General features: G+C 67.8%; 117 protein-coding genes and 1 riboswitch (2 of these 118 cut by a window edge). Of the genes, 42 read left to right on the top strand and 75 right to left on the bottom strand.

The window, feature by feature from the left end:
* The 17 genes from H8R02_RS10150 to H8R02_RS10230 all read right to left on the bottom strand — a co-directional run.
* Positions 1-111, bottom strand: partial view of a PIN domain-containing protein gene (locus H8R02_RS10150; protein ID WP_187081283.1) — the 5' portion only. 336 nt of this gene lie to the left of the window's left edge; only the first 111 of its 447 coding nucleotides appear in the window; it begins with the start codon at positions 109-111; its stop codon lies off the left edge, out of view.
* Positions 111-350 (bottom strand): CopG family transcriptional regulator, encoded by a 240-nt coding sequence (locus tag H8R02_RS10155; RefSeq protein WP_187081284.1) that lies wholly within the window; start codon positions 348-350, stop codon positions 111-113. Before H8R02_RS10155 ends, H8R02_RS10150 begins: the two co-directional genes overlap by 1 nt.
* Before the next feature lie 42 nt (positions 351-392).
* A complete protein-coding gene (gene hisD, locus H8R02_RS10160; RefSeq protein ID WP_187081285.1) occupies positions 393-1,712 on the bottom strand; it encodes a histidinol dehydrogenase in 1,320 nt (439 codons plus the stop codon).
* Between the two features lies 1 nt (position 1,713).
* The gene (gene hisG, locus H8R02_RS10165) at positions 1,714-2,355 is read right to left on the bottom strand and encodes an ATP phosphoribosyltransferase (protein ID WP_187081286.1); all 642 of its coding nucleotides are present in this window, start codon (positions 2,353-2,355) and stop codon (positions 1,714-1,716) included.
* Complete coding sequence (gene murA, locus H8R02_RS10170; RefSeq protein WP_187081287.1) at positions 2,356-3,618, bottom strand: UDP-N-acetylglucosamine 1-carboxyvinyltransferase; 1,263 nt, start codon at positions 3,616-3,618, stop codon at positions 2,356-2,358.
* Positions 3,619-3,628: 10 nt separating this feature from the next.
* The gene (locus H8R02_RS10175; protein ID WP_187081288.1) at positions 3,629-3,877 is read right to left on the bottom strand and encodes a BolA family protein; all 249 of its coding nucleotides are present in this window, start codon (positions 3,875-3,877) and stop codon (positions 3,629-3,631) included.
* Positions 3,878-3,880: 3 nt separating this feature from the next.
* A complete protein-coding gene (locus tag H8R02_RS10180) occupies positions 3,881-4,636 on the bottom strand; it encodes an ABC transporter permease (protein WP_187081289.1) in 756 nt (251 codons plus the stop codon).
* On the bottom strand, positions 4,633-5,544 hold the full coding sequence (locus H8R02_RS10185) for an ABC transporter ATP-binding protein (RefSeq protein WP_187081290.1): 912 nt from the start codon (positions 5,542-5,544) through the stop codon (positions 4,633-4,635). The genes H8R02_RS10180 and H8R02_RS10185 overlap by 4 nt, the downstream gene beginning before the upstream one ends.
* Positions 5,545-5,579: 35 nt before the next feature.
* Positions 5,580-5,852, bottom strand: a complete 273-nt coding sequence (locus H8R02_RS10190; RefSeq protein WP_187081291.1) for an STAS domain-containing protein — start codon at positions 5,850-5,852, stop codon at positions 5,580-5,582.
* Positions 5,852-6,493 (bottom strand): MlaC/ttg2D family ABC transporter substrate-binding protein, encoded by a 642-nt coding sequence (locus H8R02_RS10195; RefSeq protein WP_187081292.1) that lies wholly within the window; start codon positions 6,491-6,493, stop codon positions 5,852-5,854. The genes H8R02_RS10190 and H8R02_RS10195 overlap by 1 nt, the downstream gene beginning before the upstream one ends.
* A gap of 66 nt (positions 6,494-6,559) precedes the next feature.
* The gene (locus H8R02_RS10200; RefSeq protein ID WP_187081293.1) at positions 6,560-7,333 is read right to left on the bottom strand and encodes an MlaA family lipoprotein; all 774 of its coding nucleotides are present in this window, start codon (positions 7,331-7,333) and stop codon (positions 6,560-6,562) included.
* On the bottom strand, positions 7,330-7,794 hold the full coding sequence (gene mlaD / locus H8R02_RS10205) for an outer membrane lipid asymmetry maintenance protein MlaD (protein WP_187081294.1): 465 nt from the start codon (positions 7,792-7,794) through the stop codon (positions 7,330-7,332). The genes H8R02_RS10200 and mlaD overlap by 4 nt, the downstream gene beginning before the upstream one ends.
* Positions 7,795-7,804: 10 nt before the next feature.
* Complete coding sequence (mlaE, locus tag H8R02_RS10210) at positions 7,805-8,587, bottom strand: lipid asymmetry maintenance ABC transporter permease subunit MlaE (protein WP_187081295.1); 783 nt, start codon at positions 8,585-8,587, stop codon at positions 7,805-7,807.
* Positions 8,584-9,399, bottom strand: coding sequence for an ABC transporter ATP-binding protein (locus H8R02_RS10215; RefSeq protein WP_187081296.1), 816 nt, complete (start codon positions 9,397-9,399; stop codon positions 8,584-8,586). The genes mlaE and H8R02_RS10215 overlap by 4 nt, the downstream gene beginning before the upstream one ends.
* 55 nt (positions 9,400-9,454) lie before the next feature.
* A complete protein-coding gene (locus tag H8R02_RS10220; RefSeq protein ID WP_187081297.1) occupies positions 9,455-10,921 on the bottom strand; it encodes a glutamate synthase subunit beta in 1,467 nt (488 codons plus the stop codon).
* A gap of 21 nt (positions 10,922-10,942) precedes the next feature.
* Positions 10,943-15,673, bottom strand: coding sequence for a glutamate synthase-related protein (locus tag H8R02_RS10225; protein WP_187081298.1), 4,731 nt, complete (start codon positions 15,671-15,673; stop codon positions 10,943-10,945).
* Between the two features lie 128 nt (positions 15,674-15,801).
* On the bottom strand, positions 15,802-16,491 hold the full coding sequence (locus H8R02_RS10230) for an REP-associated tyrosine transposase (RefSeq protein ID WP_187081299.1): 690 nt from the start codon (positions 16,489-16,491) through the stop codon (positions 15,802-15,804).
* 105 nt (positions 16,492-16,596) lie between these two features.
* Between H8R02_RS10230 and H8R02_RS10235 the strand changes: the two genes are divergently transcribed.
* A complete protein-coding gene (locus tag H8R02_RS10235) occupies positions 16,597-16,779 on the top strand; it encodes a hypothetical protein (RefSeq protein WP_187081300.1) in 183 nt (60 codons plus the stop codon).
* Positions 16,780-16,783: 4 nt separating this feature from the next.
* Here H8R02_RS10235 and H8R02_RS10240 read toward each other — a convergent pair whose 3' ends face one another.
* The 12 genes from H8R02_RS10240 to H8R02_RS10295 are packed head-to-tail and all read right to left on the bottom strand — an operon-like array spanning position 16,784 to position 28,092.
* Positions 16,784-17,623: a class I SAM-dependent methyltransferase gene (locus tag H8R02_RS10240; RefSeq protein ID WP_187081301.1), complete on the bottom strand. Its 840-nt coding sequence runs from the start codon at positions 17,621-17,623 to the stop codon at positions 16,784-16,786.
* The gene (locus tag H8R02_RS10245) at positions 17,620-18,159 is read right to left on the bottom strand and encodes a DUF1415 domain-containing protein (RefSeq protein WP_354004897.1); all 540 of its coding nucleotides are present in this window, start codon (positions 18,157-18,159) and stop codon (positions 17,620-17,622) included. The genes H8R02_RS10240 and H8R02_RS10245 overlap by 4 nt, the downstream gene beginning before the upstream one ends.
* Entirely contained in the window at positions 18,156-18,803 is a 648-nt protein-coding gene (locus H8R02_RS10250) for a hypothetical protein (RefSeq protein ID WP_187081302.1), read from the bottom strand. Before H8R02_RS10250 ends, H8R02_RS10245 begins: the two co-directional genes overlap by 4 nt.
* A gap of 59 nt (positions 18,804-18,862) precedes the next feature.
* Entirely contained in the window at positions 18,863-19,993 is a 1,131-nt protein-coding gene (locus tag H8R02_RS10255; RefSeq protein ID WP_187081303.1) for a deoxyguanosinetriphosphate triphosphohydrolase, read from the bottom strand.
* Entirely contained in the window at positions 19,993-21,069 is a 1,077-nt protein-coding gene (aroB, locus tag H8R02_RS10260; protein ID WP_187081304.1) for a 3-dehydroquinate synthase, read from the bottom strand. Before aroB ends, H8R02_RS10255 begins: the two co-directional genes overlap by 1 nt.
* 10 nt (positions 21,070-21,079) lie before the next feature.
* Positions 21,080-21,589 carry a shikimate kinase gene (locus H8R02_RS10265; RefSeq protein WP_187081305.1) on the bottom strand — a complete coding sequence of 170 codons (510 nt, stop codon included), beginning with the start codon at positions 21,587-21,589 and terminating at the stop codon, positions 21,080-21,082.
* A 3-nt stretch (positions 21,590-21,592) separates the two neighbouring features.
* Positions 21,593-23,017 (bottom strand): hypothetical protein, encoded by a 1,425-nt coding sequence (locus H8R02_RS10270; RefSeq protein WP_187081306.1) that lies wholly within the window; start codon positions 23,015-23,017, stop codon positions 21,593-21,595.
* A gap of 13 nt (positions 23,018-23,030) precedes the next feature.
* Positions 23,031-25,160, bottom strand: a complete 2,130-nt coding sequence (locus H8R02_RS10275) for a type IV pilus secretin PilQ (RefSeq protein WP_187081307.1) — start codon at positions 25,158-25,160, stop codon at positions 23,031-23,033.
* Positions 25,157-25,696, bottom strand: a complete 540-nt coding sequence (locus tag H8R02_RS10280; RefSeq protein WP_187081308.1) for a pilus assembly protein PilP — start codon at positions 25,694-25,696, stop codon at positions 25,157-25,159. Before H8R02_RS10280 ends, H8R02_RS10275 begins: the two co-directional genes overlap by 4 nt.
* Positions 25,693-26,358: a type IV pilus inner membrane component PilO gene (locus tag H8R02_RS10285; protein ID WP_187081309.1), complete on the bottom strand. Its 666-nt coding sequence runs from the start codon at positions 26,356-26,358 to the stop codon at positions 25,693-25,695. Before H8R02_RS10285 ends, H8R02_RS10280 begins: the two co-directional genes overlap by 4 nt.
* Before the next feature lies 1 nt (position 26,359).
* Positions 26,360-27,016, bottom strand: coding sequence for a PilN domain-containing protein (locus H8R02_RS10290; protein WP_187081310.1), 657 nt, complete (start codon positions 27,014-27,016; stop codon positions 26,360-26,362).
* On the bottom strand, positions 27,013-28,092 hold the full coding sequence (locus H8R02_RS10295; RefSeq protein ID WP_187081311.1) for a pilus assembly protein PilM: 1,080 nt from the start codon (positions 28,090-28,092) through the stop codon (positions 27,013-27,015). Before H8R02_RS10295 ends, H8R02_RS10290 begins: the two co-directional genes overlap by 4 nt.
* Positions 28,093-28,306: 214 nt before the next feature.
* Between H8R02_RS10295 and H8R02_RS10300 the strand changes: the two genes are divergently transcribed.
* Complete coding sequence (locus H8R02_RS10300) at positions 28,307-30,790, top strand: penicillin-binding protein 1A (protein WP_187081312.1); 2,484 nt, start codon at positions 28,307-28,309, stop codon at positions 30,788-30,790.
* On the opposite strand, the gene cyaY is transcribed toward H8R02_RS10300, so the two are convergent.
* Positions 30,780-31,103, bottom strand: coding sequence for an iron donor protein CyaY (gene cyaY, locus H8R02_RS10305; RefSeq protein ID WP_187081313.1), 324 nt, complete (start codon positions 31,101-31,103; stop codon positions 30,780-30,782). The genes H8R02_RS10300 and cyaY overlap by 11 nt on opposite strands.
* Before the next feature lie 12 nt (positions 31,104-31,115).
* Here cyaY and lptM point away from each other — a divergent pair, with 12 nt between their 5' ends.
* Positions 31,116-31,316 (top strand): LPS translocon maturation chaperone LptM, encoded by a 201-nt coding sequence (lptM, locus tag H8R02_RS10310; RefSeq protein ID WP_187081314.1) that lies wholly within the window; start codon positions 31,116-31,118, stop codon positions 31,314-31,316.
* The gene (gene lysA / locus H8R02_RS10315; RefSeq protein WP_187081315.1) at positions 31,313-32,584 is read left to right on the top strand and encodes a diaminopimelate decarboxylase; all 1,272 of its coding nucleotides are present in this window, start codon (positions 31,313-31,315) and stop codon (positions 32,582-32,584) included. The genes lptM and lysA overlap by 4 nt, the downstream gene beginning before the upstream one ends.
* On the opposite strand, the gene msrQ is transcribed toward lysA, so the two are convergent.
* The 5 genes from msrQ to H8R02_RS10340 all read right to left on the bottom strand — a co-directional run bounded on the left by msrQ (position 32,562) and on the right by H8R02_RS10340 (position 38,392).
* Positions 32,562-33,188 (bottom strand): protein-methionine-sulfoxide reductase heme-binding subunit MsrQ, encoded by a 627-nt coding sequence (gene msrQ, locus H8R02_RS10320; RefSeq protein ID WP_187081316.1) that lies wholly within the window; start codon positions 33,186-33,188, stop codon positions 32,562-32,564. The genes lysA and msrQ overlap by 23 nt on opposite strands.
* A 1-nt stretch (position 33,189) precedes the next feature.
* The gene (gene msrP, locus H8R02_RS10325; RefSeq protein WP_187081317.1) at positions 33,190-34,155 is read right to left on the bottom strand and encodes a protein-methionine-sulfoxide reductase catalytic subunit MsrP; all 966 of its coding nucleotides are present in this window, start codon (positions 34,153-34,155) and stop codon (positions 33,190-33,192) included.
* Positions 34,156-34,216: 61 nt separating this feature from the next.
* The gene (ccsB, locus tag H8R02_RS10330) at positions 34,217-35,545 is read right to left on the bottom strand and encodes a c-type cytochrome biogenesis protein CcsB (RefSeq protein ID WP_187081318.1); all 1,329 of its coding nucleotides are present in this window, start codon (positions 35,543-35,545) and stop codon (positions 34,217-34,219) included.
* The gene (locus H8R02_RS10335) at positions 35,542-37,650 is read right to left on the bottom strand and encodes a cytochrome c biogenesis protein ResB (protein ID WP_187081319.1); all 2,109 of its coding nucleotides are present in this window, start codon (positions 37,648-37,650) and stop codon (positions 35,542-35,544) included. Before H8R02_RS10335 ends, ccsB begins: the two co-directional genes overlap by 4 nt.
* 67 nt (positions 37,651-37,717) lie before the next feature.
* On the bottom strand, positions 37,718-38,392 hold the full coding sequence (locus H8R02_RS10340) for a c-type cytochrome (RefSeq protein ID WP_187081320.1): 675 nt from the start codon (positions 38,390-38,392) through the stop codon (positions 37,718-37,720).
* A gap of 74 nt (positions 38,393-38,466) precedes the next feature.
* On the opposite strand from H8R02_RS10340, the gene yihA reads away from it, so the two are divergent.
* A complete protein-coding gene (yihA, locus tag H8R02_RS10345) occupies positions 38,467-39,141 on the top strand; it encodes a ribosome biogenesis GTP-binding protein YihA/YsxC (protein WP_255429269.1) in 675 nt (224 codons plus the stop codon).
* A complete protein-coding gene (locus H8R02_RS10350; RefSeq protein WP_187081322.1) occupies positions 39,104-40,000 on the top strand; it encodes an alpha/beta fold hydrolase in 897 nt (298 codons plus the stop codon). Before yihA ends, H8R02_RS10350 begins: the two co-directional genes overlap by 38 nt.
* On the opposite strand, the gene H8R02_RS10355 is transcribed toward H8R02_RS10350, so the two are convergent.
* Positions 39,963-40,862, bottom strand: a complete 900-nt coding sequence (locus H8R02_RS10355; protein WP_255429270.1) for a lysophospholipid acyltransferase family protein — start codon at positions 40,860-40,862, stop codon at positions 39,963-39,965. The two genes, H8R02_RS10350 and H8R02_RS10355, sit on opposite strands and share 38 nt — an antisense overlap.
* Positions 40,859-41,683 carry a lysophospholipid acyltransferase family protein gene (locus H8R02_RS10360; RefSeq protein WP_187081323.1) on the bottom strand — a complete coding sequence of 275 codons (825 nt, stop codon included), beginning with the start codon at positions 41,681-41,683 and terminating at the stop codon, positions 40,859-40,861. The genes H8R02_RS10355 and H8R02_RS10360 overlap by 4 nt, the downstream gene beginning before the upstream one ends.
* 137 nt (positions 41,684-41,820) lie before the next feature.
* On the opposite strand from H8R02_RS10360, the gene metK reads away from it, so the two are divergent.
* Positions 41,821-43,002, top strand: a complete 1,182-nt coding sequence (gene metK, locus H8R02_RS10365) for a methionine adenosyltransferase (protein ID WP_187081324.1) — start codon at positions 41,821-41,823, stop codon at positions 43,000-43,002.
* Positions 43,003-43,009: 7 nt separating this feature from the next.
* Here the strand turns inward: metK and H8R02_RS10370 are convergent, their stop codons facing one another.
* Together H8R02_RS10370 and H8R02_RS10375 are read right to left on the bottom strand one after the other, a co-directional pair.
* Positions 43,010-43,879, bottom strand: a complete 870-nt coding sequence (locus tag H8R02_RS10370; RefSeq protein ID WP_187081325.1) for a hypothetical protein — start codon at positions 43,877-43,879, stop codon at positions 43,010-43,012.
* Positions 43,876-44,346 carry a hypothetical protein gene (locus H8R02_RS10375; RefSeq protein WP_187081326.1) on the bottom strand — a complete coding sequence of 157 codons (471 nt, stop codon included), beginning with the start codon at positions 44,344-44,346 and terminating at the stop codon, positions 43,876-43,878. The genes H8R02_RS10370 and H8R02_RS10375 overlap by 4 nt, the downstream gene beginning before the upstream one ends.
* A 182-nt stretch (positions 44,347-44,528) precedes the next feature.
* Here H8R02_RS10375 and H8R02_RS10380 point away from each other — a divergent pair, with 182 nt between their 5' ends.
* Both H8R02_RS10380 and ligD read left to right on the top strand, forming a co-directional pair.
* Complete coding sequence (locus H8R02_RS10380; protein ID WP_187081327.1) at positions 44,529-45,497, top strand: ferritin-like domain-containing protein; 969 nt, start codon at positions 44,529-44,531, stop codon at positions 45,495-45,497.
* A 3-nt stretch (positions 45,498-45,500) separates the two neighbouring features.
* Positions 45,501-48,020: a DNA ligase D gene (gene ligD, locus H8R02_RS10385; protein ID WP_187081328.1), complete on the top strand. Its 2,520-nt coding sequence runs from the start codon at positions 45,501-45,503 to the stop codon at positions 48,018-48,020.
* A 4-nt stretch (positions 48,021-48,024) separates the two neighbouring features.
* Here the strand turns inward: ligD and H8R02_RS10390 are convergent, their stop codons facing one another.
* Entirely contained in the window at positions 48,025-48,711 is a 687-nt protein-coding gene (locus H8R02_RS10390; protein ID WP_187081329.1) for a hypothetical protein, read from the bottom strand.
* Positions 48,712-48,835: 124 nt separating this feature from the next.
* Here H8R02_RS10390 and H8R02_RS10395 point away from each other — a divergent pair, with 124 nt between their 5' ends.
* Positions 48,836-50,275 (top strand): NAD-dependent succinate-semialdehyde dehydrogenase, encoded by a 1,440-nt coding sequence (locus H8R02_RS10395; protein WP_187081330.1) that lies wholly within the window; start codon positions 48,836-48,838, stop codon positions 50,273-50,275.
* A gap of 27 nt (positions 50,276-50,302) precedes the next feature.
* Here the strand turns inward: H8R02_RS10395 and glmS are convergent, their stop codons facing one another.
* Positions 50,303-52,150: a glutamine--fructose-6-phosphate transaminase (isomerizing) gene (gene glmS / locus H8R02_RS10400; protein ID WP_187081331.1), complete on the bottom strand. Its 1,848-nt coding sequence runs from the start codon at positions 52,148-52,150 to the stop codon at positions 50,303-50,305.
* Between the two features lie 117 nt (positions 52,151-52,267).
* Here glmS and H8R02_RS10405 point away from each other — a divergent pair, with 117 nt between their 5' ends.
* A complete protein-coding gene (locus H8R02_RS10405; protein ID WP_187081332.1) occupies positions 52,268-52,747 on the top strand; it encodes an Lrp/AsnC family transcriptional regulator in 480 nt (159 codons plus the stop codon).
* On the opposite strand, the gene glmU is transcribed toward H8R02_RS10405, so the two are convergent.
* Complete coding sequence (gene glmU, locus H8R02_RS10410) at positions 52,744-54,177, bottom strand: bifunctional UDP-N-acetylglucosamine diphosphorylase/glucosamine-1-phosphate N-acetyltransferase GlmU (protein ID WP_255429271.1); 1,434 nt, start codon at positions 54,175-54,177, stop codon at positions 52,744-52,746. The two genes, H8R02_RS10405 and glmU, sit on opposite strands and share 4 nt — an antisense overlap.
* A gap of 48 nt (positions 54,178-54,225) precedes the next feature.
* Here glmU and H8R02_RS10415 point away from each other — a divergent pair, with 48 nt between their 5' ends.
* On the top strand, positions 54,226-55,068 hold the full coding sequence (locus H8R02_RS10415; RefSeq protein ID WP_255429272.1) for a DUF6279 family lipoprotein: 843 nt from the start codon (positions 54,226-54,228) through the stop codon (positions 55,066-55,068).
* 8 nt (positions 55,069-55,076) lie between these two features.
* On the opposite strand, the gene H8R02_RS10420 is transcribed toward H8R02_RS10415, so the two are convergent.
* The 5 genes from H8R02_RS10420 to H8R02_RS10440 all read right to left on the bottom strand — a co-directional run bounded on the left by H8R02_RS10420 (position 55,077) and on the right by H8R02_RS10440 (position 58,059).
* Positions 55,077-55,388 carry a hypothetical protein gene (locus H8R02_RS10420; protein WP_187081334.1) on the bottom strand — a complete coding sequence of 104 codons (312 nt, stop codon included), beginning with the start codon at positions 55,386-55,388 and terminating at the stop codon, positions 55,077-55,079.
* A 95-nt stretch (positions 55,389-55,483) separates the two neighbouring features.
* Entirely contained in the window at positions 55,484-56,446 is a 963-nt protein-coding gene (locus H8R02_RS10425) for an MBL fold metallo-hydrolase (protein ID WP_187081335.1), read from the bottom strand.
* A 10-nt stretch (positions 56,447-56,456) separates the two neighbouring features.
* A complete protein-coding gene (locus H8R02_RS10430; RefSeq protein WP_187081594.1) occupies positions 56,457-56,942 on the bottom strand; it encodes a gluconokinase in 486 nt (161 codons plus the stop codon).
* A 2-nt stretch (positions 56,943-56,944) separates the two neighbouring features.
* Positions 56,945-57,553 carry a TetR/AcrR family transcriptional regulator gene (locus H8R02_RS10435; RefSeq protein WP_187081336.1) on the bottom strand — a complete coding sequence of 203 codons (609 nt, stop codon included), beginning with the start codon at positions 57,551-57,553 and terminating at the stop codon, positions 56,945-56,947.
* A gap of 17 nt (positions 57,554-57,570) precedes the next feature.
* A complete protein-coding gene (locus tag H8R02_RS10440) occupies positions 57,571-58,059 on the bottom strand; it encodes a DUF2917 domain-containing protein (protein WP_187081337.1) in 489 nt (162 codons plus the stop codon).
* Between the two features lie 137 nt (positions 58,060-58,196).
* On the opposite strand from H8R02_RS10440, the gene H8R02_RS10445 reads away from it, so the two are divergent.
* Positions 58,197-59,180 carry a LysR substrate-binding domain-containing protein gene (locus H8R02_RS10445; RefSeq protein WP_187081338.1) on the top strand — a complete coding sequence of 328 codons (984 nt, stop codon included), beginning with the start codon at positions 58,197-58,199 and terminating at the stop codon, positions 59,178-59,180.
* Positions 59,181-59,241: 61 nt separating this feature from the next.
* Here the strand turns inward: H8R02_RS10445 and H8R02_RS10450 are convergent, their stop codons facing one another.
* The 3 genes from H8R02_RS10450 to H8R02_RS10460 are packed head-to-tail and all read right to left on the bottom strand — an operon-like array spanning position 59,242 to position 63,374.
* Positions 59,242-61,047 carry an ABC transporter ATP-binding protein gene (locus H8R02_RS10450; protein WP_187081339.1) on the bottom strand — a complete coding sequence of 602 codons (1,806 nt, stop codon included), beginning with the start codon at positions 61,045-61,047 and terminating at the stop codon, positions 59,242-59,244.
* Positions 61,037-62,779: an ABC transporter ATP-binding protein gene (locus H8R02_RS10455; protein WP_354004898.1), complete on the bottom strand. Its 1,743-nt coding sequence runs from the start codon at positions 62,777-62,779 to the stop codon at positions 61,037-61,039. Before H8R02_RS10455 ends, H8R02_RS10450 begins: the two co-directional genes overlap by 11 nt.
* 7 nt (positions 62,780-62,786) lie before the next feature.
* Complete coding sequence (locus H8R02_RS10460) at positions 62,787-63,374, bottom strand: 5-formyltetrahydrofolate cyclo-ligase (protein WP_187081340.1); 588 nt, start codon at positions 63,372-63,374, stop codon at positions 62,787-62,789.
* Positions 63,375-63,383: 9 nt separating this feature from the next.
* Between H8R02_RS10460 and H8R02_RS10465 the strand changes: the two genes are divergently transcribed.
* Positions 63,384-65,384: a lytic transglycosylase domain-containing protein gene (locus tag H8R02_RS10465; protein WP_187081341.1), complete on the top strand. Its 2,001-nt coding sequence runs from the start codon at positions 63,384-63,386 to the stop codon at positions 65,382-65,384.
* On the opposite strand, the gene H8R02_RS10470 is transcribed toward H8R02_RS10465, so the two are convergent.
* A complete protein-coding gene (locus tag H8R02_RS10470; RefSeq protein ID WP_187081342.1) occupies positions 65,381-66,532 on the bottom strand; it encodes a PQQ-dependent sugar dehydrogenase in 1,152 nt (383 codons plus the stop codon). The two genes, H8R02_RS10465 and H8R02_RS10470, sit on opposite strands and share 4 nt — an antisense overlap.
* A gap of 108 nt (positions 66,533-66,640) precedes the next feature.
* Here H8R02_RS10470 and H8R02_RS10475 point away from each other — a divergent pair, with 108 nt between their 5' ends.
* From H8R02_RS10475 to H8R02_RS10485, 3 genes are read left to right on the top strand one after another with little or no spacing between them, the layout of a single operon-like run.
* Entirely contained in the window at positions 66,641-67,333 is a 693-nt protein-coding gene (locus H8R02_RS10475; protein WP_187081343.1) for a glutathione S-transferase family protein, read from the top strand.
* On the top strand, positions 67,330-68,235 hold the full coding sequence (gene dapA, locus H8R02_RS10480; protein WP_187081344.1) for a 4-hydroxy-tetrahydrodipicolinate synthase: 906 nt from the start codon (positions 67,330-67,332) through the stop codon (positions 68,233-68,235). The genes H8R02_RS10475 and dapA overlap by 4 nt, the downstream gene beginning before the upstream one ends.
* Before the next feature lie 15 nt (positions 68,236-68,250).
* The gene (locus tag H8R02_RS10485) at positions 68,251-69,351 is read left to right on the top strand and encodes a tRNA nucleotidyltransferase/poly(A) polymerase-related protein (RefSeq protein WP_187081345.1); all 1,101 of its coding nucleotides are present in this window, start codon (positions 68,251-68,253) and stop codon (positions 69,349-69,351) included.
* On the opposite strand, the gene H8R02_RS10490 is transcribed toward H8R02_RS10485, so the two are convergent.
* Genes H8R02_RS10490 through H8R02_RS10500 form a run of 3 tightly spaced genes read right to left on the bottom strand, consistent with a single transcriptional unit; the run spans position 69,340 to position 71,564 of the window.
* Positions 69,340-70,263: an ROK family protein gene (locus H8R02_RS10490; protein WP_187081346.1), complete on the bottom strand. Its 924-nt coding sequence runs from the start codon at positions 70,261-70,263 to the stop codon at positions 69,340-69,342. The genes H8R02_RS10485 and H8R02_RS10490 overlap by 12 nt on opposite strands.
* Positions 70,264-70,458 carry a DUF2905 domain-containing protein gene (locus tag H8R02_RS10495; protein WP_187081347.1) on the bottom strand — a complete coding sequence of 65 codons (195 nt, stop codon included), beginning with the start codon at positions 70,456-70,458 and terminating at the stop codon, positions 70,264-70,266.
* A gap of 17 nt (positions 70,459-70,475) precedes the next feature.
* Positions 70,476-71,564 (bottom strand): class I SAM-dependent methyltransferase, encoded by a 1,089-nt coding sequence (locus H8R02_RS10500; protein WP_354004899.1) that lies wholly within the window; start codon positions 71,562-71,564, stop codon positions 70,476-70,478.
* Between the two features lie 17 nt (positions 71,565-71,581).
* Here H8R02_RS10500 and H8R02_RS10505 point away from each other — a divergent pair, with 17 nt between their 5' ends.
* Both H8R02_RS10505 and H8R02_RS10510 read left to right on the top strand, forming a co-directional pair.
* Entirely contained in the window at positions 71,582-72,343 is a 762-nt protein-coding gene (locus H8R02_RS10505; protein ID WP_187081348.1) for an SDR family oxidoreductase, read from the top strand.
* 5 nt (positions 72,344-72,348) lie between these two features.
* A complete protein-coding gene (locus tag H8R02_RS10510; RefSeq protein ID WP_187081349.1) occupies positions 72,349-72,717 on the top strand; it encodes a dihydroneopterin aldolase in 369 nt (122 codons plus the stop codon).
* A 4-nt stretch (positions 72,718-72,721) separates the two neighbouring features.
* On the opposite strand, the gene H8R02_RS10515 is transcribed toward H8R02_RS10510, so the two are convergent.
* On the bottom strand, positions 72,722-73,327 hold the full coding sequence (locus tag H8R02_RS10515; protein ID WP_187081350.1) for a DUF1326 domain-containing protein: 606 nt from the start codon (positions 73,325-73,327) through the stop codon (positions 72,722-72,724).
* A 102-nt stretch (positions 73,328-73,429) separates the two neighbouring features.
* Between H8R02_RS10515 and H8R02_RS10520 the strand changes: the two genes are divergently transcribed.
* Genes H8R02_RS10520 through H8R02_RS10550 form a run of 7 tightly spaced genes read left to right on the top strand, consistent with a single transcriptional unit; the run spans position 73,430 to position 80,166 of the window.
* On the top strand, positions 73,430-74,188 hold the full coding sequence (locus H8R02_RS10520; RefSeq protein WP_255429273.1) for a DUF2182 domain-containing protein: 759 nt from the start codon (positions 73,430-73,432) through the stop codon (positions 74,186-74,188).
* Between the two features lie 10 nt (positions 74,189-74,198).
* Complete coding sequence (locus H8R02_RS10525) at positions 74,199-74,987, top strand: class I SAM-dependent methyltransferase (RefSeq protein WP_187081352.1); 789 nt, start codon at positions 74,199-74,201, stop codon at positions 74,985-74,987.
* A gap of 28 nt (positions 74,988-75,015) precedes the next feature.
* Positions 75,016-75,936 carry a tRNA 2-thiocytidine(32) synthetase TtcA gene (ttcA, locus tag H8R02_RS10530; RefSeq protein ID WP_187081353.1) on the top strand — a complete coding sequence of 307 codons (921 nt, stop codon included), beginning with the start codon at positions 75,016-75,018 and terminating at the stop codon, positions 75,934-75,936.
* An 8-nt stretch (positions 75,937-75,944) separates the two neighbouring features.
* The gene (locus tag H8R02_RS10535; protein ID WP_187081354.1) at positions 75,945-76,529 is read left to right on the top strand and encodes a DUF4136 domain-containing protein; all 585 of its coding nucleotides are present in this window, start codon (positions 75,945-75,947) and stop codon (positions 76,527-76,529) included.
* 55 nt (positions 76,530-76,584) lie between these two features.
* Entirely contained in the window at positions 76,585-77,229 is a 645-nt protein-coding gene (locus H8R02_RS10540; RefSeq protein WP_187081355.1) for a histidine phosphatase family protein, read from the top strand.
* Positions 77,198-78,394, top strand: coding sequence for a DSD1 family PLP-dependent enzyme (locus H8R02_RS10545; RefSeq protein ID WP_187081356.1), 1,197 nt, complete (start codon positions 77,198-77,200; stop codon positions 78,392-78,394). The genes H8R02_RS10540 and H8R02_RS10545 overlap by 32 nt, the downstream gene beginning before the upstream one ends.
* Before the next feature lie 20 nt (positions 78,395-78,414).
* On the top strand, positions 78,415-80,166 hold the full coding sequence (locus H8R02_RS10550; protein WP_255429274.1) for a lysoplasmalogenase family protein: 1,752 nt from the start codon (positions 78,415-78,417) through the stop codon (positions 80,164-80,166).
* Between the two features lie 7 nt (positions 80,167-80,173).
* On the opposite strand, the gene ruvB is transcribed toward H8R02_RS10550, so the two are convergent.
* Positions 80,174-81,229, bottom strand: a complete 1,056-nt coding sequence (ruvB, locus tag H8R02_RS10555) for a Holliday junction branch migration DNA helicase RuvB (RefSeq protein ID WP_187081357.1) — start codon at positions 81,227-81,229, stop codon at positions 80,174-80,176.
* The gene (ruvA, locus tag H8R02_RS10560) at positions 81,226-81,801 is read right to left on the bottom strand and encodes a Holliday junction branch migration protein RuvA (protein ID WP_187081358.1); all 576 of its coding nucleotides are present in this window, start codon (positions 81,799-81,801) and stop codon (positions 81,226-81,228) included. The genes ruvB and ruvA overlap by 4 nt, the downstream gene beginning before the upstream one ends.
* 25 nt (positions 81,802-81,826) lie before the next feature.
* Between ruvA and H8R02_RS10565 the strand changes: the two genes are divergently transcribed.
* Both H8R02_RS10565 and ybeY read left to right on the top strand, forming a co-directional pair.
* Positions 81,827-82,771 carry a PhoH family protein gene (locus tag H8R02_RS10565; protein ID WP_187081359.1) on the top strand — a complete coding sequence of 315 codons (945 nt, stop codon included), beginning with the start codon at positions 81,827-81,829 and terminating at the stop codon, positions 82,769-82,771.
* On the top strand, positions 82,768-83,214 hold the full coding sequence (gene ybeY, locus H8R02_RS10570) for an rRNA maturation RNase YbeY (RefSeq protein ID WP_187081360.1): 447 nt from the start codon (positions 82,768-82,770) through the stop codon (positions 83,212-83,214). The genes H8R02_RS10565 and ybeY overlap by 4 nt, the downstream gene beginning before the upstream one ends.
* On the opposite strand, the gene dtd is transcribed toward ybeY, so the two are convergent.
* Together dtd and H8R02_RS10580 are read right to left on the bottom strand one after the other, a co-directional pair.
* On the bottom strand, positions 83,208-83,648 hold the full coding sequence (gene dtd / locus H8R02_RS10575) for a D-aminoacyl-tRNA deacylase (protein WP_187081361.1): 441 nt from the start codon (positions 83,646-83,648) through the stop codon (positions 83,208-83,210). The two genes, ybeY and dtd, sit on opposite strands and share 7 nt — an antisense overlap.
* Positions 83,648-84,562, bottom strand: a complete 915-nt coding sequence (locus H8R02_RS10580) for a cation diffusion facilitator family transporter (protein ID WP_187081362.1) — start codon at positions 84,560-84,562, stop codon at positions 83,648-83,650. The genes dtd and H8R02_RS10580 overlap by 1 nt, the downstream gene beginning before the upstream one ends.
* A gap of 61 nt (positions 84,563-84,623) precedes the next feature.
* Between H8R02_RS10580 and H8R02_RS10585 the strand changes: the two genes are divergently transcribed.
* The 4 genes from H8R02_RS10585 (at position 84,624) to H8R02_RS10600 (ending at position 88,071) form a co-directional block, all read left to right on the top strand.
* Positions 84,624-86,150, top strand: a complete 1,527-nt coding sequence (locus tag H8R02_RS10585; RefSeq protein ID WP_187081363.1) for a sensor histidine kinase — start codon at positions 84,624-84,626, stop codon at positions 86,148-86,150.
* On the top strand, positions 86,147-86,773 hold the full coding sequence (locus tag H8R02_RS10590; protein ID WP_187081364.1) for a response regulator transcription factor: 627 nt from the start codon (positions 86,147-86,149) through the stop codon (positions 86,771-86,773). The genes H8R02_RS10585 and H8R02_RS10590 overlap by 4 nt, the downstream gene beginning before the upstream one ends.
* A gap of 87 nt (positions 86,774-86,860) precedes the next feature.
* The gene (locus H8R02_RS10595) at positions 86,861-87,349 is read left to right on the top strand and encodes a GlcG/HbpS family heme-binding protein (protein ID WP_187081365.1); all 489 of its coding nucleotides are present in this window, start codon (positions 86,861-86,863) and stop codon (positions 87,347-87,349) included.
* Between the two features lie 32 nt (positions 87,350-87,381).
* Positions 87,382-88,071 carry an ankyrin repeat domain-containing protein gene (locus H8R02_RS10600; protein WP_187081366.1) on the top strand — a complete coding sequence of 230 codons (690 nt, stop codon included), beginning with the start codon at positions 87,382-87,384 and terminating at the stop codon, positions 88,069-88,071.
* Here the strand turns inward: H8R02_RS10600 and tyrS are convergent, their stop codons facing one another.
* A complete protein-coding gene (gene tyrS, locus H8R02_RS10605; RefSeq protein ID WP_187081367.1) occupies positions 88,072-89,307 on the bottom strand; it encodes a tyrosine--tRNA ligase in 1,236 nt (411 codons plus the stop codon).
* Positions 89,308-89,494: 187 nt separating this feature from the next.
* Here tyrS and H8R02_RS10610 point away from each other — a divergent pair, with 187 nt between their 5' ends.
* Together H8R02_RS10610 and H8R02_RS10615 are read left to right on the top strand one after the other, a co-directional pair.
* Positions 89,495-90,841: a M23 family metallopeptidase gene (locus H8R02_RS10610; RefSeq protein WP_255429275.1), complete on the top strand. Its 1,347-nt coding sequence runs from the start codon at positions 89,495-89,497 to the stop codon at positions 90,839-90,841.
* Between the two features lie 25 nt (positions 90,842-90,866).
* The gene (locus H8R02_RS10615) at positions 90,867-91,967 is read left to right on the top strand and encodes an anhydro-N-acetylmuramic acid kinase (RefSeq protein ID WP_187081368.1); all 1,101 of its coding nucleotides are present in this window, start codon (positions 90,867-90,869) and stop codon (positions 91,965-91,967) included.
* Here H8R02_RS10615 and erpA read toward each other — a convergent pair.
* The 5 genes from erpA to rplM all read right to left on the bottom strand — a co-directional run bounded on the left by erpA (position 91,964) and on the right by rplM (position 94,424).
* Positions 91,964-92,335 (bottom strand): iron-sulfur cluster insertion protein ErpA, encoded by a 372-nt coding sequence (erpA, locus tag H8R02_RS10620; protein WP_187081369.1) that lies wholly within the window; start codon positions 92,333-92,335, stop codon positions 91,964-91,966. The genes H8R02_RS10615 and erpA overlap by 4 nt on opposite strands.
* 61 nt (positions 92,336-92,396) lie before the next feature.
* The gene (locus tag H8R02_RS10625; protein WP_187081370.1) at positions 92,397-92,792 is read right to left on the bottom strand and encodes a bactofilin family protein; all 396 of its coding nucleotides are present in this window, start codon (positions 92,790-92,792) and stop codon (positions 92,397-92,399) included.
* Between the two features lie 25 nt (positions 92,793-92,817).
* Positions 92,818-93,519, bottom strand: coding sequence for a DUF6776 family protein (locus tag H8R02_RS10630; RefSeq protein WP_187081371.1), 702 nt, complete (start codon positions 93,517-93,519; stop codon positions 92,818-92,820).
* 81 nt (positions 93,520-93,600) lie between these two features.
* Positions 93,601-93,993, bottom strand: coding sequence for a 30S ribosomal protein S9 (rpsI, locus tag H8R02_RS10635; RefSeq protein WP_187081372.1), 393 nt, complete (start codon positions 93,991-93,993; stop codon positions 93,601-93,603).
* Entirely contained in the window at positions 93,990-94,424 is a 435-nt protein-coding gene (gene rplM, locus H8R02_RS10640; protein WP_187081373.1) for a 50S ribosomal protein L13, read from the bottom strand. The genes rpsI and rplM overlap by 4 nt, the downstream gene beginning before the upstream one ends.
* Before the next feature lie 138 nt (positions 94,425-94,562).
* Here rplM and H8R02_RS10645 point away from each other — a divergent pair, with 138 nt between their 5' ends.
* Complete coding sequence (locus H8R02_RS10645) at positions 94,563-95,438, top strand: 23S rRNA (adenine(2030)-N(6))-methyltransferase RlmJ (protein ID WP_187081374.1); 876 nt, start codon at positions 94,563-94,565, stop codon at positions 95,436-95,438.
* Here H8R02_RS10645 and H8R02_RS10650 read toward each other — a convergent pair.
* On the bottom strand, positions 95,435-95,974 hold the full coding sequence (locus H8R02_RS10650) for a CAP domain-containing protein (protein ID WP_187081375.1): 540 nt from the start codon (positions 95,972-95,974) through the stop codon (positions 95,435-95,437). The genes H8R02_RS10645 and H8R02_RS10650 overlap by 4 nt on opposite strands.
* A gap of 129 nt (positions 95,975-96,103) precedes the next feature.
* On the opposite strand from H8R02_RS10650, the gene paaA reads away from it, so the two are divergent.
* The 5 genes from paaA to paaE are packed head-to-tail and all read left to right on the top strand — an operon-like array spanning position 96,104 to position 99,765.
* On the top strand, positions 96,104-97,105 hold the full coding sequence (paaA, locus tag H8R02_RS10655) for a 1,2-phenylacetyl-CoA epoxidase subunit PaaA (protein ID WP_187081376.1): 1,002 nt from the start codon (positions 96,104-96,106) through the stop codon (positions 97,103-97,105).
* Positions 97,102-97,398 (top strand): 1,2-phenylacetyl-CoA epoxidase subunit PaaB, encoded by a 297-nt coding sequence (paaB, locus tag H8R02_RS10660; protein WP_187081377.1) that lies wholly within the window; start codon positions 97,102-97,104, stop codon positions 97,396-97,398. Before paaA ends, paaB begins: the two co-directional genes overlap by 4 nt.
* Complete coding sequence (paaC, locus tag H8R02_RS10665; protein ID WP_187081378.1) at positions 97,395-98,177, top strand: 1,2-phenylacetyl-CoA epoxidase subunit PaaC; 783 nt, start codon at positions 97,395-97,397, stop codon at positions 98,175-98,177. The genes paaB and paaC overlap by 4 nt, the downstream gene beginning before the upstream one ends.
* On the top strand, positions 98,174-98,677 hold the full coding sequence (gene paaD, locus H8R02_RS10670) for a 1,2-phenylacetyl-CoA epoxidase subunit PaaD (protein WP_187081379.1): 504 nt from the start codon (positions 98,174-98,176) through the stop codon (positions 98,675-98,677). The genes paaC and paaD overlap by 4 nt, the downstream gene beginning before the upstream one ends.
* Positions 98,677-99,765 (top strand): 1,2-phenylacetyl-CoA epoxidase subunit PaaE, encoded by a 1,089-nt coding sequence (gene paaE, locus H8R02_RS10675; RefSeq protein ID WP_187081380.1) that lies wholly within the window; start codon positions 98,677-98,679, stop codon positions 99,763-99,765. Before paaD ends, paaE begins: the two co-directional genes overlap by 1 nt.
* Here the strand turns inward: paaE and H8R02_RS10680 are convergent, their stop codons facing one another.
* The 5 genes from H8R02_RS10680 to ahcY all read right to left on the bottom strand — a co-directional run bounded on the left by H8R02_RS10680 (position 99,766) and on the right by ahcY (position 104,039).
* Positions 99,766-100,332: a hypothetical protein gene (locus H8R02_RS10680; RefSeq protein ID WP_255429276.1), complete on the bottom strand. Its 567-nt coding sequence runs from the start codon at positions 100,330-100,332 to the stop codon at positions 99,766-99,768. It abuts the gene before it with no gap.
* A 167-nt stretch (positions 100,333-100,499) separates the two neighbouring features.
* A complete protein-coding gene (locus tag H8R02_RS10685; protein ID WP_354004900.1) occupies positions 100,500-101,045 on the bottom strand; it encodes a septal ring lytic transglycosylase RlpA family protein in 546 nt (181 codons plus the stop codon).
* Positions 101,042-101,866, bottom strand: a complete 825-nt coding sequence (metF, locus tag H8R02_RS10690) for a methylenetetrahydrofolate reductase [NAD(P)H] (RefSeq protein WP_187081382.1) — start codon at positions 101,864-101,866, stop codon at positions 101,042-101,044. The genes H8R02_RS10685 and metF overlap by 4 nt, the downstream gene beginning before the upstream one ends.
* Positions 101,866-102,606, bottom strand: a complete 741-nt coding sequence (locus H8R02_RS10695) for a TlyA family RNA methyltransferase (protein ID WP_187081383.1) — start codon at positions 102,604-102,606, stop codon at positions 101,866-101,868. Before H8R02_RS10695 ends, metF begins: the two co-directional genes overlap by 1 nt.
* An 11-nt stretch (positions 102,607-102,617) precedes the next feature.
* Entirely contained in the window at positions 102,618-104,039 is a 1,422-nt protein-coding gene (gene ahcY, locus H8R02_RS10700; RefSeq protein ID WP_187081384.1) for an adenosylhomocysteinase, read from the bottom strand.
* 60 nt (positions 104,040-104,099) lie between these two features.
* Positions 104,100-104,168, bottom strand: a riboswitch (S-adenosyl-L-homocysteine riboswitch).
* A gap of 250 nt (positions 104,169-104,418) precedes the next feature.
* Here ahcY and H8R02_RS10705 point away from each other — a divergent pair.
* Both H8R02_RS10705 and H8R02_RS10710 read left to right on the top strand, forming a co-directional pair.
* Positions 104,419-105,285 (top strand): hypothetical protein, encoded by an 867-nt coding sequence (locus H8R02_RS10705; protein WP_187081385.1) that lies wholly within the window; start codon positions 104,419-104,421, stop codon positions 105,283-105,285.
* A gap of 41 nt (positions 105,286-105,326) precedes the next feature.
* On the top strand, positions 105,327-106,388 hold the full coding sequence (locus H8R02_RS10710) for an ATP-dependent DNA ligase (protein ID WP_187081386.1): 1,062 nt from the start codon (positions 105,327-105,329) through the stop codon (positions 106,386-106,388).
* Between the two features lie 15 nt (positions 106,389-106,403).
* Here H8R02_RS10710 and H8R02_RS10715 read toward each other — a convergent pair whose 3' ends face one another.
* The 4 genes in view from H8R02_RS10715 to H8R02_RS10730 are tightly spaced (at most 55 nt apart) and all read right to left on the bottom strand, a layout consistent with a single transcriptional unit that may run on beyond the window.
* Positions 106,404-106,826 carry a PIN-like domain-containing protein gene (locus H8R02_RS10715; protein WP_187081387.1) on the bottom strand — a complete coding sequence of 141 codons (423 nt, stop codon included), beginning with the start codon at positions 106,824-106,826 and terminating at the stop codon, positions 106,404-106,406.
* Entirely contained in the window at positions 106,823-107,494 is a 672-nt protein-coding gene (locus H8R02_RS30775; RefSeq protein ID WP_187081388.1) for a DUF433 domain-containing protein, read from the bottom strand. The genes H8R02_RS10715 and H8R02_RS30775 overlap by 4 nt, the downstream gene beginning before the upstream one ends.
* A gap of 55 nt (positions 107,495-107,549) precedes the next feature.
* Positions 107,550-108,002: a hypothetical protein gene (locus H8R02_RS10725; RefSeq protein ID WP_187081389.1), complete on the bottom strand. Its 453-nt coding sequence runs from the start codon at positions 108,000-108,002 to the stop codon at positions 107,550-107,552.
* Between the two features lie 27 nt (positions 108,003-108,029).
* A protein-coding gene (locus H8R02_RS10730; protein WP_187081390.1) for an MFS transporter crosses the window boundary here: on the bottom strand, positions 108,030-109,030 show its 3' portion. The gene runs 196 nt beyond the window's last position; the window shows 1,001 of its 1,197 coding nt (coding positions 197-1,197); the start codon falls outside the window, past its right edge; its stop codon occupies positions 108,030-108,032.

Raw genomic sequence — 109,030 nt, forward strand, 5'->3', positions numbered from 1 at the left:
ATGGTGCGACCAGAGAGCCTCCAGCCAAGCCAGAGCGCGTTCCTTCTTTTCGGGTTCGCGGCCGTCCTCGCTATACACAAGAACGTTGGAGTCGACGAAAACGGAGGGCATCAGCTCTTGCTGCCTCGTTCGTACAACTCCTCGCGCTTCGGGTACGGCTGGCCATCGGAGCTCCACGTGCGCGTGTCGTTCTTCCACTCGTGGTACGCACGCATGTACGCGTCGTCACGCCTGCGCATTTCCGAAATGAAGGAGCCGACGAGCTTCGACACACTGGTGTTGCGCTTTGCCGCCTCGACGCGCGCCCATTCCAGCGCGTCGTCTTCAACCGTGATGGTGACGTTTCTCATTCGGCAGAGTTTACACGAATTTCGTGTTCCACGAAATTCGTGTCACTTCTTCAGCCGCATCTCCGCTGCGCGGGCATGCGCCTGCAGCCCTTCGCCATAGGCCAGCTCTGCCGCGATCACGCCTAGCTGGTTAGCACCCGCTTCGCTCACTTCGATGATGCTGCTTCGCTTCTGGAAATCGTAGACCCCCAGCGGGCTGGAAAAACGCGCGGTCGTGCTGGTGGGCAGCACGTGATTGGGTCCGGCGCAGTAGTCGCCCAGCGACTCGCTCGTGAAGCCGCCCAGGAAGATCGCGCCGGCATGCCTGAGCAGCGGCTCCCAGCGATGCGGCTCGGTGCTGGCGATCTCCAGGTGCTCCGGCGCGATGCGGTTGCTGATCTCGCACGCTTCTTCCATCGAGCGCGTGTGGATCAGCGCGCCGCGGCCATTGAGGGACTTCGCGATGATCTCGGCGCGCGGCATCTCGTTCAGCAGCCGGTAGATCGCGCCTTGCACCGCGTCGATGTAGTAGGGGTCGGGGCACAGCAGGATGCTTTGCGCGAGTTCGTCGTGCTCGGCCTGCGAAAACAGGTCCATCGCCACCCACTCGGCAGGCGTGCTGCCGTCGGCCAGCACGAGGATCTCGCTGGGGCCCGCGATCATGTCGATGCCGACCTGCCCGAACACCCGGCGCTTGGCCGAGGCGACGTAGGCGTTGCCCGGGCCGGTGATCTTGTCGACGCGCGGCACGGTCTCGGTGCCGTATGCGAGGGCTGCCACCGCCTGCGCGCCACCGACCGTGAACGCACGCGACACGCCGGCGACGTGCGCGGCCGCGAGCACCAGCGGGTTCTTCTCGCCGCGCGGCGTCGGCACCACCATGATGATCTCGCCCACACCCGCCACGTGCGCAGGGATGGCATTCATCAGCACCGATGACGGATAAGCCGCCTTGCCACCGGGCACGTAGATGCCCACGCGGTCCAGCGGCGTGACCTTCTGGCCGAGCAGGGAGCCGTCCGAATCGCGATACGACCAGCTCTCGCCGGACGCCTTCTTCTGCGCCTCGTGGTAGCTGCGCACGCGCTGGGCGGCGAACTGCAACGCGACCCGCTGCTTGTCGGGCAAGCCCTCGAAAGCCGCCTTCAACTCCGCCGGCTTGAGTTCGAGCTGGTCCATGCCGACCACGCTCAGCCCGTCGAAGCGATGCGTGTAGTCCAGCACCGCCGCGTCGCCGCGCTTGCGCACGTCGGCCAGGATCTTCGTGACCGCGTCCTCGACCTGCGAGTCCGTCTCGGCGGACCAATGCAGCCGTGCCTTGAGCGCCGCATCGAAGCCGGCATCGGACGTGGCAAGGCGCAGCGGTTTCGCTTGGAAGGTCATGTCATTGCTTCGCGATCGCGGAAGCGAAATTGTCGATCAGGTGCCGGATGGGGGCCTGCTTCAGCTTGAGCGCGGCCTGGTTGACCACGAGCCGCGAGCTGATGTCCATGATGCGCTCGACCTCGACCAGGTTGTTGGCCTTGAGCGTGCCGCCGGTGGACACCAGGTCCACGATGGCGTCGGCCAGTCCCGTCAAGGGAGCCAGCTCCATGCTGCCGTAAAGCTTGATCAGGTCGACGTGCACGCCCTTGGCCGCGAAGAACTCGCGCGCGATGCCCACGTACTTGGTCGCCACCTTCAGGCGCGAGCCCTGGCGCACGGCGCTCGCGTAGTCGAAGTCGCTGCGCACGGCCACGCTGACGCGGCACTTGGCGATCTGCAGGTCCAGCGGCTGGTACAGGCCCGCGCCACCGTGCTCGATCAGCGTATCGAACCCCGTGACCCCCAGGTCCGCACCGCCGTACTGCACGTACGTGGGCACGTCGGTCGCCCGCACGATCACGACCCGCACCTCGGGGTTGGTCGTGCCGATGATCAGCTTGCGCGACTTGTCCGGGTCTTCCAGCACCTCGATCCCGGCGGCCTTGAGCAGCGGCAGGGTCTCGTCGAAGATGCGGCCCTTCGAGAGGGCGAGGGTGATCAATTACTGGACTCGTTCGATGTCGGCGCCGATGGAGCGCAATTTCGTCTCCATCTGTTCGTACCCACGGTCGAGATGATAGATGCGATCGACCAGGGTCTCGCCGTCCGCCACCAGCCCGGCGATCACCAGGCTGGCGGATGCGCGCAGGTCGGTGGCCATCACCACCGCGCCCGACAGCCGCTTCACGCCGTGGACCACCGCGAACTTGCCCTCCACGTGGATGTCCGCGCCGAGGCGCACGAGCTCGTTCACGTGCATGTAGCGGTTCTCGAAGATGTTCTCCGTGATCTTCGACGAGCCTTCCGAAATGCAGTTGAGCGCCATGAACTGCGCCTGCATGTCGGTGGGGAAACCGGGGTACTCCGTGGTGCGGAAGCTCTGGGCCGTCAGGCGCCCTTCGGACTGGATGCGGATGCCGCCATCGACGGCCGTCACTTTCGCACCGGCCTCGCGCAGCAGGTCGATGACCGCGCCAAGATGGTCGGCGCGCCCGTGCTTGAGCAGCACATCGCCGCCCGTGGCAGCCACGGCGCAAAGGAAGGTGCCGCACTCGATGCGGTCGCTCACCACGCGGTGCGTGCAGCCATGCAGCTTGTCCACGCCCTGGATGCGGATCTTCGGCGTGCCGTGGCCCTCGATCTTCGCGCCCATCCTGATGAGCATCTCGGCCAGGTCGACGATCTCCGGCTCCTGCGCCGCGTTCTCCAGCACCGTCTCGCCCTCGGCCAGCGACGCGGCCATCATGAAGTTCTCGGTGCCCGTGACCGTGATCATGTCGGTGGTGATGCTGGCGCCCTTCAGGCGCTCGCGCCCCTTCGGCAGCTTGGCGATCATGTAGCCGTGCTCCAGCACGATCTCGGCGCCCATCTGCTGCAGGCCCTTGATGTGCTGGTCCACCGGGCGCGAGCCGATCGCGCAGCCGCCCGGCAGCGAGACCGTGGCTTCACCGAAGCGGGCGAGCAGCGGGCCCAGCGCGAGCACCGACGCGCGCATGGTCTTCACCATCTCGTACGGCGCTTCGGGGAAGCTCAGGGGCCCGGCGTCGATCGTCACCGTATGGCCGTCGGTCGTCACGTCCACGCGCATGTTGCGGATGAGCTTGATCATCGTGGCCACGTCCTGCAGGCGCGGCACGTTCTGCAGCGTCACCGGTTCGGCCGTGAGCAACGCGGCGCACAGCTCCGGCAGGGCGGCGTTCTTGGCGCCGGAAACCTCGACCTCGCCGCGGAGCTGTTTGCCCCCGCGAATCAGCAGCTTGTCCATTGGAAATTCTTCAGTTGGGGTCGGTGCGCGCGGCCCACTCGGCCGGCGTGAATGTCTTCATCGACAAGGCATGCACCTCGTCGGTCTGCATTCTCGCACCCAGCGTCGCGTAAACGCGCTGGTGCCGCTGGATCGGACGCTTTCCGTCGAACTCGGCTGACACGATGAGCGCCTCCCAGTGGCGGCCGTCGCCCTGCACTTCGATGTGGTCGCACTTCAGGCCCGACGAAATGAGGGTCTTCAACTCATCAGCAGTCATGTTTCAGTTCCGGATCTTGTAGCCGATGCGAAGCAGGTGCACCGCGATGCCGCTCACGACGAGGAAGGCCGTGCCGACGATGCCCAGGCTCACCCACGGCGAGACGTCGCTCACGCCGAAGAAGCCGTAGCGGAAGCCGTCGATCATGTAGAAGAACGGGTTGAGGTGGCTCACACCCTGCCAGAAATCGGGCAGCGAGTGGATGGAATAGAACACGCCCGAGAGGAACGTCATCGGCATGATGATGAAGTTCTGGAAGGCGGCCATCTGGTCGAACTTCTCGGCCCACAGGCCGGCGATGACGCCGAGCGCGCCCAGCATGCCCGCGCCCAGCAGCCCGAAGGTGAGGATCCACAGCGGCGCCGCGAAACCCACCTTCGTGAACAAGGCCGTCACGATGAACACCCCGGTGCCCACGCACAGCCCGCGCGCGATCGACGAGCCCACGTAGGCCACGAACCAGCTCCAGTGCGACAGCGGCGTGAGCAGCAGGAAGACCAGGCTGCCCATGATCTTGCTCTGGATCAGCGACGACGAGCTGTTGGCGAACGAGTTCTGCAGCACGCTCATCATCACGAGCCCGGGCACGAGGAAGGCCGTGTAGTCGATGCGGTCGTAGACCTTCACGCGGCCTTCGAGCACGTGGCCGAAGATAAGCAGGTAAAGCAGCGCGGTGAGCACCGGTGCGGCGACGGTCTGGAACGCAACCTTCCAGAAGCGCAGCACCTCTTTGTAGAGAAGGGTCTGCCAACCGTTCATACGGCGGCCTTCTCGGCCATCACGTCGAGGAACACGTCCTCGAGGTCGGCCTTGCGCACTTCGACATCCTCGACGCTCAGGCCTGCTTCGCGGATCACGGCGAGGTATTGCTCGATCTCGTGTGCGTCGTGCGCGGGCAGCTGCACGATGCGGCCGGTGACGCGCGCCTTGTTCTCGAATTCGGCCGGCAGCGCGCCATCGAGCTTGAAGCGCAGCACGTTGCTGGAGGCGGCCTTGAGCAGGTCGCTCGTGCGCTCCAGCGCCACCACGCGCCCTTGCTTGAGCATGGCGATGCGGCCGCACAGCGCCTCGGCTTCTTCGAGATAGTGCGTGGTGAGCAGCACGGTGTGGCCCTGCTTGTTCAGGCGCGCGATGAACTGCCACAGCGTCTGGCGCAGCTCGACGTCCACACCGGCGGTGGGTTCGTCGAGCACGATCACGGGCGGGCGATGCACGAGTGCTTGCGCGACGAGCACCCGGCGCTTCATGCCGCCGGAGAGCTGGCGCATGTTCGCCTTCGCCTTGTCGGCGAGGCCCAGGCTTTCCAGCAGCTCGTCGATCCACGCATCGTTGTTGCGCACGCCGAAGTAGCCGGACTGGATGCGCAATGCCTCGCGCACGGTGAAGAAGGGGTCGAAGACGAGCTCCTGCGGCACGACGCCGAGCTTGCGGCGCGCATCGGCGTAGTCGGCCTGCACGTCGTGGCCGTGCACGCGCACGCTACCCGACGTCGCCCGCACGAGGCCCGCGAGGATGCTGATGAGGGTGGTCTTGCCTGCGCCGTTCGGCCCGAGCAGGCCGAAGAACTCGCCCTCCTCGATGTCGAAGCTCACGCCGTCGAGGGCCTTGAAGGCACCGCGCCCGGCGGCATAGGTCTTGGAGACGGACTGGAAGGAGACTGCCGGCATGGGAAGCCGGTGATTTTATCGGGCGGCCGAAAGGCTTACGGCGCGGCGGGTAGGAGCTCGCCCACGCCATAGAGCGTGGCGAGGTCCCGCAACCGCGAAGGCATGCCGTGCACGGCGAAGGTCTTGCCCAGCGCCAATGCCTCGCGCCGGCAGTCCAGAAGCACGGCCAGGGCGGAGGAATCGAACGCCCGCAAGGCCGATGCATCGGCAATCGCCTGCGCACCGGGAATCGCGCGCAGCCCCTGCGCGAGCATGCGGCAGCAGGCGGCCGCGTGCTCGTGCGTCAACTGCGCGGGAAGGACCAGCATCAGCCCTTCTTCGCGTTGGACTTGTTGCGTTCGGCGAGCGCGGCGATCAGGCCGTCCACGCCCTTGCTGTTGATCTCCTGCGCGAACTGGCTGCGGTACGTTTCCACCAGCCAGACGCCCAGCACGTTCAGGTTGTAGATCTTCCAGCCCGCGCCCTGCCCCGGAGTCTTCTCCAGGCGGTAGTCGAGCTGGATCGGGTCGCCGCGGCCGCGGATCTCGGTGCGCACGACGACCTCGGGGTCGGTGGGCGACGCACGCAGCGGTTTCACCGACACCGTCTGGTCGTCCACCTGCGCCAGCGCGCCGGAGTACGTGCGCACGAGCAGCGTCTTGAACTCGTCCTGCAGGCGCTTCTGCTGCTCGGGCGTCGCCTGGCGCCACGCGGGGCCAACCGCGGCAGCGGTCATGCGCTGGAAGTTCACGTTCGGCATGATCTTGCTGTCGACCAGCAGCATGATCTTCGACACGTCGCCACTTTGCAGGCTCTTGTCGGCCTTGATGCTGGCGAGCACGTCGTCCGACAGGCGCTTGATCAGCGCGTCGGGCGCTTCGTCGGCCGCCATGGCAACCGGCGCAACACCGGCCATGAACGCCACGGTGGCGAAGGCGGCGGCCCAGCGGCCGAGTACACGTCGTTTCATTCGAATCCTTTCAACGCAAAGGCTGTGCAGTGCAATTGGAGCCCGCCCGGACGGCGGGGTTCCCCCTTAACGCGTGGGCGCGCTGGCGGGTTGTCCGGGCGTTTGCGCCGGCGGCTCATCCTTCGGGGTCTGGCCGTCGGTGCGGTCGTCCTGCTTTTCGCGGCCGATCTCGGCGCGCCGGCGCTGCAGGTACGCGTCCCGGGTGAAGGTGTACCTGTCGAGCGAGGCTTCGTTCAGCACCTCGCCGACACGCAGCAGGTTGGCGCGCTGGTCCACGGCGCGGATGCCGTACAGCGTGTGGCGCACCCCCTCGTTGCTGGTGTAGTGCACGAGGTCGCCGCGGCGGTCGACCGGCAGCGCCAGCGTGTCGCGCAGCGTGGAGGGGCCGAGGAAGGGCAGCACGATGTAGGGGCCGGCCGGCACGCCGTAGCGCCCCAGCGTCTGGCCGAAATCCTCCTTGTGGCGCTCGATGTTGAATTCGCTCGCGAGGTCGAGGATGCCGCCGAGGCCGAAGACGGTGTTCACGTGGAACCGCATCAGGTTCTCGAACGCGTTGGGGATCTTCAGTTGCAGCGCACTGTTCGCGGCCGACCACAGGTCGCCGAGGTTGCCGAAGAAGTTGGACACGCCCGTGCGCACCAGCGGCGGCACCGCCCTCCGGTAGGCCGTGGCCACCGGCTTGAGCAGCATCTGGTCGAGGCCGTCGTTGAACTTCGTGATCTCGCGGTTCATGGGTTCGAACGGGTCCGCGGGGTTGCGTTCGGCGAGCGAGGCGCAGCCGCCCAGGCCGGCGAGGGCCACGGCGGCCAGTGCGAGCACGAAGAGTTTCTTGATCTTCATTTCTTCCCTTCGGCCGCCTTGTTGTACAGGAATTGCCCGATCAGGTTCTCGAGCACGACGGCCGACTGTGTAGTAGTAATGGTATCCCCAGCCGCCAAAACCTTGTCGTCCGCTCCGGCTTCCACGCCGATATATTGCTCGCCGAGCAGGCCGCTCGTCAGGATCTTCAGGGAGCTGTCCTTGGGGAAGCGGTAGCTGTTGTCGAGCGCCAGCGTCACGCGGGCCTGGTAGCTCTTGTCGTCGAAGCCGATGGATTCCACCCGGCCGACCACGACGCCCGCGCTCTTGACCGCCGCTCGCGGCTTGAGGCCGCCGATGTTGTCGAACTTCGCGGTGACCTTGTACGTCGGCTGGAAGCTGAGGGACAGCAGGTTGGCCGACTGCAGCGCGAGGAAGAGCACGGCGGCCGCGCCGATGAGCACGAACAGGCCGACCCACAAATCGTTCTTCGAGCGTTCCATAGCCGATCCCCTAGATACTGAACATCAATGCGGTGAGGACGAAGTCGAGCCCCAGCACCGCGAGCGAGGCCATCACGACCGTGCGCGTGGTCGCCCGCGACACGCCTTCTGGCGTGGGCTGCGCCACGTAGCCTTGCAGCAGCGCGACGAAGGTGACCGTCACGCCGAACACGAAGCTCTTGACGATGCCGTTGCCGACGTCCTTGAACACGTCGACGCCGCCTTGCATCTGGCTCCAGAAGGCGCCGGCATCGACACCGATCATCACGACGCCCACGACATAGCCGCCGAGGATGCCGACCGCGCTGAACACCGCGGCGAGCAGCGGCATCGCGATGACGCCGGCCCAGAAGCGCGGCGCGAGGATGCGGCGCACCGGGTCCACGGCCATCATCTCCATCGCCGAGAGCTGCTCGCCGGCCTTCATGAGGCCGATCTCCGCTGTCAGCGAGGTGCCCGCGCGGCCCGCGAACAGCAAGGCGGTGACGACCGGCCCCAGCTCGCGCACCAGGCTCAGGGCGACCAGCAGGCCGAGTGCTTCGGAGGAACCGTAGCGTTGCAGCGTGTAGTAACCCTGCAGGCCGAGCACGAAGCCGACGAACAGCCCCGACACCGTGATGATCGCCAGCGAGTAGTTGCCGAGGAAATGCACCTGGTCGCGCACGAGGCCGAAGCGGCGCATGGTGGCGCCGAACAGCGCGACGAGCCGCTGGAACAAGCGCGTGGCGTAGCCGATGTCGGCCAGCTTGGAGCGCGCGGCGAAGCCGACGTCGGCGGGGTTGTACCAGCTCATCCGAGGCCTCCGCCGAAGTCCTGCGCGACCGTGGGGCCGGGGTAGTGGAAGTGCACGGGGCCCTCGGGCTCGGCGTTCACGAACTGGTGCACGAGCGGGTTGGTGGAGGCCTTGACTTCCGCCGGTGTGCCCTGCGCAGCGATCTTGCCGTTGGCCAGGATGATCACCTGGTCGGCGATGTGGAAGGTTTCCTCGAGGTCGTGCGAGACGACGATGCTCGTGATGCCCAGCGTGTCGTTCAGCCGCCGGATCAGTTGCGCCGCCGTGCCAAGCGAGATCGGGTCAAGCCCCGCGAAGGGTTCGTCGTACATGACGAGGTCGGGGTCGAGCGCGATCGCACGCGCCAGCGCCACGCGCCGCGCCATGCCGCCCGACACCTCGGAGGGCATCAGGTCGCGCGCGCCGCGCAGGCCCACGGCGTTGAGCTTCATGAGCACGATGTCGCGGATGAGGGCCTCGGGCAGCTCCGTGTGTTCACGCAATGGGAACGCGACGTTGTCGAACACCGAGAGGTCGGTGAAGAGCGCACCGAACTGGAACAGCATGCCCATGCGGCGCCGCGCCGCATAGAGGCCTGCCGGGTCCAGCTTGCCGACATCCTGCCCGTCGAAGAGCAGCTCGCCCTTGTTCGGCCGCACCTGCCCGCCCACGAGGCGCAGCACCGTCGTCTTGCCGCCGCCGGACGCACCCATGAGCGCCGTCACCTTGCCGCGCGGCACGGTGAAACTCACGTTGTCGAGGATCAGGCGCTGGCCGTAGCCGAACGAGAGGTTGCGGCATTCGACCAGCACCGACGGGTCGGTTGCGGTCATCCGGGGATGGGTCAGGGAAACCCCGGATGATACGGGTTCGGATCTTTTCTGATTGTTAGCGTGGCAGGTCGCTGAAACCCATCAGGAATTCATCGACCGCTCGCGCCGCCTGCCGGCCTTCGCGGATCGCCCAGACCACGAGCGATTGGCCGCGGCGCATGTCGCCCGCGGCGAACACCTTGGGTACGTTGGTGGCGTAGCCGCCGGTGAAATCCGTCGTCGCCTTGGCGTTGCCGCGCGCGTCCTTGTCGACGCCGAAGCCTTCCAGGATGGTCTGGACGGGGCTCACGAAGCCCATGGCCAGCAGCACGAGGTCGGCCTTGTATTCCTTCTCGGTGCCGGGCACTTCCTCGAACTTGCCGTTCTTGAACTCCACCTGCACCGTCTTGAGGCCCGTGACCTTGCCCTTCTCGCCCATGAACTCCTTGGTGGCGATGGCGAATTCGCGCTCGCAACCTTCCTCGTGCGAGGAGCTGGTGCGCAGCTTGTACGGCCAGTAGGGCCAGGTCAGCGCCTTGTTCTCCTGCTCGGGCGGCATAGGCATCAGCTCGAACTGCACCACGCTCTTGGCGCCATGGCGGTTGCTCGTGCCCACGCAGTCGCTGCCGGTGTCGCCGCCGCCGATCACGATGACGTGCTTGCCGTCGGCGCGGATCTGGCCCTTGACCTTGTCGCCGGCGTTGATCTTGTTCTGCTGCGGCAGGAACTCCATCGCGAAATGGATGCCGTCGAGGTCGCGGCCGGGCACCGGCAGGTCGCGCGACTGCTCGGCGCCGCCGGTGAGCACCACGGCATCGAAATCCTTCTGCAGTTGCTGCGGGTCGATGGTTTCCTTGGCCCAGTTCGTGACCTTGGAGCCCTCGGGCAGCTTGCCGATCATCACGCCGGTGCGGATCGTCACGCCTTCGGCCTTCATCTGGTCAACCCGGCGGTCGATGTGGTGCTTCTCCATCTTGAAGTCGGGGATGCCGTAGCGCAGCAGGCCGCCGATGCGGTCGTTCTTCTCGAACAGCGTCACGTCGTGGCCCGCGCGCGCGAGTTGCTGCGCAGCCGCCATACCCGCCGGGCCGGAGCCGACCACCGCCACCTTCTTGCCCGTCTTGACGCGCGCAACGCGCGGCTTCACCCAGCCGTTTTCCCATGCGCGGTCGGCGATGGCGTGCTCGATCGACTTGATGCCGACGGGGTCGTCGTTGTAGTTGAGCGTGCAGGCCGCCTCGCACGGCGCCGGGCAGATACGGCCGGTGAACTCCGGGAAGTTGTTGGTGGAGTCCAGCACCGTGAAGGCGTTGGCCCAGTCCTGCCGGTACACCAGGTCGTTGAAGTCCGGGATGATGTTGTTGACGGGGCAGCCCGAGTTGCAGAACGGGATGCCGCAGTCCATGCAGCGCGCGCCCTGCACCTTGGCCTGCTCGTTCGTGAGGCCGACCACGAACTCCTTGTAGTGCTTCACGCGCTCCTTGACGGGCTTGTAGCCCTCCTCGATGCGCTCGTATTCCAGGAAGCCGGTGACTTTACCCATGACTCTTGATTCCTCGTCCTCTTACTTCGCCGGCGCCGGCTCGTGCTTCATCGCGACGTGGGCATTGTTGCCCGTGCTCGCGAGCTCCACTTCGCGTTCGTACATTTCCGCGAGCGCGCGCTTGTACTCGTTGGGGAACACCTTGACGAACTTCGTGCGCGCGACCTGCCAGTTGTCCAGCAGCTCGCGGGCGCGGCGGCTGCCGGTCCAGCGGTTGTGGTCCTCCAGCAGCTTGCGCAGCAGCGCCTCGTCGGTCTGGTCGCGGTGCAGCTTGGTCTTGCCGGCGTTGGCCTGCTGTTCCGCCGTGGTGCCCACGCGGTCGAGCGACACCATCGTGGTGTTGCAGCGGCTCGCGAACTGGCCGTCCTCGTCGTACACGTAGGCGATGCCGCCCGACATGCCCGCCGCGAAGTTGCGGCCGGTCTTGCCGAGCACCAGCACCGTGCCGCCGGTCATGTACTCGCAGCCGTGGTCGCCGGTGCCTTCGACGACCGCCGTCGCGCCCGACAGGCGCACCGCGAAGCGCTCGCCGGCCACGCCGCTGAAGAACGCCTCGCCGCTGGTCGCGCCGTACAGCGCCGTGTTGCCGATGATGATGTTGTCGGTGGCGATGCCGCGGAAGTCGATCGACGGGCGCACCACCACGCGGCCGCCGGACAGGCCCTTGCCGGTGTAGTCGTTCGCATCGCCGATCAGGTACAGCGTGACGCCCTTGGTGAGGAACGCACCGAACGACTGGCCGCCCGTGCCTTCCATCTGGATGAACACGGTGTGGTCCGGCAGGCCCTCGGGGTGCACCTTGGTGATCGCGCCGGAGAGCATCGCGCCGACCGAGCGGTTCACGTTGCGCGCGACCTCGATGAACTGCACCTTCTCGCCGCGCTCGATGGCGGCGCGCGACTTCTCGATCAGGCGAACGTCGAGGCTCTTGTCGAGCTTGTGGTCCTGCTCCTCGCAGTGGAAGCGCGGCACGTCGGCCGGCACTTTCGGCTGCGCGAAGAGGCGGGAGAAGTCCAGCCCGCGCGCCTTCCAGTGCGCGATGCCCTTGCGCATGTCGAGCAGGTCCGCTCGGCCGATCAGGTCGTCGAACTTGCGGATGCCCAGCTGCGCCATGATCTGGCGCACTTCCTCGGCGACGAAGAAGAAGTAGTTGACCACGTGCTCGGGCTTGCCCGAGAACTTGGCGCGCAGCACGGGGTCCTGCGTGGCCACGCCCACCGGGCAGGTGTTGAGGTGGCACTTGCGCATCATGATGCAGCCCTCGACCACCAGCGGCGCGGTGGCGAAGCCGAATTCGTCCGCGCCCAGCAGCGCGCCGATGGCGACGTCGCGGCCGGTCTTCATCTGGCCGTCGGCCTGCACGCGGATGCGGCCGCGCAGGCGGTTGAGCACCAGCGTCTGCTGCGTCTCGGCCAGGCCGATTTCCCACGGCGAGCCCGCGTGCTTGATCGACGACCAGGGCGACGCGCCCGTGCCGCCGTCATGGCCCGCGATCACCACGTGGTCGGCCTTGCACTTGGCAACGCCGGCGGCGATCGTGCCCACGCCGACTTCCGAGACCAGCTTCACGCTGATGGAGGCATGCGTCGCCACGTTCTTCAGGTCGTGGATCAGCTGCGCGAGGTCCTCGATCGAATAGATGTCGTGGTGCGGCGGCGGGGAGATGAGGCCCACGCCCGGCACCGAGTAGCGCAGCTTTCCGATGTACTTGGACACCTTGCCGCCGGGCAGCTGGCCGCCCTCGCCCGGCTTGGCGCCCTGCGCCATCTTGATCTGGATCTGGTCGGACGACGACAGGTATTCCGCCGTCACGCCGAAACGGCCGGACGCCACCTGCTTGATGCGCGAGCGCAGCGAGTCGCCGTCCTTCAGCGGGATGTCGACCTCGACCACGTCCTTGCCGATGATCTCGGCCATCGTCTGGCCGGTCTTGATCGGGATGCCCTTGAGTTCCTGGCGGTAGCGCGCGGGGTCCTCGCCGCCTTCGCCGGTGTTGCTCTTGCCGCCGATGCGGTTCATGGCGAGTGCGAGCGTCGCGTGCGCTTCGGTGGAGATGGAGCCGAGCGACATCGCGCCGGTGGCGAAGCGCTTGACGATCTCCTTGGCGGGCTCGACTTCATCGAGCGGAATCGCCTTGGCGGGATCGACCTTGAACTCGAACAGGCCGCGCAGCGTCATGTGGCGGCGGCTCTGGTCGTTGATGATCTGCGCGTATTCCTTGTACGTGTTGAAGTTGTTCGCGCGGGTGGAGTGCTGCAGCTTGGCGATGGCGTCGGGCGTCCACATGTGCTCCTCGCCGCGCGTGCGCCAGGCGTACTCGCCGCCGGCGTCGAGCATGGAGGCGAGCACGGGGTCGTCACCGAAGGCGGCCTTGTGCGAGCGGATCGCTTCTTCCGCGATCTCGAACACGCCGATGCCTTCCACGCGGCTGGAGGTGCCGGTGAAGTACTTCTCGATCGTGTCGCTGTTCAGGCCGATCGCCTCGAACAGCTGCGCGCCGCAGTACGACATGTACGTGGACACGCCCATCTTGGACATGATCTTCGACAGGCCCTTGCCGATGGCCTTGACGTAGTTGTAGATCGCCTTGTCGGGCGACAGGTCGCCGGGCAGGTCCTTGTGGATGGAGACCAGCGTTTCCATCGCGAGGTAGGGGTGCACGGCTTCCGCGCCGTAGCCCGCGAGCACGCCGAAGTGGTGCACTTCGCGCGCGCTGCCCGTCTCGACCACGAGGCCGGCGGTCGTGCGCAGGCCCTCGCGGATCAGGTGCTGGTGGATCGACGACAGCGCCAGCAGCGCGGGGATGGCCACCTTGCCGGGGGCGACGCCGCGGTCGCTGATGATCAGGATGTTCATGCCCGAACGCAGCGCGTCCACGGCTTCGGCGTTCAGCGAAGCCAGCTTCGCTTCGACACCCTCATGGCCCCACGACAGCGGGTAGGTGATGTCGAGCGTGTAGCTGCGGAACTTGCCGTGCGTGTGCTTCTCGATCTCGCGCAGCTTCTGCATGTCCGCGAAGTCGAGGATCGGCTGCGTCACTTCGAGACGCATCGGCGGGTTGACCTGGTTGATGTCCAGCAGGTTCGGCTTGGGGCCGATGAAGGACACCAGCGACATCACGATCGCCTCGCGGATCGGGTCGATCGGCGGGTTCGTCACCTGGGCGAACAGCTGCTTGAAGTAGTTGTAGAGCGGCTTGTTCTTGTCAGAGAGCACGGCCAGCGGGCTGTCGTTGCCCATCGAGCCCACGCCCTCTTCGCCGGCCTGCGCCATGGGCGACATCAGGAACTTGATGTCCTCCTGCGTGTAGCCGAAGGCCTGCTGGCGGTCGAGCAACTCCACGTCGCTGTGCGGCGCGGTGCCGGACGTGTCCGTGAGGTCATCGAGCTTGATTCGCAGGTTCTCGATCCACTGCTTGTAGGGCTTGCTGTTCGCGAGCGAGGCCTTCAGCTCCTCGTCGTCGATCATGCGGCCCTGCTCCAGGTCGATCAGGAACATCTTGCCGGGCTGCAGGCGCCACTTGCGCACGATCTTGTTCTCGGGCACCGGCAGCACGCCGGACTCGGACGCCATGATCACGAGGTCGTCGTCGGTGATGCAGTAGCGCGAGGGGCGCAGGCCGTTGCGGTCCAGCGTGGCGCCGATCTGGCGGCCGTCGGTGAACACGATGGAGGCCGGGCCGTCCCACGGCTCGAGCATCGAGGCGTGGTATTCGTAGAAGGCCTTGCGGCGCTCGTCCATCAGCGTGTGCTGCTCCCACGGCTCGGGGATCATCATCATGACCGCGTGGGCCAGCGAGTAGCCGCCCATGGTGAGCAGCTCCAGGCAGTTGTCGAACGTGGCGGTGTCGGACTGGTCGGGGAAGCTGATGGGGTACAGCTTCTTCAGGTCGTTCCCCAGCACGGGCGAGGACATCACGCCTTCGCGCGCGCGCATCCAGTTGTAGTTGCCCTTGACCGTGTTGATCTCGCCGTTGTGGGCGACGTAGCGGTACGGGTGCGCGAGCGGCCACTCGGGGAAGGTGTTGGTGGAGAAGCGCTGGTGCACGAGGCCGAGCGCGGACACGCAGCGCGCGTCCTGCAGGTCCTTGAAGTACACGCCCACCTGGTCGGCCAGCAGCAGGCCCTTGTAGATGACGGTGCGGCTGGAGAAGCTGGGCACGTAGTACTCCTTGGAGTACTTGAGCTTGAGCTTCTGGATCGCGGCGCTGGCCGTCTTGCGGATCACGTACAGCTTGCGCTCCAGCGCTTCCTGCACGATGACGTCGGTGCCGCGGCCCACGAACACCTGGCGGATGATCGGCTCCTTCTTGCGCACGGCGGGCGACATCGGCATCTCCGAGTCCACGGGCACGTCGCGCCAGCCGAGCAGCACCTGGCCTTCGGCCTTGATCGCGCGCTCCATTTCCTGCTCGCAGGCCAGGCGCGAAGCGTGTTCCTTCGGCAGGAAGATCATGCCGACGCCGTACTCGCCAACCGGCGGCAGCTCGACGCCCTGCTTGGCCATCTCGTCGCGGTACAGCGCGTCGGGCAGCTGGATCAGGATGCCCGCACCGTCGCCCATCAGCTTGTCGGCGCCCACGGCGCCGCGATGGTCGAGGTTCTCGAGGATCTTCAGTGCCTGCTGGACGATGCCGTGGCTCTTCTCGCCCTTGATGTGCGCCACGAAGCCCACACCGCACGCGTCGTGCTCGTTGGACGCCGAATACAGGCCCTGTTCTTGCAAATACTCTTTCTCGGCAGCCGTATCCATGGCGCACTCCTTCTAATCCGGGGAAACCCGAGGATAGTGCACCGCAACACCCTTTGCCAAGCAAATTAATTGGGGTCAGATTCCAATTTTCTTGGTGGCTCGACGCTGCAAACTAAATTGGGGACAGATTAAATCTCTTTCCGGGGCCTCCCCGAACGTGCCTTGGTGATACGGCGCTCGGTGCGCCGCTGGAGGTCGGCGACATAGTCCGGCTCACCCAGCGCCCAGCCGCGGAGGGCCGAATCCGTGAGCACCCTCTGCTGCTCCGCGGAAACGCCGTGCTGGACAAGTTGCTGGTAAGCGGCCTCGCGCGCGAACGGCGTGTTTCCCATCTCCCAATAGATCGGGTGCGGCGTGACGAGACGGTCCGGCCGGCGCCCGGCATACATGCCATAGCTGGACCATGGATAAAGCCCTGGCTCGGAAACGAGCCCCGCCCGGACCGGGTTCAGGTCGATGTACGCCATGCACGCGAGCAGGTAGCGCTCGGCCTGGATCAGCGTCGACTTGTAGCGCCCCTCCCAGAGCGTCCCGGTGCGCGACTGCCGCTGGTTGAAGTAGCGCACGTAGCGCCGCCCCACCGACTGCATCACCTGCGGGATGCCCTCCACCGTGTCCGGCGTTGCCAGCAGGTGGAAGTGATTGCTCATCAACACGTAGGCATGGATCGCCACGTGTTCCTTCTTCGAGTGCTCCAGCAGCATGTCCAGCAGGACTTCGTAGTCCGCCGTGGCCGCGAAGATGGCCTGCCGGTTGTTGCCGCGCTGGATGATGTGGTGGGGGTAGCCTGCGACGGTCAGGCGCGGGAGGCGGGCCATCGGGCGATCATAAATTGGAATCTGACCCCAATTTTTGGCGGCGGCGGCTGACAGGGCTGCGGCCCCCGGACGAGCAACATGGCGACTGCGAAAAGGGAGAAAGCCATGTCGTTTGCCCTCTACATGCTGGGCTTCCTGGTCTTCATCGCGGGCGTCATCTGGGCGTGCGTGGTGGCCGGGGTGCCGCAGCTCTACATCATGATCGGCGCGGTGATCCTGCTCGGGATCGGCATCCTGTCGGCGGTGAGCCGCACGCGGGCCAAGGACCCGCCGGTGCCGCGCGACTAAGCGATCAGTCCGGCAGGCCCGGGTAGCGCAACGCTTCCAGGCCGCCGAGCCCGAACTCCGCGAGAATCGCCCGCAGGCGAGCGGCCGCGCTGCGCTTGCGCTGGCCCGTGCGCCTGGCCACGATCAGCTCGTTCTTCAGGCTGTGCTCCCAGCCCACGAGCTCGGTCACGGTCACCTGGTAGCCCATTGCCTCCAGGTAAAGGCAGCGCAGCACGTTGGTGAGCTGGCTGCCCAGCTCGCGCGTGTGCAGCGGGTGCCGCCACAGCTCCGCGAGCGGCGTTCGTGCCAGCGCCAGTGCCTTGTCCTGCCGCAGGCACGCAGCCACTTCCGCCTGGCAGCAAGGCACCAGCACCATGAATTTCGCCTGCTTGCGCAGGCCGAACGCAATCGCATCGTCGGTCGCGGTATCGCACGCATGCAGCGCGGTGACCACGTCGATCTGCGCCGGCAGCGCTTCGGCCTGCGACGCATCCGCCGCGCTGATCGCGAGGAACGACATGCGATCGAACCCGAGCTTGCGCGCGAGCGCAGTGGATTTCTCCACCAGCTCGGCACGCGTCTCGATCCCGTAGATGTGGCCCTTGCCCAGCGCCTTGAAGTACAGGTCGTACAGGATGAACCCCAGGTACGACTTGCCCGCGCCGTGGTCCGCTAGCGTCGGCCCGCTCGCGGACTCGGGCACTTCGTGCAGCACCTTCTCGATGAACTGCACGAGGTGGTTCACCTGCTTGAGCTTGCGCCGCGAGTCCTGGTTGATGCGCCCGTCGCGCGTGAGGATGTGCAGTTCCTTCAGCAGCTCGAGCGATTGCCCCGGCTTGAGGTCCAGCTGTTCGGCGACGCTCATGGGTGCGCCCCGACGTCCAGCGCATCCCAGCCTTCGCGGCCCAGCCGCCGCAGCGCTTCGATGTTCGCGCCATAGATCGCTTCGGCCTCGGGGAACGCGGCCACCGCGCGGTCGATGCTCTCCTCGCGCAGCAAGTGCAGCGTCGGGTACGGCGAGCGGTTGGTGAAGTTGGTGATGTCGTCCACGTCGGTGTCCGCGAACTGGAAGCGCGGATGGAAGCTCGCGAGCTGCAGCACACCTTCGAGCCGCTTCTTGCGCAGCAGCCGCTCACCGCGCGCGACAACGTCGTCGAACTCGATGAAGTCCTGCAGGCAGTGCGGCACCACAAGCAGCGTTGTATCGCGTTCGCTCGCGGGCGTCGCCACCAGCTCGTCCGCCTCGCGCGCCAGGTCCTCCAGCACGCCGGCCGCATCGGTCGCTTCGCTCACCGCGACGCGCACCTGCTTCTTCACATGCACGGCCTTCGCAAAGGGGCAGAGGTTCAATCCGATCACCGCCCGTTCGAGCCAGTGGATCGTGTCCTGCGCGGGGTTCACACGAAGCGGCTCGGCTGCGAGCAGATGCGCTTGGCCAGCTCGTCCAGCACTTCGGTGGTCACCTTGGCCGCCGGCCAGGGCGCGCTCACCACCTCGAAACCCGCCGTGTTGGCGAGCCGGAACACCAGCATCGCCTTGTCGTGCTCCGCCGTCACGGTGACGCTGCCGCGCGTGGCGGGCTCGTACGTGAAGCGCACCTCCTGCAGCACGTTCTTCTCGGGATGGCGGATCTCCTTGCGGTCGTAACGGATGCCGCTCATCACCAGGCGCGACTCCACCCGCTGCAGGTCCGGCAGGAAATTCACGCTCACCGTCCCGGGCACCACCTTGCCGGCCTGCGGCACCACCTGCCAGCCCATGCCGATGTAGTCGAAGACTTCCTTGTCGCGCAGCTTCTTGCGCCGCGCATCGACGCGGAAGTCGCGCAGCTTCATCGGCGGGAACGGCACCTTGCCGTCCAGGCTCAACGTCGGCGCGGGCGGCTCGATCACGCTCAGCTGGCGCGCCGCCTCCTGCAGGTAGGCGAGCACGCGGCGGCAGGCGTCTTCCGTCTGCGCCATCTTCTCCCCGAGCTCGGCGTCGTTCTGCACACGCTCGCTTTGCAGCGCCGTGGCTTGCGACTTCAGCTGGTTCAGGAAGCTCATGGTTCGTGCGTCTTTGTAGCAATTCTAGGGAAGCATGCGGTTTTATGTGACCGGCCGTATCAGACAAGACGCCGTTCGCCGGTCAGCCGCTCGTGCTCCCGCGCGGCAAAGCGGTCGGTCATGCCGGCGATGTAGTCGGCCACGGCCCGGGGTGTATCTTCCCGCGCGGCGAAAGCGGCCTGCATCTCGCGCGGGTTGGCCAGGTAGGCGGCGAAGAGTGCGCGCACGACCTCCTTGGCCTGGCCCGTCATGTCCATGACCTGCGGATGGCGGTAGAGGTTGTGCAGCAGGAAGCCCTTGAGTTGCGTCGAAGCCTCCCGCATCGCGGCGCTGAAGCTCACCAGCGGCCCCGCACGGCGCGTCTCGTCCGCGCTGCCCGGCGCCTTGGACGCGATCGCCGCGCGCGTCGCATCGATCATGTCGTAAACCTGCGCGCTGAGCATCCGGCGGATCGACTCGTAGAGCAGCCGCCGGCCCTGCAGCCGCGGATGTTCCGCCAGCGCTTCGCCGCAATGCCCGTCGAACAGCGGCACGGTCCGAACCTGCTCCACGGTGATCAGCCCCGAACGCACACCGTCGTCGATGTCGTGCGCGTTGTACGCCACTTCGTCGGCCAGGTTGCACAGCTGCGCCTCCAGGCTCGGTTGCGTGCCTTCGAGGAAGCGGCGCCCCACGCCGCCCGGCTCGCGCGCCTCGAGCCGCTGCGCGTTCGCACGCGAACAGTGCTTGAGGATGCCCTCGCGCGATTCGAAACTGAGGTTCAGGCCATCGAACGCCGGGTAGCGCTCCTCCAGTTCGTCGACCACGCGCAGGCTCTGGAAGTTGTGCTCGAACCCGCCGTGCTCCCGCATGCATTCGTTCAGCGCGTCCTGCCCCGCGTGGCCGAACGGCGTGTGGCCCAGGTCGTGCGCGAGCGCGATCGCTTCGACGAGGTCCTCGTTCAGCCCGAGCGGCCGCGCGACCGAGCGCGCGAGTTGCGCGACCTCGATCGAGTGCGTCAGGCGCGTGCGGAACAGGTCGCCCTCGTGGTTCAGGAACACCTGCGTCTTGTAGACGAGGCGGCGGAACGCGGTGGAGTGGACGATGCGGTCGCGGTCGCGCTGGAAAGCGGTGCGCGTCGGCGCCGGCGGCTCCTGGAACCTGCGGCCGCGCGAGTTCGCGGGGTCGCAGGCATAGGGCGCGAGGTCCATCAGGTGCAGGCGGCGAGCACGTCGCGCACCATCGCATCGGGTGCGCCCTGCACCACCGCACGGCCCGGCGGCGAGATGACGACGAACTTGATCTCGCCGCCCTCGGCTTTCTTGTCGACGCGCATCAGCTCCAGGTAGCGGTCGGCGCCCAGCGCGGGGCCGCGCACGGGCAGCTGCGCGCGCTCGATGAGGCGAGTGACACGCGCCACGAAGGCGTCATCCACACCGCCCAGCCTGCGCGAAAGCTGCAGCGCCATCACCATCCCGCAACCCACCGCTTCACCGTGCAGCCATTCGCCATAGCCGAGGCCGGCTTCGATCGCATGCCCGAACGTGTGGCCGAAATTGAGGATCGCGCGCAGCCCGGATTCGCGCTCGTCCTGGCCGACGACCCACGCCTTGATCTCGCAGCTGCGCCGCACCGCGTGCGCCAGCGCATCCACGTCGCGCGCCAAGAGCGCGTCGATGTTGGCCTCGATCCAGTCGAGGAACGCGAGGTCCGCGATCGGGCCGTACTTGATCACCTCCGCCAGCCCCGCGCTGAATTCGCGCGGCGGCAACGTGCGCAAGGTATCGAGGTCGCACACCACGCGCTGCGGCTGGTAGAACGCGCCGATCATGTTCTTGCCCAGCGGGTGGTTGATGGCCGTCTTGCCGCCCACGGACGAGTCGACCTGCGCGAGCAGCGTGGTGGGCACCTGCACGAAGGGCACGCCGCGCATGTAGCTCGCTGCCGCGAAGCCGGCCATGTCGCCGACCACGCCGCCGCCCAGCGCGTAGATGACCGTCTTGCGGTCGCAGCCATTGGCGAGCAGCGCGTCGAAGACGAGGTTGAGCGTCTGCCACTCCTTGAACTTCTCGCCGTCGGGCAGCACGGCCTCGTGCACCGTGCGGTAGTGCGGCGCGATGGCTTCGCGCAGCTGCCGCGCATACAGCGGCTGCACGGTTTCGTTGGTGACGATGAGGGCGGCCGCCGCGCGCGGCAGGCCCGCGTAGCTGGCCGCCTGCCCGAGCAGGCCGCTGCCGACGAGGATGTCGTAGCTGCGCTCGCCGAGCTCGATGCGAACTGGATCCATCCCCCCGAGTTTAAGGGGCGAGGTCCAGCTGCATCAGGATCATGTTGACCAGCGTGGCAACGCTGGGCCTCCCGGTTTCCAGCACGTAGTGCGCTGTCTCGCGATAGAGCGGGTCACGCTCCGCATACATCTGCCGCAGCCGCGCCAGCGGGTCGGCCACCTGCAGCAGCGGCCGCTGCGTGTCGTGCCGCAGGCGCCGGAAGAGGTCTTCGGGGGACGAACGCAGGTAGATCACGTGGCCGCCCGCGCGCAGGTGCTCGCGGTTCGCGGGCCGCAGCACGGCGCCGCCACCGGTCGCGAGCACGGCATCGGGCAGCGCCGCGAGCTCGCCGATCACCTGCTCTTCGATGTCGCGGAAAGCCGCTTCGCCTTCGCGCGCGAAGAAGTCGCGGATCGAGCAGCCGATGCGCTGCTCGATCGCGTGGTCCGAATCGTGGAAAGGGCGCCCGAGGCGCCTTGCGAGGTTACGCCCGACAGTGGACTTGCCACTGCCGGGCATCCCGACGAGGGAGATGGACAAAGGTCAGGGCGGGCAGACGGAGTTGTCGGAGTTGACCACCGTGATGGTGCTCCTGCCCACCGCGCCGTTCTGGTCCACCGCGGAGATCGTGACCGCGAGGTCGCCGCCGCAAACGGTGGCCGCCGACTTGGTGAGCGTGACCGCCGTGCCCGACGACGAGCCCGTCACCGGCGTGGTCGCCGCGATCAGGCCGGGGTGCGTCGAGAAGATGTTCGTGGTGCCGTTGGCGCCGTACAGCATGAGCTGGATGGTGCCCGCGTACGCCTCGGAAATCGACAGCGTGCTCGGCGACAGCGCGATCGCGTTGGTCGCGGCGGACGCGGTCAGCGAGATGTTCGCGGTGCTGCCCGTCGAGTCGCTCACGATGATGCTGCCGCTGCCCACCGCCTGCTTCACGCGGATGCGCACGATGTTGCCCAGCGGGTTGGCCGTGAAGACGCCGGTGGACGACAGCGTGCCGATGGTCGCCTCGGCCACGTCGGGGAAGCCGCTGATCGCGCTGTACGGGCCCACGCCGCCCTGGATCACGGAATAGAGCACGTCACCGACGAAGGCGGTGTACGCGGTCGGGTTGAGCGTGATCGGCGCGGAAGCGACCGTCGCGGCGATCGTGGTCGTGCCGCCGGCGGCGTCGCGAACGACGATCGACGCGCTGCCGTTGCCCACCGGCGTGAGGGTCAGCGTGGTGCCGCTCACGGCGACGTTCAGCACGCCCGTGTTGCTGCTCGTTGCCGTGTAAGGCGCGGTGCCGCCGCCGATGGTGTAGGTCGGCGCGGTGCCGCGCGAGACGGTCAGCGTCGAAGGTGCCGTGGTGAACAGCGCGGTGCCCGTGGAGGCGCTGACCGTGATGCCGGCCGTGACGGATGCGTTCGCGGAATCCGTGATCTGGATCGTGGCCGAACCGGCGGCCAGGCCCGTGAGCGTCACCTTGTTGCCGCTGACGGACGCGGACAGCACGCTCGGGTTGCTGCTGACCACGTTGTACGGGGACACGCCGCCCGTGACGGTGTAGGTCTGGGAGCCGGTCGTGCCGATCGGCAGGATCGTGCCACTCGGGATGGCGACGGCCAGCGGCGTCGCCGCGGCGACGGTGACCGCCGTTGCCACGTTCGTGCCGGCCGCATCGCGGATCGTCACGGTTGCCGACCCTCCCGACGCGCCTGCAAGGGTCAGCGTGCCGCCCGACAGCGTGGGCACCACGACCGCCGTGTTGCTGCTGGTGGCCGTGTACGGAGCCTGCCCGCCGCCGACGGTATACGCCTGCGTGCTGCCGATGCCGATGTTGAGCGCACTCGGCGCCGTGGTGAACAACGCCTGCCCACCGACGGTGGCGCCTGACGACCCGCCGCCGCCGCCGCAGGCGGCGAGGAAGGTCGTCACGAAGAACAGCACGAGGGATGACAGGTGGCGCATAGAAGACTCTTGCATTGAAAAACTGGGTTCAGCGCGCGGCGGAGCGGTCGGCGATCATCTTGGGGGTGATGAACACCAGCATCTCCTGCTTGTTGCTGCTGCGGTTGCGGCTCTTGAAAAGGTTGCCTGCGATCGGGATGTCGCCGAGCAGGGGCACGCGGGCCTCGTTCTCGGTCTCGGTCAGCTCGAAGATGCCGCCGATCACGACCGTGCCGCCATTTTCCACCAGCACCTGGGTGCGGATGTGCTTGGTGTTGATGGCGATGCCGGCCGCCGTAGTCTCGCCGCGGCTGTCCTTGTTGATGTCCAGGTCGAGGATGATGTTGCCCTCGGGCGTGATCTGCGGCGTCACTTCCAGCTTGAGCGTGGCGCGCCGGAACGACACCGACGTGGCGCCGCTCGAGGTGGCCTGCTGGTAGGGGAACTCGGTGCCCTGCTCGATCAGCGCCTTGGTCTGGTCCGCCGTCACCACGCGCGGGCTCGACACGAGCTTGCCCTTGCCGTCGGCTTCGAGCGCGGAGAGCTCGAGGTTCAGGAAGCGGTTGGCCGCGGCACTGAACAGCGACACGGCGAAGGTCGCGGCCGGGAAACCGCCCTGGCCGGGGGCCGGCATGTTGAAGAACGTCGTGTTCGATGTGGTCAGCGTGGTGCTCGACTCGCCGACCGTGCCGCTCACGGCGTCGTAGGTGCCGCCGAAAGCCACGCGGTTCGCATTGCCGCCGACGGCGTAGCCGGGGTCGCCGCCGCGCAGGCCGCGCAGGTCGCTGCCGCCCAAGCGCACGCCGAGCGACTTGCCGAAGGTGTCCGATGCCTCGACGATGCGCGCCTCGATCAGCACCTGCCGCACCGCGATGTCCAGCTTGCCGATGAGCGACTGCACCTGCTCCAGCTTGTCGGTGACGTCGGTGACGAACAGCTGGTTGGTGCGCGGCTCCGCGATCACGCTGCCGCGGGCGCTCAGGATGCGCGCGGCGCCGGTGCCGCGCGTGAGCTGCGCGGCGATGTCGGCGGCCTTCGTGTAATTGAGCTGGAACGACTGCGTGCGCAGCGGCTCCAGGTTCTCGATGGCCGCGCGCGACTCGAGCTCCAGCTTTTCCTTCGCGGCGATCTCGTCCTTGGGCGCGATCCACAGGACGTTGCCGGCCTTGCGCATGCCCAGGCCCTTGGCCTGTAGGATGATGTCCAGCGCCTGGTCCCAGGGCACGTCCTTCAGGCGCAGCGTGACGGCGCCCGTCACGGAGTCGGACGTCACGATGTTGAAGTTGGTGAAGTCGGCGATCACCTGCAGCAGCGAACGCACCTCGATGTTCTGGAAGTTCAGCGACAGCTTCTCGCCGGAGTAGCCGGGGCCCTGCACCAGCTTGTTGGGGTCCTGGCGCTGCGGCCGCACTTCCACCACGAACTGGTTGTCGCTCTGGTAGGCGCTGTGCTCCCACGCGCCCTTGGGCTCGATCACCATGCGCACGCGGTCGCCCGCCTGCGTGGTGGTGACGCTCTGCACCGGCGTGCCGAAGTCGGTCACGTCGAGGCGGCGGCGCAGCCCTTCAGGCAGCGTGGCCTTGAGGAATTCCACGACGAGCTGCTGGCCCTGCTGGCGGATGTCCACGCCCATCTGGCTGCTGGACATGTCGACCACGACGCGGCCGGCGCCGTCGGAGCCGCGGCGGAAGTCCACGTCGCGCAGCGGCTGCGTGTCGCGGGTGCGGCTTTCGGCGAACACCTGCGGTGCCTGCGCCTGCGGGGCGGCGCCGCCCACGGGGTCCAGCGTGACCAGCAGCGACTTGCCCTGCACCTGCGCGCGGTAGCTGGTCGGCGTCTTCAGGTTCAGCACGATGCGGGTGCGGTCACCCGCCTGCACCACGTTCACCGAACGCAGGTTGCCCAGGTTCACTTCGACCGCGTTGCGCCCGAGGCCGTTGCTCGCGCCGGGCACGTCCAGCGCCACGCGCGCCGGCGTCTGGATGACGAAGCCCGCCGGCACCGCCGCCAGCGGCTGCGAGAAGTCGATGCGGACGACCTCGCTGCCGCCTTGCAGCGAGCCCGTGACGGACTCCACCACCGCCTGCTGCGCGCGTGCGAGCTGCGCCGCGGCCAGCAGGCCGAGCACGAGCAGGGACGCGAATAGCCTGCGCCAAGGAGTTGCGTTGTACTTGTTCATTTGGACCTCTCTTGGAGTTGGAGCGTCGACTTGCGCTCGATCCACTCGCCGGTGGCGTCCTGCACCAGCTCGCGCAATTCGATCTCCGTCTCGCCGACCTTCGTGATGCGGCCGTAGTTCTGCCCCAGGTAGTTGCCGGGGCGCACCTGGTAGAGCAGCTTGTCGACCTGGACCAGCGCCACCGGCTGGCCCTGCTTGACCAGGCTGCCCACCATGGCCATCGCGTCGAGCGGGTAGCTTTCCAGCGGCTCCTTGCGGCGGTTCTTCTCCGTGGAGATGAGGGCCGCGCTCTCCTTGCTGATCGTCGTGTCCTTCTGCAGCGCCTGCGTGAGCTTCTGGTTGCTGAAGGGGTCGAAGGCCTTTTCCTGCGCGTAGGGCTGGGGCGTGTATTTCTTGGGCTCGGGGATGGGCGTGACCTGCGGGCGCGTGCGCGCCTTCTGCTCGGCCATCCACCCCTGCAGTTCCTCGTGGCTTTCGGCGCCGCAGCCGGCCAGCACGCCGGCCGCCGCGAGGGCGATGAGCAGGCGGGCCGTCATTTCTTCTTCCCTGCCTGCGCCTTGCGCTGCGCGTTGACCTCGTCGTTGTCGAGGTAGCGGAAGGTCTTGGCCTGCGCGTCCATCACCAGGTTGTCGCGCGCGGTCGTGATCACCAGGTTGTTCAGCGTGACGATGCGCGAGAGGTGAGCGATGTCCGATGCGAAGGCGCCGATGTCGTGGTACTTGCCGGTCACGCGCAGCGCGATGGGCAGCTCCGCGTAGTACTCCTTGACGCTGACCACGCCGGGGCGGAACAGCTCGAAGTGCAGGCTGCGCCCGAGGCCGGCCTGGTTGATGTCCGACAGCAGCGCGTCCATCTCGGCCTTGCTGGGAAGCTGCTTCTCCAGCTGCGTCACGTACTGCTGCACCTGCTCGCGCTGCTTCTTCAGCGCGTCCAGGTTGACGGCCTGCGCGAGCTTCTTCTGGTAGTCCTTCTTGAGGGCTTCTTCCTTGGCCTGCTCCTGCTCCAGCTCGGTGGCCGAGCCGTTGAGCCAGAGGAACCACAGGGCGACCACGATCGCGACGATCAGCGCCAGGTTCAGCGCCATGCGCGGCACGATCGGCCACGAGGGCGGGTCCTGCGGGTTCAGGCCGCGGAACTGGCCCTGGATCTTCGCGCCGAGGGCGGCGAAGTCGACTTTGGGCATCTTTGCGGAGGCCATGTCAGGGGTTCCTCTTCTCGCCGGACGCCGCCGGGGCCGCTGCGACCGGCGTGGCCGACCCGGCCGCCGACGCGGCACTGGCCGCCTTCAGGGCTTCGCTGGAGCGCAGCAGGCGCACGCGCAGCGTGAAATTGGAAACGCGCCGCTGCTCGCGCGGCGACAGCGCCACGGTGCCGGCGACGATCTCCACCAGGTCGGGCTTGGTGAGCCACTGGCTGCCGGTGCCCAGGTTGCGCAGCAGCTCGGACACGCGCTCGTTGGACTGCGCGGAGCCTTGCAGCGTCACCGTCTGGCCCTCCTGCCGCAGGGACTGGATGTAGACGCCATCGGGCAGCAGCCGCACGAGGTCGTTGAGCAGGTGCACGGGCAGGTTGCGGTCGGACTGCAGGTCTTCAACCGCCTGCTGGCGCGCACGCAGCGCGGCGATCTCTTCCTGCAGCGTCGCGATGTCCTTGATCTGCCCCTCCAGCCGCTTGATCTCGGTGGCCAGCACCTGGTTGCGGTTCTGCTGGGTGGAGATCTGCGCTGCGTACCAGAGGAAGATGCCGCCGGCGATCAGGCCGCCGATCAGGCCCGAGATGCCCAGCGTGATGAAGAACAGCTCTCGCCGGCGCTTGCGGGCCGCTTCCCGGTGGGGCAGCAGGTTGATGAGGATCACTGCTCGAACCTCCGCATGGCGAGCCCGCACGACGTGAGGTAGGACGGGGCTTCCCGCTTGACCTTCTTCTCGCGCACGTTCTCGCCGATGTGCATGCCCTGGAACGGGTCCGCCAGGTTGCACGGGAACGAAGTCTGGGCGGTGATGGCCTCCGACAGGCCCGGAAGCGCGGCGGAGCCGCCGGCCACCATGATGTAGTCCACGCGGTTGTGCGGCGTGCTGGTGAAGAAGAACTGCAGCGCCCGCGCGATCTCCTGCGCCATGCTCTCCACGAAGGGCTTGAGCACGCCGGACTCGTAGTCCTCCGGCAGGTCGCCGTTGCGCTTCTTGTTCTCCGCCTCCTCCTGCGAGAAGCCGTACTGGCGCACGATCAGCTGCGTGAGCTGCGCCCCGCCGAAGGCCTGGTCGCGGTCGTACAGCACTTCCTCGTTGCGCATCACCTGCATGGCGGTGTTGAAGGCGCCCACCTCGAACAGGGCCACCATCATGTCCTTGCCGCCCTCGGGCAGGGCCTGGATCAGCCGGCCCGCGGCCAGGCGCGATGCATAGGATTCGACGTCGATGATGACGGGCTTGAGGCCCGCCGCCTCGGCCAGGCCCTGGCGGTCCTGCACCTTCTCTTTACGGGAGGCGGCGATCAGCACCTCCACGTCACCCGCCGACGACGGGCTGGGGCCGACCACGCAGAAATCGAGGCTCACCTCGTCCAGCGAGAAGGGGATGTACTGGTTGGCCTCGGTCTCGACCTGGACCTCCAGCTCCGACTCGCTCATGCCGCCGGGCAGGATGATCTTCTTGGTGATGACGGCCGAGGGCGGCAGCGCCATCGCGACGTTCTTGGTGCGGGTGCCGCTTTTCTTGACGACCCGGCGCATCGCCTCGGCGACCTCGTCGAACTTCTCGACGTTGCCGTCCGTGATCCAGCCGCGTTCCAGGGGCTCGATCGCGCAGCGCTCGAGCACCAGCTCGCCGTCCTTGTTGCGGCCGAGTTCCACGAGCTTGACGCTGGACGAACTGATGTCCAGGCCCAGCAGCGGCGCGGCTTGGCGGCTAAACAAAGAGCCCAAAGAGATCAATCGTGTCTCCTGAAACGCCGCCCTGCAGGCGTAACAAACTTAAGATTCCACTTCAATGCTAGCAGTAACGTCCTTGTCCCACAAAGGATTTTTCCCCCACAGCCCATCCCGTTCGTTGCCAAAAACACACGTGCGTACCGTGTGAGCTTTTCTTCACGCCCGGAACCGCGCCGCCCCGCCGCGGTCCGACTGAGGCCATTTTTTATAATCGTCCATGCCCCCCGACAATTCATCCGACGCTCCCGGCTCCCCCACGGTGCGCCCGGCCTGGCAGCGGTTCATGCTGCGGTTCGCGGCGTGGACCGTCGGCCTCACCCTTGCCTTCTTCGCCTGCGCGGCCACCGTTGCCGGCGTGGCCCTGGCGGTCGCATACCCCAATCTGCCCGACATTTCCGACCTTGTCGACTACCGGCCGAAACTGCCGCTGCGCGTCTACTCCGCGGACGGCGTGATGATCGGCGAGTTCGGCGAGGAGCGGCGCAACCTCACGCCCATCGCGCAGATCCCCAAGGTGATGAAGGACGCCGTGCTCGCCATCGAGGACGCGCGCTTCTATTCGCACAGCGGCGTGGACTACCGCGGCCTGCTGCGCGCCGCCATCGCCAACCTGGGCAAGGTCAAGAGCCAGGGCGCCTCCACCATCACGATGCAGGTGGCGCGCAACGTCTACCTCTCGTCGGAGAAGACGTTCACCCGCAAGCTCTACGAGATCCTGCTCACCTTCAAGCTGGAACACCTGCTGTCGAAGGACCAGATCCTCGAGATCTACATGAACCAGATCTTCCTGGGCAACCGCGCGTACGGCTTCGCGGCGGCCTCGGAGGCTTACTTCGGCAAGCCGATGAAGGACCTGACCATCGCCGAGGCGGCGATGCTGGCCGGCCTGCCGAAGGCACCGTCGGCCTATAACCCCATCACGAACCCTTCGCGCGCGCGCTCGCGCCAGCTCTACATCATCGAGCGCATGGAGGAGAACGGCTTCATCACGGCCGCCGAGGCCGAGGCCGCCAAGAAGCAGGAGCTGAAAGTGCGCAACGCTTCGCAGAACCTGCCGGTGCACGCCGAGTACGTGGCCGAGACGGTGCGCCAGCTGGTCTACGCGCAGTACGGCGACGAAACCTACACGCGCGGGCTGAACGTGATGACCACGATCAACTCGAAGCGGCAGGAGGCGGCGTACAAGGCCCTGCGCAAGGGCATCATGGACTACGAGAAGCGGCAGATCTACCGCGGCCCGGAGGAGTTCGTGGACCTGCCGAACGGCGACGGGCGCGAGCTCGAGGAGGCCGTGGACGACGCGCTGGAAGACCACCCCGACAACGGCGACGTGATGGCCGCCGTGGTGCTGGACGCCAACCCCAGGAAGATCGTCGCCATGCGCGGCAACCGCGAGCGCTTCGAGATCGTCGGCGAGGGCCTGCGCCCCGCCACCTCGGGGCTTTCCGACAAGGCCCAGCCCAAGGTGAAGATCCGCCGCGGCGCCGTCATCCGCGTGATGAAGTCACCCAAGGACACCTGGGAAATCACGCAGCTGCCGGAAGTGGAAGGCGCCTTCGTGGCGCTGGACCCGCGCGACGGCGGCGTGCAGGCGCTGGTGGGCGGCTTCGACTTCAACAAGAACAAGTTCAACCACGTCACGCAGGCATGGCGGCAGCCGGGCTCGGGCTTCAAGCCCTTCATCTATTCGGCGGCGCTGGAGAAGGGCTTCACGCCGACGACAGTCGTCAACGACGCGCCGCTCTTCTTCGACGCGGGCGTCACCGGCGGGCAGCCCTGGGAGCCGAAGAACTACGACGGCAAGTTCGAAGGCCCGATGCCGCTGCACACCGCGCTGGCGAAGTCCAAGAACATGGTGTCCATCCGCATCCTGCAGGCCGTGGGCACGCAGAACGCGCAGGACTGGATCACGCGCTTCGGCTTCGAGGCCGAGAAGCACCCGCCTTACCTGACGATGGCGCTGGGCGCGGGCTCGGTCACGCCGATGCAGATGGCCACGGGCTACGCGGTGTTCGCCAACGGCGGCTACCGCATCAACCCCTGGCTGGTGACCAAGATCATCGACCAGAAGGGCAAGGTGCTCGTCGAGAGCCAGCCGCCGCTGCCGAACGAGTCGGTGCGCGCCATCGACGCGCGCAACGCGTTCGTGATGAACCGCCTGCTGCAGGAGATCACCCGCGCCGGCACGGCCGCGCGCGCGCAGGCCACGCTCAAGCGCCCGGACGTGTACGGCAAGACCGGCACGACCAACGACTCCATCGACACGTGGTTCAACGGCTTCCACCCGACGCTGGTGGCGATCGTCTGGATCGGCTACGACCAGCCCAAGTCGCTCGGCGACCGCGAGACGGGTGGCGGCCTGTCGCTGCCGGTGTGGATCAACTTCATGGAACAGGCCTTGAAGGGCGTGCCGGTGATGGAGCCCTCGCCGCCCGAAGGCGTGCTCAATGTCGGCGGCGAGTGGTACTACGAGGAATACGCGCGCGGGTCCGGTGTGGGCAGCCTCGGGATGAATGCGGCCGAGCCGGGCAGCGTCAACGGCAATGGCGCCGTGCCGCCGGCGGTGCGCGGCCCCTCCGGCGAGCAGTCGCCCGGCGCGCCGACGGACCGCAGCCTGCAGAATTCGGACGGCTTGCCGCCCAACCAGCCGCGCTCCTCCGGCGAGGAGCGCAAGAGCATCCTGGACCTCTTCAGAAACTGAGCGGCCGGCCGGCCTGCTCGCTCGCGTACTTGCCCAGGTTCGCGAAGAACTCGCCGCCTCCCTTGGTGTCCATCCACTGCCGCCCGTCGAACTTGTAGTGGAAGCCGCCCGCGCGCGCGGCCATCCAGATCTCGTGCAGGGGCTTCTGCGTGTTGACGATGATCTGGGTGCCGTTGGCGAAGACGAGCGTGACCATACCGCCGACGCGCTGGTTGTCGATGTCGGCGTCGGTTTCTTCGTTGATGCGGTCGCAGCCGGACTCGATGCGCGCGAGCAGTTGCTCGGCCTGGTCCATGTACTCGAGGTCGGTCATTAAAATCCCTGGATGTCGCGAGCTTCGAGTTTCATTCTAGTCAGCGTGCTGCTGCTGGGCGCTTGCGGGCAGAAAGGCCCTCTGCACCTGCCCACCGGCGACGCTGCCGCGCAGCGCGCGACCCTGCCCCAGACCCTGCGGCCCGGCACGGCCGTGGAGCCCGCCAACCCCGCGTCCACGCCCACCGGCGCCGCCAACCCGACCCCACGATGAGCCGCTTCCCGGGCCAACCCTATTTCGATTACCGCGGCGACCAGCTCTACGTGGAGGAGCTGCCGCTGGCGGACCTCGCGCGCGAGTACGGCACGCCCCTGTTCGTGTATTCCAAGGCTTCGATGCTGGCGGCGCTGGGCGCCTACCAGCGCGGCTTCGGCGACCGCAACGCGAAGATCCACTATGCGATGAAGGCCAATTCGTCGCTGGCCATCCTGCAGGTGTTCGCGCAGGCGGGCTGCGGCTTCGACATCGTGTCGGGCGGCGAGCTCGAGCGTGCGCTCGCGGCGGGAGCGAAGGGCTCCGACATCGTCTTCTCCGGCGTCGGCAAGACGCGCGCCGAGATGAAGCGCGCGCTGGAAGTGGGCATCGCCTGCTTCAACGTCGAAAGCGAGCCCGAGCTCGAGGTTCTCAGCGAAGTGGCCACGTCCGCGGGCAAGGAAGCTGCGGTCAGCCTGCGTGTGAACCCCAACGTCGACCCGAAGACGCACCCCTACATCTCCACGGGCCTGAAGGGCAACAAGTTCGGCGTCGCGCACGACCGCGTGCTGCACGCGTACCAGCGGGCCGCGCAGCTGCCCGGCCTGCGCGTCGTGGGCATCGACTGCCACATCGGCTCGCAGATCACGGACGTGGGCCCGTACCTCGACACCGTCGACCGCATGCTGGACCTCGTGCAGGCGGTCGAGACGGCCGGCATCCCGATCCATCACATCGACTTCGGCGGTGGCCTGGGCATTTCCTACCACGGTGAACAACCGCCGCAGGCCGACGCCCTGTGGGCGCAGCTGCTCGCGAAGATCGACGCGCGCGGCTTCGGCAGCCGCACGCTGATGATCGAGCCGGGGCGCTCGCTCGTCGGCAACGCGGGCGTGTGCGTGAGCGAGGTGCTTTATCTCAAGCCGGGCGAGACGAAGAACTTCTGCATCGTGGACGCCGCGATGAACGACCTGCCGCGCCCCGCGATGTACCAGGCCTACCACGCGATCCTGCCGGTGCGCACCCGCGACGACATGCCGCACACATACGACGTGGTCGGCCCCGTGTGTGAAAGCGGCGACTGGATTGGCCACACACGCGAGCTGGCGGTGAACCCCGGCGATTACGTCGCGGTGATGTCCGCGGGCGCGTACTGCATGTCGATGGCGAGCAACTACAACACGCGCGGCCGCGCGGCCGAGGTGCTGGTGGACGGCACGAAGGCGCACCTGATCCGCGAGCGGGAGACGCCCGCGCAGCAGATGCTCAGGGAAAAGCTGGTCCCTTGACCGGTGTGCGCAAGCGGCGCACGAGGCGCCAGCCGAGCAGCACGCCGAGGATGGCCGCGTAGACGAACACTTCCGCGAAGTTGTTCTTGCCCGCGCGCATCCAGAAGAAGTGCAGGATGCCGAGGCCCGCGATCACGTAGACCAGCTTGTGCAGCGCTTGCCAGCGCTTCGCGCCGAGCGCCTTCACCGCGCGGTTGAAGGAGGTGGCCGCCAGCGGTGTGAGCAGCAGGAAAGCCGCGAAGCCGACGAGGATGAAGGGCCGCTTGGCGATGTCTTTCGCGGTCTCCGCCCAGTCGAAGCCCATGTCGAACCAGGCGTAGCAGAGGAAGTGCAGCACGACGTAGAAATACGTGAAGAGGCCCAGCATGCGCCGGAACCTCGCCAGCGGCGGCAGGTTGGCCATCACGCGCAGCGGTGTCACGGCCAAGGTGATGCAGAGGAACCGCAGCGTCCAGTCGCCGGTGGATCGTTCGAGGTACTCGGCCGGGTTCGCGCCCAGCTTGTCCGCGAAGATGCCGAACACGAGCCACGCGAAGGGCAGCAGGCACAGCGCGAAGAGCACCGGCTTGGCGGCCGGGTGCAGCAAGGCCTTCGCGGGCTTCATCTCAATAGTTCTTCTTGAGGTCCATACCGGCATAAAGCTGGCCAACCTGCTGCTCGTAGCCGTTGAACATCAGCGTCTTGCGCTTCTTCGCGAACAGGCCGTCCTCGCCGATGCGACGCTCGGTGGCCTGCGACCAGCGCGGGTGGTCGACGTTGGGGTTCACGTTGGAATAGAAGCCGTACTCGTGCGACGCCGCCTTGTTCCACGCGGTGCGCGGCTCCTTGTCGGTGAAGCGGATCTTCACGAGGCTCTTGGCGCTCTTGAAGCCGTACTTCCACGGCACGACGAGCCGCACGGGCGCGCCGTTCTGGTTGGGCAGCACCTCGCCGTACATGCCGAACGAGAGCAGCGTGAGCGGGTGCATGGCCTCGTCCATGCGCAAACCCTCGACGTACGGCCAGTCCAGCACGCGCGAGCCCACGTACGGCATCGTCGCCTTGTCCGCGAGCGTGACGAACTCGACGAACTTCGCGTTGCCCTGCGGCTCCACCTTCTCGATCAACTTCGACATCGAGTAGCCGACCCAGGGGATCACCATCGACCAGCCTTCGACGCAGCGCAGGCGGTAGATGCGCTCTTCCTGCGGCGAGAGCTTGAGCAGGTCTTCGAGCGTGTACTTCGCGGGCTTCTTCACCAGCCCCTCGACCTCCACGGTCCACGGCTTCGTCTTGAGCGTGTGGGCGTTCTGCGCGGGGTCTTCCTTGCCCGTGCCGAACTCGTAGAAGTTGTTGTACGAGGTGGCGTCCTTGTACTCGGTGATCTTCTCCATCGTCGTGGCGCCGGCCACGGTGGATTTCGCGCCGGGCAGCGGTGCGCCCTTGGCGAATGCTTCACGGCTTGCCCACGAAGCCAGCACGCCGCCGGCCATCAGCTTGAGCAGCTGGCGCCGGCCTTCGTAGACCTCGCGCGGTGTGATTTCGCTGGCGACCGGGTGATTGAAACCGTCGCGGCTCGTCCTGATCAGCATGGCGTCTCCTTGCGTTGCCTGTTCGTCTTCTTACGCAGGCGATTCTTACAAGGATTCAGCGTCAGAGCGTTCCGTAGCTATGCAACCCCGAGAGGAACATATTGACGCCGAGGAATGCGAAAGTCGTCACGACCAGCCCACCCAGCGCCCACCAGGCCGACACCGACCCCCGCAGCCCCTTCATGAGCCGCATGTGCAGCCAGGCCGCGTAGTTCAGCCACACGATCAGCGCCCAGGTTTCCTTGGGGTCCCAGCTCCAGTAGCCGCCCCAGGCCTCGGCAGCCCAGAGCGCGCCAAGCACCGTGGCGATCGTGAAGAACGCAAAGCCGACCGCGATGGACTTGTACATCACGTCGTCCAGCACCTCGAGCGCGGGCAGCCGCTCCGCGATGCGGTTACGGGCAAACAGGATGCCGCCCACGATCAGCGCCGACACGCCGAAGTACACCGCCCAATAGCTGCCGCTGCCCTCCACCGACTTGCGGAACGCGAGCGGCTCGAAGCACAGCACCACGCCCAGCAGCCACAGCGGCGCCAGCTTGTACCAGCGCGTCTCGCCGGCCTGCTGCTTGATCAGGAACGCGAACGCCACCATCGCCGCAAGCGCGAAGGTGCCGTAACCGATGAAATTCGCCGGCACGTGCAGCTTCATCCACCAGCTCTTGAGGGCCGGCACCAGCGGCTGGATCTCGTGCGCCTCGCGCACCACCGTGTACCAGAGCAGGAAACCGACCGCGGCGCTCACCACGAGCATCACGAACGCGCCGAGCGACTTGGTGCCGTACTGGGCTTCGAAGTAGAGGTAGAACGCCGCCGTCAGCCAGCAGAAGAGCACGAACACCTCGTAGAGGTTGCTCACGGGGATGTGGCCGATGTCGGCACCGAGCAGGTAGCTCTCGTACCAGCGCACCATCGTGCCGATCAGCGCCATCGACACCGCTGCCCATGCGAGCTTCGAGCCGAGCCCCTCCATCGCCGCCGACTGCCCGCGCGAAAACATGCCGATCCAGTAGAAGGCGGTGCTCATGAAGAACAGCATGCTCATCCAGAGGATGGCGGACTGGCTCGACAGGAAGTACTTGAGCCAGAACACGGATTCGGCTTTCGCGAGCTGGCCCTGGTAGGACGCAATGCCCATCAGCGAGAACGCCGCCACCACGAGCATCAACACACGCAGCGGCCGCCAGAACCAGCCGAGCCAGATAGCCGAAGGCACCGCACCGATGAGGATGCCCTTCTCGTACACGTCCATGTACTCGCCGTAGCGCGCAAAGGCGAACGTGCCGCCGGCGAACACGAGCAGTGCGAACAGCCAGTCGAGCCAGTTGCGCTTCGAGAAGAAGCCCTCGTCGAGGGTGATGGTGGTCGTGGTCGTGGTGGCCGTGTTCATGTCTTGACTCCCAGCAGGCCCTCCTGCAGGTGGGCGAACTCGCGGTCCGCGTCGAGCGTGCGGCGGTTGGTGGACAGCGCCATGCGTGCCTTGGCGCCACCTGCCCCGCCTTCGCCGTCCGCGAGCCACACCCAGAGGCGCCGCTCGCGAACATACAGCATGCCGAATACACCTGCGATCAGCAAGGCGCAACCGAGGTACACGATGTAATGGCCGGGCGAGCGCGTCACCTGGAACACGCTGGCCTGCACCTGCTTGAAGTCCTCGAGCTGGAAGGCCATCGGCGCCGGGTAGGCGGTGGCGTCGCTCAGCGCCAGCACGGCCTGCGTCATGAAGGCCTGCGTCTTCTCGTCGCGCGGCAGGGGCTTGAGGCCCGCTTTCTCGCGCGACATCTGCACCAGCTCGAACAGCGCGCCGTTGAGGATGCGCAGCAGCATCTCGCCGGCGCGGGGACGCTCGGCCTCGGGGACGTTCGCGTCGATGAATTCGGACACCGCGCCGAGCCCGCCGGGCGACTTGCTGCCCGCCGCGCCCGCGAAGAGGTCCATGGCCCGGCCCGTGGAAGCGCCGAGCTGCTTCGCAAGCTCCGGCCGCGCCGGGTCCGTCACCATCACGGAATAGCGGCGCACGGCCTCGGCGCGCTGCTCGGGATCGGCCAGCGCCGCGCGCATGCGCAGGAACCCGTCCATGCGGCCGTTCTCGTCGGCCGGAAGCCGCAGGAAGCGGAATTGCTCGTCCGGCTTGTCGCGCATGCCGAGCAGGAACACCGCCTGGCCGTCGCCGAAGTCCACCGGCAGCATGTAGTTGTGGAACTCGCGCGCCTGGCCGGCCGCGTCGCGCAGCTTGTACATGATGCTGGGGCCGACGTTGCGCAGTTCCTTCTTCGTCACCGTCTTGTTGGCGGCGCCGAGGCGCGAGTCGATCGAGCTGCGCAGGTCCACCGCGCGCGCATCGGCGCCCGAGGCGGAACCGCCGCCGAAGTTCTCGACGTTGATTACGCGCAGGCCCGTGTACTCCAGCGTCATCTTGTCGGCATCGGCGGACTGGCCGCGCGTGAGCTGGGTGTTGCCGCCGATCGCGCCTTCCACCACGAAGGGCTTGCCGCGCCCGTCCAGCGGCACGGCCTTGAGCTTCACGGCGGAGCCGCCGTCGTCGAAGCTCGATTGGTAGATGTCGATGCCGCGCCAGCGCGCCGGGTGGTTCACCTCCACGCGCGCGGGCACCTGCTGGCCCGTCTCGCGGTCGTGGATGACGATCTCGCTCGCAAAGAGCTTGGGCATGCCCGTGGAGTAGTGCTCCACGATGAACTTCTTCAGCTCGATCGAGAACGGCAGCTCCTGCAGCAGCACGCCGTCCGACTGGTTCAGGATGGCCGTGGACGACTGCGTGCCCTCGGCCACCAGCAGGTTGCCGCGGAAGGTTGGGTTGTTCGACGGCAATCGGTGCTGGTTGGGGACGTCGGCGATCATCCCGCCGCCCTTGTACGGCGACTTGTCGCCCAGCAGCATCTGCGCGCGCACGATCAAGTCGCCATCGAGCAGGCCGCCCAGGCACACGAGCACGATCGCGCTGTGCGCGGCGAGGTAGCCCATCTTGTTGATGCCGCCTGCCTTGGCCGCGACCATCCAGCCCGCGTCGCGCTTTTGCAGCCGAACCTTCCAGCCCCGCTTGGCCAGCGTCTGGCCGATGCGCTGCGAAGCCGCCTCGGCCGTCTCACCCAGCTGCGCCTCCGCGCGGTGGTGGAACGCCAGCAATGCCTGCTCGCGCACGTTCTCCTTGTACGCCTTGAGGTCCGTGAGGATCTTGGGCGCATTGCGCGCGATGCACAGCGACGTGCTGGTCACGAGAAACGCCAGGATCAGCAGGAACCACCACGCGCTGTAGACCGCGTTCAGGCGCGCCGAGAGGAACACGTCCGCCCAGAACGGCCCGAACTGGTTGACGTAGTTGTTCACCGGCTCGTGCTGCTTGAGCACGGTGCCGATGATCGAGGCGATGCAGATGACCGTGAGCAGCGAGATCGCGAAGCGCATGGACGACACCAGCTCCATCGCCGTGCGCAGGGGCTGCGGGCCGGTGGAGAGGCGGAGTCCTTCGGTGGTCATCGTTCAATGAAAAAGGCGGGACCCCGGAGAGCCCCGCCCTTTTTTGGTTGTGTTCTCGGCGGTTAGTTCAACGCAGGCCGGCGATGTAGTCCGCCACCGCGCGGATTTCACGGTCATTGAGCTTGCCGGAGATCGCGGTCATCTGCGGGCTGTTCTTGCGCGCGTTGTCGCGGAAGGCGACCAGCTGCGCGGCGGTGTAGTCGGCGTGCTGGCCGGCCAGGCGCGGGTACTGCGCGGGGATGCCGGCGCCGTTGGGGCTGTGGCAGCCGGCGCAGGCGGGCACCTGCCGGTTGGCGATGCCGCCGCGGTAGATCTTCTCGCCCAGCGTCACGAGCTCCTTGTCCTTGGCGAAGCCGGCCTTGGCCTTGCTGCTGCCGACATAGGCCGCGATGTTCTGCATGTCCGCGTCGGTCAGCTGGGCGGCGAAGCCCTGCATGATGGGGCTGGGGCGCTTGCCGCTCTTGAACTCCTGCAGCTGCTTGACGATGTACTCGGGGTGCTGCTGCGCGAGCTTGGGGTTCGCCGGCGTGCCGGAGTTGCCGTCGGCCCCGTGGCAGGCGGCGCAGACCGCGCCGAATTTCTGGCTGCCCAGGTTCGCGTCGGGCTTCGCGGGCACGGCAGCCGCGGCGGGGGCGGCCGCTGCAGCAGGAGCGGCCGGGGCCGGTGCCGGGGCGGCGTGCTGGGCCAGGGCGGGGAGCACGAGCGCGGCCAATGCGGCGGCGAACAGGGAACGGACCTTCATGGCGGGGTTTCTTGGGATTGTGGGACGCAAAACCCCGGGATTCTACAATGCCCCACCTCCCGCCCCTCTTCTCGATGACTTCCCCCTCCTCGCCCGCAGCCGTGGCCCTCGGCTGGCTGCACACGGCCCGCTTCCTCACCACCGCCCCGCGGCTCGAATTCCTGCCGCCCGTCGGCGTGCCCGAGGTCGCGTTCGTCGGCCGCTCGAACGCGGGCAAGTCCACCTGCATCAACACGCTCACGCAGCAAAAGCGCCTGGCCTTCGCGTCCAAGACGCCGGGCCGCACCCAGGCGATCAACCTGTTCGCGCTGGGCAAGCAGGGCGAGACCGACGCCGTGCTGGCGGACCTGCCCGGCTACGGCTACGCGGCGGTGCCCAAGGCCGACAAGATCCGGTGGCAACAGGTGATGGCGAACTACCTCGTCACGCGCGAGAGCCTGCGCGGCGTGGTGATGCTGTGCGACCCTCGCCATGGCCTGACCGAGCTGGACGACATCCTGCTCGAGGTGATCCGTCCGCGCGTGGAACAGGGACTGAAGCTGCTGGTGCTGCTCACCAAGGCCGACAAGCTCAACCGGGCCGAGGCGAACAAGGCGCTGTCGATTGCGCGACTGCAGACCGCGGGCGGGGAGGTGAAACTCTTCTCGGCCCTGAAGCGGCAGGGCGTGGAGGAAACTGCCCTCCTGCTCTGGCAGTGGACGCACGGCGCCGATGACCATCCAGCTTTACCAGCAGACCCTGCCCCATGACGTCACCCTGAGCTGCCGCGCGAGCGGCGAACGCGGGCGGCCGGTCTTGATGTTTCTCCACGGCTTTCCGGAAGCCGCGTTCGTGTGGGACGAACTGCTCGAACACTTCGCGGCACAAGGGTATCGCTGCATCGCGCCCAACCTGCGCGGGTTCGAGCGGTCGACGCAGCCGAAGGATGTGAAGCTGTATCGCCCGAAGTACCTCGTACAGGACATCGCGGCACTTGCGGCAATCGAAGGCGCGCCGCTCGAGTGCCTCGTGGCGCACGACTGGGGCGGCGCGGTGGCGTGGAATCTCGCGAACCAGCACCCGGAGCTGGCGAAGCGGCTGGCCATCATCAACTCGCCGCACCCGGGCACCTTCCTGCGCGAGCTGAAGACCAACCCGCGCCAGCAGGCCGCCAGCGCGTACATGGACTTCCTGATCCGGCCCGACTCCGAAACGCTGCTGCGCGCGAACGACTACGAGCGCATGTGGGGCTTCTTCTCGCGCGATGGCGCCGATGCCTGGATGACAGACGAACTCAAGGCCAAGTACCGCGAGGTGTGGGACCTGAGCCTCGAAGGCGGCTGCAACTATTACCGCGCCTCGCCGCTGCGCCCGAGCACCGCGGCGGGCATCGAGATCCCGCTGGAGATGCTCACGATCGACATCCCCACGTTCGTGCTGTGGGGAATGGAAGACCGCGCGCTGCCGCCGGAGCTGGTTGAGGGACTGGGCGACTACATCCCCGATCTGGAACTCGAACGCGTGCCGGGCGCGTCGCACTGGATCGTGCACGAGCAGCCCGCGCTCGTGATGCAACGCCTGGGCGCGTTCCTCAATAAAGCGCCGGCTCGCCCGGCGGCCGCGTCTTGAAGCGCTTGTGCACCCACCAGTACTGGTCGGGCATTCCATCGATGTAGCCCTGCAGGCGCTCGTTCATCATCGTGGTGTCGGCCGCGAGGTCTTTCGTAGGGAACCCGGGCCACGCTTCGTGCACATGCACTTCGTAGCCGGTCGGCGTGAGCCGCGTGACCACCGGCACCACCTTCGCGCCACCGAGCCGCGCGAACCGAGACAGTGAGGGAACAGTCGCCGCCTGCACGCCGTAGAACGGCACGAAGATCGACTCCTCCGGCCCGAAATTCATGTCGGGCAGCAGGTACATCACTTCGCCGCGCTTGAGCGCCGCGACGAGGCCGCGGACACCGTCGGCGCGCCCGAATGGCGTGGCGGAATCGAAGCGGTTGCGCCCTTCGAGCATCCACTGGTCGACCACGGCGTTCGCCTGCTTCGTGTAGATGCCGACGAACTTGCGGTCCACCTGCTGCGTGATCGCCGTCCAGCCCGCGTCCATGCCCACGAAGTGGGGCGCGAAGACCAGCGTCGCGTCCTTGCCTGCCAGCTCGTCGACCGCGCCCGTGAGCGCGATGCGCTTGCGCGTCACGTCCGGGTGCGCGTGCCAAAGCCAGCTGCGATCGAGCCAGGCCTGCGCGAAGTACGTGAAGTGGCGGCGCACGACGTCCCGCCGCTGCCGCGAGGTCCAGTCGGGAAAGCAAAGCTCGAGGTTGCGCATCGCGACGCGCCGGCGCGGCACGACCACCGCGTAAAGCAGCGCCCCGAGCACGCTGCCGAGACCGCGGACGAAGGGCAGCGGCAGCCGCGCGAGCACCTTCATGAAGACCACGCCCATGCGGCTCGCGGTGGCGCCGGCCCAGTTGCCGACCATCTTCGTCATGGCGCGAGCTCCTTGCGCGGCTGCTTGTAGCGCGCGTAGCCCCACAGGTACTGCTGCGGGCATTCGCGCACGAGGCTTTCCATGCCGGCGTTCGACGCGCGAGCCGCGGCTTGCGGCTCGGCGGGCAGCTCGCCGCTCCACTCGCGCAACCGGATGCGATAGCCCCGGCCCCACGACAACCGCTCGCCCCAGGCGAGCAGAAGCTGCGCACCGGACTGCTGCGCGAGCCGCGCCGGCAGCGTCATCGTGTACGCATCGCGCCCGAAGAACGGCGCCCAGACGCCCAGCCCCTCGGGCGGCACCTGATCCGGCAGCAACCCCACGGCCTCACCGGCTTTGAGCGCGCGCAACATTTGTCGAACGCCCGCCAGCGTCGTGGGTGCCGTGGCGAGGTTCGGGCGCCCGCGCGCCGTATCGACCAGGTCGCGGAGCCACGCCTTGCGCGCCGGCCGGTACAGCACCGTGATCGGCCCGAAGCGCTGCGCATAGCCCTGCGCCGTGACCTCGAAGCACCCCAGGTGCGGCGTCAGGAAGATGATCCCCCGCCCGGCCCCGCGCGCCGCCTCGATCAGCTCCGCGCCGTCCCACAGCAGCCGCACCGGGGCGCCGAACCAAAGGCGCGGCACCTCGCCCACCAGCTTGCCCGCCTCTGCGACCGCCCCCCGCACCCGGCCGAACCCGTACCCCGCCTGGCGGGCGTTCTCGAGGAAGCGCCGCCTGTAGGTTGGCGACAACAGGAATGCCAACCAGCCCATGGCCGCGCCCAGCGCGTGCAGCGCGGGCAGCGGCAGGTGAGCCAGCAGGCGGAACAGGGGTTTCACTGTGCGGTAATATTCGGCCGTCGCCGAGTTATGGAACTACTTGCAGGGCGACGTTAAAGAATTCTGCTAAAGCGTTCGCCAGGGGCTCCGCCGAAGGCAACGCGCCTTCAGACATGCAAACGCACGGAGTGTATTCAATGGCGAACGACTTTCTCTTCACGTCCGAATCGGTTTCCGAGGGCCACCCCGACAAGGTGGCCGACCAGATCTCGGACGCCATCCTCGACGCGATCTTCACGCAGGACCCGCGCAGCCGCGTGGCGGCCGAGACGCTGTGCAACACCGGCCTGGTGGTGCTGGCCGGCGAGATCACGACCAACGCGCACGTCGACTACATCCAGGTCGCGCGCGACACCATCAAGCGCATCGGATACGACAACACCGAATACGGCATCGACTACAAGGGCTGCGCGGTCATGGTCTGCTACGACAAGCAGTCCAACGACATCGCGCAGGGCGTGGACCATGCGTCCGACGACCACCTGAACACCGGCGCCGGCGACCAGGGCCTGATGTTCGGCTATGCGTGCGACGAGACGCCGGAGCTGATGCCCGCGCCCATCTACTACGCGCACCGCCTCGTCGAGCGCCAGGCGCAGCTGCGCAAGGACGGCCGCCTGCCCTTCCTGCGCCCCGACGCCAAGAGCCAGGTGACGATGCGCTACGTGGACGGCAAGCCGCACAGCATCGACACGGTGGTGCTGTCGTCGCAGCACGCGCCGGAGATGAGCCTGGGCGACAAGATGAAGCCCGAGTTCTACGAGGCGGTCATCGAGGAGATCATCAAGCCGGTGCTGCCCAAGCAGTGGCTGAAGGAAACCAAGTACCTGATCAACCCCACCGGCCGCTTCGTCATCGGCGGCCCGCAGGGCGACTGTGGCCTGACCGGCCGCAAGATCATCGTGGACACCTACGGCGGTGCCTGCCCGCATGGCGGCGGTGCCTTCTCCGGCAAGGACCCGTCCAAGGTGGACCGCTCGGCCGCCTACGCCGCGCGCTACGTCGCCAAGAACATCGTGGCAGCCGGTCTTGCGCGCCAGTGCCAGATCCAGGTGGCGTATGCCATCGGCGTGGCCCGCCCGATGAACGTGACCGTGTACACCGAAGGCACGGGCGTGATCCCGGACGACCAGATCGCGTCGCTGGTGCACGACCACTTCGACCTGCGCCCGAAGGGCATCATCCAGATGCTCGACCTGCTGCGCCCGATCTACGGCAAGACGGCGGCTTACGGCCACTTCGGTCGCGAAGAGCCGGAGTTCAGCTGGGAGCGCACGGACAAAGCAGCTGCGCTGCGCGCCGCAGCCGGCCTGAAGTAACCGGCGACTACTGCAGCAGCGCCGTCTGCTGCCGCTCGACCTCTTGCCGCTTCATGGCGACGTAGGTCGAGCGATCCATCTCGTGCAGCTGCCGCGGGTAGCGCTCCGTGGCGCTGAACCACTGCTGGATGCGTTTTTCGGCCTGCTGCTCGCGGGGCGCATCGAGCGAGTCGAGGTACGCGTCGATGGCGAGGTAGTAGCGCATCGCATTGCGCTCGATCGCGCCCCGCACCCCGCCGATCGGCCCCATCTTGCCGGTGGCCTCGTCCTTCGCCTGCGAGAAGCCGATCTTGCTCGCGCCCGCTGTGGACAAGTAGGCCTGCATCGCCATCTTGCCCATGCCGCCGTAGCCGTACGAGTACGTCATGTGCATGAAGGTCTTGCCCGAATCCAGCGGCACGGCCTCCACGTTGATGCGGTAGTTCTTCGTGCCCACCGGGCCCTGCGCCGCGTTGAGGCGGCTTTCGAAGTAGTCGTTCGACGCCGCCACGTTCTGGTAGTTGAAGTCGAGGCGATAGGCCTGCTCCACCGGCTGGTCGAACTTGCGGCCGATGCGCACCTGCATGCTGTTCGGGCCCATGGCATGGCAGTACTTGGTGTTGAACGGCAGGATCATCACGTCGCACCACTGCGACGGCTGCTTCAGCGCCTGGCTCACCTTGCTGAACGGGTGATCGAGCACGGCGTAAACGTCGCCCTGCAGCGTGTTGCTGCCCTCGGTGGAATCGATGTAGAGCGCGCGGCCGTAGTTGTTGTTCCGCAGCTGCTCCGTCAGCTCCGTGTACTTGGCCCGCAGGCTGCCGGCATCGGCGAAAGCGGGCGCGGCGTTCAAGGCGGCGCAAAGTGCGATGGCCGCGAGGGATGCGATCTTCTTCATGCGTGTTTCCCGTTGTGGGCCGCCTCGGACGTCGGCACCCAGTGCCCGCCGGCGACGGTTTCGTCTTCTTCCAGGTAGGCCTGCACGTCCAGCTGCACGCCGCCCGTGAACAGCGAGTGCGGCGCGACGTCGTAGATGTAGACGTGCTCGGGCGCGAGCACGAGCTTCAGGCGCAGCTTCGGGTGGCGCACCGACTCCCACGCGCGGATCAGGCGGGCACGCACCAGGTTGTCCGGGCATTGCAACGACTTGAGCTTGTGGTGGTTGCGCACGAGGTTGTTGGCCGCCACGTGCCAAGGCGACGACTTGTTGCGCGCCTTCAGGTTGCCCGAGATGTCCACCTCGAGCGTGAAGGTGTCGCCGTCGACCTCCAGCGCCAGGTTGCGGCCGAGCAAGCCGCCGCTGGGCTCGCCGTACTTGTACGCGAGGTGCAGGTGCGAAGGCGTCTTGCGGAGGGACTGTTTCATGGCGACGAGTTGCCAGCGTGCCGCAGCCCCCGCGCCGGATGTGTAGGACTTCGCAGAGTTTGCGTGCCCGGTCCCCGCCGCCATAAGCCCTTTCCTACAGCCTCTGTCCCCGTTTGCCTGACCTCCCGGCCGAGGTTGCGCTCCAACATGGCAGGAGAACTGTCTTACCCAAGGAGATCTCGATGGCAGAAGAACGTGAAGACCGCGACCTGAACCAGGACCCCATCACCGGTGAACCCGGCGCGCACCCCGTCGGCACGGGCCTCGGCTCCGCAGGCGGCGCCGTAGCCGGCGCGACGGTGGGCGCCATCGGCGGGCCGATCGGTGCCGCTGTCGGCGGCGTGGCCGGCGCGGTGCTCGGCGGTCTGGCCGGCAAGCGCGCGGCCGAAGCCATCGACCCCACGGCCGAGGAGGCGCACTGGCGCCAGCACCACACGAAGGAGCCGTACTACGAGCAGGGCCGCAGCTTCGACGACTACCTGCCCGCCTACCGCATGGGCCTGACCGGCCGCACCGAATACGGCGACGACTGGCTCTCCGTCGAGGACCGCCTCGAGGAGCAGTGGGGCAAGGAGCGCGGCACGTCCACGCTCGAGTGGGACAAGGCCCGCCATCCCGCGCGCGCCGCGTGGGACCGCGCGGACTCGCTCATCAAGGGTAGCGGCGCCGCCGCGGCCGTGGGCTCCATGCAGTCGGCCGGCGACAAGAGCGGCGACCGCAAGGACGTGATCGACACGCTGCAGGACCTGATGGAGTGCTCGCTCGACGGCGAGTATGGTTTCCGCGAGTGCGCCGACCAGGCCAAGCGGCCCGACCTGCGCGCCGTGTTCCTGGCCCGCGCCGACGATTGCCGCCGCGCCGTGCAGGACCTCAGCGACATGATCGACCGCCTCGGCGGCCACGTGATGCGCAGCGGCAGCATGCTGGGTGCCGCGCACCGCGGCTGGGTCGCCGTGAAATCCGCCCTCACGTCCTACGACGACAAGGCGGTGCTCAAGGAGTGCGAACGCGGCGAGGACAACGCCAAGGCGCGCTACATGAAGGCGATGGAGAAGCCGCTGCCCATCGAGGTGAAGGCGCTGGTGGAGAAGCAGTACCAGGGCGTGCTGCGCAACCACGACGAGATCAAGCGCCTCAGGGACTCCTTCTAAGCGATGGCCAAGGGCGAACGCGACGCGCTGAAGCTCTACCGGGAAAAGCGCCACTTCGACCAGACCCCCGAGCCGGCCGAAGGCGGCGTGCCCAACGAGCAGGCGCGCGCGTTCGTCATCCAGAAGCACTGGGCCTCGCGCCTGCACTACGACTTCCGCCTCGAGCTGCAGGGCACGATGAAGAGCTGGGCGGTGCCCAAGGGCCCCAGCTACGACCCTGCCGACCGGCGCATGGCGATGCCCACCGAGGACCATCCCATCGCGTACAACCGTTTCGAGGGCACGATCCCCGCCGGCAACTACGGCGCGGGCAAGGTGATCATCTGGGACAAGGGCACCTGGCACCCCCTCGGCGACCCGGCCAAGGGCTATCGCGAAGGGCGCCTGAAGTTCGAGCTGCGCGGCCACAAGATGCACGGGCGCTGGACGCTCGTTCGCATGTCCGGCAAGGGCGACGACGACAAGCGCCAGCCATGGCTGTTGATCAAGGAGCGTGACGAGTGGGTGCGGCCCGCCACCGAATACAGTGTGGTGGACGAGATGGCCGACAGCGTGAAGCACCTTGAAGACCGCCCGGGCGCGGTCGCCCCGCCTTCATCGAAGGCGGCAACGCTCGCACCCACCGACGGGCCGCCAAAAGGCTCGCGCAAGGCCGCCCTGCCGAAGGAGCTGACACCGCAACTCGCCACGCTCGTCGACGAGCCCCCGGCGCAAAGCGACGAGTGGCTCTACGAAGTGAAGTTCGACGGCTACCGCATGCTCGCGCGCGCCGAGGGCGGCCGGGTGAAGCTGGTCACGCGCAACGGCAACGACTGGACGTCGAAGCTGCGCCAGCTGCAGGAAGCCCTGGAAGGCATGGACCTGCCCGACGGCTGGTACGACGGCGAGATCATCATGCCGGGCACCGACGTGCCCGCTGACTTCCAGGCGCTGCAGAACGCTTTCGACAGCGCTCGCACCGCCAGCATCGTCTACTACCTCTTCGACCTGCCGTACTGCGCCGGCTACGACCTGCGCGAGGTGCCGGTGGAGCAGCGCCGCGAAGTGCTCAAGCGCATCGTCGAGCGCAAGCCGCACGGCAACGTGCGCTTCTCGGAAGTGTTCGACGCGCCCGCGCACGCCGTGCTCGACTCCGCGTGCCGGCTCGGCCTCGAAGGCGTGATCGCCAAGCGCAAGGGCTCGGCCTACGTCACGCGACGCTCGTCGGACTGGATCAAGCTGAAGTGCCACAAGCGGCAGGAGTTCGTGATCGGCGGCTACACCGATCCGAAGGGGTCGCGCGTGGGCATCGGTTCGCTGCTGCTGGGCGTCCACGAGGACGGCAAGCTGCGCTACAGCGGCAATGTCGGCACCGGCTTCAACGACAAGGTGCTCGCGGACCTGCGCGGCAAGCTCGAAGCCCTGAAAGCCGACCGCAGCCCCTTCCAGGCCGGCAGCGAAATCCCGCGCAACGCGCACTGGGTGAAGCCGCAGCTCGTGTGCGAAGTGCAGTTCGGTGAATGGACCCGCGACGGCCGTGTGCGCCACTCCGTGTTCCACGGCCTGCGCGAAGACAAACCTGCATCGAGGATCGTGAGGGAGCAAGCCGTGCATGATGCCCCCGTGGACAAGCCCGCCGCCAGCGCCTCCAGTGTCGCGCTGCCCGCGACGCTGCGCGTGAGCCATCCCGACCGGGTCGTGGACGCGCAAAGCGGCATCACGAAGATCCAGCTCGTGCGCTACTACGCGCTGGTCACGCCGCTGATGATGCCGCACCTCAAGCACCGCCCGATCGCGATGGTGCGCGCACCCGAAGGCATCGGCCACGAGCTGTTCTTCCAGAAGCACCTGGACCGCTACAAGATGAAGGGCATGGTGGAGCTGGACCCTGCCATCTGGCCCGGCACGCCGCCCATGATCGAAGTGGGCAAGCCCGAAGGCCTGCTCTCGGCCGCGCAGATGAACGTGGTGGAGTTCCACACCTGGAACGGCACGGTGCCGGCCATCGACAAGCCCGACCGCATGACCTTCGACATCGACCCCGGCGAAGGCGTGACCTGGCCGCAGATCCAGGAGGCCGCGCAGCTCGTGCGGGCGCTGCTCGATGAACTCGAGCTGCCCGTCTTCCTCAAGACCAGCGGCGGCAAGGGCCTGCACCTCGTCGTGCCGCTGCGCAAGAAATTCGACTGGGACACGGTGAAGGACTTCTCGCAGGCCATCGTGCAGCACCTGGCGCGCACGCTGCCGGACCGCTTCGTCGCCAAGAGCGGCGCGAAGAACCGCGTGGGGCGCATCTTCATCGACTACCTGCGCAATGGTTATGGCGCGACGACGGCTTGCGCGTGGTCGGCTCGTGCGCGGCCGGGGCTCGGCATCTCGGTGCCGGTGCGCTGGGACGAGCTCAAGTCGCTCAAGGGCGGCGCGCATTGGACGGTGTCGACCGTGCACGAGCGGCTCGACGCCGGCAACGAGCCCTGGTCGGACTACGAGAAGAGCCGCGCCGCGCTCACCGCGGCGATGAAGAAGCTGGGTTTCGAGCGCTGAGTGTTCAGTCGGCCCAGGGCAGCACGAGGCGGATCGTGCCGTCCGCATCGCGCGTTGCTTCGGCGCCTTCGGCCTGCGCGAGTGCACGCACATCGTCCCAACGCAGCGGGCGGTATGCGGGCTCCTGCACGAAACCCTCCTCACCCTGCATGCGCCGGACGCCCAGCGTGAGCTGCGCGCCCGTGCCGCCGGGCTCGGCCGACAGCAGCAACTCGGCCGGCGGCGCGATCTCGTCCGTGGCGTGGATGAGCGTCGCGCACAGCAGGAAGCGGGCGCAGGAGCGGCGAATCTCGCCCTCCATCGCGCCGACTTCGTTGCGCAGCGTATAGCCGCGGAAGCTCAGGCTGCTCGCGATCAAGCCGGCGCATTCGCGCACGGCATCGTGGACTGCGATGGCGGCCTTGTCGTCCGGCGACAACCAGCCGACTACGTCGGTGCACGACTCGAGCGCGGCGCGCGCGAAACTGTTGATCTTCTTCGCGCTGTCGTGCACGGCCGCGATGTCGGGCTCCGGGGCGCGCAGGCGCCGGTCCAGCACTTCGTAGACCATGCCGATCGGCTGCAGGTTCACCACGAGGTGATGGCGGATGGACGGCGCAAGCCTGCGCAGCAGCGCGTAGCGCGCGGCTTCCGCGGCGGCGCTCGGCCAGCTCGCCGGGGTGGTGGGGTTGGTGTCTTCTGTCACCAGCATGGCGTCGAGAGTATCAGCGCAGCACCTGCTGTCAATTTGCCTTGTTGCCCAAAGGGCGGTGTTACAGATGGTGAGGTCATCGCGCTTGCGCCAAAATGGCCGTCTTCGTGCAGGAACCCCAACCATGACCTACCCCAATACCCAGCTCTTCATCGAAGGCCAGTGGCAGGACGCCGCCGACGGCCGCTCCCTCGCCGTGCACAACCCGGCCACGGGCCAGGAGATCGGCCGCGTCGCGCATGCGAGCAAGCCCGACCTCGACAAGGCGCTTGCGGCCGCGCAGAAAGGCTTCGAGACCTGGCGCGACCTGGTGCCCGCCGAGCGCGCGAAGATCATGCGCAAGGCCGCCGGCTTCATGCGCGAGCGTGCCGGTGCCATCGGGCAGGTGCTGACGCAGGAGCAGGGCAAGCCGCTGGTGGAAGCCAAGGGCGAGGCGATGGCCGCCGCCGACATCATCGAATGGTTCGCCGATGAAGGCATGCGCGTGTACGGCCGGATCGTGCCGTCGCGCACCAACCTCGCCATCCGCCAGATGGTGCTGAAGGACCCGGTGGGCGTCGTCGCGGCCTTCACGCCCTGGAACTTCCCGATCAACCAAGTGGTGCGCAAGGTCGGCGCCGCGCTGGCCGCCGGCTGCTCGATGATCGTCAAGGCGCCCGAGGAGACGCCGGCCGCCCCGGCCGCGCTCGTCCAGGCGTTTGCCGATGCGGGCCTGCCGCCCGGCGTGCTGAACCTCGTGTACGGCAACCCGGCCGAGATCTCCAGCTACCTGATCCCGCACCCGATCGTGCGCAAGATCACCTTCACCGGTTCCACGCCGGTGGGCAAGCAGCTGGCCGCGATGGCGGGCCAGCACATGAAGCGCGTGACGATGGAACTCGGTGGCCACGCCCCGGTGATCGTCTGCGAGGACGCGGACGTGGCGCTCGCCGTGAAAGCCGCCGGGGCGGCGAAGTTCCGCAATGCGGGCCAGGTGTGCATCTCCCCCACGCGCTTTCTCGTGCACGAGAGCGTGCGCGACCAGTTCGCCGAGGCGCTGGCGTCGCACGCGAAGGCGCTGAAGGTCGGTGACGGCCTGGCCGAAGGCACGCAGATGGGCCCGCTGGCCAACCCGCGCCGCCTCACTGCCATGAGCGAATTCACCAAGGATGCCGTCGAGCGCGGCGCCAAGGTGCTCGTCGGCGGCGAGCGCATCGGCAGCACCGGCAACTTCTTCACGCCGACCGTGCTGGCCGACGTGCCGCTCGAATCGAAGATCTTCAACGAAGAACCCTTCGGGCCCGTGGCCGCGATCCGCACGTTCACGCAGCTGGACGAGGCGATCAAGGAAGCGAACCGCCTGGCCTACGGCCTGGCCGGCTACGCGTTCACCAAGTCGCTGAAGAACGCCGACATCATCGCCCGCAGGGTCGAGGTGGGCATGCTGTGGATGAACATGCCGGCGCTGCCCAGCGCCGAGATGCCTTTCGGTGGCATCAAGGATTCGGGCTACGGCTCCGAGGGCGGGCCGGAGGCGCTGGAGGCTTACCTCAATGCGCGTGCGGTCAACGTGATGAACGCGTAAGAACAAAGGGGCCTCGCGGCCCCTTTTTCATTCCACCGTCACGCTCTTCGCAAGGTTGCGCGGCTTGTCGACGTCGGTGCCCCGCGCGCAAGCCGTGTGATACGCGAGCAGCTGCAGCGGCACGACGTGCAGCAGCGGGCTCAGCTCGCCGTAGTGCTCGGGCATGCGGATGACGTGGATGCCTTCGCCGCTCTCGATCTTGGAGTCGCCGTCCGCCAGCACATAGAGCACGCCGCCGCGCGCACGCACTTCCTGCATGTTGCTCTTGAGTTTTTCGAGCAGCGCATCGTTGGGTGCGACGGTCACGACAGGCATCTCGCTCGTGACGAGCGCCAGAGGACCATGCTTCAACTCGCCGGCCGGGTAGGCCTCGGCGTGGATGTAGCTGATCTCCTTCAGTTTCAAGGCGCCTTCCAGCGCGATCGGGTAGTGCAGCCCGCGGCCGAGGAACAGCGCGTTCTGCATGCGCGCGAAATCCTCGGACCAGCTGATCACCTGCGGCTCCAGCGCCAGCACGGCTGAAAGCGCCGCAGGCAGGTGGCGCATCGCCTTCAGGTGCTGCGCTTCCTGCGATTCGGTCAGGCGCCCCTTCACCTGCGCGAGCGACAACGTGAGCAGGAACAGGCCCGCCAGCTGCGTCGTGAACGCCTTGGTCGAAGCGACACCGATCTCCACACCCGCCCGCGTGATGTAAGAGAGCTTGCACTCGCGCACCATCGCCGACGTGGCCACGTTGCAGATGGTCAGCGTGTGCTCCATGCCCAGCTGCTGCGCATGACGCAGCGCAGCCAGAGTGTCGGCCGTTTCGCCCGACTGGCTGATCGTGACCACGAGCGAGCGCGGGTTGGGCACCGTCTCCCGGTAGCGGTATTCGCTCGCGATCTCCACCTGCGTGGGGATCTTGGCGATCGACTCCAGCCAGTACTTGGCGGTGCAGCCGCTGTAGTAGCTGGTGCCGCACGCGAGGATCAGCACGGAGTCGATCTCCTTGAACACACGATAGGCACCATCGCCGAACAGCTCCGGAACGATGCCCTGGATGCCTTCGAGCGTGTCGGCCACGGCGCGCGGCTGCTCGAAAATCTCTTTCTGCATGTAATGGCGGTACGGCCCGAGCTCCGCGGCGCCGCTGTGCGCGCGCACGGTCTTCACTTCGCGCTTCACTTCGCGGCCGTTGCGGTCGCAGATCCAGTAGCGGCCCAGTTGCAGGTCCACCACGTCACCCTCTTCGATGTAGACGATCTGGTCCGTCACACCGGCCAGCGCCATCGCGTCGCTCGCCAGGAAGTTCTCGCCATCGGCACCCACGCCCAGCACCAGCGGTGAGCCCGCGCGGGCACCGACGACGCGATGCGGCTCGTCCTTGCAGAACACCGCGATCGCATACGCACCATGCAGTTGCTGCACGGCCTCCTTCACGGCGTTGAACAGGTCGCCGTCGTAGAGGCTGTCGACGAGGTGGCAGATCACCTCGGTGTCGGTCTGGCTGGCGAAGTGGTAGCCCTTGGCCTTGAGCGCGGCCCGCAGCTCGTCGTGGTTCTCGATGATGCCGTTGTGAACGAGCGCGACGCGGCCGGGGCCCTTGGCGGCATCGGCGCCGGGCCCATGGCTGAAGTGCGGGTGCGCGTTGTGCACCGCCGGCGCGCCGTGCGTCGCCCAGCGCGTGTGGGCGATGCCGGTGGTGCCTTCGAGGTGTTCGCTTTCCACCTGCGAGATGAGCTCCGCGACGCGAGCGGTGCTGCGGGCGCGCTTCAGGCCACCATCATGGACGGCCACGCCGCAGGAGTCGTAGCCGCGGTATTCGAGCCGCTGCAGGCCCTGGACGAGGATGGGGACGATGTTGCGGGTAGAGACCGCGCCGACGATGCCGCACATGGGTTTTGCTCCTTGATGGTGAGACTTTATGGGCCATCATTTGAAATCGGCTTGCGGAATCGACGGAATTATGGAGTTTCATTTCACTCACGCTGCCACTTGAAATAAAATTCCAAAATGGAGCTCGACAATACGGATCTGCGCATCCTCGACCTGCTGCAAACCGATGCCAGCCTCTCCAACCAGGACCTCTCCGCCCGCGTGCACGTCTCGCCGCCCACGTGCCTGCGCCGCGTCAAGCGCCTGCAGGATGCGGGTGTCATCGAGCGCCAGATCGCGGTGCTGTCACCGCAGCAACTCGCGGCCGCAGTCGGCCACGGCCTGCAAGCGATCGTGGAAGTGACATTGGACCGCCAAGGCGCCGAAGCGCAGGAGGCTTTCGAAGCACGCGTCATCGAAGACGTGGCGGTGCAGCAGTGCTACCGCGTCTCGCCCGGCCCGGACTTCGTGCTGGTGGTCCACACGCGCGACATGCCCGGGTACCTGGACCTCGCCAAGCGCCTGTTCACGAGCGACGCGAACGTGCGCAACGTGAAGGCGTATTTCTCGGTGAAGCGGGCCAAGTTCGACCCGCGCATCCCGCTGGCGCCCGCCTAGTTCTTGCTCGGGCGCTGCCAGTTCTCGACGGCGACCTGCTTGCCGCGCGCCACCGACAGCACGCCCGGCGCCGTGTCCTTGGTGATCACCGACCCCGCGCCGACGGTGCCGCCCGCGCCCAGCCGCACCGGTGCGACCAGCACGCTGTTGCTGCCGACGTGCACGTCCGCCTCGATCACGGTGCGGTGCTTGTTGGCGCCGTCGTAGTTGGCGGTGATGCTGCCCGCGCCGTAGTTGACGCGCTCGCCGACGATGGCGTCACCCAGGTACGCGAGGTGGTTGGCCTTGGAGCCGCCCGCCATCGTGGTGTTCTTGATCTCCACGAAGTTACCCACGTGCACGTCCGGCCCGAGGTTCGCACCCGGCCGCAGCCGCGCGAACGGGCCCACGCGCGCGTTCTGGCCCACCTGGGCGCCCGAGCGCTCGCCCGCGATGTGCGTGTAGGGCTCGATCACCGCGCCCGCCTCGATCCGCGCGTTGGAGATGATGCAGTTCGCGCCGATGGTCACGCCGTCGCCGAGCCAGACGGTGCCTTCGAAGATGCAGTTGATGTCGATCTCGACGTCGGTGCCGCAGACGATCTTGCCGCGCAGGTCGAAGCGCTCCGGGTCCGCGAGGCGCACACCCTGCTCCATCAGCTGCTGCGCCTGCCGGGTCTGGTAGGTGCGCTCCAGCACCGCGAGTTGCCGCGCGCTGTTCACGCCGTCCACCTGCAGCGGGTCCACGGCCTTCACGGCCACGACGTCGGCACCGTCCTTGACGGCGAGCGCGATGATGTCGGTGAGGTAGTACTCACCTTGCGCGTTCTTGTTGGTCAGCTTGGCGAGCCAACGCTTGAGCACCGAGGTGGGCACGGCCATGAAGCCGGTGTAGACCTCGTTGATCTGCTTCTGCTCTTCCGTCGCGTCCTTGTGCTCGACGATGCCCCACACCGCGTTGCCGCTGCGGATGATGCGGCCGTAGCCGGTGGGGTCGGGCATGTCCACGCTGAGCAGCACGACGCGCTCGCCGGCGCAGCGGTCGATCAGCGCCTGCAAGGTGCCGGACTGGATCAGCGGCACGTCGCCGTTGAGGATGAGCGTGATGCCGCTGTCGCCGAGCGCGGGCACGGCCTGCTGCACGGCGTGGCCGGTGCCCAGCTGCGGCTCCTGCCGCACGAAGATGGGCGCCGGGCGGCGCGCCTGCACGCTGGCCAGCGTGCAGGCCAGCTCGACGTCGTCGCCGCCGTGCCCGGTCACGATGATCACCCGCCGCGCATCCATGCCATTGGCGGTCTCCAGGACGTGCTCGATGAGCGGGCGGCCGGCCAAACGGTGCAACACTTTGGGCTTGCGGCTCTTCATGCGGGTGCCCTTGCCCGCTGCCATGATGACGATGTCCACTTCCGACGAGCGGATGCCTTTTTGATGAATGACCAGATCGACCGTCATAGCCTGTCCTCTCGAGTGATGCGCGGATCGCGAAGCCTGCCCGGCATTATGTTCTTGCTGCTGTGCGTTGCGATGCTCCCCGGCTGCAGCACGTTGAAGCTGGCCTACAACACCCTGCCCGAAGTCGCATATTGGTGGTTCGATGGCTACGGCGACTTCAGCGACGAGCAGGCGCCGCGGGTGCGCGAGGAGCTGGCGCGGCTGCAGGCCTGGCACCGCGCCAACGAGCTGCCCAAGCTGGCCGAGATGCTGGGGCGGATGGAGCAGGCGGCCCCCGGCTCGGTGACACCGCAGCAGGCTTGCGCGTTCACCGCCGAAGCGCAGGCGCGCCTCGTCGCGGTCGCGGAGTATGCAGAGCCGGCGGCGGCCGGCCTGGCCGCGACGCTGGCGCCGGCGCAGGTGCAGCACGTCGAGCGCCGCTTTGCCAAGCGCAACGCCGAGTGGCGCAAGGAGTGGATCGACCCGGCCCCCGCGGAACGGCAGGAAAAGCGGTTCAAGCAGTTCAGTGACCGCCTGGAGTCGCTCTACGGCCCGCTGGAGGAACCGCAGCGCGCCGTGCTGCGCCGCGGGGTCGCGCAGTCCGTTTTCGACCCGCAGCGGGCACTGGTGGAGTGGCAGCGCCGCCAGACGGACCTGCTGCAGGTATTGCGGCAGATGCACGAGCGCCCGGCCAATCCGCAGTTCGCGCGCACCGCGCTGCAAGGCTGGCGCGAGCGCGTGCTGCGCTCACCGGACGCGGCTTATCGCAAGTACCAGCAGGAGCTGCTGGACGAGAACTGCCGCATGTTCGCGGCGATTCATGAAAGCACGAACGCCGACCAGCGCGGGCGTGCCGCGCGGCGGCTGCGGGCGTGGCAGCGCGACCTGAAGGAGCTGGCCGCGCCGCAATAGGCGTTTTTCTAGCGCTCGCCCTTGGAGTGCGATTTGCCCTCGCGCTCGGCTTCTTCCAGTTCGCGCGCTTCGTCGTCAGAACGCGGCTTCGCGTTCTCGGCGTCCTTCTGCACGTCGGCGTTCTTCAGGTAGTCGCCGATGTCCTTCTGGTAGTTCTTCGTGGCGCTATAGCTGCCCTCGCCTTCGACCTGCGAGCCGCCCTGCTGCGCCTGCGGCTTGTTCTGGAAGTCGGTGGAGCCGGACTGCTGCTGCTGGCGGTCTCCGTGCGCCGCGGGTTGCTGCTGCTGCAGCGGGCGGGGCGTGTTCTTGTCGTGTTGCATGACGGGTACTCCTGGATATGCCCCAGCTTAGGGAGCACGTCACTATCCCGGTGCCGTCCGCCAACCGACCGCCGTGTCGGTTTTCGCCTACAAGCTCATCCGGCCTGCAAGGAGGCCCACATCTCTTTGTCTCGCTCCGCCGTCCAGATGCGTGGGTTCTTGATTCCACGCGCCTCGTCGTAGGCCCGGCTCACGTCGAACGGCAGGCAGTGCTCGTAGATGAAAACGTGGCCGAAAACAGGGTCCATGGACTTGCGGGTGTGTTCCATCGCCGCCTTGAGGTCCATGTTCGCGGCGGCCGCTTCCTTCGCGCAGCGGTAGAGCGTCTCCACCCAGCGCTTGGTGTAGTCGAGCGCCTTGTTCACGTTGGCGCTGCCCTTCATGGCTTCGCCGCGGCCCGGCACGATGGCTTCGGCGCCGAGGGCGCGCAGCGCTTCGAGCGTGGCCGGCCACTCTTCCAGTTGCGCGTCGCCGGTGTAGACACCGGCCTCGTACTCCACGAGGTCGCCGGAGAACAGCACCTTCTCCTCTTCGACCCAGGCGATCGTGTCCCCGCGCGTGTGGCCGGCGCCGGGCGACCAGATCTGCACCTTCACGCCGCCCAGGTCCACCGTGAGCTTGCCGTCCGTGACGAGCGTGGGCCAGGTGAGGCCCGGCACGGTCTCCGCGTTGCGGAACAGGCGCGGGAAGCGCTCCATCTCGGACTGCATGTCCTCCTTGCCGCGCTCGACGATCAGTTCGTACGTGCCGCGGCTGGCGATCACCTCGCTCGCGCCTTCGTCGAAGTACGCGCTCGCGCCCAGCACGCGCACGGCGTGGTAATGCGTGAGCAGCACGTACTTGATCGGCTTGTCGCTCACGGTGCGGATGCGCGCGATCAGGTCGCGCGCCATCGCGGGCGTAGCGGTGGCGTCGCTCACCATGATGAACTTGTCGCCGATGATCACGCCGGAGTTGGGGTCGCCCTCCGCCGTGTACGCCCAGCAGTGCGCCGACAACTGCTCGAAGGTGATCTTCTTGTCGGCCAGGTCGGCCTGGCTCGCGAAGGCTTTGCTCATGAAAGGAATTCTACGGACGCAGGCCCGCGAGTGCGCGCTCGACGACATCGGTCAGCGGCGCGGATGCGTCAACCACGACAACACCCGGCTCGCCGGAGGGGTCTTCGAGCGCCGCAAACTGGCTGGTGACCAGGCTGGGCGGGTAGAAGTGGTCAGTCCGCGCTGCGACACGCGCTGCCGCCTGTTCGGGCGTCAGCGCGAGGTGCACGAAGCGCAGCCCCGCCGCGCCCGTGCGCAACGTGTCGCGGTAGGCGCGCTTCAAGGCCGAGCAGGTCAGCACCGCGCCTTGCGGGCGCGCCGCCAGTTCGGCTGCCAGCGTCCGCAGCCACCCGGCGCGGTCGGCATCGTCCAGCGGCACGCCGCGGCGCATCTTGTCGACGTTGGACGCCGGGTGGAAATCGTCGCCCTCCACGAGCGGCAGCTGCAGCGCCCGCGCAAGCCGCGCGCCCACTTCGCTCTTGCCGCAGCCGGCCACGCCCATCACGACGACGTGCATCGTCACGCAGCCGCCCCGTCGAGCCCGCGTTCGAGCATGCCGATCACTTCCTCGGCGAACTGCGCATAACTCATGGGGCCGCCGGGGCGCAGCCAGGTGAAGGTCCAGTTGATCATGCCGAACAGCATCATGGTCACCGCGGTCTGGTTGCGGCTGTCCATCCGCTTCGGGTAGGCGCGGCGCAGGAAGCGCGTGACGGCGGCGACGATGTCGCGCTGGCGGTCGAGGATCAGGTCGCGCTGCGTGTCGGAGAGGAACTTCGTGTCATGCAGCAGCGCGATGTGGCGCGTGGCGGAGTGCTCGTATTCCTCGAGGAAGACGCGCACCAGCTCATGGACCGCGGCGCGGTCGTCGAGGCTGCGCCGCTGCGCGGTCGCCTCCACCTGGCCGATGATGGCCAGCAGGCGCTGGGTGTAGCGATCCAGCAGGTCGTAGAGGATCGCTTCCTTGCTCTCGTAATAGTGATACAGGCGCGCCTTCGACGTGCCGCAGGCCGCCGCGATGTCGTTCATGCTGGCAGCCGCGTAGCTGCGGTCGGCAAAGCACTGCGCCGCGACGTCGAGGATCTCGTCGCGGCGCAGTTCGTGCTGTGAGCTCTTGGGCCGCGCCATGCGGCCCGATCATACGGTCAGGCTTTGCAGTGGGCGCTCAGGTGGCGCGGCATCGGCGCGCGTTGCGGCGGCAACACGGTCGCCACCACGGCGCGCACCAGCACCACCACGACGCTCGCCGCGGCGTGGACGCCCAGGGCCACGGCGATGCGCAGGTCCGCGAGCGGCTTCATCACGTCCGCGAAACGGATCCGCGGCAGGCGCGCCGGCGCCACGATCGGGTCCCACGTGAAGTAGGCGGAGTGGTTGCGGCCCCAGGGCTCCACCACCACGCGCTCGCCGGCCGCGATGCGGACGGTGTCGCCGACCTCGACGAAGTGGTCGCCCATGGCGCGCGGCGTGCCCTCGTGCGGGCCGTCGAAGGTGGCCCACAGCGTGCCGTGGGCGACGCGCAGGATGCCGTCCTGCAGCGGCTGCAGCGTGATCGCGCGGCCGGCACCCAGCTTCCACGTGCCGGGCAGGGCGGGGGCGGCGGATTGATGCAGGGTCGTGGCTTGCGCGGTCATCGCAGTTCTCCAGTGAAGCGTTTTCGGCATTGAATGATCGTTCACGCCCGCTTGGCAGTCCAATGAAATACGGCTAACCTTTTGATTCCGGATTCGCATCAATCCGCCAGCGCCTCCTGTCAAAAGCCGACACGCCCATGCAGCACTCTCAGACCCATTTGCGCACCCGCCCGATCTCCGCCGGCCACCTGCGCGCGTTCGAGGCGGTGGCCCGCCACCTCAATTTCCGCGCGGCGGCGGAGGAGATGGCACTCACCCAGTCCGCCGTCAGCCGGCAGATCCAGTCGCTCGAAGACGAAGTGGGCGTGAGCCTGTTCCTGCGGCACACGCGCGCGGTCGAACTCACGAGCGCGGGCGCGCAGCTGCTGATGGCGGTGTCGCAATCGCTGCCGCGCATCGACAACGCGGTGCGCACCATCCGCCAGAGCGCGGGGCGGCGCGCGGTGTCCCTCACCACCTTTGCGTCGTTCGCGTCGATGTGGCTCATCCCGCGCATGGAGCAGTTCCAGCGCGACAACCCGGAGATCGACATCCGCATCGACGCCAGCGATTCGACGGTGGACCTCGAGATCGCGGACGTGGACCTGGCGCTTCGCTACGGGCCCATGGCGTCGATGCCGACGAATGCCGTGAGGTTGTTCGGCGAACAGCTCACCCCGGTGGCGAGCCCGTGGCTCGTGAAGAGCGGGCCGCCGCTGAAGAAGCCGGCCGACGTGGCGCAGTTCACGCTGATCGAAGCCGGTGACGCGCACCAGACCCACCTCGAGTGGCTGACGTGGCGGCGCTGGTTCGACGAGCATGGCCTGAACAAGCTGCAGCCCAAGCGCTGGCTCTATTTCAATTACGCCTACCAGATGGTGCAGGCGGCGCTCACCGGGCAGGGCGTCGTGCTTGCGCGCCTGCCGCTGGTGGCCGAGGCGCTCGCCAACGGAGACCTCGTGGAGGTGATGCCCAAACTGCGCATGGATTCGCCGATGGCCTACTGGCTGGTCGTGGGGCCGAGGAGCGGCCACCGGCCGGAGATCAAGTCCTTCTGCGAATGGCTGATGGCGCAGAGCAAGATCACGCGGCAGACGATCGGCGAGGTGCCGGACCCGGACACGATCGACGACCTGGATTGAGGATGTTGTCATGCCGGGCTCGACCCGGCATCCATCGTGGCGCGCCGCCATGGACCCCGGGTCAAGCCCGGGGTGACAGCTCTTCTTCCTCGAGCTGCTGCAGCAGGTAGAGACGCTGGTAGAGGCCGCCGTCGATGGCCATCAGCTCGGAGTGCGTCCCCAGCTCCGCGATCCGCCCGTGGTTCAGCACCACGATCCTGTCCGCATCGCGGATGGTCGAGAGCCGATGCGCGATCGCGACCACCGTCACCTTGCCGCGCAGCGCCGTCAGCGCACGCTGCACCACCTGCTCGGTCTCCGAATCGATGTGCGACGTCGCTTCGTCCAGCAACAGGATGCGCGGCTCCCCCGCCAGCGCCCGCGCGATCGCGATCAACTGCTTCTGCCCCACGGAAAGCCGCGCCCCGCCTTCACCCAGCGGCGTGTCGTAGCCCCGCTCCAGCCCCACGATGAAGTCGTGCGCATGCGCGGCGCGCGCGGCGGCCTCCACCTGCGCATCCGTGAGCTTGCGCCCCATCGCGATGTTCTCGCGCGCGCTGGCCGCGAGCAGGAACGGGTCCTGCGGCACCAGCCCCACGCGGTCGCGGAAATGGTCTTCGCCGATCGTGTCCAGCGGCGCGCCGTCGATGCGGATGCTCCCCGGCGGCGCGACATAGAAGCGCAGCAGCAGCGACAGCAGGGTGCTCTTGCCGCTGCCCGTGTGCCCCACGATCCCGTGGAAGCTGCCCGGCTCGATGCGCAAATCGAGGCCATGCAGCACGCGCCGCCCCGGCAGGTACTCGAAATCGAGGTGCTCGATCGCGATGCCGCCTTCGGTGATGCGCCCCTCCTTCGTGGCAACCGGCGTCTCCGCCTCCTTGAGCAGCGTGTGCACGCGCGCCGCCCCCACCATCGCCTGCTGCAGCTGCGAGAACTGCATCGTGATCTGGATCAGCGGCTCGGTGACGCGCGACACGTAGTTGATGAACGCATACAGCACGCCCACCTCCAGCGCGCTGAGCGTGCCGAACACCCAGATCACCACCGCCAGCAGCAGCACGTTGAGGAAGTCCAGGACCGGCCGCAGCAGCCACGCGTTGGCGCGCAGCTCGCGCTGGCGCGACTGGTAGTGCGCACCGTTGGTGCCTGCGAACTTCTGCGCGAACCGCAGCGTGGCGTTGCTGGCCTGCAGCACGGCCATGCCGGCGATCGACTCCGCGACCTGCGCGTTCAGCTCGCTGCGCAGCTCGCGCGTGCGCGCGACCGCGGGCGCCGACAGGCGCTGGTAGAGCGACACGATCAGCGCCATCGCAGGCGCGAGCGTCAGCACGATCAGCATCAGCCGCCAGTCCAGCCAGAACATCGCGGCCATCGCGCCCAGCAGCACGATCACGCTGTCCAGCATGACGAAGAGCACCTGCACGTAGAGCGTCTTCACCGCCTCGGTGTCGTTCGTCACGCGGCTCACCAGCTGGCCGGTGATCGCGCGGTCGAAGAACGACATCGGCAGGCGCAGCACGTGGCCGAACACCCGCTCGCGGATGCGCTGCACCGAGCGCATCGCAAGCCCGGCGAGGCGCACGAGCTGCAGGTAGCGCACGCAGGTGGCCACAATGCCCGCGACGAGCGCGCCACCGAGCAGCGCCGCGATGCCGAATGCTTCGGCGTGATGCGGCAGCAGGTAGTTGTCGATGAAGGCCTTGCCGAGCAGCGGGCCCAGCGCTTCGAGCCCGGCCGCCAGCAGCAGCCAGGCCACCGCGCGGTGCAAGTGGCGGCGCTCGGGCTGCACGGCCTCGTACAGCAGGCGCGCGGCATCACCGACCGTGCGGCGGCCGCCCCTTTCGGCGCCGGGCGCCAACCCTTCGGCGACGGCGGAATCAGCTTGCATCGAGGCTCGCCTGCAATTGTTGGTAGCGCCACTGGCGGGCATACCACCCGCCTTGCGCTAGAAGTTCGGCGTGCGAGCCCTGCTCGGCCACGTGGCCGTCCCGCAGCACCAGCGTGCGGTCGGCGTCGGCGACGGTGCTCAGGCGGTGGCTCACGATGATCACGGTGCGGCCCATGCGAGCATCGCGCAGGTGCGCGAGGATGCGCGCCTCCGTGTCTGTGTCCACGGCCGACAGCGCGTCGTCGAGCAGCAGCAGGGGCGCATCGGCCAGCAGCGCACGCGCGATCGCGACGCGCTGGCGCTGCCCGCCCGACAAAGTCACGCCGCGCTCGCCGACCGGCGTGTCGTAGCCATTCGGCAGCCTCAGGATCTCTTCATGGATGGCCGCAAGCTTCGCGGCTTCCTCCACCTGCTCGCGCGTCGCGCCCGGCGTGGCCAGCGCGATGTTGTCCGCCACGGATGCCGAGAAGAGGAAGGCTTCCTGCGGCACCCACGCAATCGCGCCGCGCAACGCGGCCAGCGTGTAGCGCTCCAGGTCCACGCGGTTCCAGCGCAGCTGGCCCGCGTCCGGGTGGTAGTGGCGCAGCATCAGCCGCAGCAGCGTGGACTTGCCCGCCCCGGTCGGCCCCACCAGGCCCAGCGTGCGCCCGGCCGGCAGCACGAGCGACACGTTGTCGAGCGCCGCGCGACCCTGCCCCGGGTAACGGAAGCTCACGCCGTCCGCTTCCACCGTGCCCGGCTCCACGTGCGGCACGGTGCCATGGTCGTCGATCACCAGCGGCGCATCCAGCACCGGCTGCAGCCGCGCCCACGCCGCCTTGCCGCGCTCGAACAGCGACAGCACCCAGCCGGCCGCGAACATCGGCCAGATCATCTGCCCGAGGTACAGGCTGAAGCTGGTGAGCTGGCCCACGCTCAACTCGTTGTGCCAGACCAGCCAGCCGCCGACGCCGAGCACGATCACCGTGGCGGCGGTCAGCGTGATGCCGACCGCCGGCTCGTACGTCGCTTCCCACTTCTGCGCGTCGAAGCTCGCATCCGAAGCGGCCGTCGCGAGCTTCGAGAAATGCGCCTCGTTGCGTTGCGCGAGCCCGAGAGCCCGCACCGTGCGCACGCCCGACAGCGACTCCTGCACATGGTCGTTCAACGCCGCGAAGCGCTCCAGCGACTGCGCCCACGAGGCGTGCACGTGCCCCGAAATCCACCAGAAAGCCAGCGCCATCAGCGGGAAAGGCAGCAGCGCGCACGCTGCGAGCCTTGCATCGACGCCCAGCGCCATCATCGCCACGACCAGCACGAGCGTGAGCGTCCCGTCGAAGCCGGCCAGCATCGCCTCGCCCGCGGCCATCTCGATCGCGTCGATGTCGTTGGTGGCCATTGCCATCAGGTCGCCGGTACGCCGGTCCTGGTAGAAGCGCGGGCCCTGCAACGTGAGCCGGTCATAGAGCCGCTGGCGCAGTTCCATGCCGAGCCGGTACGCCGCCGCATACAGCTGGAGCCGCCAGCCGACGCGCAGGAAGTAGACGATCACGCCCGCCAGGCACAGCCAGCCCAGCTCGCGCAGCAGCGCGCCGCCGGAGAGCTGCTTCGCCACCAGCCCATCGACCAGGTGCCCGATCTGCCGCGGGATCCACACGATCAGGCACGCGATGCCCGCCAGCATCAGCGCCGAGGAGGAATAGGCCAGCCAGTGCCGCTTGAGGAAGCGGCCGATCAGGGAATACAGCGTCACGGGGCCGTCACGAAATGGGCCAGACCACGCCCAGTTCGTTCAGCAGCGCATCGAGCGGTACGTCATGGGGCTCGGGTTCGAGGTCGTCGACGAAGCCGCAGGCATAGCCCAGGCCGACGGTGTAGGGTTTGGGCTGCAGCTCGGCGAGGGTGCGGTCGTAGAAGCCGCCGCCGTAGCCCAGCCGGTAGCCGCCCACGCCGTAGCCCACGCAGGGCACGAACAGCAGGGTGGGCACCACCACTTCGGTGTCCTTCGGCTTGGGGATGCCATAGGCGTCCTCTTCCATCGGGCAGCCGGGGAACCATGCGTGGAACTTCAGTGTCTGATGTTCCTTGTCGACAACAGGCAGCGCGATGCGGCGCATCTGCGGTTCGTCCAGCAGCTCGCCGTCTTCCTTCCAGCGGTGCAGCGCGGGCAGCGGGTCGAACTCGCCCTTGATCGGCCAGTAGGCGCCGATGATGGCGTCGGGGCGGCCCACCAGCCAGATGCGCATCACCTGCTGCAGCATGTCGGCGCGTTTCAATCGGTCGGGCAGCTGCGTGCGGCGCTCGATCAGCTCCTTGCGCAAGGCCCTTTTTTCTTCCGACTTGTCCATAATCATCCGATGCAGTTGAGAACCATTGTGGCATCGTTGGTGCTGTTGCTCGCGGGCGGCTCGCAAGCCCAGACGGTACCGAGGGACGATGTCATCCTCCAGATGAACCAGGCGTTCCGCGCGGGCGACCGCGCGCGCCTCACGCTCCTGCTGCCGCAGGCCCGCGGCCACGCCCTCGAACCCTACGCGGCCTACTGGGAGCTGCGCGCGCGGCTGGACACGGCCGGCGCGGCCGAAGTGCAGGACTTCTTCACGCGTTACCCCGGCACCTACCAGGAGGACCGGCTGCGCAACGACTGGCTGCTGGTGCTGGCCCAGCGCCGCCAATGGGACGCGTTCGCCGACGAGTACACGCGCTTTCGGATGCGCGACGACCGGCAGGTGCGCTGCTACGCCCTGCTGGTGCAGCACCTGCGCGAAGGGCCGAGGGCGCCCGAGACGCTGGCGGAGGACGTGCGCCGCAACTGGTATGCGCAGCGCGAGGCGGACGACGGCTGCACGCTGGCCGCTGCCGAGCTGCTGGCGGACGGCCACGACAGGCGGCGCCTGAACGCTGGCGACATCTGGCGCAAGGCGCGCATCGCCATCGAGGCCAACCGCCCACGCGCGGCTGCCGATGCGGTGCAGATCGTCGCGCCGGACGCGGTCAACTTCGTCGCCGAGCTCAACGCCAACCCCGGGCGCTTCCTCAGCCAGCGTGCGGCCGCGATCTCTCGCACACGGCGCGAGCTGGTGGGGCTGGCCCTCATCAAATACGCCGCGACCGACTTCGAAGCGGCCGCCGGCCAGTTCGACGCGAAGTGGAGCGTGCAGGTCAGCGCCGAGGAGCGCGACTGGATCTGGGGCGTGCTCGGCAAGTACGCGGCGCAGCGGCTGCGGCCGGACGCCATCGACTACTTCACCAAGGTTTCGAAGGACTCCTTCCTCAGCGACGACCTGCTCGCATGGAAAGTACGCGCGGCGCTGCGCGCGAGCCCGCGGCCGAACTGGCATGCGGTGCTGCAAGCCGTCAACGCGATGAGCGACGAGGGCAAAGCCGACCCGACGTGGGCGTACTGGAAGGCGCGCGCGCTGCTCGCGGGCACGCCGAGCGAGAACGCGCGCGCCGAAGCGCAGCGCCTGCTGGAGTCGATCGCCTCGCCGCGCGGCTTCTACGAGCAGCTCGCGCTCGAGGCCCTGGGCCAGAAAATCAACGTCCCGCCCAAGCCCGCGCCGCTCACCGAAACCGAGAAGGAAACCGCCCGCCGCAACCCGGGCCTGAACCGCGCGCTCTATGCGATAGCCATCGGCCTGAGGCCCGAAGGCGTGCGCGAGTGGAACTACACGACCAACCTGCACGCCACGGGCGGCATGAGCGACCGCGAGCTGCTCGCCGCCGCGCAGTACGCGTGCGACCGCGAGGTTTGGGACCGCTGCGTCAACACGAGCGACCGCACGAAGGCCGAGTTCGATTTCGACCAGCGCTACCCGATGCCCTTCCGCGAATCCGTCGTGCGCCGCAGCCGCGAGATCGGCCTCGACCCGGCGTATGTGTACGGGCTGATTCGGCAGGAAAGCCGCTTCATCATGGACGCGCGCTCCAATGTCGGTGCTTCGGGCCTGATGCAGGTGATGCCGGCGACCGCCACGTGGACCGCGAAGAAGATCGGCCTCTCACCCTTCACGCCGTCGATGCTGGTCGACCGCGAGACCAACATCGCCATTGGCACCGGTTACCTCAAGCTCGTGCTCGACGACTTCGCCGGCTCCATGCCCATGGCCGCCGCCGCATACAACGCGGGCCCCGGCCGCCCGCGCGCGTGGCGCAACGGGCCGGTGATGGACGCCGCGGCGTGGGCCGAGAACATCCCGTTCAACGAGACGCGCGACTACGTGAAGAAGGTGCTGGCCAACACCACGGTGTATGCGGCCATGATCACCGGACAGCCGCAGTCGCTGCGCGCGCGCCTGGGCAACACCATCGGCCCGCCGAGTGCCGGCGAGCCGCAGCCCAACCGCGAGATTCCCTAGCGTTCGGGCCCCAGCCGCAGCAGCATGCGGTTGCGGTCGTCGGCGATCCACAACTGGCCCTGGTCATCCTCGGCCCACGCGACAGGCGCGCCGAAACGATTGGGGCCCAAGGTCCACGGCCCGAGCAGAACGACCGGGTTGCCACGCGGCAGCCCGCGCGCATCGACCGCGTAGCGCACGATGCGCCGGCCCGCGGTGCGATACCCGTGCCAGCCGACCACCAGCCCGTCGCTGCCGTACGCCATGTGCAGGGGCGCGGAATGCGCGGGCATCGTCAATACGGGGGCTTTCGTTGCCCGGCAGGCCGCGGCGTCGAACCCCGGCAACGTTTTGCGGTTCTCCACGCAGCCGGGCCAGCCGTAGTGGCCGCCCTCTTCCAGCCGGTTGATCTCCTCGGCCGGGAAGCGCTCGGTGGAGCCGCTGTCGATGTTGTTCTCGCCTTGCAGCACCGTGCCCGTGGCGTGCACGGCCAGTGCGGTGGAGTTGCGCAGGCCGAGCGCGAACACCTTGAGCTCGGTGATGCGCCCCGCATCGAAATCGATGCGCGCCTTGTACACCGCCGCCTGTGGGCGATCGCCCGTCATCTCGGGGCAGGCGGGCAGCCCGCCCTGCACGCTGCGCTGGTCCGCGCAGTCGTCGCTCGCCGCGCCCACGCCGATGTACAGCGTGCCGTCGGTCGCGAATGCGATCTGCTTGAGCGGGTGGCGCCCCTCGGCGGGCAGGTCCTGCACCACCGGCTGCAGCGGCCCGCGCGTGCCGTCGTGGTGCCACTCCAGCCGCGAGATGCGCGTCGCCTCGGCGATGTAGAAGCGGCGGTCCGGGCCGCGGCGCAGCCCGTGAGGGCGATCCAGCTGGCGCAACACTTCGGCGATGCGCACCTGCCCCGTCTTGCCGTCAATCCGAACGTGCAGCAGCCGGCCGCGGCGCGGCTCCCAGCTGCCCATGTCGGCGACGAGCAGGTGGTCGGTGCCAGCTTCGCGCCCCACCCAGAGCACGGTGCGCGGCATGCGCAGCCCCTGCTTCGCGTCGGCCACGACGCCGGCGCACCAGCCGCTACGCGCCGGCGCTTCGAGCCGCTGGAACGGGCCGCACGGCGCCGCCCATGCGGCGGGGGCAATGAGAAGGAGGCAGGCAGCCGCGAAACGCATCCCCGCATTCTGGGCCCACGGCCGAGCATCAATTCGCGAGCGTTTTTTCATCAATGGCGCCCCACGGCACGGCTAGCATCCGCCACACTTGAACCACGGAGCCGCGCCATGCTCAGCCTCTACGTCGCCAACAAGAACTACTCGTCCTGGTCCATGCGGCCATGGGTGCTGCTCAAACAGGCGGGCATCCCGTTCCAGGAAGTGAAGGTGCGCTTCGACCCGTTCGACCTGCCGGATGCCGACTCGCAGTTCAAGCAACGCCTCGCCGAGGTGACGCCCGCAGGCCGCGTGCCCGTCCTCGTCGACGACGGCTTTGCCGTGTGGGACTCGCTCGCGATCGTCGAGTACGTGCACGAGAAATTCCCCGACCGAAACATCTGGCCGAGCGACCCGCAGGCACGTGCGCGCGCCCGCACCGTCTGTGCCGAGATGCACGCGGGTTTCTCCGCGCTGCGCAGCCACTGCCCGATGAACATCGAAGCCTCGCTGCCGCAGATCGGCGCGCTGACGTGGCGCGACCAGCCGGCCGTGCGCAAGGACGTGCAGCGCATCATCGCGATGTGGTCCGGGCTGCTGGAGCAGTACAAGGGGCCGATGCTGTTCGGCGAATTCAGCGCGGCCGACGCGTACTTCGCGCCGGTGTGCTTGCGCATCAAGAACTACGGCCTGCCCGTGCCCGGCCACGTCACCGACTACATCCGCCGCGTGTGCGCGCTCTCGGGCGTGAAGGCCTGGGTGGAGGATGCGCTGGCCGAAAAGGATTTTCTTGACTTCGAAGAACCTTACCGAACTTCACGATGAACGAACAGCTGCGCCGCCCCCGCCATTTCGGTCGCGTCATGAGCGCGATGGTCACGCCCTTCGACAGGCAAGGGAAACTGGACCTCGACGCGGCCCGGAAACTGGCGAAATGGCTGGAGCAGCATGGCAATGACGGGCTCGTGATCGCCGGAACCACCGGCGAGTCGGCGACGCTCGGCGACGACGAGAAGTGCGACCTCGTTCGCGCGGTTGCGGAGGCGGTGACCGTGCCCGTGATCGCGGGCATGGGCACCAACGACACGGCGCACAGCATCGATCTCACGCGGCGTGCCAAGGAGCTCGGCGCGGCCGGCGTGTTGCTGGTGGGGCCTTACTACAACCGCCCGCCGCAGGCCGGCATCGAAGCGCATTTCCGCGCAATCGCGCAGGCGACGCCGCTGCCGTGCATCCTCTACGACGTGCCGGGGCGCACCGGCCGCCGCATCGACGAGGGCGTGCTGCTGCGGCTTTTCCGCGATGTGCCGAATATCGTCGGCTTCAAGGATGCCACCGGCGACCCGCCTTCGGCAGCGGCGCTGGTCGCGCAGGCCGGCGACCGCTTCGACCTCTATTCCGGCGACGACGCGCAGACGCTGCCGCTCATGGCCGTGGGCGGCGTCGGCGTCATCAGCACCACCGCGCACTGGACGGGGCCGTGGTTCCAGCGCATGTTCGATGCGTTCTCGGAGGGCAAAGTCGCCGAGGCGCGGCGCATCAACGCGCAGCTGATCCCCTCGTACCAGTTCGTCAACTGCGACACCTGCGTGTTCTCGATGTCGGTGAAGGCGATGATGCGCACGCTCGGGCTCGAGGTCGGCGAATGCCGCCTGCCGTTGCCGCCCACGCCCGAAGGCGTGGAAGCGCAGGCGCGCGACGTCTGGAAGGCCCTCTCCGCGCCCTGATTACACTGTCGCGCCATGCAGACCTACATGGTTGGTGGCGCAGTCAGGGATGCCCTGCTCGGGTTGCCGGTGAACGACCACGACTGGGTCGTCGTGGGCGCGACGCCGCAGGAGATGATCCTCGCGGGCTACCTGCCGGTGGGCAAGGACTTTCCCGTCTTCCTGCATCCGCAGACCCGCGAGGAATATGCGCTGGCCCGCACCGAACGCAAGACGGCGCGCGGCTACCACGGCTTCCAGTTCCACGCCGAGCCCGACGTCACGCTGGAGCAGGACCTCGCGCGGCGCGACCTCACGATCAACGCCATCGCCCAGGGCGAGGACGGCGTGCTGGTCGACCCCTTCCACGGCCGTGCCGACTTGAAGAAGAAGGTGCTGCGGCACGTCACGGATGCCTTCCGCGAAGACCCGGTCCGCATCCTGCGCGTTGCCCGCTTCGCGGCGCGCTTCCACGACTTCACCATCGCACCGGAGACGCTGGCGCTGATGCGCGAGATGGTGGACAACGGCGAAGTCGATGCGCTGGTGGCCGAGCGGGTCTGGCAGGAGCTCGCGCGCGGATTGATGGAGCGCCACCCGTCGCGCATGTTCGCGGCACTGCGCGATTGCGGCGCACTGGAGCGATTGCTCGCCGAGGTCGCCGCTCGCTGGCGCCCGCGGCTCGCCCAGCAGGTGGACCGGTCGGCCGAACGCGGCACGGCCCTGCCCGTGCGCTTCGCCTGCCTCGTGCACGGCGTGCCGCAGCACGACCTGCGCGCTCTCTGCGAGCGCTTGCGCGTTCCCAACGAGTGCCGCGAGCTCGGCGAGGTGGTCGCGCGCGAACACGCGCACGTGCTGGCAGGCGGCAAGTCGGCGGCGCCCGAGGTGCTCAAACTCCTGGAGCGGTGCGATGCGATCCGCAAGCCGCAACGCTTCGGCGAAGTGCTGGCGGCCTGTGAATGCATCGAGCCGGGCTTCGATCGCTCGCGCCTCGAGCGCGCCCTTGCCGCCGCGCTCGCGGTGCCGACGCACGAAATCGCCGCCGAGGCGCAGCGGCAGGGCGTCAAAGGCCCGGGCATCGGCGAGCGGGTGCACCACGCGCGTGAAGCGGCGGTGGCACGTGCGCTAGACGAGTAGCGCGAGCGCGGCGTAGTCGCCCACGCGGTCCTGCAAGCCCGCGGGCACCAGCTCCGAGCCTTCGGTGAGCGCCGGAAAGCGGCTGTGCACCTCGTGCGACAGCATCGGCAGCACGTAGTCGCGGTTGTGCCAGAACACGCTGCCGCCGAGGCTGATGCGCTGCAGGTCGAGCGTGGCGACGAGGTTGTACATCGCGCGCCCCATCACGCGGCACAGCTCGCGCACCGTCGCTTCGGCGGCGGCATCGCCCGCCTTGGCACGCTGCATCAGCGTGGCCGCGTCCGCACCGAAGCGCCGCGCGACCGCGTTGCCCGCGACAAGCGCTTCGACATCGCCGACATTGCCGCAGCCGCACAACGCATCGCTGTTGTCGCTGACGAACATGTGGCCGGCATGGCCCGCATTGCCGTTCTTGCCGCGCAGCACGCGCCCGTCGACGCACAGACCCACGCCCACGCCCGTGCTCCACGTGACGTACGCGCAGTGCTCGTAACCCTGCAGCGCGCCCCAGCGGCGCTCGGCCTCGAGGGCGGCGACGCAATCGTTCTCGACACGAACCTCGTCGAAGCGCTGCCGCAGCGGCGCTTCGAGCAATGCCGTCATCCAGCTGTTCGGCAAGCCACGCTCCGGCCCCGCCAAGCCGCCGCAGATGTTCGGCGCGGCCAGCTCGACCAGGCCCCCGCGAAGCACGAACGGCCCTGCCGATGACACGCCGGCGCGCCGCACGGTCGAGGGCTCGATGCCCGCCTCGCGGCACGCCTCGTCCACCATGCGGATCACCTGCCGCGCGAGCGCGTCGTTGCTGCCTTCCTTGGCGGTGGGTTCGGCGCGCCGCGCAACGAGGTCCAGCCCCGCGCCGGTGTTGAGGCTGACGGCCACCTTGGTGCCGCCGATGTCGATGCAGGCCTTCATTCAGAGGTATTTGGCGATGATGCTGGCGACGATGGATAGCAGGATCGTCGTCGTCAACGGCACGAAGATCTCGCGCCCGAAGAGCTTGAACCGCAGGTCGCCCGGCAGCTTGCCGAAACCCAGCTTCTGCAGCAGCGGGCTGAACCAGCTGATGAGCACCAGCGCAAGGAAGATGACGATGATCCAGCGAATCATTGTGGCGGCTTTCGGCGTCAGAGTGTGTGGGTGCGGTCGCCTTCGCGGAAACCGGTTGCGTCCCAGTACGCGCCCTTGTGCAGCGCGAGCACCTTGAAGAGCTCGCCCATCTCGTGCTCGGCGATGAGGCGCTGCGCGGCCACCTGCTCCTTCGTGGGCGACGCAGCCATCGCTTGGACGATGCCGCAATTGACGAGGAAGCGCCCCTGGCTCGTGTAGCCGAGTGTCGCAAGCCCCGCCTCCTGCGCGGCCACCGCGATGCCGGTGAAGTCGACATGCGCCGTGATGTCCTTCTGCCCGATGTCGGCAAGCGGGTCCGTGTCCGCCATGTGGGCGCGGTGGCACATCAGCGTGCCCATGTGGCGTTGCGGGTGGTAGTACTCGGCTTCCGGGAACCCGTAGTCGATGAAGAACGCGGCGCCGCGCGCGAGCCGGTCGGCGAGCGTGCGGATGAAAGCGAGCGCATGCGGATGGGTCTCGGTGAGGTAGTCGTGCTCACCGGCGATCTCCACGGGCGGGCGCAGCTCGGTGGGGCGGTCGGACCAGGCGAGGCCCAGGTCCACGCCGCGCTCGTGCCACGTGCCGCCCTTGCGGACGAGCAGCTTCACCGGCATCGCGTCGAGCACCTCGTTGCCGACGACGACGCCTTCGAAACTGTCAGGCAGCTCCGCCACCCACTCCACGCGGTCCGCGTAGGGCGCCAGCAGCTGCTGCTGCCGCTCGCGCAGGCTCGCGGACAGCTCGACGATGACGTAGCGGCTCACGCGATCGCCCAGCGCGCCGAGCAGCTGGTGCGCCAGCGCGCCGGTGCCGGCGCCGAACTCCCAGACCTCGCTCTTTCCCGTGCGCTCCAGCGCCTCGCCGACCTGCACGGCCAACGTGGCACCGAACAGCGGCGACATCTCCGGGGCCGTCACGAAGTCGCTGCCCTGCTGCGGCATCGCCCCGAACTTGCGCGAGGCATTCGCGTAGTAGCCGAGCCCCGGCGCGTAGAGCACCAAGGCCATGAAGCGGTCGAACGGCAGCCAGCCGCCCGCGCGCTCCACCTGCTGCCTCACGAGCGAGCGCAGCGCGCTCGTTACACTGGATGTCCCTGCTTCGTTCACCGCCCGATTGTCCGCCAATGACGAACCGCACCGTGCTGGTCACCGGAAGCGCACGCCGCCTCGGGCGCGAGATCGCGCTGTCGCTGGCGCAGGCGGGATGGCAGGTGGCCGTGCACTACCGCGGCTCGGTAGAGGAAGCTCATGCGGCCGTCGCGGAGTGCGCGCGCCTTGCGCCGAAGCTGAAGTTCGAGGCGTTCCAGGCCGACCTCGGCGACGAAGCCGCGACACGCGTGCTCGTGCCGCGCGTGGTAGCCGCGTTCGGGTCGCTCGACGCCGTGGTCAACAACGCATCGCTCTTCGAGCACGACACCGCCTCTTCATTCCGCTACGACACGTTGCAGTCGCACCTGCTCACCAACACCGGCGCGCCGATCGTGCTCTCGCAGGCGCTGCACGAGCACGTGCGCTCGCGTGGCGGCACCGGCGCCGTGGTGAACCTGCTCGACCAGAAGCTGTGGAACCCCAACCCGGATTTCCTGAGCTACACGCTCTCGAAAGCCGCACTCGAGGCCGCGAACACCTCGCTCGCATTGGCGCTGGCGCCCGAGCTGCGAGTCGTCGGCGTGGCACCGGGCCTCACGCTCACCAGCCACATGCTGTCGCAGGAAAAGTTCGAGCAGCTGCACAAGCTCAGCCCGCTCGGCCGCTCGTCCACGCCGCAGGACGTGGTGCATGCCGTGCGCTTCGCGCTGGAGAACGGCTCGATCACGGGTACGACGCTGCTCGTGGATGGCGGGCAGCACCTCCAGCGGTTCGACCGCGATTTCTCGCTCATGTGAACACGATGGCAAAAGCCGGCACCCAGACCCTATCGCTCACCGGCCTGCGCTTCGAGGCCAACCTCGGCATCCTCGACGAGGAGAAGGACAAGCCGCAGCCCATCCTGGTGGACGCCGAGCTCAACCTCGGCACGCAGCCGCTGCTGCCGCACGACGACGACATCATGCACGTACTGGACTACCGCAAGGTGCGCCGCATCATCATCGAGGAATGCACGGCCGAGCATGTGAACCTGCTGGAGACGCTGATCGGCAAGGTGTGCAACCGCCTCATGCAGCTGCCCGGCGTGCTCGGCGTGCGCGTGCGCATCGTCAAGCTGGAGATCTTCAAGGACTGCGAGGTCGCGATCCGGATGGAAAGCGGCCTCTGGTGAGGCGTCAGCCCGACCAGGCGAACGCCGAGTAGTGCGCGTTGCGCGTGCCGCTGGTGTCGTCCCAGTCGATGCCGAACACGTGCATGTGGCTGTCCACCGCCTTGGCCAGCGCGATGCGCGAGCTGACCGGGTGCGAAACGCTGTCCAGTGCGATCGGCTTGCCCTCCATGTTGAGCACGCCGGTGCACTTCTGGTCAACGGACTTGCCGGCCTTGACTGTCCAGGTCTCGCCGTCGCGCTCGAAGGCGACCTTGGCTCGCTCGACACCCGCGAACTTGCCGATCAGCGGCGCCAGCGCCGCCATCGGCCCGCCGGCCTGGCCGCTGGCGATGGCGGTCACCGCCTGCGCCTGTTCGTCGGACGCACCTGAGTCGACGATGAGGCCCACGGTCATGTTGCCCGCACCCATGGGGCCGTTCGACTGCATCACGGCGATGAAGTTGACGCCGTCGAGCGCCACGCCGTCCTTGCTGCCCTTGTCGATGTGCATGCCGATCGCCACCTTGCAGTCGCCTTCGGTGGGTTTGCCCTGGAGGTTGGTGACGATGCACGGGCACAGGAACTCGCAGTTGCAGGTTTCCATGTAGCTGCCGGAGATCTGCCAGGCCATGGGGGTCCTCCTCGCGGGGTAAGAACCCTTCAGAATAGGCGACGGCCGCCGGAGTTCAAGCCCGTTGACATGCCAAGGCAATGCGCGGATCGTTGCCATGCCATGCAACGAAGCGCGCCGACACTCGCCAGTGCCGCCTGGCTGCTCGCCGCCAGCATCGCATTCTGGGCGCTGCTCGCGTGGATGGCGTTCGACATGGGCCACCCGCTGGTGCAGCTCACCATGCCCGGGGGCCCGGACTGGCATGCCGACAACATCGCCGCCATCTTCGCGATGTGGGCGGTGATGATGGCCGCGATGATGCTGCCCTCGGCGCTGCCGATGATCCTGACGTTCGTGCGGCTGAACGTGCAGCAGGGCGAGCCGGGGCGGGCGCGCCTCTTCGTGGTGGCGTACCTGCTGGTGTGGTCGGCGTTCAGCGGTGCCGCCACCGCGCTCCAGTGGGCCCTGCAGCGGGCCGACTGGGTCGACCCGATGATCGTGAGCACTTCGCCCGCCCTCAGCGCTTCGCTGCTGCTGATCGCCGGCGCCTACCAGTTCTCGCCGCTCAAGCGCGTGTGCCTTTCGCATTGCCGCACGCCGGTGGGCTTCCTGCTCGGTGAGTGGCGGCCCGGCCGCGCCGGCGCATTCGCCATGGGCCTGCGCCACGGCGGGCTGTGCACCGGCTGCTGCTGGGCGCTGATGGCGCTGCTCTTCGTCGGCGGCGTGATGAACATCGCCTGGATCGCGGCGCTCTCCGTCGCTGTCGCCATCGAGAAGATGGCACCGCGCGGCGAGCGCGTGGCGGCGGTGCTCGGGATGCTGCTGCTCGCCGGAGGCGCATGGAAGCTCGTTGCGATGCTGGGAGGGGCTGCCGCCTAGAATCGCGCGCATGCCGAATGACCCGCAGACCGAAGCGCGCCTGAGAGCCGCGAAGTTCGTCGCCCACAACATCCCGCTGGCCCCCGGGTTCAGCACGCGCCCCGGCGAGCCGCTGATCGGCGAGTCGCCGCGCACGCAGGCGATCCACGATGCGCTGCGCCTGTTCATGCCCGGTGGCGTGCAAGGCAAGACCGCGGTGGACCTGGGCTGCCTCGAAGGCGGCCTCACCTACGAGCTCTGGCAAGCGGGGCTGGACGTGCTCGGCGTGGAAGTGCGCGAGGACAACCTCGAGCGCTGCCGGCTCGTGCGCGAGTGGTTCGGCGCGCATGAGCGGATGGATTTCGTGCAGGCCGACGTGCGGCAGTTCCAGCCGGCCCGCGCATTCGACGTGGTGCTCTGCTCCGGCCTGCTGTACCACCTGGACGACCCTGCGGCGTACATCGGCCAGCTGGGCGGCCTCACCGCGCCGGGCGGGCTCCTCTATCTCGACACCCACGTCGCGCCGGAAGACGTGGAGATGGCCGAGTGCGAGTACCGCGACTACCTCTCGCCGCTGAAGACCGGGGAGCGCAACGGGCTGCCGGTGCGCTGGCGCGAGTACGCCGAGGACGTGACGCAGGCCGAGTCCTCGATCGGCAACACCGTTTCCCTGTGGCTGGACGTCGCGTCCCATGTCGACCTGCTGCTGCACGCCGGCTTCGACCGGGTGTTCGAGATGCACGGCTACTTCGGGCCGCGCGAGATGGCGCTGAAGCGGCGGTATGCGCGCCGCTACTGGGTAGCCCTCAAGCACGCCTAGAAACCGGCGGAATGGGAGAATCGAGCCCATGAGTGCCGTCTGGATCGAAAACGACCCCACCCCGCTGTCCGCCGACCGCAGGATCGAGCGCGAGACGCACAAGCTCGAGAAGCGCCTGTGCCGGCTGGTCGGCCAGGCCATCGGCGACTACAACATGGTCGAAGCCGGCGACAAGGTGATGGTGTGCCTGTCGGGCGGCAAGGACAGCTACTCGATGCTGGACATCCTGCTGAAGCTGCAGCGCCGCGCGCCGGTGGCGTTCGACATCGTGGCGGTCAACCTGGACCAGAAGCAGCCCGGCTTCCCGGAACACGTGCTGCCCGAGTACCTGGAGTCCATCGGCGTGAAGTTCCACATCGAGGAACAGGACACCTACTCCATCGTCAAGGACAAGATCCCCGAGGGCAAGACGATGTGCAGCCTGTGCTCGCGGCTGCGCCGCGGCATCCTGTACCGCGTGGCCTCGGAGCTCGGCGCGACGAAGATCGCCCTCGGCCACCACCGCGACGACATGCTGGCCACCGTGATGCTCAACATGTTCTTCGGCGGCAAGCTCAAGGGCATGCCGCCCAAGCTGCAAAGCGATGACGGCAAGCACATCGTGATCCGCCCCCTCGCCTACGTGGCCGAGAAGGACCTCGTGCGCTGGGCCGAGCACCGGCAATTCCCGATCATCCCCTGCACCCTGTGCGGCAGCCAGGAGAACCTGCAGCGCAAGCAGGTCTCGGCGATGCTCAAGGAATGGGAGAAGAAGCACCCCGGCCGCCTGGACAACATGCTCCACGCGTTACAGAACGTCGTGCCTTCGCACCTGGCCGACGGAACGCTGCACGATTTCCGGAATCTGACACCCACGGGGGTGGCCGATCCCTCGGGAGACAAGGCGTTCGACGCCGAGGAGTTGCCCGCGGGGTCCGCGCTGCCGCCTTTGCAAGTGATCAAGACCTGAGGCAGCAAATGACGAGAATCGCCCGCTACCTGGGCGCAGCCGCAATGGCGCTGGCGGTGGCCGCGCTCGCCGGCTGCAGCACCACCTACGTGCTGGACAACCAGGTCCAGACCTTCTCGCACCTGGCCGGCCCACCGGCCAAGCCCACGTACCGCTTCGAGCGCCTGCTGTCGCAGCAGGTGGACCCGGTGCAGGCCCAGCTCGAGACGCTGGCCGACCCGGCGCTCCACAACGCCGGCTTCCGCCGCGACGACGCCGCGCCCTCGTACAGCGTGCAGGTTTCCGCGCGCGTGCAGCGCGTGCTGTCGCCGTACGCGGACCCGTGGCACTTCGGCTTCGGGTTCTGGGGCCGGCGCGGCGGTTTCGGCGCCGGTTTCCCGCACATGGAGTCGCCGTGGTACCAGCGCGAAGTGGGCGTCGTGGTGCGCGACATCGCGTCCAACAAGGTGGTGTACGAAACACGAGCCGTGAACGACGGGCCGTATTTCGATAATGCCGTCGTATTACCCGCGATGTTCACGGCGGCTCTGCAGGGCTTCCCGAACCCGCCGCAGGGCGCGCGCCGGGTCGACATCCCGCTGCCCGCGCGGTAACCGTTCGCAACCCGGCCGCTGGGAAAACACGGCCGCGTACATAGAATGGGTGGTTATGGACGCCACCCGCATCATTGCCGTCCGTCATGGCGAGACGGACTGGAACGTGGATGCGCGCATCCAGGGCCAGCTCGACATCCAGCTCAACGACACGGGCCGCTGGCAGGCGCGCCGCGTCGGCTGGGCACTGGCGTCGGAGCCCATCGCGGCCGTCTATTCCAGCGACCTCAACCGTGCGCACGAAACGGCACGCGCGATCACCGACTCCACCGGCATCACCGTCACGCCGCACCCCGGCCTGCGCGAGCGCCGCTTCGGCATGTTCGAGGGCAAGACCTTCGACGAAATCCACACGACGTGGCCCGAGCACGCGCAGAACTGGCGCAAGAGGATCCCCGAGTGGGAGCCACCGGAAGGCGGCGAGTCGCTGCTGCAGCTGCGCGAGCGCGTGCACCGCACGGTGCATGACCTGGCCGCGCAGCACCGCGGCGAGCAGATCGTGGTGGTGGCGCACGGCGGCGTGCTGGACACGCTCTACCGTATCGCCACCGGGCAGGAGGTGAACTCCCCGCGCACCTGGCAGCTGCCCAATGGCGCCATCAATCGGCTGCTGTGGACACCGGAAGGCTTTACGCTGGTAGGCTGGTCGGACACGCAGCACCTCGAACATGCAGCCTACGACGAAAACACCTCGTTCTGAAGTCCTCCGCGCCCTGGTCGGCGGCCCCGTCGACGCGATCGACACGCCGGCCCTCGTGGTCGACATGGACGCCATGATGCGCAACATCAGCCGCATGGCGGAGTTCGCCAAGAAGCACAACATCCGCTGGCGCCCGCACGCCAAGATGCACAAGAGCTCGCAGATCGCCAAGCTGCTGCTGCAGGCCGGCGCCGTCGGCGTGTGCGTGCAGAAGACCTCCGAGGCCGAGGTGATGGCTGCGGGCGGTGTGACGGACATCTACATCAGCAACGAAGTGATCGCGCCGGCCAAGCTCGCGCGGGTTGCGGCGCTGGCGCACCAGCTCGCCGCCGAGAGCGGCAAGCTCGCGATCGCGGTGGACAGCCCCGAGGGCGTGCGCCGCCTCGCGCAGGCCATGAACGACGCACGCGAACACGCCGCGGCCGCCGCCGTGGTCGACGTGTTCGTGGAGATCGACGTGGGCCAGCACCGCTGCGGCGTCGCGCCCGGCCGGCAGGCCGTGGACCTGGTGCACGAGATCCGCAAGCACCCGGCCCTGCGCTTCGCGGGCCTGCAGGCCTACCACGGCAAGGCGCAGCACATGCGCACCGCGCAGGAGCGGCGCGACGCGATCGGCGTGGCGGTGCAGGACGCGCTGTTCACGCGCAAGCTGATCGAGAAGGAAGGCGTGCCGGTGGACCTGATCACCGGCGGCGGCACGGGCAGCATGCTGTACGAGACGGCCAGCGGCGCCTACGGCGAGCTGCAGTGCGGCTCCTTCCTGTTCATGGACGCGGACTACGCGGCCAACGAGCGCGACCCGGCGCAGCCGCAGTTCGAGCACGCGCTGTTCGTCAAGACCAGCGTGATCAGCTCGCAGCTGCGCCACGCGGTGTGCGACGCGGGGCACAAGAGCCACGCCATCGATTCCGGCCTGCCCAAGGTGCTGGCGATGGAGCCGGTGGGCGAGCTGGAGTACGCCAACGGCGGCGACGAGCACGGCATCCTGCGGCCCGCCGGCGAGAACCAGCGCGTGCCGCAACTGGACGACACCGTGTGGCTGATCCCCGGCCACTGCGACCCCACGGTGAACCTGCACAAGTACATCGTGGGTGTCACGGGAGGCCTGCGCAAGGGCAAGGTGGAACGCATCATCAGGGTTGATGCGAGAGGCGCGCTGACTTAAGTCCGCCCAGAATCGGGTTCATGCAGCTGAGCCCGAGCCAGGTGATCGTCCTGGCGACACCCGTTTTCTTCGGCCTGATCGCGATCGAGTTCGCGTGGGGCTGGGCGCGCAAGCGCAACACCTACCGCCTGAACGACGCCATCAACAGCATCAGCCTGGGCATGCTCAGCGAGATCAGCAAGGTGCTGACGCGCTTCTTCCGCATTGCCATCTACGGCGCCGTCTACAACTTCGTCGCCGTCGTGCACAACGACGCGTTCTGGATGTCGTGGTACGGCTGGCTGCTGGCGCTGGTGTTCTACGACTTCTGCTACTACTGGCACCACCGTGCAGGGCACGAGGTGGCGGTGTTCTGGGCCGCCCACGTGGTGCACCACCAGAGCCAGGACTACAACCTGTCGACGGCGCTGCGGCAGACCAGCAGCGGGGCCTTGCTCGGGTGGGTCTTCTATTTGCCGATGGCGGTGGCGGGCGTGCCGCCGCTGGTGTTCGGCGTGGTGCTGCTCATCGACCTGCTCTACCAGTTCTGGGTGCACACGGAGCACGTGCCGAAACTCGGCTGGTTCGACCGCTGGTTCGTGTCGCCCTCCAACCACCGCGTGCACCACGCGGTGAACGACGTCTACCTCGATCGCAACTACGGGGGCATCCTGATCGTGTGGGACCGCATGTTCGGCAGCTTCGCGGAGGAAGGCGAGAAGTGCGTGTACGGCACGCGCAGCCCCCTGGAGAGCTGGGACCCGCTGTGGTCGAACGCGGAGGTGTACTGGGGCCTCGCGAAGGATTCGTGGCGCGCGAAGGACTGGGGCGACAAGCTGCGCGTGTGGTTCAAGCCGCCGGGGTGGCGGCCGGCGGACGTGGCGCAGCGTTTTCCGAAGCCGGCGTTCGATATGCAGCAGGTGCGGCAATTCCATCCGCCGATGACGAAGGCGCTGATGTGGTTCGCGGGGCTGCAGTTCGCCGCGATCCTCGGCGGCGTGGCGCTTTTCCTGTGGACGGCGGACCAGGCGGAGATGGCGCGTTCGGTTGTGTGGCTGGCCGCGCTCGCGGCTTGCCTGTGGGCCGTGGGTGCGGCGATGCAAGGCCGCATCTCGATGCTCGAAGTGCTGGCCATCGAGGCTGCGGCACTTGCTACCGCCACGGGCGCGGCCGGCCTGGTCGAACTGCATCGAGTCTTCAAACCGCTCACGATGGTGCTGGTGATGGTGTTTGCCGCGCGGCGTGGCGCGCACTGGTTGCTGCTGGCCGCGTTCGCGTTTTCGCTGGTGGGCGATGTGTTCCTGATGCTGCCCGGGCAGTTCATCCCGGGGCTGGTGAGTTTCCTCGTTGCGCACCTGTTCTTCATCGCGCTGTTCAAGCGGGGCACGGCCTGGTTTCCGAGCCGGGGCGCCTTGCTGGCGACGCTTGCCGCGGCTGCGGTGATGTACGCCATCCTCTTCCCGAACCTCGCGCCCGTGCTGAAGATCGCGGTGGCGTGCTATGCCGTCGTCATCGCCACGATGGCCGCGCAGGCGATCGGCCGCGCCAAGGTGCAACGGGATGGCGCCTCCGCTTTCGTGGCGGCGGGCGCGGTGCTGTTCATGCTGAGCGACTCGCTGCTGGCGATCAACCGCTTCGCGACGCCGCTGCCGCTGGCGCAGCTGTGGGTGCTCGCCACGTACTACAACGCGCAATTGCTCTTTGCGCACAACGCCACGGAAGTCGTCATGCCGGACTCGATCCGGCATCCATCGTGGCGCGGCGAAATGGACCCCGGGTCGAGCCCGGGGTGACAGCGCGCTACTCGAACAGCTCGCCCGCGCTCTTGGGCGGCACCACGCCGAGATGGCGGTAGGCCGCCAGCGTAGCGATCCGCCCACGCGGCGTGCGCTGGAGGTAGCCCTGCTGGATCAGGTACGGCTCGATCACGTCCTCGATCGTGTCCCGCTCCTCGCCGATCGACGCGGCCACGTTGTCCAGCCCGACCGGTCCGCCATCGAAGCGATGGATCACCGCCTCCAGCAACTTGCGGTCCATGACGTCGAAGCCCTGCGGGTCCACGTCCAGCATCGCCAATGCCTTGTGCGCGATCTCCTGCGAGATGTGGCCAGTGCCCTTGACGTCCGCGTAGTCGCGCACCCGGCGCAGCAGCCGGTTGGCGATGCGGGGTGTGCCGCGTGAACGTTGCGCGATCTCGGTCGCGCCCGCATCGTCGATGGGCGCGGTGAGCAACCCCGCACTGCGCCGCACGATGCGCGCGAGCTCGTCGGGCGTGTAGAACTCCAGGCGCGCGACGATGCCGAAGCGGTCCCGCAGCGGGTTCGTGAGCATGCCCGCGCGCGTGGTCGCGCCCACGAGCGTGAAGGGCTGCAGGTCGAGCTTGATCGAGCGTGCCGCCGGGCCTTCGCCGATCATGATGTCGATCTGGTAGTCCTCCAGCGCGGGATACAGGATCTCCTCGACCACCGGCGACAGGCGATGGATCTCGTCAATGAAGAGTACGTCGTTCTTCTCGAGGTTGGTCAGCAGCGCGGCCAGGTCCTTCGGCTTTTCCAGCACCGGACCCGAGGTCTGGCGCAAATTCACGCCCAGCTCGTGCGCGATGATGTGCGACAGCGTCGTCTTGCCCAGCCCCGGCGGGCCGAACAGCAACACGTGGTCCAGCGCCTCGCCGCGCTTGCGGGCCGCCCCGATGAAGATCTCCAGCTGCTCGCGCGTCTTCGCCTGCCCGACGTACTCATCGAGCATCTTCGGCCGCAACGCCCGCTCGATCGCCTCTTCGTTCGGCGACGCCGGCGCGGCCGACACCACGCGCTGCGAAGGCGCAGGAGCGAAGTCGTCGGTCTGGATGGTCATTTGGCCAGGGCCCTCAACGCCAGCTTGATGCCCTCACTGACGCCCACGTCCTTCGGCAATGCCTTCAGCGACGCACTGGCTTCCTTGTCGCTGTAGCCGAGCGCGACCAGCGCCTGCAGGATGTCGGCCTGCGCATCGCTCGCGGGCGCGGCGCCGGCCAAGCCGAGGTCCGCGCCGATCTTGCCCTTGAGCTCCAGCAGCAGGCGCTCGGCCGTCTTCTTGCCGATGCCGGGCACCTTCACGAGCCGGCTCGCGTCCTGCGCGGTCACGGCCTGCGCGATGTCGCCCACGCTCATGCCGGACAGCACGGCCAGCGCGGTGCGCGGCCCCACGCCCGAAATCTTGATCAGCTGCCGGAACGCCTCGCGCTCGGGTGCGGAACCGAAGCCGTAGAGCACCTGCGCGTCCTCGCGCACGACAAAATGCGTGAGGAGCGAAACCTTCTCGCCCACACCGGGCAGGTTGTAGAACGTGCTCATCGGCACATCGACCTCGTAGCCGACGCCGTGGCAGTCCACCAGCACCTGCGGTGGGTTCTTGTCGCTCAGGGTTCCGGTCAATCTGCCTATCATTGGAGCTCCTGTACGGATTATCAGCTTGATTCTCAGACACGACTTCACCCCGGCGAACAACACGCGCCTCGCGCACCTGTGCGGCCCCATGGACGAACACCTGCGCACCATCGAGCAGGCGCTGCAGGTCAAGATCTCCCACCGCTCCGAGCACTTCCGCATCGAGGGGCCCAAGGCCAAGGCGAGCCGCGCGCTGGACGTGCTGCTGGCGATGTACGAGATGGCCGGCCGCACCATCCCGCGCGACCGTGTGCAGCTGATGGTGGCGGGCGACGAGCCGCCGCTGCACGAGGACGACGACGGTTCGCTCGTGCTGCACACGCGCCGCACGGACCTGAAGGCGCGCACGCCGAACCAGAGCGTGTACCTGGAGAACATCGCCACGCACGACATCACGTTCGGCATCGGGCCGGCGGGCACGGGCAAGACCTACCTCGCCGTGGCGTGCGCGGTGGACGCGCTGGAGCGAAGCGCGGTGCAGCGCATCATCCTCACGCGGCCCGCGGTGGAAGCGGGCGAGAAGCTCGGCTTCCTGCCCGGCGACCTCACGCAGAAAGTGGACCCGTACTTGCGGCCGCTGTACGACGCGCTGTACGACCTGATGGGGTACGAGCGGGTGCAGAAGGCTTTCGAGCGCAACGCGCTGGAGATCGCACCGCTCGCGTTCATGCGCGGGCGCACGCTGAACAACGCCTTCGTCATCCTCGACGAGGCGCAGAACACCACGCCGGAACAGATGAAGATGTTCCTCACGCGCATCGGCTTCGGCAGCAAGGCGGTGGTGACGGGCGACATCAGCCAGGTGGACCTGCCGAAAGGGCAGCTGTCGGGGCTCGTGGAGGCCGAGCACATCCTGCGGCGCGTGAAGGGCATCGCGCACACGCGGTTCACGAGCGCGGACGTGGTGCGGCACCCGCTGGTGGCGCGCATCGTCGATGCGTACGACGCGGCACGGGCGAAGGATCGATGAGCGGGTTGGACCTGTCGCTGCAGTTCGGTGAGTTCGCCGGTGCGGCGAAGCACCGAGCATTGATCAAGCGAGCCAAGGTCGCGCGCTGGATGGAAGCCGCACTCGCACGCCCCGGCGAGATCGCCGTGCGCATCGTCGGCGAGGAAGAAGGCCGTTCGCTCAACCGCCAGTACCGCGGCAAGGACTACGCGACGAACGTGCTCACGTTCGACTACACGCGCGAGCCGGTGGTCAGCGCCGACCTCGTGCTCTGCGGCCCTGTCGTCGAGCGCGAGGCGAAGGAGCAAGGCAAGGACCTCGAGGCGCACTACGCGCACCTGCTGGTGCATGGCACGCTGCACGCGCAGGGCTACGACCACGAGACGAACGAACGCGACGCACTGGAGATGGAGGCGCTGGAAGTGCTGCTGCTCGGCGCGCTCGGCTTCGCCAACCCCTACTGAATGCGCAGCGGGATCGTCACCGGCCCGTCGTTGACGAGGTGCACCTTCATGTCGGCAGCGAACTCGCCGGTTTGCACGACGGGGTGCGTGGCCCGCGCCTTGCCGACGAAGTAGTCGTAGAGCCGCTTGCCTTCATCCGGCGCAGCCGCATTCGTGAAACTCGGCCGGTTGCCACCGCTCGTGTCCGCCGCGAGCGTGAACTGGCTCACCAGCAGCAGCCCGCCGCCGACGTCCTGCACGCTGCGGTTCATCTTGCCTGCCTCGTCGCTGAAGATGCGCAGCTTCAGGAGCTTGGCAAGCAACTTGTCGGCCTGCGTCTCCGAGTCACCCCGCTCCGCACACACCAGCACCAGCAGGCCCGCGCCGATCTCGCCGATCGTTGCGCCCGCCACCACCACTTTCGCTTCGCTCACGCGCTGCACGACCGCCAGCATCAGATCAAATCCTCCTCGTCCGCGAAGTGTGCCTCGACGTCGCTGGGCAGCAGTTCGATGGTCGCGCGCAGGCCCGGCACGGCGCTCATGAGCGCCTGCTCCACGCTGCCTCGCACGGCGGCCGCGCGCCCGAGCGTCCAGCTCGCGGGCATGTGCATGTGCAGGTGCACAAAGCGCCGGCTGCCGGAGCGGCGCGAGGAGATGTGGTCGAAGCGGATCGTCGGGTGCTCGAATTGCTTGAGCGTGCTTTCGATCTGCGCGAGCACGTCGCGCTCGACGCGCTTGTCCATCAGGCCCTGCGACGAACGCCACACGAGGTTGCCGCCTTCGCGCAGGATGTTGAGCGCGACGCCGATGGCGACCACCGGGTCGAGCCAGGCCCAGCCGGTGAGCGCGACGCCCGCGACACCCACGACCACGCCGGCCGACGTCCACACATCGGTGACGAGGTGGCGCGCATCGCCTTCGAGCGCCATCGAGCGGTGCTCGCGGGCCGACTGCAGCATCAGCCACGCCAAGGCCCCGTTGATCGCCGAGCTGAGCACCGACAATGCGAGGCCGAGCCCGAGCTGCTCGATGCCGCGCGGCTCCATCAGCCGCAGCACCGCGGCCCAGAGGATGCCCGCGGCGGCGACGACGATGGCGAGCCCTTCGAAACCGGAAGAGAAGTACTCGGCCTTGTGGTGGCCGTAGGGATGGTCCTCGTCGGCCGGGCGCGCCGCGATCGTCACCATCAGCAGCGCAAACGCGGCGCTGGCCAGGTTCACCAGTGACTCCATCGCGTCGGACAGCAGGCCCACCGAGCCCGTCACCCACCATGCCAGAGTCTTGAGCCCGATCGTGACCACCGCGACCACGATGGAGACGCGCAGCAGCAGCTGGGGCGGCAGGCGGCGCAGGTCGTCGAGGGTCATGATTCCGATTCTCGCGCACGGGCCGAGGGCCGATGCTTGAGCCCGTGCAAGAATCCGCCGCATGCACAAGCTGCTCGTCCGGTCGGCGTGGTGGCTCGCGGGTGCGGCCTTGGCCGCGGCGGGCTGCGTCGCGATCGCGCGCATGGAACTCGCGCACCAGCGCGAGCTGTTCGAGACCGATGCGCGCATCGTGCACCGGCTGCTCAGCCAGCGCGCGGTGCAGCACGACGCGGTGCTTGCGACGCTGGCGCTGCTGCAGCCGGGTGCGTCGCGCGCAGCGGCGGCGGCCACCCCGGCGGACGCCGCGGGCGCGGAGCAGCGGTTGCCGGCCGTGTACCCGCAGGTGCTGGCGGTTCGCCGCCGCGACGCGGGCGGCGCCTGGCCCGCCGAGCCTCTTGCAGGTGGCCATGCGGGCGCGGCCGATGCGCGCCTCGCGCAGGCCGAAGCCGAATCGCGCAAGGCGAACCGCCCCGCGCTGGCCTGGGCGGACCTCGCAGGCGGCCGTTATGCGTTGGTGCTGGCCGGCGATCCCGCGAGCTATGCGCTCACGCTCGACCTGAGGCGCACCGTGCCCTGGAACGAGTGGCCGATGGCGGTGGACACGAGCCCCGTGCGCGTGACGCTGGAGCATGCCGGGCAATCGTTCGTCGTGCAGCGCGGCGAACCCGCCCGTGACGGCTGGCCGCTCGACTTCCGCAAGCACCTCGCGGCTGACAGCCAGCCATTCGACGTCGTCGCGACGCGCACCATCGGCTGGGGCGAGCTGCCGTGGCTTCGCATGCTGGCGTGGACGGCTGCCGTCGCCGCACTGCTCGCGTCCAGCGCCGCGTGGTTGCGCCAGCGCGAGGCACGCCGCCGCGCCGAGGAGCTGCTGCGCCTGGGCCAGGTCGCTCGGCTGAACGCGCTCGGCGAACTCGCGGCCGGCATGGCGCATGAACTCAACCAGCCGCTCACCGCCGTGCTGGCGGGCACGCAAGCCGCACGGCGCGTGCTCGTCGAGGATCCGCCGGACTTGCCCGCCGCGCGAGAGGCGCTCGAGCACGCCGCCGGGCAGGCGCGCCGCGCGAGCGACGTGCTCACGCGGTTGCGGCGCAGCGTGGAGCGCCCCGATGCCGGCCGCGACCTCCAGCCCGTGGACCTGCACGAAGCCGCGCGCGGCGCGCTGGACTTGCTGCAGCCCGAATGCGCGCGGCGCGGCGTGGCCCCGCGGCTCGAGGGCGCGGCGCCGACCACCGTGCGTGCGGAGCCGGTCGCGTTGGAGCAGGTCGTGCACAACCTGCTGCTCAACGCCCTGCAGGCGCTCGAACAAGTACCGCAGCACGAGCGCGAGCTGAAGGTCACCGTTGCCGCGCAAGGCGCGACTGGCGTGCTGGAGGTGGCGGACAGCGGCCCGGGCATCCCGGCCGACGTACTGCCGAGGATCTTCGAGCCCTTCTTCACGACACGCCGCGAAGGCCTGGGGCTCGGCCTCAGCCTGAGCGAGAGCCTTGCGAGCGGCATGGGCGGCGAGCTCGCGGCGAGGCCGCGCGAGCCGCGCGGTGCGGTGCTGCGGCTGGCGCTGCCGCTTGCCGGAGCGTCGCCGGCATGAATGCGCCGCTCTCACCCCTGATCCACCTCGTCGACGACGACGAAGGCGTGCGCACCAGCCTCGCGATGCTGATCGGCACCGTGGGCCTGCGCGTGCAATCGTGGGCTGATCCGCAGGGCTTTCTCGACGGCTTCGACCGCGAAAGCATCGGCGCGGTGGTGCTCGACGTGCGCATGCCGGGCCTGGGTGGCCTTGCCGTGCTGGAGCAGCTCGTCGCGCAAGGCGTGGACCAGCCGGTGATCATGCTCACCGGCCACGGCACGGTGGACCTGTGCCGCCGAGCGTTCAAGTCCGGCGCCGCGGAGTTCCTCGAGAAGCCGGTGGACGACGACGTGCTGCTCGAAGCGCTGCAGAAAGCCGTGCGCCAGCACGTGCGCTCGCGCGAACGCGTGCGCAGCGACCGCGACGCACGCGAGCGCTACGCGCAGCTCACGGAGCGCGAGCGCGAGGTGCTGGGCCTCATCGTCGAGGGCCTCACCAACAAGGAGATCGGGCGCGCCCTCGCCGTCTCGCCGCGCACGGTGGAGACGCACCGCGCCAACCTGTTCGGCAAGCTGGACGCGGCGTCGCTGGCCCAGTTGATCCGCCGCTACGCCGCGCTGGTGGAAGGCGGCGCTCCGTAGTTCTACGGAAGCGCGCGCGTAGCCGCACGAATGCCGCAAACGGGCGCCAGTTCCTACAGTTCTCCCACACCAACCCAAGGAGAACCCATGATCCGCCGCCTGCCCTTCGCTCTCGTCCTGCTCGCCGCCGCGAGCGCCGCCTCGGCGCAAGCCGTGCGCACCGAGCGCGCCCTCTCGCTGGACCTCGCCAACCAGATCGCCGGCGCCACCGTGGCCGCGTGCACGACGGCCGGCTATGCCGTGACCGCGACCGTGGTGGACCGCGCCGGCGGCATCCGCGCCGTGCAGCGCGCCGACAACGCCGGCCCGCACACCCTGGGCGCGAGCTACCAGAAGGCCTACACCTCCGCGTCCGCAAAGAACACGACGCTCGCGATGATGGAAGGCGCGCAGAAGAACCCCGCCGCCGCCAACCTGGTGAACATCCCCGGCTTCCTGCTGCTCGGCGGCGGCGTGCCGATCAAGGTGGGCAACGACACGATCGGCGCCGTCGGCGTCGGCGGTGCGCCCGGGGGCCACCTCGACGAGCAGTGCGCGGTCGCGGCGCTCGACAAGGTCAAGGACCAGCTGAAGTGAGCCCCGCGCCGCGCATCGCGAGGTCGGCTCGGGTGGCTGCTCTCGCACGCATCGTGCTTGCGGCAACGGCAGCCATCGCGGTCGTGCCCGCGACCGCGCAGGTGGCGCCTTCGGCCGCCGAGGCCGCGCGCTACCAGGGCCTGCACGCCGCCGCGCACCTTGGCGACGTCGCGGCCATGGAAAAGCTCGTTGCAGCCAAGGCCGACGTGAACGCGCGCGACCCGTACGGCCGCACGCCGGTGCACGTGGCCGCTTTCGCGAAGCAGCGCGCCGCCTTGCGCGCCCTCGCGAAGGCCGGCGCCAGCCTCGAGCTGCTCGAGAACGACAAGTACGACGCCGTGACCATCGCCTCCGTGGCCGATGACGAGGAAACACTGCGTGTGCTGCTGGCGCTCGGCGCGAGCGCGAAGCTCACGACGAGCCGTTACGACGGCACGGCACTCATCGCCGCGGCGCACCTGGGCCACGATGGCGTGGTACGCCAGCTGATCGCCGCCGGCGCGCCGCTGGACCACGTGAACAACCTGCACTGGACAGCCGTCATCGAGTCGATCGTGCTGGGCAACGGCGGGCCGCGCCACCAGGCCACACTGAAGGCCTTGGTCGATGCGAAGGCCAACCTGCAGCTCGCCGACCGCGAAGGCCGCACGCCGCTGCAACTGGCGAAGGCGCGCGGTTATGGCGAGATGGTGAAGATGCTGGAGGCCGCGGGCGCGAAGTGACTAGCTGAGCACGACCCGCGCGAACTTGCGCTTGCCCACCTGCACGACGTACGTGCCGGCACCCAGCTTCAGGCCCTTGTCGGAGACCTGGGAAGAATCCACGCGCACCCCGTTCCCCTCGATCAGCCGGTTGGCTTCCGTCGTCGAAGGCGCGAGCCCCGATTGCTTCAGCACCTGCGCGATCCCCAGCGGCGCGCCCGACAGCTGCACCTGCGGGATGTCGTCCGGGATGCCGCCCTTGCTGCGGTTGACGAAGTCCTGCTCCGCCGCATCGGCCGCGGCCGGGCTGTGGAACCGCGCGGTGATCTCCTTCGCGAGCATCACCTTCACGTCGCGCGGGTTGCGCCCGCCCTCCACTTCCTTCTTCAGCGCCGCGATCTCCGCCTCGCTGCGGAAGGACAGCAGCGTGAACCAGCGCCACATCAGGTCGTCGGAGATCGACAGCACCTTGGCGAACATGGTGTTGGCGTCCTCCGCGATGCCGATGTAGTTGTTCTTGCTCTTCGACATCTTCTCGACGCCGTCCAGGCCTTCGAGCAGCGGCATGGTCAGGATGCACTGCGGTTCCTGCCCGTACTCCTGCTGCAGGTGGCGGCCCATCAGCAGGTTGAACTTCTGGTCGGTGCCGCCCAGCTCCAGGTCGCTCTTCAGCGCCACGGAGTCGTAGCCCTGCATCAGCGGGTACAGGAACTCGTGGATGGAGATCGAGCGGTTCTCGGCGAAGCGCTTCTTGAAATCGTCGCGCTCCATCATGCGGGCCACGGTGTACTTGGCCGCGAGCTGGATCATGCCGCGGGCGCCCAGCGGGTCGCTCCATTCGCTGTTGTAGCGGATCTCGGTTTTGGCGGGGTCCAGCACCAGGCTGGCCTGCTTGTAGTAGGTCTCGGCGTTGGCCTTGATCTGTTCGGCCGTGAGCGGCGGGCGGGTCGTGTTGCGGCCGGACGGGTCGCCGATCATGGTCGTGAAGTCGCCGATCAGGAAGATGACGGTGTGCCCCAGGTCCTGCAGCTGGCGCATCTTGTTCAGCACCACCGTGTGTCCTACGTGGATGTCAGGCGCTGTAGGATCGAGACCGAGCTTCACGCGCAGCGGCTGGCCCGTCGCGTCGGAGCGCGCGAGCTTTTTCAGCCAGTCTTCCTGCGGAATCAACTCCTCCACGCCGCGCAGGCTCACGGCCATCGCGTGGCGCACCCGGTCCGTCACCGGGAATTGACTTGTAACAGAGGCTTGATTCATAAGGGAAATTTCGCAACGGATGAGCTGGAAGGCTGGCTATACTGCGGCTGGCCTTTCGAGCCGCCGATTCTAAGTGGCGGCTCACCCCAAGAATTCTGGCCTGAGGAGGCTCCTGTTCCACACTTGGCCCGCATGTGCGTGGCGGCTGTAGGACGGGTCTTTCAAGCTGTAGGAAGGACGAAGAAACTTGACCCCCGCCATGAAGGCCGCCGCCGGCCGATTCGTCTCGCGTGCGGCCCACATGCTGGAGCACCATCCGAAACAGGTGACGCTCGCCGTGGCCGCCCTGCTGCTGGGCGCCGGGAGCATCGCGGTTGCAAGCATCGAAGACCCCGCCGACTCGCTGCCGCCCGCGCGCCAGGTCGTCGAGGACGTGGTGCCTGCGTCGCTCACCGCGCAGTCCGAAGCGCTGGGTGCCTTCAGCTACAACCTCTACCGCAGCGACACCATGCGCGGCAGCGACACCGTGGAGTCGCTGTTCTCCCGCCTGGGCGTCACCGACGCGGCCGCGGCCGCCTACTTGCGCACCGACCCGACGTTCCGCACCCGCGTGCTGGGCCGCGGCGGCCAGATGGTCACCGCCGAAGCCAGCGACAAGCATGCGCTGGTGAAACTCACCGCGCGCTGGGCCAGCGACGACGCGAATTTCCAGCGCCTCGTGGTCGAGCGCAATGCGCAGGGCCAGTTCACGACGCGCGTCGAGACCGCGCCGCTGGTGCCGAACGTGCGGCTTGGCAGCGGCACGATCTATTCCAACCTGTTCGCCGCGGTCGACGAGTCGCGCATCCCGGACGGGGTGGCGATCCAGATGGCCGAGATCTTCTCGGGCGCCATCGACTTCCACCGCGGCCTGCGCAAGGGCGACCGCTTCAGCGTGGTCTACGAAACGCTCGACGCCGACGGCGAGCCGCTGCGCACGGGCAAGGTGCTCTCCACCGAGTTCACCAACGCGGGCAAGCAGGTCAACGCCGTGTGGTTCCAGGAGCCGGGCAAGAAGGGCGCTTACTTCGACTTCGCGGGCAAGAGCCTCGAGCGTATGTTCCTCGCCTCGCCGATGGAGTTCTCGCGCGTGACCAGCGGGTTCGCGATGCGATTCCATCCCATCCTCAACCAGTGGCGTGCGCACAAGGGCGTCGACTACGGCGCGCCCACCGGCACGGCCGTGCGCGCGGTGGGTGACGGCGTGGTGGAGTTCGCCGGCTGGCAGAACGGCTACGGCAACGTCGTGATCGTCGACCATGGCAAGGGCGCGGTCACGCTGTACGGCCACCTCAGCCGCGTGAACGTCAAGCGCGGCGAGAAGGTCGCGCGCTCGCAGAACATCGGCAACGTCGGCGCCACCGGCTGGGCCACCGGCCCGCACCTGCACTTCGAGTTCCGCGAGAACGGCATCCACAAGGACCCGCTTACCGTCGTGCGCAACAGCCCGACCGTCGAGCTGACGGCGCAGGCGCGGCCGAAGTTCGAGGAGTCGGTGCGCAACGTGCGACTGGTGCTGGACGCGGCTTCCACTTCGCACCTCGCCTCCCGATAAGCTTGCGGCCCGGTACGATGGGCCCATGCGAGACCTCTACATCGGCCTGATGTCGGGCACGTCCATGGACGGCGTCGACGGCGTCCTGGCGGATCTCTCCTCCTCCCCCACGGTGCTCGCGCACGCGAGCGCGCCCTTTCCAGAAGCGCTGCGCGACGAGCTGATGGCGCTGAACAGCGGCGGCGACAATGAGCTGCATCGCGCAGCGCTCGCAGCGAACGGCTTGGTGCGGGTCTATGCCCACGTGGTGCAGGACCTGCTGCGTGCGGCCAAAGTGGCGCCACAGGACGTGAAGGCGATCGCCGCGCATGGCCAGACGGTACGCCACCGGCCGCGCATGTTCGACGGCACCGGCTACACGATCCAGCTGAACCAGCCGGCGCTGCTCGCGGAGCTGACGGGCATCGACGTCGCGGCCGATTTCCGCAGCCGCGATGTCGCTGCCGGCGGACAGGGCGCACCGCTCGCGCCGTTCTTTCACCAGGCAGTGTTCGCGCGCAGCGGCGAGACGGTGGGCGTGCTGAATATCGGCGGCATCTCCAACCTCACGGTGCTGAAGGCCGACGGCTCCATGCTCGGCTTCGATTGCGGGCCCGGCAATGCGCTGATGGACTTCTGGTGCAAGCTGCACACGCAGGCCGACTACGACGACGGCGGGCGCTGGGCCGCCAAGGGCCACGTGGTCGAACCGATGGCCAAGGCCATGCTGCGCGACCCCTACTTCGCGCAGCAGCCGCCCAAGAGCACCGGCCGCGATCACTTCAACCAGTCGTGGCTCGAGCATCACCTGCGCGGCACCCTCGCCGCGCGCGCCGAGGACGTGCAGGCGACGCTGGCCGAGCTCACCGCTCGCGCCTGCGCGCAGGATGCGCACCGCTATTCATTGCGCAGGCTGGTGGTCTGCGGCGGCGGCGCGCTGAACGCGCACCTGATGTCACGCCTGGCCGCCCTGCTGCCCGGCGTGCAGGTCCAGCCCAGCAGCGAAGCCGGCGTGCCGCCCCGGCAGGTGGAAGCCCTCGCCTTCGCGTGGCTCGCGCGCAAGACGGTGCAGCGGGAAAAACTGGACCTCCAAAGCACAACGGGCGCCAGTGGCGCCCGTGTGCTGGGTTGCATCTACCCGGCTTAGGTCGAGAAGCTCGAGCCGCAGCCGCAGGTGGTGGTGGCGTTCGGGTTCTTGATGACGAACTGCGCGCCCTGCAGGTCTTCCTTGTAGTCGATCTCGGCGCCCACGAGGTACTGGTAGCTCATCGCGTCGATCAGCAGGGACACGCCGTTCTTGGTCATCACGGTGTCGTCCTCGTTGGCGATCTCGTCGAACGTGAAGCCGTACTGGAAGCCGGAGCAGCCGCCGCCCTGCACGAACACGCGCAGCTTGAGGTCGGGGTTGCCTTCCTCGGCGATCAGGTCGGCCACCTTCGCGGCCGCGCTGTCGGTGAAGATCAGCGGGTCGGGCATCTGGCTTTCGGCTTGCACGGTCTCGGCAACTGCGGTCATTCTCTACTCCGTCGGTCGGGGATTTCACGTGATGGTACGACACCCCGCCCGCGGCCGCACGCTAGTTGTTGTTTGCCGCCAGCTTCAGTAAGGGCTTTTCCTCGCCCACCAGCAGGGGTTTCAACTGGCCGGAGATGACGGCGCCCTGGTGCATTTCAAGCGCACGGTAGGAGACGTCGCCCTCGATCTGCGCCTTGGGCTGCAGCTCGAGCAGCTCGCGCGCGATGACGGGGCCGCGGACCGTGCCGTTGATGATGACGTGGTCCGCCTGGACCTCGCCCTGCACGGTGGCGGCCTCGGAAATGACCAGCAGGCTCGACGATTCGGGGTTGGCGCGGATGTCGCCGAACACCTCGCCGTCGACGCGCAGGCCTTCGGTGAACTTGATGTCGCCTTCGATCCGGCTGCCGGTTGCGATCAGGCTCTTGATGGGGGGCTGGGCTTTCTTGCCGAACATGTCTTTGGCTCCACAACGCGAAAGGTCACAGGGTAATCGTTTGCACAGCCTTTGTGGCCGTACCGTCGAGCACTTTGGCTGAGACGTTCTTGACAATTGCTGTAGGAGGAATGTCCACCATGCCTTCGACACGGCGGTACTGGCGCACCTGCAGCGGGCTGCCGGCGACCGGCATGGTCCACGGTTTGCCACCCATCGTGCCGCTCAGGCTGAGCTCGATCTTGCCGCGGAACTCGGGCGCGTTCTTCACGGGCTGGATCACCAGCACCTGCCACTTCAGCTGGCCGCCGGCCATCACCTCGGCCTGCAGGCCGCGGATGGCCACGCCTTCGGCGCCGGAGGACGGGATGAGCTTCTCGAAGAAGCCGAGGTCGTCGCGCAGCGCGCGGTTCTCGGCTTCCAGCTGCTTGATCTGTGCTGTCAGGCGCTCCTGCGCGGCCTTCTCCGTCGTGATGAGGCTCGCCGAGGTGTTGAGGATGGATTGCGCCTTGTCGCGCTCCTCGCGCATCTTGGCCATGTCGGCGCGCAGGCGGACGAGCTCCTCCTTGGCGCCGGTGTCGAGACCGGCGATGTCCTTGCCCAGCTCGAAGGCCCACAGCGCGATCGCGGCACAGAAGCCCAGCACGATGGCCGCCATGGCCCAGCGGATGGGCCACGGCATGGCGCTGCGCACCGCCATGCGCGGGGCGCTGATCGTGAGGCGTCTTCGCCAGAGCTTGAAACGCATCGTCTCCTCGGGTCCCCAGACAACAAAGCCGCAGCAAGCTTGGGGCTTGTGCGGCTTTGCCTGCCAGTTGCGAAGCTTTGTTTAGCGCTTCGAGAACTGCTTGCGACGGCGGGCGGAGTGCAGGCCGACCTTCTTGCGCTCGACCTCGCGAGCGTCACGCGTCACGAAGCCGGCTTGCGACAGCTGGGGCTTCAGGGCCGCGTCGTAGTCGATCAGGGCGCGCGTGATGCCGTGGCGCACCGCGCCGGCCTGGCCGGATTCACCGCCGCCGTGCACGTTGACCTGGATGTCGAACGCCTGCTCGTTGCCGGTGAGCACGAGGGGCTGGCGCGCGATCATGATCGACGTCTGGCGGCCGAAGAACTCGGCGATGTCCTTGCCGTTGACCGTGATCTTGCCGGAGCCCTTCTTGAGGAAGACACGGGCCACGCTGCTCTTGCGGCGGCCGGTGCCGTTGTTCCATTCACCGATCATGCTTTGATCTCCAGGGGCTTGGGCTGCTGCGCGGTGTGCGGGTGCTCGGCGCCGCCGTACACCTTCAGCTTCTTGATCATGGCGTAGCCGAGCGGGCCCTTGGGCAGCATGCCCTTGACGGCCTTCTCCAGCGCGCGGCCGGGGTGCTTGGCTTGCATTTCCTTGAACGTGGCCTGGCGGATGCCGCCCGGGTAACCTGTGTGGCGGTAGTAGACCTTGTCCGTTTCCTTCGAGCCCGTGACACGGAGCTTGGAGGCGTTGATGACGATGATGAAATCGCCGGTATCGACGTGAGGCGTGTAGATGGCCTTGTGCTTGCCGCGCAGTCGGAGGGCAGCTTCGCTGGCTACCCGGCCGAGCACCTTGTCGGTGGCGTCAATCACAAACCACTCGTGCTTCACGTCAGCGGGCTTGGCGCTGAGTGTGGTCATAAGACTCTCGAGTTTGGTTTGGCGTGCCCTTTTCCGCGGTCGGCTTCCCTCTGGCGGGGATCTCTTAGGCGGTGTGAAAAGTCTTCGCCGCGGGGCATCAAAGCGCTGCGAAGCCCGCCATTCTACGACAATCGGGGGATGTTCAGCTACCGCCACGGCTTCCACGCCGGTAACCACGCCGACGTCCTGAAGCACACGGTGCTCATCGCCGTCCTGAAGCACCTCACGGCCAAGCCCACGGCGATCACCGTGGTCGACACCCATGCGGGCGCCGGCCTGTACCGGCTGGATGACGACTTTGCGGCCACATCCGGCGAGGCTGCGGAGGGGATCGTGCGGCTGAGGCAGCAGCCGCCCGAGCCTCTGGCCCCGCTGCTGGCCGACTACCTGGAACTGGTTGCCAGCTTCAACAAGGCCGGTTCGCTCAAGGTGTACCCCGGCTCGCCCTTCGTCGCCCAGGCGCTGCTGCGGCCGGAAGCGAAGGACAAGCTGCGGCTGTTCGAGTTGCACCCCACCGACAGCAAGGCGCTCGCGGCGCACGTGGAGCAGATCGAGGCGCAGCGCATGGTCACGCAGGTAAAGGCCGACGGCTTCGAGGGCTTGAAAGCGCACCTGCCGCCGCCCTCCCGGCGCGGCCTGGTGCTGATCGACCCGAGCTACGAGATCAAGACCGACTACGGCAAGGTCACGGCCTGCGTGCAGGACTCGTTGAAGCGCTTCGCCACCGGCACCTACATGGTCTGGTACCCCGTGATCCCGCGGCCGGAGGCGCACGACCTGCCGCGCCGACTGAAGACAGTCACCAACAACGCCGGCAAACCGTGGCTGCACGCGGTGCTGAACATCGGCCATGCCGAAGCGAAGGCGGAGCGGCCGGGGCTCACGGCCAGCGGCGTCTTCGTGATCAACCCGCCGCACACGTTGAAGGCGGGCCTGAAGCCCGCGCTGGAGCAGATGGTCGAGGCCCTCGGCCAGGGCCGCGGGCAGTCGCACCTGCTTGAAAGCGCGGGTTAGGTGCGCCGGCCGAGGACCATCGTCCAGTAGCTGCCGTACGTCGTGCCGGGGCGCGCGATGCACGCCACGCCGATCTCGGTGAAGTCGGCATCCATGATGTTGCGGCAATGCGCGGTGCTGCCGAGCCAGCCGCTCACCACGTTGTCGGCGGTGTACTGCTGGCCGGCGGCGATGTTCTCGCCAACGCTGGTCCACTTGTAGCCGACCTTGTCGACGCGCGTCTCGGCCTGGGCGCCGCTGCGGTCGTTGTGGGAGAAGTAGTTGTTCTCCGCCATGTCGCGCGAGTGGCCCGAAGCCGCGCTGTAAAGCTGGCCGTTCCACGCCACCGGCTGCGCGCTGCCGAAGCGCTGGCCGCCGCAGTTGTAGCCGCGCGAGCGCGCGGCATTCACCTGCTGCAGGATGAGCTCGCGCATTCCGGGCACCTCGCAGGGCGCGCTCTTGAAAGGGCTGGCCGCAAAGGCGACGCCGTGGACGAGGGCGACGGCGGCAACCGCGGCAGCGAATCGGGAACGGTTCTTCAGGCACATGAAGGTCATGGAGAGCGTCCTACATGCGTCGGTTCCTTCCTACATGCGTGTCAGGTGTATCCGACAGTACCCGCCGTGAACTTTCCACGTATCCAAATTAACCGACCGATCGGTCGGTTAATTGCTATACTGCGGCCCATGTACACCCAAGCCATGGATTTGCCGGACGCGCAGCGGCTGCAGGCGGTCCCGGCGGGCGCCTCTGCCGAGCAGGTGGCGTTCGACGAGAAGATCGATGCGGACCGCAAGGTCGAGCCGCAGGACTGGATGCCCGAGGCGTACCGCAAGACGCTCGTGCGGCAGATCAGCCAACACGCGCACAGCGAGATCATCGGCATGCAGCCCGAGGGTAACTGGATCAGCCGCGCGCCCTCGCTCAAGCGCAAGGCCATCCTGCTGGCCAAGGTGCAGGACGAAGGCGGCCACGGCCTGTACCTCTACAGCGCAGCCGAAACACTGGGCGTGAGCCGAGACCAGCTGCTCGACGGGTTGCACACCGGCAAGGCCAAGTACAGCTCCATCTTCAACTACCCCACGCTCACGTGGGCGGACGTCGGCGTGATCGGCTGGCTGGTCGACGGCGCGGCGATCATGAACCAGATCCCCATCTGCCGCTGCAGCTACGGCCCGTACGCGCGCGCGATGATCCGCATCTGCAAGGAAGAAAGCTTCCACCAGCGCCAGGGCTTCGAGTCGCTCATGACGCAGATGCGCGGCACGCAGGCGCAGCGCGACATGGTGCAGGACGCGGTGAACCGCTGGTGGTGGCCCGTGCTCGCGATGTTCGGCCCGCCGGACAAGGACAGCCCCAACAGCGCCACCAGCATGCGCTGGGGCATCAAGCGCATCAGCAACGACGACCTGCGGCAGAAGTTCGTGGACGCGACGATCCCGCAGGCGGAGATCCTCGGTGTCACCGTGCCCGACCCCGACCTGAAGTTCAACGAAGCGACCGGCCACTGGGAATACGGCGCGATCGACTGGGACGACTTCTGGGCCGTGGTCAACGGCAACGGCCCGTGCAACAAGGAGCGCCTCGCCACCCGCGTGAAGGCGCACGAACAGGGCCAGTGGGTGCGCGACGCCGCGCTGGCCCATGCGCGCAAGCAGAAGGCGCGGCAGATGAAGGAAGCAGCATGAGCGCAGACGCCCGCAACGAGTGGCCCCTCTGGGAAGTGTTCGTCCGCAGCAAGCAGGGCCTGGAACACAAGCACTGCGGCAGCCTGCACGCCGCCGACGCGCAGCAGGCGCTGCAGATGGCGCGCGACGTGTACACGCGCCGCCAGGAAGGCGTGAGCATCTGGGTGGTGCCGTCTTCGGCGATCACCGCGTCGCTGCCCGACGAGAAGGCGGAGCTGTTCGAGCCGATGGCCGACAAGATCTACCGCCACCCGACGTTCTACGAGATCCCCGACGAAGTGGGGCACATGTGAAGGCGCCCGTCGAGTACCTGCTGCACCTCGCGGACAACGCCCTGATCCTCGGCCAGCGCAACGCCGAGTGGACCGGGCACGGCCCCGTGCTGGAAGAGGACATCGCGCTCGCGAACATCAGCCTCGACCTGATCGGGCAGGCGCGCCTGCTTTACCAGCACGCGGCATCGATCCTCGGCAACGGCGCGACGGAAGACACGCTCGCGTACTTCCGCGACTCGCACGAGTTCCGCAACCACACGCTCGTCGAACTGCCGCACCATGGCCCGCTGGCCGGCACCGCCATCGCGGACCGCGACTACGCCACCACGATCGCACGCAACTTCCTCTACAGCGCGTTCATGCTGCTGCTGTGGGAGGCGCTGCAGTCGTCGAAAGACGAGCAGCTCGCCGCCATCGCCGCGAAGTCGCTGAAGGAAACGCGCTACCACCTGCGCCATGCGCGCGACTGGGTGATCCGGCTCGGTGACGGCACCGCCGAATCGCAGCGCCGCATGCAGGCCGCGTTCGAGCACCTGCTGCCGTACACGCAGGAGTTCTGGACCGCCTCGCCGCACGAAGAGCAGGCCGTGCGCGACGGCACCGGCGTGGACACGGCCTCGATCCGCGAGGCGTGGGAAGCCGAAGTCGACGAGACGCTGCGCGAAGCGACGCTCGTGCGCCCTGACGCCAAGGGCTACGTGCCGCGCGGCAAGGTCGGCCTGCATTCGGAGCACCTCAGCTACGTGCTGGCGGAGATGCAATCGCTCGCCCGCCAGCACCCCGGGGCAACGTGGTGACCACAGCCACCGAGCAGGCCTGGCAACTGCTCGAACAGGTGCCCGACCCGGAGATCCCGGTCGTGAGCATCCGCGAGCTGGGCATCCTGCGCGAAGTGAACGAGTCCGCGGGTGGCGAGCTGGAGGTGGTGATCACGCCCACCTACAACGGCTGCCCGGCGATGGACCAGATCGAGCACGACGTGCGTGCGCTGCTGCAATCGCACAACCTGCGCGCCCGCGTCGTCACTCGGCTCGCGCCCGCGTGGACCACCGACTGGATCACGCCGGAAGCGCGCACCAAGCTGCGCGAGTTCGGCATTGCCCCGCCGGGTCAGAGCGCCGCCAGCGTCGTGCAGTTCGCACGCCGCCGTGCTCCTGCGATGGGCGAGAGCGTGCCTTGCCCGCACTGCGGCTCGCACAACACCACCGAAACCTCGCACTTCGGCTCCACCGCGTGCAAGGCTCTCTACAAGTGCCTCGACTGCCTCGAGCCCTTCGACCACTTCAAGCCTTACTGATGGCGCTCCATTTCCATCCCCTGAAGATCAAGCGCGTGACGCCCGATGCCGCGGGTGCCGCTGCCATCACGTTCGATGTGCCGGAAAGCCTCAAGAAGGACTTCGACTTCCGGCCCGGCCAGTTCCTCACGTTGCGGGCGATGATCGACGGCCACGACGTGCGCCGCAATTACTCCATCTGCAGCGCGCACCAGCGCTACGACACGGACGGCGAGATCGAAGTCGGCATCAAGCCGGTGGAAGGCGGCGTGTTCTCGCGCTGGGCCGTGAGCCACCTGCGCGAAGGCACGACGCTCGACGTGATGCCACCCGACGGCCGCTTCACCTTGCGCGCTGCCGACGCGCGGCACCGCGTCGGGTTCGCCGCGGGCTCGGGCATCACCCCCATCCTGTCGATCATCTCGAGCACGCTCGCGGCCGAACCCGATTCGCGCTTCACGCTGGTCTACTGCAACCAGCGCGTGAACACGATCATGTTCAACGAGGCGCTGCAGGACCTGAAGGACCGCTACACCTCGCGCCTCACGCTCATCCACCTGCTGTCGCGCCAGCCCACCGAAGTGGAGCTGCTGCACGGCCGCCTCGACGAAGCCAAGGTGCGCGAGCTGCTGCAGGCGCTGCTGCCCGCCTCCGACATCGACGAGGCTTTCATCTGCGGCCCCGAAGGGATGATCGACGGCTGCGAGCGCGCCTTGCACCAGGCCGGCGTGCCGCGCGAGCGCGTGCACACCGAGCGCTTCTTCACGCCGGGTGCGCCCGCGCCGACCAGCGCGCCGCGCTCGATCGCCAGGGAGCATCCCGAGCAGGCGTCGCACGAGCTGGAAGTGATCCTCGACGGCAAGACCCACCATCTCGCCATGGCCGACGGCGACCGCGTGCTCGACGTCGCGCTGGAAGCGGGCCTGGACCTGCCCTACTCGTGCAAAGGCGGCGTGTGCTGCACCTGCCGCGCGCGCGTGATCGAAGGCAAGGTGGAGATGGAGAAGAACTACACGCTCGAAGCCGCCGAGATGGAGCGCGGGTTCGTGCTCACGTGCCAGTCGCGGCCGCTCACGAAGAAAGTGGTCGTCAGCTACGACGAGCGCTGACTAGGAACAGCGCGACTTGAAGTTCTCTTCGAAGCGCTTCAGGTCCGCCTTCTCGCCGTCGCTCAAGTCCGTGCGCCGCTGCTTGATCGCGAGGATGCGCTTCGACTCGTCGCACTGCGCCTGCTGCTGCTTCGTGCGCTCCACGGCCTGCGCCTGCGACTGGCGCTCGGCCACTTTCTGCTGGCGCTGGTCGCGCTGGTCGCGGTTGAACTGGGTGCGCGCCTCCGCCTCCTCCTCGCCGCACTCGCGCTGGTAGTCGCGCTGCATGGTGTAGAGCGTGTCGGACTTCAGGCCACGCGCGGGGGCGGTGCGGATGGCGTCGTGCAGCCCGCTGCAACGCGCGCTCATGTAGCGCAGGTGCCCGGGTGCCTCGCCCAGGCGCGGCATCGCCGGGGTGTACGTCGGCGAACTCGGCGCGGGGCCGTAATAGACCATGCCGCTCTCGCCGCTGCACGGCCGGTCCGAGAGGTAGGTGGCGCCGCTGGAGGTGCGGCACTGGTAGCGGTTCTGGGCAGCGGCGCTGCCGGCGGCCAGCAACAGCACGCCCAGGCAGAGGATCGTTCTCATCGTCATCCCTTCCACCCGTAATAGTACCAAGGCATTCGCCGCAGAATCCAGCCCTATGGACGCGGCAACGCTGGGTGCAACGCTAGGAAGTCACGGACTCGGCCCCTGGCGCGCGCGGCCGCTGGGGGCCAGCTACCTCGCGCAGTCGCTGCGCACGGCGCCCGAGGTCATTGCGTCGGCCGCTTGATGATGCGCAGCACCACTTCCCTGAGCCCGCCGCCCGCGTCGAGCATGCCAAGCGCGCGCGCCGCCGCGCGGCTCAAATCGATGATGCGCTGCTTGATGTGCGGCCCGCGATCGTTGATGCGCACCTCCACGCTGCGGCCGTCGTCGGGGTTCTCGACGCGCACCACCGTGCCGAAAGGCAGCGTCGGGTGAGCCGCCGTCAGCGCGTGCATGTCGAAGCGCTCGCCGCTCGCCGTGCGGCGGCCGTGGAAGCGCGGGCCGTACCAGGAGGCGACGCCGCGGTCATGCGGCTGGGCGGCCTCCGGGTCGGCGGGCTGCGCGGACGGGTCGCCGCCCTGCCCGATCGCGGCCGGCGCGTCGCCCTCCTCCGGCGTGGCCGGTGAGGGCGGGCCGCTTTCGGGCGGGGCTCCCGGCACCTCCACGCCGGCCGGCGCCCCGGGCGACTCGCCCGGCAGCTCCTGCGCAGGCACGGCCCACGCGGCAACGAGCAGCATCACGGCCACGACGGGCGCCGCGAGCCGCTTCACGCCGCCAGCCTCCGGCAGATTTCCGCTGTCGCGGTGGCCTGGTTCATCGTGTAGAAGTGGAAGCCCGGCGCGCCGCCGTCGCGCAGCCGCTCGCACAGCGCCGCGACGACGTCCGCGCCGAACGACTTGATCGACGCGCTGTCGTCGCCGAAGTTTTGCAAACGGGTGCGGATCCAGCGCGGGATCTCGGCGCCGCAGTTGTCGGAAAAACGCATGAGCTGGGTGGAGTTGGTGATCGGCATGATGCCTGCAACCACCGGAACCAGCACGCCGCGCTTGCCGAGCTCATCCATGAACCGGAAATACGCATCCGCGTTGAAGAAGTATTGCGTGATGCCCGAGTCGGCGCCCGCCTCCACCTTCGCGATGAAGGCTTCGAGGTCCGACACCGGCGACTTCGCCTGCGGATGCATCTCCGGATACGCCGCCACCTCGATGTGGAAGTGCCGGCCGGTCTCCGCGCGGATGAACGCCACCAGATCGCTTGAATAGCGGAACTCGCCGCCGATGCCATAACCGCTGGGCAGGTCGCCCCGAAGCGCGACGATTCGCTTGATGCCGGCGGCCATGTATGCGGCCAGGCGGTCGCGGATGGTCTCGCGTGTCTGGCCGATGCACGACAGGTGCGGCGCCGCGGCCACGCCCTCGGCCATGATCTCCTTGACCGATTGCAGCGTGCCCTCCTGCGTGGAGCCGCCCGCACCGAAGGTCACGGAGCAGAACTCGGGCTTGAGTGCGTAGAGCTGCTTGCGCACGCCCCGCAGCTTTTCGACGCCTTCGGGCGTCTTGGGGGGGAAGAATTCGAGACTGATGGGCAGCATCACGCCTGCCTCCTTGCATGGATGAAGAATTCGCGGTTGCCGTCGCCACCCGCGATCGCACTTCCGTACCAACCTTCGACGCGCAGGCCCGCGGCCTCGCACGCGTCGCGCAGCTTCCGCTCGACCCGCGAGTAGAGCGACGCATCGCGCACGATGCCGCCTTTGCCGACGTCGCCCGGCTGCAGCTCGAACTGCGGCTTGGCGAGCATCAGCAGAGTGCCACCCCGCTTCAGCAGCGGCGCCGCGGCCGGCAGCACGAGCGTGAGCGAGATGAACGACAGGTCGCCGGTCACGAGGTCGAAGCCTTCGCCGACCTTCGCTGCGTCCAGCTCGCGCGCGTTGAGCTTTTCGTGGGCCACGACCCGCGCATCGCCCCGCAGCTTCTCGTGCAACTGGCCGTGGCCGACGTCGACACCCACCACCTGCGCCGCACCGTGCTGCAGCAGGCAGTCGGTGAAGCCGCCGGTGGACTGGCCGAGGTCGAGGCATTTCCAGCCTTGCACGTCCAGCGCCGCCGAACGAAGCGCACCTTCGAGCTTGAGCCCGCCGCGCGAGACGTAGCGGGACTCGGCGGTGTCGAGCAGCTCGACCTGCGCCGCTTGTGGAACCTCGTCGCCGTTCTTGGCAACTGCTTTCCACTCGCGCCCGTCGAACCAGCGCACGCCACCCGCGATGAGGCGCTGCGCCTGCGACCGCGAGGTCGCAAGGCCACGTTCGACAAGAAGCTGGTCGGCGCGCATGCGCCCGCCAATCAATAGCGGTACGTGTCGGGCTTGAACGGCCCGGCCTTGTCCACGCCGATGTACGCAGCTTGCGCGTCGGTCAGCACGGTGAGCTCGGCACGCAGCTTCGACAGCTGCAGGCGGGCGACCTTCTCGTCCAAGTGCTTCGGCAGCACGTAGACCTTGCCCGACTCGTACGCATCCGGCTTGGTGAACAGCTCGATCTGCGCCAGCGTCTGGTTGGCGAACGACGACGACATCACGTAGCTGGGGTGGCCGGTGGCGCAGCCCAGGTTCACGAGGCGGCCCTTGGCCAGCAGGATGATGCGCTTGCCGTCCGGGAAGATGACGTGGTCCACCTGCGGCTTGATCTCTTCCCACTTGCACTGCTTCTCGAGCGACGCGACGTCGATCTCGTTGTCGAAGTGGCCGATATTGCAGACGATCGCCTGGTCCTTCATCTTCGCCATGTGCGCGAAGGTGATGACGTCGCGGTTGCCCGTGGCCGTCACGAAGATGTCGGCCTTGTCGGCGGCGTAGTCCATCGTGACCACGCGGTAGCCTTCCATGGCGGCCTGCAGCGCGTTGATGGGGTCGATCTCCGTGACCCACACCTGCGCGGAGAGCGCACGCAGTGCCTGCGCGCTGCCCTTGCCCACGTCGCCATAGCCGCAGACGAGGGCCACCTTGCCCGCCACCATGACGTCGGTCGCGCGCTTGATGCCGTCGACCAGCGACTCGCGGCAGCCGTACAGGTTGTCGAACTTGCTCTTCGTGACCGAGTCGTTGACGTTGATCGCGCGGAACTTCAGCAGGCCCTTGTTGGCCATGTCCTGCAGGCGGTGCACGCCGGTCGTCGTTTCTTCGGTGACGCCGATGATTTCCTTCGCCTTGCGCGAGTACCAGGTCGAGTCTTCCTTCAGCTTCTTGCGGATGGCGGCGTGGAGGATGCGCTCTTCTTCGCTGCTGTGCGTGTCGATCAGCGACAGGTCCTTCTCGCAGCGCTGGCCCAGGTGCATCAGCAGCGTGGCGTCCCCGCCGTCGTCCAGGATCATGTTGGGGCCCTGGTCGCCGAAATCGAAGATGCGGTGGGTGTACTCCCAGTAGTCCTCCAGCGACTCGCCCTTGACGGCGAAGACCGGCGTGCCGCTGGCGGCGATGGCTGCGGCCGCGTGGTCCTGCGTGGAAAAGATGTTGCACGACGCCCAGCGCACCTGCGCGCCCAGCGCCTGCAGCGTCTCGATGAGGACTGCGGTCTGGATGGTCATGTGCAGCGAGCCGGTGATGCGCGCGCCCTTCAAAGGCTGGCTTTTCGCGAATTCTTCACGGATCGCCATCAGGCCGGGCATCTCGGTTTCGGCGATGCGGATTTCCTTGCGGCCCCAGTCGGCGAGGCCGATGTCGGCGATGGCGCAGTCGCTGGTGGCTGCGGGCTTGAGAACGGCATTCATGCGTGGCTCCAATACGATTGGGTTGGATCACGTTCTGGGGGAAGTCTCACCTCACAGAACAGTGGGTGAGCGTCGTTGCGGATTTCCGAGCCTCGCACCGCGTGGGGTGCTGCAACGCTCCTCGGATGACGGGCATTTTAGCAACTTCCTGTCGCCATTCCGCGCGTGAGGGAACCCGTGGCCCGACCGCGTTACGGATTGGTTCGGGCTGCGTGCCATTGCAAACCCGTCTTCCTCCCTTTCTTCAACGAGAAATCCCATGAGTTCAGTCAACCAAGTCCCGCGGACGGCTCCCGGTTCGGTGAGCGTAACCCCTCAACCCACCACCACGGGCTCGAGCACAGCCCGAGAACCTCTGCCAACGCATCTGCAGGACGCCGTGGACGCGGCCGAAAGGAACGCGTACGCCGCAAGACAAAATCTCGCCGACGCCAAGAGCAGGGGGAGCGTCGCCGCAAGGAAGGCTGCCGACGAGTACACGAGCCAATTGGCCAATTACATGAAGACGGACGCATATCGCCAGTCGCAAAGCGCGCGTGCATCGGGATCCGCGCCGGTTCCGGATCGGCCGAAAGCTCTGGTCAAGGCGGAGGCGGCGCTGGATAAGTACCCCGCAGCGAAGGCAATGGTGGCTCGTCAATTGGACGTCGACAGAGCAGAGCAAGAGCTCGTGGATGCTGTCGACGCAATCCGGCAGAACCAGGGCCTGCCTACGAGCAGGGACTTGAGGAACACGTTGGCGGATGCGGGCTTCCTGAGAGACGACGTGACAACGAACCCGACCGCGAGTGTGCGCGGCCGGGACAGCAAGGAAGGGCACGGGCCGGCTGAACGGTCGGCTCGACCCGATCGGGAAGCAATCCTTGGCGAGTTGAAGACCCGGGTGCAACTCGCAGAGAGGGGAGTTTCTGACACTCGCCAGGCTCTCACCCAGGCTCGGGCTCAAGCCGACCCGAACACCAAGACGATGGCCGACGCGTACCACACCGCTTATGCCAGTTGGGAGAGCAATCAGGAAATCCAGATCCTGACGGTGCGGGACGGCATCCTCCCTCCACTGTCTGCAAAGTTGCAAACGGCTGAAGCGGCACTTACGCCCGCAGCAAGGAAGCTGGTCGATCTGACGATCAAACACGAGAGGGCCAAAGAGGCGCTCGCAGCCGCCAAGGCAGAATTTCAAAGGGCGAACGTTGAGCTCATCGCCCCGGACACCCTGGACCGCTTGCGAGAACAAGGATTGGCGTAAAGATTTCGCGCGCGTGGGCTTAGACTTTCAGGGTGGTGAACATGCTGCCCCGTCCGATCGAACCCATGCTCGCCAAGATCGCCGACGCGATCCCCACCGAGCCCGGCTATCTCTTCGAACCCAAGTGGGACGGCTTCCGCGCCCTCGTGTTTCGCAACCACGAGGGCGTTGTCATTCAAAGCCGCGACCTCAAGCCGCTCAACCGCTACTTCCCCGAGCTTGAAAAAGCGCTCGTCGAGCTGCTCCCCAAGGGCTGCATCCTCGACGGCGAAATCGTCATCGCCACGCCGCACGGCCTGGACTTCGACGCGCTGCAGCAGCGCATCCACCCCGCCGCCTCGCGCATCGCACGGCTCGCCAAGGAAACACCCGCTTCGTACGTCGCTTTCGACCTGCTCGCAGCCGGCGGCAAGTCGACCATGGCATTGCCGCAATCGCAACGCCGCGAGCGGCTCGAAAGGCTGCTCGGCAAGCCCAAGCCGCCGCTTCACCTGACACCCGTCACGCGCGACCGCGAGCAGGCGCTGAAGTGGTTGAACGAGTTCGAGGGTGCGGGCCTGGACGGCGTCATCGCGAAGCTGGAATCCGCGCCCTACCAGCCCGCCAAACGCGCGATGCTCAAGATCAAGCACTCCCGCACGGCCGACTGCGTGGTGGCCGGCTTCCGCTGGTACAAGGACCGCGAAGACGCCGTCGGCTCGCTGCTGCTCGGGCTCTACGACGACAGTGGGGTGCTGCACCACGTGGGCGTCACGTCCTCGTTCAAGATGGAGATGCGCGAGGAACTCGCCCGCGAGCTGCAACCGCTGCGCAAGAACGCGCTGAAGGACCACCCGTGGCGCAAATGGGCGCAGGCGGTGGTGGGAGACGAACAGCGCATGCCCGGCGCGCAAAGCCGCTGGAGCGGCGGCAAGGACCTGAGCTGGGAGCCGCTGCGCCCCGAGCGCGTAGCCGAAGTGAAGTACGACCACCTCCAGGGCATGCGCTTCCGCCATGCGGCGGTGTTCCTGCGCTGGCGGCCGGACAAGCCGCCCGAGGATTGCCGCTATGACCAGCTCGAAGTGACAACACCGTTCGAGCTGGCGAAGGTGTTCCGCGCCTGACCATTGACCATTGAGCTACCCCTTTGGAAACCACACCTCGACCCGCCCTGGAGCCGCGGGATTCGCATGCAACTCGGCGGGTGACGCACGGTAGACTTTCAGGATCACGGGCGCGGTATGTCCGGTGAGCAACGCCTCGACACGCTCGACGCTGTTGACGAAGTTGCGCGCCAGCTCCGCCGTCGTGGCCTTGCCGACGACCACCACCAGATGCACCTTGAAGCGCACGACAGCGGCCAGCTCGTTCGGCACGTAGCGAATGCGGCTGTTATGTGTGATTGCCGCCAAGCCATTGCGTCCGCAATGCTCCAGCCACTGCTCATCGCTGCCGTCCGGGGGAAAGAGATCGCCGTGCCTGTGCACGGCAAGACCGGCTTCAGTCAGGATGCGTGGAAACTGCTTCCCGAGGTCCCGGTCCGTGAACCAGGCCCTGCTCACGCGGCGCGGGCGTACAGCACGGCTTGTTGGACTTCGTCGGGCGAAAGATCATAGTCATCGGCAACACCGTCGACCGACTCGCCCGCGTCGATGCGATCTGCAATCGCGGCAGTCGAGACACCGACGCGCATCAGGATGGGCCGGCCGAAGGCGATCTTCGGGTCGATTGCGATGGGCATGGTGGCCTGCTCACCCGTCGCGAGGAATGGGTACAACCGCACCGGGAAGCTCCAGCGGTCCCACTCGACGCGCTGCAGGTAGCGCTTCAGCATCTCACGCATGGCGAGTTGGCCGGAGCGGGTGAGATTGATCAGCTTGCCGTAGCGGTCCAGGAAGACTTCTCCGGCCGTCGTGCGCAGTTCCGGCCGCAGCAGAAGGCGCTGGATTCCGAGTTCCTTCTCCGAATATGCCAACGCCTTTCGCAGGTCCGGCATCGACACCTCGTGCGCGGTACGCAGTGAACGCAGCACGTGAGCCTCGACAAGGTTGTAGAACGAGAGCTGCAAGGGTTCGCGTGAAGCGGGCCGGATCAGCGGCTGGAAACGGTCCCGGTCCGTACGCCCGGCCACCCAGGTGCGCAGAGTTGGCGCAGGCAGCCCGACATAGCGCGCGGCCTCGCTCAACCCGTACGCGGGCTGGTGTCGGATGTCGTGGGCGTCGTTCTTCACGATGGGTGCGAGGGAATGCGAGCGAACGTTCACATTATCGCGCGCCACGCCGCGTCTAGCCCGGCTTGCAGTCACGGATCGCCGCCAGCGCCGGCTCGATCGTGCGCAGGTCGAACCGCAGCGGCTTCTTGCCGTCGCCGTGCTCCATCAGCACGAACAGCATCCTGCTTTTGACCATCTGCTCGAAGTCGGCGCCCTCGAGCACGACTGCGCCAAGGCTTTGCTCCGCCGACGTCAGCGGCCGCGGCGGCCGCAGTTCGCCGCGCCCGAACCCCAGCGCCACGCTGCGCACGTGGGCTTCCTTGGGCAGCTTGACGATGAAGGTGTCCCGGCTGAGCTGCACGCGCGGGTTGTGCCTGTAGAAGCCGGTGCACGCGACCACGTTGCCGGCGTCGCGCACCGAACGCACCACGTTCCAGTCCTCGGACTTGTAGATCACCTCGTTGGGACGCTGCTGCGCGGCGGCAGCAATTGCGGCGAACGCGGCGGCGATGGCGATGGCACGCATGCGGGAAGCCTCCTTCGCCTGCGCACTCTACGCGAAGCGGTCGCGCCCGGCGAGCCCCTTGAACAGCTTCGCCCATGCGGCCGCAACGAGGACGGTGCCGACGCCGCCGACAACCACGGACGCCACCGGCCCCATGAGTGCCGCGGTCGCGCCGGATTCGAATTCGCCCAGCTGGTTGCTGGCCCCGATGAACAGGCTGCTCACGGCCGCGACGCGCCCGCGCATCGCATCTGGCGTCTCCAGCTGCACCAGCGTCTGCCGCACGACCACGCTCACCATGTCGGCGGCGCCCGACGCGGCCAGCGCCGCCATCGACAGCCAGAAATTCCGCGACACGCCGAACACCACGATGAACACACCGAATGCGGCCACGGACACCATCAGCTTGCGCCCCACGTGCCGCGCCAGCGGCTTACGCGCCAGCGCCACCGCCACCACGAGCGCGCCCATGGCGGGCGCCGCGCGCAGCATGCCCAGGCCCTCGGGGCCGACATGCAGGATGTCCTGCGCGTAGATCGGCAGCAGCGCGGTGGCGCCACCCAGCAGCACCGCGAACAGGTCCAGCGTCACGGCGCCCAGCAGCACCTTGTTCGCGCCGATGAAGGACAAGCCAGCCAGCAGCGACTGCATCGTCACCGGCTCGCGCGGCGGCGGCACGTGCTCGTAGCGGACCCCGAAGAGAAGAAGCGTCGCCACGGTGAACACGCCCGCGCAGGTCGCATAGACGACGTCGAGCCCGGCGACGAACAGCAGCCCGCCGATCGCCGGCCCCGCGATCGTCGACGCCTGAAACCCCGCGGCGGCAAATGCGGTGGCGCGCGGGAGCAGCTCCGTGGGCACCAGCGCGGGGATGATCGCGGTGGAAGCCGCCATCTGGAACGGCCGTACCGTGCCCAGCAGGATCGACACGCCGTAGAGCAGCGCCGGGCTGATCCACCCGCGCAGCGTGGCAACCGCCATGATCAGCGCGGCTGCGGCGTGCGCCGCCTGGCAGACCTGCACGATGCGCAGGCGATTCACGCGGTCGG

The organism is Ramlibacter albus, from assembly GCF_014297445.1.
In the GTDB taxonomy this organism is placed as follows: Bacteria; Pseudomonadota; Gammaproteobacteria; order Burkholderiales; family Burkholderiaceae_C; genus Ramlibacter; species Ramlibacter albus.

Coding starts and splice junctions, on each gene's coding strand:
- yihA (WP_255429269.1), top strand. CDS start 38,467: ATGACTTCCCCCTCCTCGCCCGCAGCCGTGGCCCTCGGCTGGCTGCAC.
- H8R02_RS10240 (WP_187081301.1), bottom strand. CDS start 17,623: ATGAGCGTCGCCGAACAGCTGGACCTCAAGCCGGGGCAATCGCTCGAG.
- H8R02_RS10465 (WP_187081341.1), top strand. CDS start 63,384: ATGCAGTTGAGAACCATTGTGGCATCGTTGGTGCTGTTGCTCGCGGGC.
- H8R02_RS10270 (WP_187081306.1), bottom strand. CDS start 23,017: ATGCAAGAGTCTTCTATGCGCCACCTGTCATCCCTCGTGCTGTTCTTC.
- H8R02_RS10470 (WP_187081342.1), bottom strand. CDS start 66,532: ATGCGTTTCGCGGCTGCCTGCCTCCTTCTCATTGCCCCCGCCGCATGG.
- mlaE (WP_187081295.1), bottom strand. CDS start 8,587: ATGAGCTGGTACAACCCCGCCGACGTCGGCTTCGCCGCGCGCTCCAAG.
- H8R02_RS10525 (WP_187081352.1), top strand. CDS start 74,199: ATGCCGAATGACCCGCAGACCGAAGCGCGCCTGAGAGCCGCGAAGTTC.
- glmU (WP_255429271.1), bottom strand. CDS start 54,177: ATGACGGTCGATCTGGTCATTCATCAAAAAGGCATCCGCTCGTCGGAA.
- ahcY (WP_187081384.1), bottom strand. CDS start 104,039: ATGAATGCCGTTCTCAAGCCCGCAGCCACCAGCGACTGCGCCATCGCC.
- H8R02_RS10460 (WP_187081340.1), bottom strand. CDS start 63,374: ATGGACAAGTCGGAAGAAAAAAGGGCCTTGCGCAAGGAGCTGATCGAG.
- paaA (WP_187081376.1), top strand. CDS start 96,104: ATGTACACCCAAGCCATGGATTTGCCGGACGCGCAGCGGCTGCAGGCG.
- H8R02_RS10645 (WP_187081374.1), top strand. CDS start 94,563: ATGTTCAGCTACCGCCACGGCTTCCACGCCGGTAACCACGCCGACGTC.
- H8R02_RS10485 (WP_187081345.1), top strand. CDS start 68,251: ATGCAGACCTACATGGTTGGTGGCGCAGTCAGGGATGCCCTGCTCGGG.
- H8R02_RS10440 (WP_187081337.1), bottom strand. CDS start 58,059: ATGACCGCGCAAGCCACGACCCTGCATCAATCCGCCGCCCCCGCCCTG.
- msrP (WP_187081317.1), bottom strand. CDS start 34,155: ATGCTGATCAGGACGAGCCGCGACGGTTTCAATCACCCGGTCGCCAGC.
- H8R02_RS10515 (WP_187081350.1), bottom strand. CDS start 73,327: ATGGCCTGGCAGATCTCCGGCAGCTACATGGAAACCTGCAACTGCGAG.
- H8R02_RS10625 (WP_187081370.1), bottom strand. CDS start 92,792: ATGTTCGGCAAGAAAGCCCAGCCCCCCATCAAGAGCCTGATCGCAACC.
- H8R02_RS10425 (WP_187081335.1), bottom strand. CDS start 56,446: ATGAGCAAAGCCTTCGCGAGCCAGGCCGACCTGGCCGACAAGAAGATC.
- H8R02_RS10435 (WP_187081336.1), bottom strand. CDS start 57,553: ATGGCGCGGCCCAAGAGCTCACAGCACGAACTGCGCCGCGACGAGATC.
- H8R02_RS10195 (WP_187081292.1), bottom strand. CDS start 6,493: ATGAAACGACGTGTACTCGGCCGCTGGGCCGCCGCCTTCGCCACCGTG.
- H8R02_RS10595 (WP_187081365.1), top strand. CDS start 86,861: ATGATCCGCCGCCTGCCCTTCGCTCTCGTCCTGCTCGCCGCCGCGAGC.
- tyrS (WP_187081367.1), bottom strand. CDS start 89,307: ATGAATCAAGCCTCTGTTACAAGTCAATTCCCGGTGACGGACCGGGTG.
- H8R02_RS10380 (WP_187081327.1), top strand. CDS start 44,529: ATGGCAGAAGAACGTGAAGACCGCGACCTGAACCAGGACCCCATCACC.
- paaB (WP_187081377.1), top strand. CDS start 97,102: ATGAGCGCAGACGCCCGCAACGAGTGGCCCCTCTGGGAAGTGTTCGTC.
- H8R02_RS10430 (WP_187081594.1), bottom strand. CDS start 56,942: ATGCACGTCGTCGTGATGGGCGTGGCCGGCTGCGGCAAGAGCGAAGTG.
- H8R02_RS10215 (WP_187081296.1), bottom strand. CDS start 9,399: ATGACCGCAACCGACCCGTCGGTGCTGGTCGAATGCCGCAACCTCTCG.
- H8R02_RS10450 (WP_187081339.1), bottom strand. CDS start 61,047: ATGCAAGCTGATTCCGCCGTCGCCGAAGGGTTGGCGCCCGGCGCCGAA.
- mlaD (WP_187081294.1), bottom strand. CDS start 7,794: ATGGAACGCTCGAAGAACGATTTGTGGGTCGGCCTGTTCGTGCTCATC.
- H8R02_RS10375 (WP_187081326.1), bottom strand. CDS start 44,346: ATGAAACAGTCCCTCCGCAAGACGCCTTCGCACCTGCACCTCGCGTAC.
- H8R02_RS10505 (WP_187081348.1), top strand. CDS start 71,582: ATGACGAACCGCACCGTGCTGGTCACCGGAAGCGCACGCCGCCTCGGG.
- H8R02_RS10630 (WP_187081371.1), bottom strand. CDS start 93,519: ATGCGTTTCAAGCTCTGGCGAAGACGCCTCACGATCAGCGCCCCGCGC.
- H8R02_RS10175 (WP_187081288.1), bottom strand. CDS start 3,877: ATGACTGCTGATGAGTTGAAGACCCTCATTTCGTCGGGCCTGAAGTGC.
- H8R02_RS10510 (WP_187081349.1), top strand. CDS start 72,349: ATGGCAAAAGCCGGCACCCAGACCCTATCGCTCACCGGCCTGCGCTTC.
- H8R02_RS10420 (WP_187081334.1), bottom strand. CDS start 55,388: ATGCAACACGACAAGAACACGCCCCGCCCGCTGCAGCAGCAGCAACCC.
- H8R02_RS10340 (WP_187081320.1), bottom strand. CDS start 38,392: ATGAAGGTCCGTTCCCTGTTCGCCGCCGCATTGGCCGCGCTCGTGCTC.
- H8R02_RS10350 (WP_187081322.1), top strand. CDS start 39,104: ATGACCATCCAGCTTTACCAGCAGACCCTGCCCCATGACGTCACCCTG.
- H8R02_RS10235 (WP_187081300.1), top strand. CDS start 16,597: ATGTCGTTTGCCCTCTACATGCTGGGCTTCCTGGTCTTCATCGCGGGC.
- dtd (WP_187081361.1), bottom strand. CDS start 83,648: ATGCTGGCGGTCGTGCAGCGCGTGAGCGAAGCGAAAGTGGTGGTGGCG.
- metK (WP_187081324.1), top strand. CDS start 41,821: ATGGCGAACGACTTTCTCTTCACGTCCGAATCGGTTTCCGAGGGCCAC.
- H8R02_RS10680 (WP_255429276.1), bottom strand. CDS start 100,332: ATGAGAACGATCCTCTGCCTGGGCGTGCTGTTGCTGGCCGCCGGCAGC.
- cyaY (WP_187081313.1), bottom strand. CDS start 31,103: ATGACCGACCTCGAGTACATGGACCAGGCCGAGCAACTGCTCGCGCGC.
- H8R02_RS10370 (WP_187081325.1), bottom strand. CDS start 43,879: ATGAAGAAGATCGCATCCCTCGCGGCCATCGCACTTTGCGCCGCCTTG.
- H8R02_RS10180 (WP_187081289.1), bottom strand. CDS start 4,636: ATGAACGGTTGGCAGACCCTTCTCTACAAAGAGGTGCTGCGCTTCTGG.
- H8R02_RS10255 (WP_187081303.1), bottom strand. CDS start 19,993: ATGGACCTCGCGCCCTATGCCTGCGACCCCGCGAACTCGCGCGGCCGC.
- ligD (WP_187081328.1), top strand. CDS start 45,501: ATGGCCAAGGGCGAACGCGACGCGCTGAAGCTCTACCGGGAAAAGCGC.
- H8R02_RS10585 (WP_187081363.1), top strand. CDS start 84,624: ATGCACAAGCTGCTCGTCCGGTCGGCGTGGTGGCTCGCGGGTGCGGCC.
- glmS (WP_187081331.1), bottom strand. CDS start 52,150: ATGTGCGGCATCGTCGGCGCGGTCTCTACCCGCAACATCGTCCCCATC.
- msrQ (WP_187081316.1), bottom strand. CDS start 33,188: ATGAAGCCCGCGAAGGCCTTGCTGCACCCGGCCGCCAAGCCGGTGCTC.
- H8R02_RS10495 (WP_187081347.1), bottom strand. CDS start 70,458: ATGATTCGCTGGATCATCGTCATCTTCCTTGCGCTGGTGCTCATCAGC.
- H8R02_RS10415 (WP_255429272.1), top strand. CDS start 54,226: ATGTTCTTGCTGCTGTGCGTTGCGATGCTCCCCGGCTGCAGCACGTTG.
- H8R02_RS10335 (WP_187081319.1), bottom strand. CDS start 37,650: ATGACCACCGAAGGACTCCGCCTCTCCACCGGCCCGCAGCCCCTGCGC.
- H8R02_RS10650 (WP_187081375.1), bottom strand. CDS start 95,974: ATGACCTTCATGTGCCTGAAGAACCGTTCCCGATTCGCTGCCGCGGTT.
- paaE (WP_187081380.1), top strand. CDS start 98,677: ATGGCGCTCCATTTCCATCCCCTGAAGATCAAGCGCGTGACGCCCGAT.
- H8R02_RS10355 (WP_255429270.1), bottom strand. CDS start 40,862: ATGACGAAGATGGTCGGCAACTGGGCCGGCGCCACCGCGAGCCGCATG.
- H8R02_RS10725 (WP_187081389.1), bottom strand. CDS start 108,002: ATGCGTGCCATCGCCATCGCCGCCGCGTTCGCCGCAATTGCTGCCGCC.
- ybeY (WP_187081360.1), top strand. CDS start 82,768: ATGAGCGGGTTGGACCTGTCGCTGCAGTTCGGTGAGTTCGCCGGTGCG.
- H8R02_RS10300 (WP_187081312.1), top strand. CDS start 28,307: ATGCCCCCCGACAATTCATCCGACGCTCCCGGCTCCCCCACGGTGCGC.
- ccsB (WP_187081318.1), bottom strand. CDS start 35,545: ATGAACACGGCCACCACGACCACGACCACCATCACCCTCGACGAGGGC.
- H8R02_RS10275 (WP_187081307.1), bottom strand. CDS start 25,160: ATGAACAAGTACAACGCAACTCCTTGGCGCAGGCTATTCGCGTCCCTG.
- H8R02_RS10285 (WP_187081309.1), bottom strand. CDS start 26,358: ATGGCCTCCGCAAAGATGCCCAAAGTCGACTTCGCCGCCCTCGGCGCG.
- metF (WP_187081382.1), bottom strand. CDS start 101,866: ATGCTGCCCATCAGTCTCGAATTCTTCCCCCCCAAGACGCCCGAAGGC.
- H8R02_RS10390 (WP_187081329.1), bottom strand. CDS start 48,711: ATGCTGGTGACAGAAGACACCAACCCCACCACCCCGGCGAGCTGGCCG.
- H8R02_RS10155 (WP_187081284.1), bottom strand. CDS start 350: ATGAGAAACGTCACCATCACGGTTGAAGACGACGCGCTGGAATGGGCG.
- H8R02_RS10475 (WP_187081343.1), top strand. CDS start 66,641: ATGCTCAGCCTCTACGTCGCCAACAAGAACTACTCGTCCTGGTCCATG.
- murA (WP_187081287.1), bottom strand. CDS start 3,618: ATGGACAAGCTGCTGATTCGCGGGGGCAAACAGCTCCGCGGCGAGGTC.
- H8R02_RS10695 (WP_187081383.1), bottom strand. CDS start 102,606: ATGCGCGCCGACCAGCTTCTTGTCGAACGTGGCCTTGCGACCTCGCGG.
- H8R02_RS10395 (WP_187081330.1), top strand. CDS start 48,836: ATGACCTACCCCAATACCCAGCTCTTCATCGAAGGCCAGTGGCAGGAC.
- dapA (WP_187081344.1), top strand. CDS start 67,330: ATGAACGAACAGCTGCGCCGCCCCCGCCATTTCGGTCGCGTCATGAGC.
- H8R02_RS10280 (WP_187081308.1), bottom strand. CDS start 25,696: ATGACGGCCCGCCTGCTCATCGCCCTCGCGGCGGCCGGCGTGCTGGCC.
- rpsI (WP_187081372.1), bottom strand. CDS start 93,993: ATGATCGGTGAATGGAACAACGGCACCGGCCGCCGCAAGAGCAGCGTG.
- aroB (WP_187081304.1), bottom strand. CDS start 21,069: ATGGATCCAGTTCGCATCGAGCTCGGCGAGCGCAGCTACGACATCCTC.
- H8R02_RS10535 (WP_187081354.1), top strand. CDS start 75,945: ATGACGAGAATCGCCCGCTACCTGGGCGCAGCCGCAATGGCGCTGGCG.
- H8R02_RS10540 (WP_187081355.1), top strand. CDS start 76,585: ATGGACGCCACCCGCATCATTGCCGTCCGTCATGGCGAGACGGACTGG.
- H8R02_RS10190 (WP_187081291.1), bottom strand. CDS start 5,852: ATGCTGGTCCTTCCCGCGCAGTTGACGCACGAGCACGCGGCCGCCTGC.
- ttcA (WP_187081353.1), top strand. CDS start 75,016: ATGAGTGCCGTCTGGATCGAAAACGACCCCACCCCGCTGTCCGCCGAC.
- lysA (WP_187081315.1), top strand. CDS start 31,313: ATGAGCCGCTTCCCGGGCCAACCCTATTTCGATTACCGCGGCGACCAG.
- H8R02_RS10230 (WP_187081299.1), bottom strand. CDS start 16,491: ATGGCCCGCCTCCCGCGCCTGACCGTCGCAGGCTACCCCCACCACATC.
- H8R02_RS10590 (WP_187081364.1), top strand. CDS start 86,147: ATGAATGCGCCGCTCTCACCCCTGATCCACCTCGTCGACGACGACGAA.
- ruvA (WP_187081358.1), bottom strand. CDS start 81,801: ATGATAGGCAGATTGACCGGAACCCTGAGCGACAAGAACCCACCGCAG.
- ruvB (WP_187081357.1), bottom strand. CDS start 81,229: ATGACCATCCAGACCGACGACTTCGCTCCTGCGCCTTCGCAGCGCGTG.
- H8R02_RS10580 (WP_187081362.1), bottom strand. CDS start 84,562: ATGACCCTCGACGACCTGCGCCGCCTGCCGCCCCAGCTGCTGCTGCGC.
- H8R02_RS10545 (WP_187081356.1), top strand. CDS start 77,198: ATGCAGCCTACGACGAAAACACCTCGTTCTGAAGTCCTCCGCGCCCTG.
- lptM (WP_187081314.1), top strand. CDS start 31,116: ATGTCGCGAGCTTCGAGTTTCATTCTAGTCAGCGTGCTGCTGCTGGGC.
- H8R02_RS10225 (WP_187081298.1), bottom strand. CDS start 15,673: ATGGATACGGCTGCCGAGAAAGAGTATTTGCAAGAACAGGGCCTGTAT.
- H8R02_RS10200 (WP_187081293.1), bottom strand. CDS start 7,333: ATGAAGATCAAGAAACTCTTCGTGCTCGCACTGGCCGCCGTGGCCCTC.
- H8R02_RS10550 (WP_255429274.1), top strand. CDS start 78,415: ATGCAGCTGAGCCCGAGCCAGGTGATCGTCCTGGCGACACCCGTTTTC.
- hisD (WP_187081285.1), bottom strand. CDS start 1,712: ATGACCTTCCAAGCGAAACCGCTGCGCCTTGCCACGTCCGATGCCGGC.
- H8R02_RS10405 (WP_187081332.1), top strand. CDS start 52,268: ATGGAGCTCGACAATACGGATCTGCGCATCCTCGACCTGCTGCAAACC.
- H8R02_RS10185 (WP_187081290.1), bottom strand. CDS start 5,544: ATGCCGGCAGTCTCCTTCCAGTCCGTCTCCAAGACCTATGCCGCCGGG.
- H8R02_RS10250 (WP_187081302.1), bottom strand. CDS start 18,803: ATGAGCTTCCTGAACCAGCTGAAGTCGCAAGCCACGGCGCTGCAAAGC.
- H8R02_RS10615 (WP_187081368.1), top strand. CDS start 90,867: ATGCGAGACCTCTACATCGGCCTGATGTCGGGCACGTCCATGGACGGC.
- rplM (WP_187081373.1), bottom strand. CDS start 94,424: ATGACCACACTCAGCGCCAAGCCCGCTGACGTGAAGCACGAGTGGTTT.
- erpA (WP_187081369.1), bottom strand. CDS start 92,335: ATGACCGCAGTTGCCGAGACCGTGCAAGCCGAAAGCCAGATGCCCGAC.
- H8R02_RS10490 (WP_187081346.1), bottom strand. CDS start 70,263: ATGAAGGCCTGCATCGACATCGGCGGCACCAAGGTGGCCGTCAGCCTC.
- H8R02_RS10520 (WP_255429273.1), top strand. CDS start 73,430: ATGCAACGAAGCGCGCCGACACTCGCCAGTGCCGCCTGGCTGCTCGCC.
- H8R02_RS10445 (WP_187081338.1), top strand. CDS start 58,197: ATGCAGCACTCTCAGACCCATTTGCGCACCCGCCCGATCTCCGCCGGC.
- H8R02_RS10710 (WP_187081386.1), top strand. CDS start 105,327: ATGCTGCCCCGTCCGATCGAACCCATGCTCGCCAAGATCGCCGACGCG.
- H8R02_RS10220 (WP_187081297.1), bottom strand. CDS start 10,921: ATGGGTAAAGTCACCGGCTTCCTGGAATACGAGCGCATCGAGGAGGGC.